The sequence below is a fragment of the Brevundimonas kwangchunensis genome, assembly GCF_039523815.1.
Lineage (GTDB): Bacteria > Pseudomonadota > Alphaproteobacteria > Caulobacterales > Caulobacteraceae > Brevundimonas > Brevundimonas kwangchunensis.
Genome location: NZ_BAAAGA010000005.1, coordinates 545,230 through 639,983, shown reverse-complemented (window position 1 = coordinate 639,983; position 94,754 = coordinate 545,230). Strand labels below are relative to the sequence as shown.

Annotated in this window: 100 protein-coding genes, 4 tRNA genes and 1 other RNA gene; 42 read left to right on the top strand and 63 right to left on the bottom strand. The window is 67.5% G+C overall.

The genetic code is table 11. The annotated features are described in order from the left end of the window. Window positions 1-32 precede the first annotated feature (32 nt). Window positions 33-710 carry a DUF1013 domain-containing protein gene (locus ABDZ95_RS12330; protein ID WP_343794159.1) on the bottom strand — a complete coding sequence of 226 codons (678 nt, stop codon included), beginning with the start codon at window positions 708-710 and terminating at the stop codon, window positions 33-35. 235 nt (window positions 711-945) lie between these two features. Here ABDZ95_RS12330 and ABDZ95_RS12325 point away from each other — a divergent pair, with 235 nt between their 5' ends. Then, complete coding sequence (locus ABDZ95_RS12325) at window positions 946-1,542, top strand: beta/gamma crystallin-related protein (RefSeq protein ID WP_343794157.1); 597 nt, start codon at window positions 946-948, stop codon at window positions 1,540-1,542. 4 nt (window positions 1,543-1,546) lie between these two features. On the opposite strand, the gene ABDZ95_RS12320 is transcribed toward ABDZ95_RS12325, so the two are convergent. Beyond that, on the bottom strand, window positions 1,547-2,518 hold the full coding sequence (locus ABDZ95_RS12320; RefSeq protein ID WP_343794155.1) for an NAD(P)H-quinone oxidoreductase: 972 nt from the start codon (window positions 2,516-2,518) through the stop codon (window positions 1,547-1,549). Between the two features lie 85 nt (window positions 2,519-2,603). On the opposite strand from ABDZ95_RS12320, the gene ABDZ95_RS12315 reads away from it, so the two are divergent. Both ABDZ95_RS12315 and rcdA read left to right on the top strand, forming a co-directional pair. Further along, window positions 2,604-2,807, top strand: a complete 204-nt coding sequence (locus ABDZ95_RS12315) for a DUF1192 domain-containing protein (protein ID WP_343794153.1) — start codon at window positions 2,604-2,606, stop codon at window positions 2,805-2,807. Window positions 2,808-2,919: 112 nt separating this feature from the next. Next, the gene (rcdA, locus tag ABDZ95_RS12310) at window positions 2,920-3,435 is read left to right on the top strand and encodes a protease adaptor protein RcdA (RefSeq protein ID WP_343794151.1); all 516 of its coding nucleotides are present in this window, start codon (window positions 2,920-2,922) and stop codon (window positions 3,433-3,435) included. A 57-nt stretch (window positions 3,436-3,492) separates the two neighbouring features. On the opposite strand, the gene ABDZ95_RS12305 is transcribed toward rcdA, so the two are convergent. Both ABDZ95_RS12305 and rpmE read right to left on the bottom strand, forming a co-directional pair. Next, entirely contained in the window at window positions 3,493-5,046 is a 1,554-nt protein-coding gene (locus tag ABDZ95_RS12305; protein ID WP_343794149.1) for a L,D-transpeptidase family protein, read from the bottom strand. 165 nt (window positions 5,047-5,211) lie between these two features. Continuing rightward, the gene (rpmE, locus tag ABDZ95_RS12300) at window positions 5,212-5,436 is read right to left on the bottom strand and encodes a 50S ribosomal protein L31 (RefSeq protein WP_343794147.1); all 225 of its coding nucleotides are present in this window, start codon (window positions 5,434-5,436) and stop codon (window positions 5,212-5,214) included. Between the two features lie 135 nt (window positions 5,437-5,571). On the opposite strand from rpmE, the gene ABDZ95_RS12295 reads away from it, so the two are divergent. Then, a complete protein-coding gene (locus ABDZ95_RS12295) occupies window positions 5,572-7,419 on the top strand; it encodes an ABC transporter transmembrane domain-containing protein (RefSeq protein ID WP_343794145.1) in 1,848 nt (615 codons plus the stop codon). 60 nt (window positions 7,420-7,479) lie between these two features. On the opposite strand, the gene ABDZ95_RS12290 is transcribed toward ABDZ95_RS12295, so the two are convergent. Beyond that, window positions 7,480-8,085, bottom strand: coding sequence for a superoxide dismutase family protein (locus ABDZ95_RS12290; RefSeq protein WP_343794142.1), 606 nt, complete (start codon window positions 8,083-8,085; stop codon window positions 7,480-7,482). A gap of 122 nt (window positions 8,086-8,207) precedes the next feature. Between ABDZ95_RS12290 and gyrA the strand changes: the two genes are divergently transcribed. Genes gyrA through ABDZ95_RS12265 form a run of 5 tightly spaced genes read left to right on the top strand, consistent with a single transcriptional unit; the run spans window position 8,208 to window position 14,088 of the window. Next, complete coding sequence (gene gyrA / locus ABDZ95_RS12285; protein ID WP_343794140.1) at window positions 8,208-10,988, top strand: DNA gyrase subunit A; 2,781 nt, start codon at window positions 8,208-8,210, stop codon at window positions 10,986-10,988. Further along, complete coding sequence (locus tag ABDZ95_RS12280) at window positions 10,985-11,785, top strand: aminotransferase class IV (RefSeq protein ID WP_343794303.1); 801 nt, start codon at window positions 10,985-10,987, stop codon at window positions 11,783-11,785. The genes gyrA and ABDZ95_RS12280 overlap by 4 nt, the downstream gene beginning before the upstream one ends. 51 nt (window positions 11,786-11,836) lie before the next feature. Next, a complete protein-coding gene (gene coaD, locus ABDZ95_RS12275; protein ID WP_343794138.1) occupies window positions 11,837-12,319 on the top strand; it encodes a pantetheine-phosphate adenylyltransferase in 483 nt (160 codons plus the stop codon). Between the two features lies 1 nt (window position 12,320). Next, window positions 12,321-13,172, top strand: coding sequence for a peptidylprolyl isomerase (locus ABDZ95_RS12270; protein ID WP_343794136.1), 852 nt, complete (start codon window positions 12,321-12,323; stop codon window positions 13,170-13,172). Between the two features lie 25 nt (window positions 13,173-13,197). Next, window positions 13,198-14,088, top strand: coding sequence for a peptidylprolyl isomerase (locus ABDZ95_RS12265; protein WP_343794134.1), 891 nt, complete (start codon window positions 13,198-13,200; stop codon window positions 14,086-14,088). On the opposite strand, the gene ABDZ95_RS12260 is transcribed toward ABDZ95_RS12265, so the two are convergent. Continuing rightward, complete coding sequence (locus tag ABDZ95_RS12260; protein ID WP_343794301.1) at window positions 14,070-15,215, bottom strand: Ppx/GppA phosphatase family protein; 1,146 nt, start codon at window positions 15,213-15,215, stop codon at window positions 14,070-14,072. The genes ABDZ95_RS12265 and ABDZ95_RS12260 overlap by 19 nt on opposite strands. A 146-nt stretch (window positions 15,216-15,361) precedes the next feature. Between ABDZ95_RS12260 and hspQ the strand changes: the two genes are divergently transcribed. Beyond that, window positions 15,362-15,673, top strand: a complete 312-nt coding sequence (hspQ, locus tag ABDZ95_RS12255; RefSeq protein ID WP_343794132.1) for a heat shock protein HspQ — start codon at window positions 15,362-15,364, stop codon at window positions 15,671-15,673. Window positions 15,674-15,746: 73 nt separating this feature from the next. Further along, window positions 15,747-16,622 carry a phenylalanine 4-monooxygenase gene (gene phhA / locus ABDZ95_RS12250; RefSeq protein ID WP_343794130.1) on the top strand — a complete coding sequence of 292 codons (876 nt, stop codon included), beginning with the start codon at window positions 15,747-15,749 and terminating at the stop codon, window positions 16,620-16,622. A 210-nt stretch (window positions 16,623-16,832) separates the two neighbouring features. On the opposite strand, the gene ABDZ95_RS12245 is transcribed toward phhA, so the two are convergent. Genes ABDZ95_RS12245 through ABDZ95_RS12225 form a run of 5 tightly spaced genes read right to left on the bottom strand, consistent with a single transcriptional unit; the run spans window position 16,833 to window position 23,153 of the window. Continuing rightward, the gene (locus ABDZ95_RS12245; RefSeq protein ID WP_343794128.1) at window positions 16,833-18,125 is read right to left on the bottom strand and encodes an MFS transporter; all 1,293 of its coding nucleotides are present in this window, start codon (window positions 18,123-18,125) and stop codon (window positions 16,833-16,835) included. A 4-nt stretch (window positions 18,126-18,129) separates the two neighbouring features. Continuing rightward, window positions 18,130-19,467 carry an N-succinylarginine dihydrolase gene (astB, locus tag ABDZ95_RS12240; RefSeq protein ID WP_343794126.1) on the bottom strand — a complete coding sequence of 446 codons (1,338 nt, stop codon included), beginning with the start codon at window positions 19,465-19,467 and terminating at the stop codon, window positions 18,130-18,132. After that, window positions 19,464-20,882, bottom strand: a complete 1,419-nt coding sequence (gene astD, locus ABDZ95_RS12235; protein WP_343794124.1) for a succinylglutamate-semialdehyde dehydrogenase — start codon at window positions 20,880-20,882, stop codon at window positions 19,464-19,466. Before astD ends, astB begins: the two co-directional genes overlap by 4 nt. Before the next feature lie 8 nt (window positions 20,883-20,890). After that, complete coding sequence (locus ABDZ95_RS12230; RefSeq protein ID WP_343794122.1) at window positions 20,891-21,898, bottom strand: arginine N-succinyltransferase; 1,008 nt, start codon at window positions 21,896-21,898, stop codon at window positions 20,891-20,893. A gap of 4 nt (window positions 21,899-21,902) precedes the next feature. Beyond that, window positions 21,903-23,153: a hydrolase gene (locus ABDZ95_RS12225; protein ID WP_343794120.1), complete on the bottom strand. Its 1,251-nt coding sequence runs from the start codon at window positions 23,151-23,153 to the stop codon at window positions 21,903-21,905. 108 nt (window positions 23,154-23,261) lie between these two features. On the opposite strand from ABDZ95_RS12225, the gene ABDZ95_RS12220 reads away from it, so the two are divergent. Further along, window positions 23,262-23,798, top strand: a complete 537-nt coding sequence (locus tag ABDZ95_RS12220; RefSeq protein WP_343794118.1) for a hypothetical protein — start codon at window positions 23,262-23,264, stop codon at window positions 23,796-23,798. A gap of 6 nt (window positions 23,799-23,804) precedes the next feature. On the opposite strand, the gene ABDZ95_RS12215 is transcribed toward ABDZ95_RS12220, so the two are convergent. From ABDZ95_RS12215 to ABDZ95_RS12205, 3 genes are all read right to left on the bottom strand, one after another. Next, window positions 23,805-28,019, bottom strand: a complete 4,215-nt coding sequence (locus ABDZ95_RS12215; RefSeq protein WP_343794116.1) for a translocation/assembly module TamB domain-containing protein — start codon at window positions 28,017-28,019, stop codon at window positions 23,805-23,807. Beyond that, window positions 28,016-29,803, bottom strand: a complete 1,788-nt coding sequence (locus ABDZ95_RS12210; protein ID WP_343794114.1) for an autotransporter assembly complex protein TamA — start codon at window positions 29,801-29,803, stop codon at window positions 28,016-28,018. The genes ABDZ95_RS12215 and ABDZ95_RS12210 overlap by 4 nt, the downstream gene beginning before the upstream one ends. Window positions 29,804-29,872: 69 nt before the next feature. Further along, window positions 29,873-30,127 (bottom strand): hypothetical protein, encoded by a 255-nt coding sequence (locus ABDZ95_RS12205; RefSeq protein WP_343794112.1) that lies wholly within the window; start codon window positions 30,125-30,127, stop codon window positions 29,873-29,875. Window positions 30,128-30,322: 195 nt separating this feature from the next. Here ABDZ95_RS12205 and ABDZ95_RS12200 point away from each other — a divergent pair, with 195 nt between their 5' ends. Continuing rightward, a complete protein-coding gene (locus tag ABDZ95_RS12200; protein WP_343794110.1) occupies window positions 30,323-32,056 on the top strand; it encodes an ATP-binding protein in 1,734 nt (577 codons plus the stop codon). On the opposite strand, the gene ABDZ95_RS12195 is transcribed toward ABDZ95_RS12200, so the two are convergent. Together ABDZ95_RS12195 and ABDZ95_RS12190 are read right to left on the bottom strand one after the other, a co-directional pair. Further along, window positions 32,053-32,583, bottom strand: a complete 531-nt coding sequence (locus tag ABDZ95_RS12195) for a hypothetical protein (RefSeq protein ID WP_343794108.1) — start codon at window positions 32,581-32,583, stop codon at window positions 32,053-32,055. The genes ABDZ95_RS12200 and ABDZ95_RS12195 overlap by 4 nt on opposite strands. Before the next feature lie 78 nt (window positions 32,584-32,661). After that, window positions 32,662-32,738 (bottom strand) — tRNA-Lys (locus ABDZ95_RS12190). A 110-nt stretch (window positions 32,739-32,848) separates the two neighbouring features. Here ABDZ95_RS12190 and ABDZ95_RS12185 point away from each other — a divergent pair. After that, on the top strand, window positions 32,849-33,931 hold the full coding sequence (locus ABDZ95_RS12185; protein WP_343794106.1) for a CaiB/BaiF CoA transferase family protein: 1,083 nt from the start codon (window positions 32,849-32,851) through the stop codon (window positions 33,929-33,931). On the opposite strand, the gene tgt is transcribed toward ABDZ95_RS12185, so the two are convergent. The 3 genes from tgt to queA form a co-directional block, all read right to left on the bottom strand. Continuing rightward, window positions 33,928-35,043, bottom strand: a complete 1,116-nt coding sequence (gene tgt / locus ABDZ95_RS12180; RefSeq protein ID WP_343794104.1) for a tRNA guanosine(34) transglycosylase Tgt — start codon at window positions 35,041-35,043, stop codon at window positions 33,928-33,930. The genes ABDZ95_RS12185 and tgt overlap by 4 nt on opposite strands. A gap of 181 nt (window positions 35,044-35,224) precedes the next feature. Then, window positions 35,225-35,698, bottom strand: coding sequence for a hypothetical protein (locus ABDZ95_RS12175; RefSeq protein WP_343794102.1), 474 nt, complete (start codon window positions 35,696-35,698; stop codon window positions 35,225-35,227). After that, window positions 35,695-36,804, bottom strand: coding sequence for a tRNA preQ1(34) S-adenosylmethionine ribosyltransferase-isomerase QueA (gene queA / locus ABDZ95_RS12170; protein WP_343794100.1), 1,110 nt, complete (start codon window positions 36,802-36,804; stop codon window positions 35,695-35,697). Before queA ends, ABDZ95_RS12175 begins: the two co-directional genes overlap by 4 nt. A 103-nt stretch (window positions 36,805-36,907) precedes the next feature. Between queA and ABDZ95_RS12165 the strand changes: the two genes are divergently transcribed. From ABDZ95_RS12165 to ABDZ95_RS12145, 5 genes are all read left to right on the top strand, one after another. Continuing rightward, a complete protein-coding gene (locus ABDZ95_RS12165; protein WP_343794098.1) occupies window positions 36,908-37,321 on the top strand; it encodes a hypothetical protein in 414 nt (137 codons plus the stop codon). Window positions 37,322-37,380: 59 nt separating this feature from the next. After that, entirely contained in the window at window positions 37,381-38,841 is a 1,461-nt protein-coding gene (locus tag ABDZ95_RS12160; RefSeq protein WP_343794096.1) for a hybrid sensor histidine kinase/response regulator, read from the top strand. 160 nt (window positions 38,842-39,001) lie between these two features. Then, a complete protein-coding gene (locus ABDZ95_RS12155; protein WP_343794094.1) occupies window positions 39,002-39,340 on the top strand; it encodes a hypothetical protein in 339 nt (112 codons plus the stop codon). Between the two features lie 49 nt (window positions 39,341-39,389). Continuing rightward, window positions 39,390-41,060 (top strand): lysine--tRNA ligase, encoded by a 1,671-nt coding sequence (locus ABDZ95_RS12150; protein ID WP_343794091.1) that lies wholly within the window; start codon window positions 39,390-39,392, stop codon window positions 41,058-41,060. Window positions 41,061-41,175: 115 nt separating this feature from the next. Continuing rightward, complete coding sequence (locus ABDZ95_RS12145; RefSeq protein ID WP_343794089.1) at window positions 41,176-41,652, top strand: SH3 domain-containing protein; 477 nt, start codon at window positions 41,176-41,178, stop codon at window positions 41,650-41,652. Between the two features lie 62 nt (window positions 41,653-41,714). On the opposite strand, the gene ABDZ95_RS12140 is transcribed toward ABDZ95_RS12145, so the two are convergent. The 6 genes from ABDZ95_RS12140 to ABDZ95_RS12115 form a co-directional block, all read right to left on the bottom strand. Beyond that, window positions 41,715-42,350, bottom strand: coding sequence for a S24 family peptidase (locus ABDZ95_RS12140; RefSeq protein ID WP_343794087.1), 636 nt, complete (start codon window positions 42,348-42,350; stop codon window positions 41,715-41,717). A 51-nt stretch (window positions 42,351-42,401) separates the two neighbouring features. Then, window positions 42,402-42,830, bottom strand: coding sequence for a hypothetical protein (locus tag ABDZ95_RS12135; protein WP_343794085.1), 429 nt, complete (start codon window positions 42,828-42,830; stop codon window positions 42,402-42,404). A gap of 88 nt (window positions 42,831-42,918) precedes the next feature. Then, window positions 42,919-43,260, bottom strand: coding sequence for a hypothetical protein (locus ABDZ95_RS12130; protein ID WP_343794083.1), 342 nt, complete (start codon window positions 43,258-43,260; stop codon window positions 42,919-42,921). A gap of 41 nt (window positions 43,261-43,301) precedes the next feature. After that, window positions 43,302-43,703 (bottom strand): hypothetical protein, encoded by a 402-nt coding sequence (locus ABDZ95_RS12125; RefSeq protein WP_343794081.1) that lies wholly within the window; start codon window positions 43,701-43,703, stop codon window positions 43,302-43,304. A 63-nt stretch (window positions 43,704-43,766) separates the two neighbouring features. Next, window positions 43,767-44,165 (bottom strand): PaaI family thioesterase, encoded by a 399-nt coding sequence (locus ABDZ95_RS12120; protein WP_343794079.1) that lies wholly within the window; start codon window positions 44,163-44,165, stop codon window positions 43,767-43,769. Further along, window positions 44,162-44,674 (bottom strand): PaaI family thioesterase, encoded by a 513-nt coding sequence (locus ABDZ95_RS12115; protein ID WP_343794077.1) that lies wholly within the window; start codon window positions 44,672-44,674, stop codon window positions 44,162-44,164. Before ABDZ95_RS12115 ends, ABDZ95_RS12120 begins: the two co-directional genes overlap by 4 nt. Window positions 44,675-44,699: 25 nt before the next feature. Between ABDZ95_RS12115 and ABDZ95_RS12110 the strand changes: the two genes are divergently transcribed. Next, the gene (locus ABDZ95_RS12110; protein WP_343794075.1) at window positions 44,700-45,731 is read left to right on the top strand and encodes a ligase-associated DNA damage response exonuclease; all 1,032 of its coding nucleotides are present in this window, start codon (window positions 44,700-44,702) and stop codon (window positions 45,729-45,731) included. Here ABDZ95_RS12110 and ABDZ95_RS12105 read toward each other — a convergent pair. Further along, window positions 45,728-47,347 (bottom strand): response regulator, encoded by a 1,620-nt coding sequence (locus ABDZ95_RS12105; protein ID WP_343794073.1) that lies wholly within the window; start codon window positions 47,345-47,347, stop codon window positions 45,728-45,730. The two genes, ABDZ95_RS12110 and ABDZ95_RS12105, sit on opposite strands and share 4 nt — an antisense overlap. A gap of 197 nt (window positions 47,348-47,544) precedes the next feature. Between ABDZ95_RS12105 and queC the strand changes: the two genes are divergently transcribed. Genes queC through ABDZ95_RS12090 form a run of 3 tightly spaced genes read left to right on the top strand, consistent with a single transcriptional unit; the run spans window position 47,545 to window position 49,264 of the window. Continuing rightward, window positions 47,545-48,264, top strand: a complete 720-nt coding sequence (queC, locus tag ABDZ95_RS12100; RefSeq protein WP_343794071.1) for a 7-cyano-7-deazaguanine synthase QueC — start codon at window positions 47,545-47,547, stop codon at window positions 48,262-48,264. Next, a complete protein-coding gene (gene queE / locus ABDZ95_RS12095) occupies window positions 48,261-48,896 on the top strand; it encodes a 7-carboxy-7-deazaguanine synthase (protein ID WP_343794069.1) in 636 nt (211 codons plus the stop codon). Before queC ends, queE begins: the two co-directional genes overlap by 4 nt. After that, a complete protein-coding gene (locus tag ABDZ95_RS12090) occupies window positions 48,896-49,264 on the top strand; it encodes a 6-pyruvoyl trahydropterin synthase family protein (RefSeq protein ID WP_343794067.1) in 369 nt (122 codons plus the stop codon). Before queE ends, ABDZ95_RS12090 begins: the two co-directional genes overlap by 1 nt. A gap of 3 nt (window positions 49,265-49,267) precedes the next feature. Here ABDZ95_RS12090 and ABDZ95_RS12085 read toward each other — a convergent pair whose 3' ends face one another. The 3 genes from ABDZ95_RS12085 to ABDZ95_RS12075 form a co-directional block, all read right to left on the bottom strand. Continuing rightward, the gene (locus ABDZ95_RS12085; RefSeq protein WP_343794065.1) at window positions 49,268-49,528 is read right to left on the bottom strand and encodes a hypothetical protein; all 261 of its coding nucleotides are present in this window, start codon (window positions 49,526-49,528) and stop codon (window positions 49,268-49,270) included. Window positions 49,529-49,594: 66 nt separating this feature from the next. After that, a tRNA-Val gene (locus ABDZ95_RS12080) sits at window positions 49,595-49,671 on the bottom strand. A 102-nt stretch (window positions 49,672-49,773) separates the two neighbouring features. Next, window positions 49,774-53,073, bottom strand: a complete 3,300-nt coding sequence (locus tag ABDZ95_RS12075) for an autotransporter outer membrane beta-barrel domain-containing protein (protein WP_343794063.1) — start codon at window positions 53,071-53,073, stop codon at window positions 49,774-49,776. Window positions 53,074-53,275: 202 nt separating this feature from the next. Here ABDZ95_RS12075 and ABDZ95_RS12070 point away from each other — a divergent pair, with 202 nt between their 5' ends. The 4 genes from ABDZ95_RS12070 to ABDZ95_RS12055 all read left to right on the top strand — a co-directional run bounded on the left by ABDZ95_RS12070 (window position 53,276) and on the right by ABDZ95_RS12055 (window position 56,365). Further along, a complete protein-coding gene (locus ABDZ95_RS12070) occupies window positions 53,276-54,175 on the top strand; it encodes an SPFH domain-containing protein (protein WP_343794061.1) in 900 nt (299 codons plus the stop codon). 1 nt (window position 54,176) lies between these two features. Then, entirely contained in the window at window positions 54,177-54,362 is a 186-nt protein-coding gene (locus ABDZ95_RS12065; protein WP_343794059.1) for a type II toxin-antitoxin system antitoxin, read from the top strand. Between the two features lie 133 nt (window positions 54,363-54,495). Continuing rightward, a complete protein-coding gene (locus ABDZ95_RS12060; protein WP_343794057.1) occupies window positions 54,496-55,746 on the top strand; it encodes a glycosyltransferase in 1,251 nt (416 codons plus the stop codon). A gap of 85 nt (window positions 55,747-55,831) precedes the next feature. Next, entirely contained in the window at window positions 55,832-56,365 is a 534-nt protein-coding gene (locus ABDZ95_RS12055) for a SixA phosphatase family protein (RefSeq protein WP_343794055.1), read from the top strand. 13 nt (window positions 56,366-56,378) lie between these two features. On the opposite strand, the gene ABDZ95_RS12050 is transcribed toward ABDZ95_RS12055, so the two are convergent. From ABDZ95_RS12050 to ABDZ95_RS12025, 6 genes are all read right to left on the bottom strand, one after another. Further along, window positions 56,379-57,188 carry a hypothetical protein gene (locus ABDZ95_RS12050; protein WP_343794053.1) on the bottom strand — a complete coding sequence of 270 codons (810 nt, stop codon included), beginning with the start codon at window positions 57,186-57,188 and terminating at the stop codon, window positions 56,379-56,381. 34 nt (window positions 57,189-57,222) lie between these two features. Further along, window positions 57,223-59,241, bottom strand: coding sequence for a DNA topoisomerase IV subunit B (parE, locus tag ABDZ95_RS12045; protein ID WP_425542993.1), 2,019 nt, complete (start codon window positions 59,239-59,241; stop codon window positions 57,223-57,225). Between the two features lie 58 nt (window positions 59,242-59,299). Next, window positions 59,300-60,652 (bottom strand): O-antigen ligase family protein, encoded by a 1,353-nt coding sequence (locus tag ABDZ95_RS12040; protein ID WP_343794049.1) that lies wholly within the window; start codon window positions 60,650-60,652, stop codon window positions 59,300-59,302. 43 nt (window positions 60,653-60,695) lie between these two features. Then, window positions 60,696-60,971 carry a type II toxin-antitoxin system RelE/ParE family toxin gene (locus ABDZ95_RS12035; protein ID WP_343794047.1) on the bottom strand — a complete coding sequence of 92 codons (276 nt, stop codon included), beginning with the start codon at window positions 60,969-60,971 and terminating at the stop codon, window positions 60,696-60,698. After that, a complete protein-coding gene (locus ABDZ95_RS12030; RefSeq protein WP_343794045.1) occupies window positions 60,968-61,243 on the bottom strand; it encodes a hypothetical protein in 276 nt (91 codons plus the stop codon). Before ABDZ95_RS12030 ends, ABDZ95_RS12035 begins: the two co-directional genes overlap by 4 nt. Window positions 61,244-61,308: 65 nt before the next feature. Beyond that, window positions 61,309-63,639 (bottom strand): ATP-dependent helicase, encoded by a 2,331-nt coding sequence (locus ABDZ95_RS12025; RefSeq protein ID WP_343794043.1) that lies wholly within the window; start codon window positions 63,637-63,639, stop codon window positions 61,309-61,311. A 125-nt stretch (window positions 63,640-63,764) separates the two neighbouring features. On the opposite strand from ABDZ95_RS12025, the gene ABDZ95_RS12020 reads away from it, so the two are divergent. Further along, window positions 63,765-63,974 carry a hypothetical protein gene (locus ABDZ95_RS12020; protein ID WP_343794041.1) on the top strand — a complete coding sequence of 70 codons (210 nt, stop codon included), beginning with the start codon at window positions 63,765-63,767 and terminating at the stop codon, window positions 63,972-63,974. A gap of 3 nt (window positions 63,975-63,977) precedes the next feature. Further along, window positions 63,978-64,304 carry a hypothetical protein gene (locus ABDZ95_RS12015; RefSeq protein ID WP_343794040.1) on the top strand — a complete coding sequence of 109 codons (327 nt, stop codon included), beginning with the start codon at window positions 63,978-63,980 and terminating at the stop codon, window positions 64,302-64,304. Here the strand turns inward: ABDZ95_RS12015 and ABDZ95_RS12010 are convergent. The 3 genes from ABDZ95_RS12010 to ABDZ95_RS12000 are packed head-to-tail and all read right to left on the bottom strand — an operon-like array spanning window position 64,301 to window position 65,731. Then, window positions 64,301-65,017: an SIMPL domain-containing protein gene (locus tag ABDZ95_RS12010; RefSeq protein WP_343794038.1), complete on the bottom strand. Its 717-nt coding sequence runs from the start codon at window positions 65,015-65,017 to the stop codon at window positions 64,301-64,303. The genes ABDZ95_RS12015 and ABDZ95_RS12010 overlap by 4 nt on opposite strands. Before the next feature lie 42 nt (window positions 65,018-65,059). Beyond that, window positions 65,060-65,302: a ribbon-helix-helix domain-containing protein gene (locus ABDZ95_RS12005; RefSeq protein WP_343794036.1), complete on the bottom strand. Its 243-nt coding sequence runs from the start codon at window positions 65,300-65,302 to the stop codon at window positions 65,060-65,062. Window positions 65,303-65,305: 3 nt separating this feature from the next. Continuing rightward, window positions 65,306-65,731 carry a YbaY family lipoprotein gene (locus ABDZ95_RS12000; RefSeq protein WP_343794034.1) on the bottom strand — a complete coding sequence of 142 codons (426 nt, stop codon included), beginning with the start codon at window positions 65,729-65,731 and terminating at the stop codon, window positions 65,306-65,308. A gap of 117 nt (window positions 65,732-65,848) precedes the next feature. Here ABDZ95_RS12000 and ABDZ95_RS11995 point away from each other — a divergent pair, with 117 nt between their 5' ends. Next, window positions 65,849-66,601 carry a Coq4 family protein gene (locus tag ABDZ95_RS11995; protein ID WP_343794032.1) on the top strand — a complete coding sequence of 251 codons (753 nt, stop codon included), beginning with the start codon at window positions 65,849-65,851 and terminating at the stop codon, window positions 66,599-66,601. Window positions 66,602-66,689: 88 nt separating this feature from the next. Further along, entirely contained in the window at window positions 66,690-67,622 is a 933-nt protein-coding gene (locus ABDZ95_RS11990; RefSeq protein WP_343794030.1) for a DMT family transporter, read from the top strand. Here ABDZ95_RS11990 and ABDZ95_RS11985 read toward each other — a convergent pair. Then, on the bottom strand, window positions 67,619-67,795 hold the full coding sequence (locus ABDZ95_RS11985) for a hypothetical protein (RefSeq protein ID WP_343794028.1): 177 nt from the start codon (window positions 67,793-67,795) through the stop codon (window positions 67,619-67,621). The genes ABDZ95_RS11990 and ABDZ95_RS11985 overlap by 4 nt on opposite strands. Before the next feature lies 1 nt (window position 67,796). Continuing rightward, window positions 67,797-67,973, bottom strand: coding sequence for a DUF4169 family protein (locus ABDZ95_RS11980; RefSeq protein WP_343794026.1), 177 nt, complete (start codon window positions 67,971-67,973; stop codon window positions 67,797-67,799). 76 nt (window positions 67,974-68,049) lie between these two features. On the opposite strand from ABDZ95_RS11980, the gene ABDZ95_RS11975 reads away from it, so the two are divergent. Continuing rightward, window positions 68,050-68,283, top strand: coding sequence for a DUF2171 domain-containing protein (locus ABDZ95_RS11975; RefSeq protein ID WP_343794025.1), 234 nt, complete (start codon window positions 68,050-68,052; stop codon window positions 68,281-68,283). A 3-nt stretch (window positions 68,284-68,286) separates the two neighbouring features. Here ABDZ95_RS11975 and ABDZ95_RS11970 read toward each other — a convergent pair whose 3' ends face one another. The 4 genes from ABDZ95_RS11970 to fumC are packed head-to-tail and all read right to left on the bottom strand — an operon-like array spanning window position 68,287 to window position 72,211. Continuing rightward, window positions 68,287-69,363, bottom strand: a complete 1,077-nt coding sequence (locus tag ABDZ95_RS11970) for an alpha/beta hydrolase (protein WP_343794023.1) — start codon at window positions 69,361-69,363, stop codon at window positions 68,287-68,289. Window positions 69,364-69,412: 49 nt separating this feature from the next. Further along, a complete protein-coding gene (locus tag ABDZ95_RS11965; protein WP_343794022.1) occupies window positions 69,413-70,147 on the bottom strand; it encodes an AAA family ATPase in 735 nt (244 codons plus the stop codon). A gap of 1 nt (window position 70,148) precedes the next feature. Next, window positions 70,149-70,823, bottom strand: a complete 675-nt coding sequence (locus ABDZ95_RS11960; protein WP_343794020.1) for a phytanoyl-CoA dioxygenase family protein — start codon at window positions 70,821-70,823, stop codon at window positions 70,149-70,151. Beyond that, window positions 70,823-72,211: a class II fumarate hydratase gene (fumC, locus tag ABDZ95_RS11955; RefSeq protein WP_343794018.1), complete on the bottom strand. Its 1,389-nt coding sequence runs from the start codon at window positions 72,209-72,211 to the stop codon at window positions 70,823-70,825. Before fumC ends, ABDZ95_RS11960 begins: the two co-directional genes overlap by 1 nt. A gap of 84 nt (window positions 72,212-72,295) precedes the next feature. Here fumC and ABDZ95_RS11950 point away from each other — a divergent pair, with 84 nt between their 5' ends. Then, window positions 72,296-72,658, top strand: a complete 363-nt coding sequence (locus ABDZ95_RS11950) for a RusA family crossover junction endodeoxyribonuclease (RefSeq protein WP_343794015.1) — start codon at window positions 72,296-72,298, stop codon at window positions 72,656-72,658. On the opposite strand, the gene ABDZ95_RS11945 is transcribed toward ABDZ95_RS11950, so the two are convergent. From ABDZ95_RS11945 to miaA, 6 genes are all read right to left on the bottom strand, one after another. After that, window positions 72,643-73,038: a GFA family protein gene (locus ABDZ95_RS11945; RefSeq protein ID WP_343794012.1), complete on the bottom strand. Its 396-nt coding sequence runs from the start codon at window positions 73,036-73,038 to the stop codon at window positions 72,643-72,645. The genes ABDZ95_RS11950 and ABDZ95_RS11945 overlap by 16 nt on opposite strands. Before the next feature lie 34 nt (window positions 73,039-73,072). Further along, window positions 73,073-73,825: a C13 family peptidase gene (locus ABDZ95_RS11940; RefSeq protein WP_343794009.1), complete on the bottom strand. Its 753-nt coding sequence runs from the start codon at window positions 73,823-73,825 to the stop codon at window positions 73,073-73,075. Between the two features lie 60 nt (window positions 73,826-73,885). After that, window positions 73,886-74,374, bottom strand: coding sequence for an SspB family protein (locus tag ABDZ95_RS11935; RefSeq protein ID WP_343794007.1), 489 nt, complete (start codon window positions 74,372-74,374; stop codon window positions 73,886-73,888). 81 nt (window positions 74,375-74,455) lie between these two features. After that, window positions 74,456-74,817: a transfer-messenger RNA gene (ssrA, locus tag ABDZ95_RS11930) on the bottom strand. Between the two features lie 3 nt (window positions 74,818-74,820). Beyond that, window positions 74,821-75,003 (bottom strand): hypothetical protein, encoded by a 183-nt coding sequence (locus ABDZ95_RS11925; RefSeq protein ID WP_343794005.1) that lies wholly within the window; start codon window positions 75,001-75,003, stop codon window positions 74,821-74,823. A gap of 30 nt (window positions 75,004-75,033) precedes the next feature. Beyond that, window positions 75,034-75,897: a tRNA (adenosine(37)-N6)-dimethylallyltransferase MiaA gene (gene miaA, locus ABDZ95_RS11920; protein ID WP_343794003.1), complete on the bottom strand. Its 864-nt coding sequence runs from the start codon at window positions 75,895-75,897 to the stop codon at window positions 75,034-75,036. Window positions 75,898-75,971: 74 nt separating this feature from the next. Here miaA and ABDZ95_RS11915 point away from each other — a divergent pair, with 74 nt between their 5' ends. After that, window positions 75,972-77,042, top strand: a complete 1,071-nt coding sequence (locus ABDZ95_RS11915) for an Mrp/NBP35 family ATP-binding protein (RefSeq protein ID WP_343794001.1) — start codon at window positions 75,972-75,974, stop codon at window positions 77,040-77,042. Between the two features lie 153 nt (window positions 77,043-77,195). Next, complete coding sequence (locus ABDZ95_RS11910; protein ID WP_343793999.1) at window positions 77,196-77,399, top strand: hypothetical protein; 204 nt, start codon at window positions 77,196-77,198, stop codon at window positions 77,397-77,399. Window positions 77,400-77,445: 46 nt separating this feature from the next. Here the strand turns inward: ABDZ95_RS11910 and ABDZ95_RS11905 are convergent, their stop codons facing one another. Beyond that, a complete protein-coding gene (locus tag ABDZ95_RS11905) occupies window positions 77,446-77,973 on the bottom strand; it encodes a dihydrofolate reductase (protein WP_343793997.1) in 528 nt (175 codons plus the stop codon). Between the two features lie 49 nt (window positions 77,974-78,022). Between ABDZ95_RS11905 and ABDZ95_RS11900 the strand changes: the two genes are divergently transcribed. Beyond that, window positions 78,023-78,589 (top strand): hypothetical protein, encoded by a 567-nt coding sequence (locus ABDZ95_RS11900; RefSeq protein WP_343793995.1) that lies wholly within the window; start codon window positions 78,023-78,025, stop codon window positions 78,587-78,589. Here ABDZ95_RS11900 and ABDZ95_RS11895 read toward each other — a convergent pair. The 3 genes from ABDZ95_RS11895 to ABDZ95_RS11885 form a co-directional block, all read right to left on the bottom strand. Further along, complete coding sequence (locus tag ABDZ95_RS11895) at window positions 78,586-78,903, bottom strand: nucleoside triphosphate pyrophosphohydrolase family protein (protein ID WP_343793993.1); 318 nt, start codon at window positions 78,901-78,903, stop codon at window positions 78,586-78,588. The two genes, ABDZ95_RS11900 and ABDZ95_RS11895, sit on opposite strands and share 4 nt — an antisense overlap. 4 nt (window positions 78,904-78,907) lie before the next feature. Then, window positions 78,908-79,765, bottom strand: a complete 858-nt coding sequence (locus ABDZ95_RS11890) for a thymidylate synthase (RefSeq protein WP_343793991.1) — start codon at window positions 79,763-79,765, stop codon at window positions 78,908-78,910. Window positions 79,766-80,014: 249 nt separating this feature from the next. Further along, entirely contained in the window at window positions 80,015-80,557 is a 543-nt protein-coding gene (locus ABDZ95_RS11885; protein ID WP_343793989.1) for a DUF924 family protein, read from the bottom strand. On the opposite strand from ABDZ95_RS11885, the gene ilvC reads away from it, so the two are divergent. Next, a complete protein-coding gene (gene ilvC / locus ABDZ95_RS11880) occupies window positions 80,556-81,572 on the top strand; it encodes a ketol-acid reductoisomerase (RefSeq protein WP_343793987.1) in 1,017 nt (338 codons plus the stop codon). The genes ABDZ95_RS11885 and ilvC overlap by 2 nt on opposite strands. A 3-nt stretch (window positions 81,573-81,575) precedes the next feature. Here the strand turns inward: ilvC and ABDZ95_RS11875 are convergent, their stop codons facing one another. The 4 genes from ABDZ95_RS11875 to ABDZ95_RS11860 form a co-directional block, all read right to left on the bottom strand. Continuing rightward, on the bottom strand, window positions 81,576-82,610 hold the full coding sequence (locus ABDZ95_RS11875) for an ABC transporter ATP-binding protein (RefSeq protein WP_343793985.1): 1,035 nt from the start codon (window positions 82,608-82,610) through the stop codon (window positions 81,576-81,578). Beyond that, window positions 82,607-84,205 (bottom strand): ABC transporter permease, encoded by a 1,599-nt coding sequence (locus ABDZ95_RS11870; RefSeq protein ID WP_343793983.1) that lies wholly within the window; start codon window positions 84,203-84,205, stop codon window positions 82,607-82,609. The genes ABDZ95_RS11875 and ABDZ95_RS11870 overlap by 4 nt, the downstream gene beginning before the upstream one ends. Then, complete coding sequence (locus ABDZ95_RS11865; RefSeq protein WP_343793981.1) at window positions 84,196-85,251, bottom strand: extracellular solute-binding protein; 1,056 nt, start codon at window positions 85,249-85,251, stop codon at window positions 84,196-84,198. The genes ABDZ95_RS11870 and ABDZ95_RS11865 overlap by 10 nt, the downstream gene beginning before the upstream one ends. A gap of 148 nt (window positions 85,252-85,399) precedes the next feature. Further along, window positions 85,400-85,476 (bottom strand) — tRNA-Pro (locus tag ABDZ95_RS11860). A gap of 231 nt (window positions 85,477-85,707) precedes the next feature. Between ABDZ95_RS11860 and ABDZ95_RS11855 the strand changes: the two genes are divergently transcribed. Beyond that, a tRNA-Gln gene (locus ABDZ95_RS11855) sits at window positions 85,708-85,781 on the top strand. 152 nt (window positions 85,782-85,933) lie between these two features. Further along, window positions 85,934-87,481, top strand: coding sequence for a methyltransferase regulatory domain-containing protein (locus tag ABDZ95_RS11850; protein WP_343793979.1), 1,548 nt, complete (start codon window positions 85,934-85,936; stop codon window positions 87,479-87,481). Window positions 87,482-87,487: 6 nt separating this feature from the next. On the opposite strand, the gene ABDZ95_RS11845 is transcribed toward ABDZ95_RS11850, so the two are convergent. Then, window positions 87,488-88,087 carry a sensor histidine kinase gene (locus tag ABDZ95_RS11845; protein ID WP_343793977.1) on the bottom strand — a complete coding sequence of 200 codons (600 nt, stop codon included), beginning with the start codon at window positions 88,085-88,087 and terminating at the stop codon, window positions 87,488-87,490. Window positions 88,088-88,217: 130 nt separating this feature from the next. On the opposite strand from ABDZ95_RS11845, the gene ABDZ95_RS11840 reads away from it, so the two are divergent. After that, a complete protein-coding gene (locus ABDZ95_RS11840) occupies window positions 88,218-88,673 on the top strand; it encodes a response regulator (RefSeq protein WP_343793975.1) in 456 nt (151 codons plus the stop codon). Between the two features lie 139 nt (window positions 88,674-88,812). Here the strand turns inward: ABDZ95_RS11840 and ABDZ95_RS11835 are convergent, their stop codons facing one another. The 3 genes from ABDZ95_RS11835 to ABDZ95_RS11825 all read right to left on the bottom strand — a co-directional run bounded on the left by ABDZ95_RS11835 (window position 88,813) and on the right by ABDZ95_RS11825 (window position 91,111). After that, window positions 88,813-90,150, bottom strand: coding sequence for a hypothetical protein (locus tag ABDZ95_RS11835; protein WP_343793973.1), 1,338 nt, complete (start codon window positions 90,148-90,150; stop codon window positions 88,813-88,815). A 62-nt stretch (window positions 90,151-90,212) separates the two neighbouring features. Then, window positions 90,213-90,530, bottom strand: a complete 318-nt coding sequence (locus tag ABDZ95_RS11830; protein ID WP_343793971.1) for a hypothetical protein — start codon at window positions 90,528-90,530, stop codon at window positions 90,213-90,215. A gap of 41 nt (window positions 90,531-90,571) precedes the next feature. Continuing rightward, complete coding sequence (locus ABDZ95_RS11825) at window positions 90,572-91,111, bottom strand: GNAT family N-acetyltransferase (RefSeq protein WP_343793969.1); 540 nt, start codon at window positions 91,109-91,111, stop codon at window positions 90,572-90,574. 80 nt (window positions 91,112-91,191) lie between these two features. Between ABDZ95_RS11825 and ABDZ95_RS11820 the strand changes: the two genes are divergently transcribed. Continuing rightward, entirely contained in the window at window positions 91,192-91,641 is a 450-nt protein-coding gene (locus ABDZ95_RS11820; protein WP_343793967.1) for a DUF1036 domain-containing protein, read from the top strand. Between the two features lie 21 nt (window positions 91,642-91,662). On the opposite strand, the gene ABDZ95_RS11815 is transcribed toward ABDZ95_RS11820, so the two are convergent. Then, entirely contained in the window at window positions 91,663-93,852 is a 2,190-nt protein-coding gene (locus tag ABDZ95_RS11815; RefSeq protein WP_343793965.1) for a S9 family peptidase, read from the bottom strand. A gap of 83 nt (window positions 93,853-93,935) precedes the next feature. On the opposite strand from ABDZ95_RS11815, the gene ABDZ95_RS11810 reads away from it, so the two are divergent. Then, window positions 93,936-94,754 (top strand): trypsin-like serine peptidase (locus tag ABDZ95_RS11810; protein ID WP_343793963.1); only part of this gene is annotated, 819 nt, incomplete at its 3' end.

Here is a 94,754-nt window from a genome sequence, read left to right as displayed (position 1 = left end):
CGGGGCCGTTTTGCATCTGTCTGCGACAGGCCTTAGTCGCGGGTGCCGAAGACCGACTCGGCGGTCGGCTCGGCGCCGCGGCGCTCGCGCTCTTCCGGAACGAACTCCTCCTCGACGACGGCGTCCTCGGCCGGGGCGTCGGCGGCCTGCAGGGTCGGGCCGCCGCGCTTGGCGTCGTCCTTGGCCTTCTTCTCGGCGGCCTTCTTGACCACTTCGTCCAGCTGCAGCTGGCCGATCAGGCCCAAGGTCACCGGATCGACCGGCTTGATGTTGGCCGAGTTCCAGTGCGTGCGGTTGCGCACGGTCTCGATGGTGGCCTTGGTGGTGCCCAGCAGCTTGGAAATCTGGGCGTCGGTCACCTCGGGGTGATTACGCACGAACCAGGCGATGGCGTCCGGACGGTCCTGACGACGCGAGACCGGGGTGTAGCGCGGGGCCGGCTTGGCCTGCTTCAGCAGCTCGGCGTGACGGCTGACGATCGCCTTCATGCGGTAGTTTTCGTCGGCTTGGGCCTTGTCCAGCTCCTCGCGGGTCAACTGGCCTCCGGTGATCGGGTCGACGCCGCGGATGTCACGGGCCACGTCGCCGTCGGCGATGCCGCGCACTTCCAGCGGATGCAGGCCGCAGAAGTCGGCGATCTGTTCGAAGGTCAGCGAGGTGTTGTCGACCATCCAGACGGCGGTGGCCTTGGGCATCAGAATGTCGGTCATGGGCGTCTTCGCTTCTTGTTCTGCCCGGCCAGGCACGCGGCCCGGCGGGTTCCGGATACGACGGCGCCCGACCTTTCGGCCGGGCGCGGATGATCCTGATATAGGCCCATTCTCCGGAAAACGCGACAAAAAGAAACGAACGCCGACAACGTCGTACAGCAAAGGTTCATCGGCCGGGTGAACACTGCTCTCACAGACGCGTTGTGCGTTTTGGAGAGAGCGGGAGGAGACCCCCATGTTTATCGAAACCCTTGCGGCGGTGGCCTTGATGTCGGGGCAGGACATCGGTCCGCGCGTCGCTCCGCGCGGCGACTACCGGCAGTCGTGCAGCGGCGAGTACACCAATCGCGGGCGGCTCTATGCCGACTGTCGGACCCGTAACAATCAGGTGCGCGGTTCCTCGATCGAGCTGAACCGTTGCAGCGACTACGAGATCCGCAACGACAACGGCCTGCTGGTGTGTGGTCCGGTGCGCGGTCAGTTCGAGGACGATCACGGAAACGGCGGCGGCTGGCCGGGCGGCCCCGGCGGCCCCGGCGGTCCCGGCGGTCCGGGCTGGGGGCGTGCCTCCATCACGGTCTATCGCGACGCCAACTATCGGGGTTCACAGTACACCTTCAACGAGGAGATCCCCAATCTCGCGAACTCGGGCATGAACGACCAGATCAGTTCGATGCAGGTCCGCGGTGAATGGGAAGTCTGCACCGACGCCTATTTCCGCGGCGTGTGCCGGACCTTCCGCGACGACGTCCGGAATCTGCAGAACTGGGGCATGAACGATCGTATCTCGTCGATGCGTCCGGTGCGTCGCGGCGGCGGCGGTCGCTGGTAGAGGTTCAGATCGTCAGCACGATCTTGCCGACGTGGTCGCCCGCCTCCAGCGCGAGGTGGGCGGCCGACGCCTGTTCCAGCGGGTAGCTCGCCTGGATCGGTGGCCGAACCTGACCTGAAACGACCCATGGCCATGCGGTGCGCTCCACCTCGGCTATGAGCCGGGCCTTTTCGTCCGTCGGTCGCGCGCGGAGCGTCGAACCTGTCAGGGTGATCCGCTTCAGCATGAGTTTCAGCAGATCGATCTGTGCAGCGGCTCCTGACTGGGTCGCGATGACAACCCAGCGGCCCATCGGCTTGAGAACTGCCTGGTTGATCGCGGCATAGTCGGCGCCGACCATGTCCAGCACCACATCGACGCCCCCCAACTCCCGGATGGCGCCCTCCAGGTCGCCTGAGCGCGCGTCGAGGCTGACGTCGGCGCCGAGGGCAAGGGCGGCGGCGGTCTTCTCTGCGCCTCGCGAGGTGGCGATGACCCGCGCGCCGGCGGCTTTCGCCATCTGGATGGCCGTCACGCCGATCCCGCTGGTCGCGCCATGAATCAGGAAGGTTTCGCCCGCCTTCAGCACTCCGGCTTCGAACACATTGGCGAAGACGGTGCAGACGGTCTCCGGAAGGCCGGCCGCCTGAACGAAATCGAGACTCTCCGGAACGCGCAGGGCGTGGCGGGCGTCGACGACGGCCAGTTCCGCGTATCCGCCGCCGCCCAGCAGGGCGCAGACGCGGTCGCCGACAGACCAGCGCGTGACGCCCGAACCCATCTGATCGACCTCGCCGGCGACCTCCAGACCGAGGATCGGGGAGGCTCCGGGCGGGGCAGGGTAGAGGCCCTGTCGCTGCATCAGGTCGGGACGGTTCACGCCTGCGGCCCGAACCCGGATGCGGATCTGGCCCTCTCCGGCGACCGGATCCGGCTGTTCGGACAGCGTCAGGGCCTCGGCCGGACCCTTGTCGCCCGCGATCTCGATCACCCGCATAAGACCATCCCGTCCTTGCATTCGTCCGTGTCCGGGCGTTCAGATAGGCGGTTGCATCCACGAAGGCCACGGGAAGGAGGCCCAGATGTTCGAGGATCTTGAGCCCCGTCCGGCGCGCGGCGCGCCGTTGATCGCTCTCACGCGCGAGGATCTGGACGGCTATTCGGTCGAGGATCTGAAAGAGCGGATCGAGGCTCTGGAAGCCGAGATCGCCCGCTCGAAAGCCGCTATTGAGGGCAAGTCCTCGCAGCGTAACGCCGCGGATGCATTGTTCAATTTCCGCAGCTGACCGTTTTCCCCTGTCGCGTGTCTGGCACAGCCGTTGCACATTGGCGGAGCACCGGGCGTAACTGTGCCGGGCGTGATACGGATGTACCCTCTTCATGAGTCTGGTTCAGTTGATGTCCACCGAAGACACCCTGCAGTCGCCTTCGGGCCGCAGCCGCGAGGCGGTGGTGGACGACTTCGCGCGCTCGGAGCTGTTCGACCGGACTTTCCGCGAAGGTATGGAACTGGTCGAGGACACCGCCGCCTATCTGGACGGCGACGGTCGGCGTGAGTCCAAGCTGCTCTCGCGCTCGGTGGCTCTGGCCTACGCCTCGGAAAGCATGAAGCTGACCACCCGGCTGATGCAGATCGCGTCCTGGCTGCTGGTTCAGCGCGCGGTGCGTGAGGGCGACATGAGCGCCCTTGCCGCTTGTGAGGCGCGCTATCGCCTGGCGGACCGGACACCCGAGGTCGAGCCGACCCATCCTGACCTGCCGATCGCCCTGATCGAGTACATGGTGCGGGCCGAGAAGCTGTACGACCGGGTCCTGCATCTGGACCGTCGCATGTATCTGGACGCTCCGGAGGTCGAGGCGGTCAATCCGGTGCAGAGCCAGCTGGATCTTCTGACGGCGGCCTTCCGCCAGTAAGCAAAAAGCCCTTCCCGTCCGGAAGGGCTTTTTCTTTTCTCCACGAATAGCCTGAGCCTACGGTCCGACGTCGTTGACGTCGGTGCGGCCATCGGCGACCACGGCGGGCAAGCTGACGCCGATGCCCAGCGCTTCGGCCAGCTTTTCGTCACGCTTGTAGACATCCTCGCGGAAGGCGACGCGGCCCTGACCGTCGACGAAGGCGGTCCAGTACAGCAGGCGCACCGAAATCTCGCGACCGGTCTGGATGCGGCGGGTGTTGCGGCTGTCCAGTGCGGCGTCGAACTGACCCAGCAGGGTCGGATCGGGCGACAGCAGCAGGCGGGCGAAGTCGATCGCATGATGCACGCGCACGCAGCCGTGACTGCGCTGACGCATGGCGAGGTTGAACGCGCCCTTGGACGGGGTGTCGTGCAGGAAGATGGCGTAGCTGTCGCGCAACTCGAACTTCACATAGCCCAGCGCGGCCTGCGGACCGGCGCGCTGAATGACCGTTCCGTTCTGGATGTACATGTTCTGGCTGGCCAGATAGCCCGGACCCCGCGGCAGGATCTCGTTGCGCGCAATCGACGCGGGCACATACCAGGGCGGATTGGCCACGACCGAGGCGAACGGCTTCTCGAGGCTGGGGGTCTGGTTCTGCGGTGAGCCGACAACGACGCGGTTCGAGTGAACCGGACGGTCGTCCTTCCAGTAGACCATGATGGCGGCCGCGGTGTTCACCTCGATCCGCTCGTGCGCCAGCTCGCGCTTCAGCCAGCGGCGGCGTTCGAGGTTGAGGGCGATCTGACGGGCGCGGTCCTCGGCGGAGGCCGACAGGGAGCGCTGGGTGCCGGCGCCGATACGGCCGTCATTGGCCAGACCGTGGCGGGCCTGGAAGCTGCGCACGCCGGCCTGAAGCTCGGGTCCGTAGACATTGCCCATGGCGGTGATACGCGCGCCGTCGGCGGCGGTCAGGTCGCCCTCGGCGACCAGACGGCGGATCAGGGTCGGGATGCGCGGATCGCTGCCGCCCGGCTCGATGTTCGCTCCCGGACGGAAGGCGGGCCAGCCGCCGTTGTCGCGGATCAGGCGGCGATAGCGGACGTAGCCCGCCGAAAGGTTGGAATAGCCGATGTCGGTCGGAGCCAGTCCCTCGAACCAGTCGAGCAGGCGGTTCTGGGCCATCGCGTCATTGAGGCCGGTCGGCAGGTCGACGCGGTTCTTCTGCATCTCCCACAGGTCTTCGACCGTCTCGGGACGGACGCGGCCTTCGGCCAGCACCCGGCCGTAGCCGAGGGCGGCGGCGGTGGTGCGCATCTCGCCGTTGTCGCGATCGTTGCTGAGGGCGGCGAAGTCGAAGAAGTCGCCCTGCGACAGGCCGTGGCGTTCCGCGCGGCCGGCGGCGTTCTGGAGTTCGCGGCGGCGGTCGGCCGTCCAGACAGGGCGCCAGCCGTTCAGTTCGTAGAAGGCGCGGACATCGGGCTGGACGGCGGCGGGCAGGCGCGCCAGCTGGTCGTTGAAGGTCTCATAGAAGGTGACGGCCGACGGATCGCGTGTCTGTGCGGCCACGCCTGTCGCCGAGGCCATCGCCGCGGCGGCTGCGCCAAGACCCAATTGCCGTCGATTCATCGCTCGCTCATTCGTCCGTTAGTCGATGCACGGACCCAACGCCCACGCCCCGAAAGCCCAACGCGAGTGATGTTATCGGCGTTCCGGACAAACAGAAAGGCGCCGGCCCGATGGACCGACGCCCTTGTGTCGTCTTGCCGCGGCGGTGTGGCCGCGTTGCAAGGCCTACTTCTTGATGAAGCCGGCGAACTTGTTGTTGAAGCGCGAAACGCGGCCGCCGCGGTCCAGCATCTGCTGGTTGCCGCCGGTCCAGGCCGGGTGCGAGGTCGGATCGATGTCCAGGTTCAGCGTGTCGCCTTCCTTCCCGTAGGTCGAACGGGTCTGGTAGGTCGTACCATCGGTCATCACCACGGTGATGAAGTGGTAGTTGGGGTGCGTATCCGCCTTCATGGTCGTCGTCCGGTCTCTGCGCGGTGACGATGCCGACCGTCTGTGCGCGTAAAATGAGAAACCCGCCGAAGGACTCCGGCGGGAATGAGCGGCGGCGTTTACACCGGGGGGCGTTCCGGGGCAAGAGGCGCGCACATGACCGACACCCACGCCCCGACCGCCGACGCCGACCTTCGTGGACGCCCGGGCGCCGGCGCGCTGCTGGCCGAGCAGATGAACGAGGCCGGCGGCCGTCGCGAGAAGCGCCGCGATGTGCGCCCGTTGGGCCGGCTGTTGCCCTACGCCCTGCGCCACAAGGGCCATATGGCCATGGCGGGGCTGTGGCTGATCCTGTCCACGGCGGCCTCGCTCAGCCTGACGGCCGCGGCGCGCGGCGCGATCGACAACGGCTTCCAGAATGGCGGGGCCCAGTTGAACCTGTGGTTCATGCTGCTGGGCGCCAACGCCCTGTTCCTCGGCCTAGCGACGGCGGTGCGCTATTACTTCGTCACCAAGACGGGCGAGCGCGTCGTGGCCGACCTGCGCAAGGGCCTGTTCGATCGCATCCTGACGCTGGACCCGTCCTTCTATGCGAAGATGCGGACCGGCGAGGTGCTGTCACGTCTGACCACGGACATCGCCCTGGTCGAGACGCTGATGACGACGTCGGTCTCGTATGCCCTGCGCAACTTCCTGACCCTGATCGGCGGGGTAGCCCTTCTGTTTGTGGTCAGCCCCAAGCTGACCGGCCTCGTGATGCTGATCGTGCCGTTGCTGATCGTGCCGCTGTTCCTGTTCGGCCGGCGGGTCCGGAAGCTCACCGTCGCGACCCAGGACCGGTTCGCCAACGCTGTGGGATTCGCCGGCGAGAGCGTGGACGCCATAGAGACGGTACAGGCCTTCGGCCGCGTTCGCGGCGCCACACAGCGGTTTGGCGATGCCGTCGAGGCGGCCTTCGGCTCATCCCTGATCCGCATGCGGGCGAGGGCGCTGATGACCGCCATGATCATCGTGGTGATGTTCGGCGGCGTAACGCTGGTGCTTTGGCTGGGCGCGCAGGACGTGATCGCCGGGCGGATGAGCCCGGGCGCGCTGCTGCAGTTCGTCCTGCTGTCGGTGTTCGCCGCCGGGGCCGTGGGCGCGCTGGGCGAAAGCTGGGGCGATGTCCAGAAGGCCGCGGGCGCCATGGAGCGGATCGACGAACTGATGCGCTCGCAGCCGTCCATCGCGGCGCCGGAGCAACCGCGCGCCCTGCCTTCGCCGCCGGTTGGCGAGGTGTCCATGTCGGGCGTCCACTTCAGCTATCCGGGCCGCCCTGACCTGCCGGCGCTGAAGGGCTTCAGCCTGACCGTGCGGCCGGGCGAGACGGTGGCGCTGGTGGGTCCTTCGGGGGCGGGCAAGTCGACGGTCTTCCGGCTGCTGCTGCGCTTCTACGATCCGCAGTCGGGACTGGTCTCGGTGGATGGCGTGGATGTGCGCGACGCCGACCCGGTCGAGGTGCGCAACCGCTACGCCTGGGTCTCTCAGGAAGCGCCCCTGTTCTCCGGTTCCGCGAATGAAAACATTCGTTTCGGCCGCGAAGATGCATCGGAAGATGACGTTCGCGCCGCCGCCGAGGAGGCCCAGGCGCTGGGCTTCATCGAGGCCTTGCCCGAGAAGTTCGACACCCCCTTGGGCGAGCGCGGCAAGAGCCTGTCGGGCGGGCAGCGCCAGCGTCTGGCCATCGCCCGGGCTCTGGTCCGGGACGCGCCGATCCTGCTGCTGGACGAAGCCACCTCGGCGCTGGACGCCGAGAACGAGCGGCTGGTGCAGGCGGCTCTGGATCAGGCGATGGAGACCCGCACCACCCTGGTCATCGCCCACCGTCTGGCGACCGTGCTGCGCGCCGACCGGATCGTGGTGATGGAGGACGGCAAGGTGGTCGAGGAGGGCAGCCATCACGCCCTGATCGCGCTGGGCGGCCTCTATGCCCGTCTGGCCGAGCTGCAGTTCCGCGCCGACTGACCGGCAAACGAAAGGGCCGACCCGGTGTCCGGATCGGCCCTCGTCATTGCATCAGCGATATCAGCCGGCGGCGATCACGCCGCAGGCCACACGGTCGCCCGCGCCGCCGATCGGCTGGCTCGAATGGTCGTCGGCGTTGGCGTGGATCAGGATCGACGAGCCGTCGGCATCCATCAGATACTCGCCCGGACCGCCCTGGTTCAGGCTGGCGGCGGTGGTGAAGACCTCTGCGAAGCCGCGGCCGTCGGCGCCGACGTAAAGGTTGGGCAGATCGCCCGAGTCAGGTCCCTGGGCGTTCAGATAGCCATGCGGCGTGGTCGCATCGCCGTGCTGGATATGCGAGCCGGCGCTGGTGAAGGGAGCCTCGCACTGGCCGACGGCGTGCAGGTGCAGGCCATGCCAGCCGGGCGTCAGGCCGGTGGCCTCAACGCGGATCAGGACACCGGTGGAGCCTTGGGTGAAGGTCGCCGTGCCGGCCTGGCCGCCCGTGGCGTTGATCAGGGCGGCGCGGGCCGTGGCACCGACCGGCGCGCGCACCGCTGCAGCCGTCGCCGGAGACGCTTCGCCGGCCGGCGCGGTGGTCGTGGTTTCGGTCGAGGTCTGCGGGCTGCAGGCGGCGAGAAGCGGCAGCGTCAGAAGACCGGCGGCGATCAGCGGAAGGCGCATGGGGGAGGGTCCTTTTCGACGGGTCTTTCGACCGTTGTAAGTTTTGCCTCAAGGAGGCCGGACTGCTAGAAAACCGGATAGCGGATCACGTTCCGATTCCGGCCATTTAAAGCCCGATTTCCTTGACCGACGACAGCTACGACAACGCCGCGCCCGCCACCGGCGGCGACATCTCGACCATCACCATCGAAGACGAGCTGCGCCGCTCGTATCTCGACTACGCCATGAGCGTGATCGTGAGCCGGGCGCTGCCGGACGCGCGCGACGGCCTGAAGCCGGTGCACCGCCGCATCCTGTACTCGATGCACGATCTGAAGATGTCGCCCGAGCGCGCCTATTCGAAATGCGCCCGCGTCGTCGGTGACGTGCTGGGTCGCTTCCACCCGCACGGCGACGCCTCGGTTTACATGGCCCTGGTCCGCATGGCCCAGCCCTTCTCGATGGGGCTGATGCTGGTCGACGGCCAAGGCAATTTCGGCTCGGTCGACGGCGATATGCCGGCCTCGATGCGATACACCGAGGCCCGGATGGCCCCGGCCGCCGTGGCCCTGCTGGCCGACATCGACAAGGACACCGTCGATTTCCAGCCGAACTACGACGAGAAGGAGCTGGAGCCGGTCGTCCTGCCCAGCCGCATTCCGAACCTGCTGGTCAACGGCGCGGGCGGCATCGCCGTCGGCATGGCGACGAACATTCCGCCGCATAATCTCGGCGAGGTGATCGACGCCTCGGTCGCCCTGCTGGACGATCCGAACATCGGCGATGAAGCTCTGCTGGACATCGTGCCGGGCCCGGACTTCCCGACCGGCGGCGAGATCATGGGCCGCACCGCGCCTCGCAACGCCCTGCGCGATGGCCGCGGCTCTGTCATCGTGCGCGGCAAGGCGTCGATCGAGACGATCCGCAAGGACCGCGAGGCGATCGTCGTCACCGAGCTGCCCTATCAGGTGAACAAGCAGACCCTGATCGAGCGCATCGTCGAACTGGTTCGCGAAAAGCGGATCGAGGGCATCGCCGACGTGCGCGACGAGTCGGACCGCGACGGCATGCGCATGGTCGTCGAGCTGAAGCGCGACGCCTCGGGCGATGTGGTGCTGAACCAGCTGTGGCGCTTCACGGCCATGCAGTCGTCGTTCGGCGTCAACATGCTGGCGCTCAACCACGGCCGTCCCGAGCAGATGGGCCTGCGCCAGTTGCTGGAAGCCTTCCTGGAGTTCCGGGAAGAGGTGGTCGTCCGCCGTATCAAATTCGAGCTGGGCAAGGCCCGTGATCGCGGCCACGTGCTGGTCGGTCTGGCCGTCGCCGTCGCCAATATCGACGAGGTGATCCACATCATCCGCTCGTCGGCCGATCCGACCGAGGCGCGCGAGCGTCTGCAGGCCAAGGCCTGGCCGGTGGGCGACATGATGGCCCTGATCGAGCTGATCGCGGACCCGCGCTCTGCGCTGGTGGACGGTGACAAGCTGAACCTGACCGACGAGCAGGCCCGCGCCATCCTCGCCCTGACCCTCAGCCGCCTGACCGGCCTGGGCCGCGACGACATCTTCGGCGAGGCCCGCGAGCTGGCCGGCACCATCCAGGGCCACCTGACCCTGCTGTCGGACCGCGCCAACATCCTCGCCGTGATCCGCGAGGACCTGCTGGCGGTGAAGGAAGAGTTCGCCGTTCCGCGTCGCACCCTGATCGGGGAAGGCGACGGCGAGATGGAGGACGAGGACCTGATCCCGCGCGAGGACATGGTCGTGACCGTCACCCACGGCGGCTACGTCAAGCGCGTCGCCCTGAACGCCTACCGAACCCAGCATCGCGGCGGCAAGGGCCGCTCGGGCGTGGCGATGAAGGAGGACGACGCCGTCGTCGGCGTGTTCTCGGCCTCGACCCACACGCCGGTGCTGTTCTTCGCCACCAACGGCAAGGCCTACAAGCTGAAGACCTGGCGCCTGCCGCTGGGCAATCCGCAGTCGCGCGGCAAGGCCTTCGTGAACTTGCTGCCCATCGAGCCGGGCGACAGCATCATGAACGTGCTGCCGCTGCCCGAGGACGAGGCGGACTGGGCCAACTACGACATCATGTTCGCCACCAGCTCTGGCGACGTACGCCGCAACAAGCTGTCGGACTTCGCCACGGTGAACCGCGCCGGCAAGATCGCGATGAAGCTGGAGGAGGGCGACCGCATGGTCGGCGTGGCCCTCTGCACCGCCGAGGACGACGTCATGCTGACGACCGCCCTGGGCCGCGCCATCCGCTTCAAGGCCGACGACGTGCGCGTGTTCAAGGGCCGTGACTCGACCGGCGTCCGCGGCGTGCGTCTGCAGGCCAATGACGAGGTGATCTCGATGGCCGTGCTGGGCCGCGTGGACGCCACGCCGGAAGAGCGCGCCGCCTACGTCAAGCACTCGAACGCCATGCGCAAGGCGCTGGCCGGGGCCGACGCCGACGACGACACCGCAGTGGTCGAGGCCGATGACGAAGCCGTCGCGGACGCCGTGCTGAGCCTGGAGCGGATCGCCGAACTGGGCGCCGCCGAGCAGTTGATCCTGACGGTCACCGAGACGGGCTTTGGCAAGCGTTCATCGGCCTACGAATACCGCCGCACAGGTCGCGGCGGCCAGGGGCTGACGGCCCACGGTCTTGGCGGTCGCGCCGGCGCGCGCTTGGCCGCGGCTTTCCCGGTGCAGGAAGGCGACGACCTGCTGATGGTCACGTCGGGCGGCCAGATGATCCGTACTCCGATGGATCAGGTCCGTATCGTCAGCCGTTCCAGCCAGGGCGTCACTATCTTCAAGACCGGCAAGGACGAAAAAGTCGTTTCGGTCGAGCGCCTGCCGAACTCCGGCGGGAGCGACGAGGATGTGATTGAGGGCGAAGCCGGCGCGATCGAGGGCGGCGAGGGCGAGGCCTGAGTCTGACCATCCAGATCGACGGCGAGCCGGCCAGCGTCGAGGCGTTGGCGCCGGTGCTGCTGTCGAACTACGGCGCCTTCACCTCGATGCAGGTCGAGGACGGTGCGGTGCGGGGTCTGGACCTGCATCTGGAGCGGCTGGAGCAGGAGGCGCTGACGTTGTTCGGCGTGGCTGTGCCAGAGGCGCGGCTGCGCGAGCGGATGCAGGCGGCTCTGGCAGGGCAAGCCAGCCGGTTCAGCCTGCGCGTTCAGCTGTTCCTGCCCACGATCACGCACCGGACGCCGGACGCCATGGGGCAGCCCAGCGTGCTGACCGTCGTCAGCGCGCCAGCGAACCCGCTGTGCGATCCGTTGAGGCTTCAGACGCAGGACTATGCCCGCGAGGTTCCGGAACTGAAGCACAATGCCACCCTCGGCCTGACGCGGGCGCGGCGGTTGGCCAAGGAGGCCGGGTTCGACGACGCCCTTTTCGTCGGCCCCGACGGCCTCGTTTCTGAAGGCAGCATCTGGAACATCGGCTTCGTCGAGAACGGCCGCATCGTCTGGCCCCGGGCACCGATGCTCAGAGGCGTCGGGCAGCGGCTCCTGGAAAGCGGTTTCGACCTCGTCGGTCTGGACAGCGAGACCCGCCCGATTGACAGGGCGGCGCTGGCCGGTTTCCGGCAAGCCTTCATCTGCAACAGCGCGACGCCGGGCTGTCCAGTGGCCAACATCGACGGCCGGTCGCTGGACGTCGATCCGGCGCTGATCGACCGGCTCCAGGCGGCATGGGCGTCGAACGCGCCGCAGTCGATCTAGGCCCCTCGTTTCGCACCTGCTAAACCGGCTCAAACAGGGGGACGTACAGCCATGAGTATCGGGCTCTATCCGGGCACTTTCGACCCCATCACAAACGGGCATCTGGACATCATTGGCCGGGCCGTGAAGCTGGTCGATCGTCTGGTCATCGGCGTGGCGCGCAATGACGACAAGGGCCCGCTGTTCACGACCGACCAGCGTGTCGAAATGGTCCGTGCGGAGGTCGCGCGGTTTGGCGAGAAGGTCGAGGTGCGCGCCTTCTCAAGTCTGCTGATGCATTTCGCCGAGGAACTGGAAGCGAAGGTCATCGTGCGCGGCCTGCGCGCCGTGGCTGACTTCGAGTACGAGTTCCAGATGACGGCGATGAACCAGCGCCTCAATGCCGACATCGAGACGGTCTTCCTGATGGCCGACCCGCGGCATCAGGCGATCGCCTCGCGGCTGGTCAAGGAGATCGCCCGTCTCGACGGGGACATCAGCAGCTTCGTCAGCCCGGCCGTACAGGCTGCAGTGATGAAAAAGGTCAAGGGTTAGAATGCGTTCGAGTGCTTTGCTGGCGGCGGTGGCCGCGATGGTTCTGGCGGCTCCGGCTGCTGCTTCGGCGCAGACTGCGCAAAGCGACTGGCGCACCGTCGCGCCTGAAAATCTGCTGGTGATCGATACGGCCAAGGGGCGCATCATCGTCGAGTTGGACCCACGCGTCGCGCCGCAGTCGGTGAACCGGGTTCGCACCCTCGCGGATCAGGGCTTCTACGATGGACTGAAGTTTCACCGCGTGATCGCAAACTTCATGGCGCAGACCGGCGACCCGGAAGGCACGGGCGCCGGCGGTAGCGATCTGCCGGACCTGAGCGCCGAGTTCGAGTTCCGACGCGGTCGGGCGGATGGCTTCTATCCCGTGATTCCGGGCTCACCGCTCCAGTACGGTCTGATCGGCTCGATCCCGGTCCAGACCCAGCCGGATGCGCAGATGATGATCACCGCCGACTTCAGGACGACGGCGGTTGGACGGTTCTGTCCGGGTGTCGCCGGGATGGCGCGGAACGGAGCCAGCGTCGATAGCGCCAACAGCCAGTTCTTCCTGATGACCGGCGCGCGCGAAAACCTGAATGGTCAGTACACGGTGTTCGGACGGGTCCTCATTGGCCTGGATGTCGTCGAGGCGCTCAACGCCGGCTCCGAGGCGAACAACGGAACGGTCGCCAATCCCGATGTGATGACCCGTACCCGCACTGCGGCAGCGATGCCCGCGGGCGAGCGGCCGGCTGTCCGGGTGATGAATGCCTCCAGCCCGGCGTTCGGGGTGCTGGTCGAACAGAAGCGAACCGAGCGAGGCGCGCGGTTCAATGTTTGCGATATCCAGCCGCCGGCTGAACTGGTGAATTGACGCAACGACCAAGGGGAGGGGACGGATGAGACTGACGCTGGCCATCGCCGCCATCACGCTGGCGGCCGGAACCGCGATCGCACAGGAGGCGCCGCCTCCGCCGCCGCCGCCGCCGCCGACCCCGGCGACGACGATCGTGCCTCAGGACTGGCGCGCGGTGCCGGCCGAGAACCTTTTGGTCATCGACACGACCAAGGGGCGGATCATCGTCGAGCTGACGCCCGAGATCGCACCGCTGCACGTCGAACGCATCCGTCTGCTGGCGCGCAACGGCTTCTATGACGGCATCGTCTGGCACCGGGTGATCGACGCCTTCATGGCACAGACGGGAGACCCGCTGGGCAATGGCGAGGGGCAGAGCGCTTATCCGGACCTGAAGGCGGAGTTCACCTATCGCCGCGGCCCGCAGTCGGCATTCGCCCCCATGGCCGAACCTACCGGCGCGCGCCTGGGCTTCCACAACGCTTTGCCCGTGCAGACACAGCCGGACGCCGTGATGGCGACCACGGCCGACAACAAGGTTCATGGCTGGGGACTCTACTGTCCGGGCGTGGCCGGCATGGCGCGCGACGAGGGCAATGACACCGCCAACAGCCAGTTCTTCATCATGCGTCAGGCCTATCCGGCCCTGGACAAGCGCTACACCATCTGGGGCGCGACGGTGGTCGGCCTCGACGTGGTCCGCTCGTTGCAGGTCGGCGATGGCGACAATGGCATGATGGCGGCCGCCCAGCCGGATCGCATGATCCGTGTGCGGGTCGCCTCTGACCTCCCCGAAGCTGAGCGTCCGTCGGTGCAGGTCCTGTCGCCGGACTCGCCTCGCTTCCGGACCCTCATTGAGGAAACCCGTGCTCTGCGCGGAGCCGACTTCTCGGCTTGCGATGTCGCTCTGCCGGTTCAGGTGACCGGGGGCTGAGCGCCCTTGCCGCGGCCGCGACGCCGACGACGGCGGGACGGCTTGCGGTCCTCGCGCATGCGCTGGAGCAGCAGGCCCTCGCGCAAGCCGCGATCGGCGACGCGCACGCGCTCTGACGGCCACGCGCGCTGCACGGCCTCCATGATGGCGGCGCCAGCCAGCACCAGATCGGCGCGGTCGGGGCCGATGCAGGATTCGGCCGCGCGTCCGGCGTGACCCATGTCTTTCAAGCGATCTGCGGCGGCCTCGCAGTCGGACCGGGTCATCCAGAGGCCGTCCACCAGGTTTCGCTGATAACGGCGAAGGCCCAGATGGATGCCCGCCAGGCTGGTGATGGCGCCCGAAGTGCCGACCATGTGCGCGCGTCCAGTCTCGAACAGAGACCGGAGATCCGGATCGGCCGGGTTGTCGGCGATAGCGGCGCCCATGTCGGCCACCATGGTCTCGTACCAGTTTTCGAGTACGCCCGTCCGCGCGCCGGCCGGTTCCGGGTGGCGTTCTGCGAGGGTGACGACACCGATCGGCGCTGACATCCAGGACTGCATCTCGAAACGGTCGCCCTCACGACGGAGCCAGCTCAACTCGGTTGAGCCGCCGCCCACGTCGACGACGAGGATCGCCTCGGCGTCCGGATCGAACAGGTTCACGCAGCCTTCGACCGCCAGTTTCGCTTCCTCGACCGGATCGATGATGCGCAGCTTCAGGCCTGTGCCGGTCCGCACCCGCTCGATGAACTCGGCGCCGTTTTCGGCCTGCCGGCAGGCCTGTGTGGCCACGGCCATCAGACGGTCGGAGTCCACACCTCTTCGCGCCACCCGCTCGGAGCAGGCCATAAGGGCGTCGTAGGCGCGATCCATGGCGGCATTGTCGAGGCGGCCCGTGCGGGACAGGCCCTCACCCAGCCGGACGATGCGGCTGAAGGAATCGACCACCCGAAACCCGTCGCGCGACGGTTTCGCGATCAGTAGCCGACAATTGTTGGTCCCCAGATCCAGGGCGCCATAGAGGCGGCCTTCTGAATCCATCGCCCTGTGTCCCTCGGGGGCGCCGCCGCGGGCGCGCCTGCCGTCGAAACGTCGGGGCTGGGACCGGTGGCCGCGTTCCCGCGGGCCGTCGGTCTCCGGCATGGGCCGAACTTTCAAGGTGGGCGGTCCGAAGCGGCGCCCGTCCTGGACAACCTAGAACAGCGACTTCGTCCGCGCCAAGCGTATCTGACGCGAATATGAACAGGTCCGTATGATCCGGCTCAGGCTGCGCTGAGTAGCCTGTATGCATGACACGCAATTTCGCCCGTTTCGGCCTTGGACAGATCGTCCGCCATCGCGACGCCGCCTTCCGCGGCGTGGTGATCGACGTCGATCCCGTATTCGGCGGTCGCCCCGGCGACACGGGCGCGATCTCGCCCGACCAGCCCTTCTACCAGGTGTTGGCGATTGGCGAGGACGGCGGCTTCATCGCTTACGCCGCCGAAGAAGCTCTGGAGCACGATCCGGAACTGGCTGCGCTCTCGGGAAAAGCTGAGCGGCGCTGGTTCACCGTCGATCGGTCGGGACACCACGCGCCGCAGGGACAGGCCATCCACTGACTGGCGCGCGCTGGCGGCGGGCTCTAGATTGTCCCGGACGGAGCCGTCAGAGCCCCGCAGAGGAGAGCGTATCATGTCCGACTTCGAACACGTCTTCGACAAGCCGCCCGAGGGCGCTGCCGCCGACTGGACGATCCCGCAGGACTGGCGCGCCTATACCGAGGTCGAGCACAGGACCTGGGACACCCTCTACGCCCGTCAGATGAAGATCCTGCCCGGCCGGGCCGCAGACGTCTTCTTCAGGGGCCTCGATGCGCTGGACCTGAACACCGGCGGCATCCCGGATTTCTCACTGATGAACCCCAAGCTGCAGGCGCTGACGGGCTGGACCGTAGTCTGCGTGCCGGGGTTGGTGCCGGATGAGGTGTTCTTCGACCATCTGGCCAACCGCCGCTTCCCCTCGGGCCAGTTCATCCGCAAGCCGGACCAGCTGGATTACCTGCAGGAGCCAGACATCTTCCACGACGTCTTCGGCCACGTGCCGATGCTGACCAACCCTGCCTTCGCCGCCTACATGGAGGCCTACGGCAAAGGGGGGCAGCGCGCGGCGTCGCTGGGCATGCTGCCCAATCTGGCTCGCCTGTACTGGTACACGGTCGAATTCGGCCTGATGCAGGACACCGACGGCCTGCGCATCTATGGCGCGGGCATCGTCTCGTCGGCGACCGAGAGCGTGTTCGCCATAGAGGATCCGTCGCCCAACCGGATCGGCTTCGATCTGGAGCGGGTCATGAAGACCCTCTACCGGATCGACGACTTCCAGCAGGTCTATTTCGTTATCGACAGCATCGAGCAGCTGAAGCGCGAGACGCTGAAGGACTTCGGTCCGATCTACGACCGGCTGAAGGGCGCGGACGCCATTCCGATCGAGGCCATCCTGCCGACGGACGAAGTCTTCACCGAAGGCACACAGGCCTATGCCGCCAAGGGCGGACGCTTCGCGGCCTGAGGCCTGTGGGTGTCGGTGAGGACTGCGGTTCATCACAGCGGACACAACGAATGCACAGCGTACACGACCGGATCTCGCCACTTCATCCGGCGAAGCCGGCTTTCAGCTGGATGCATGGATCGCTGCGCGATCACTCGGGCTCGATATCGTCGTGCCCGTTGTGAACTCGTTGTGCCCGTGGTGATGAACCAACGAGGGCGACGCCACCCCTTAGTCCTCGTGGCTGATCAGGCTCTTGTGCTTGGTGTCGCGCATGAACAGGTACACCAGCAACGACACCCCGATCATGCCGGTGACGTACCAGAAGTAGACCGGCTCCAGGCCGACGTCCTTGAACCACAGGGCCACGTACTCGGCTGTCCCGCCGAACATCGCATTGGCGATGGCGTAGGGCAGGGCCACGCCCAGCGCGCGGATATGAGCCGGGAACAGCTCGGCCTTCACCACGGCGTTGATGGCCGTATAGCCGCTGACGATCACAAGGGCGGCCAAGGCCAGCAGGAAGGCGACGAAGGGGCTCTGGACCGTCGCCAGCGTCGACATGATCGGCACGGTGCACAGCACGCCCAGAACGCCGAACGTCACCATAACCGGCTTGCGTCCGATCCGGTCGGACAAGGCGCCCACTGCGGGCTGCAGGCACATGAAGACGAACAGGGCCGCGGCGCTGACTTCGGTGGCGATGTCCTTGGTGAAGCCGGTCGTGTTGACGAGGAATTTCTGCAGGTAAGTCGTGTAGGTGTAGAAGGCGAGCGTGCCGCCGGCGGTCAGGCCCATGACCAGCAGGGCCTCCTTCGGATGCTTCAGGATCAGCAGCAGAGCGCTTGAGCGCGGAGCCTTCTCCGTGTCGCTGGCCACGAAGGCGCGGGTCTCGTCCAGACGACGGCGCAGCCAGAACACGATCACCGCCAGCGCCGCGCCGACGAAGAACGGAATGCGCCAGCCCCATGAGGCCAGATCGGCCTCGCTCAGGGTGTTCTGCAGCACGATCAGCAGCAGCAGGGCCAGAAGCTGGCCGGAGATCAGGGTCACGTACTGGAAGCTGGACCAGAAGCCGCGATGCTTCGCCGTGGCCATCTCGGACAGATACGTCGCCGACGAGCCGTACTCGCCACCGACGCTCAGACCCTGCAGCAGGCGGGCGGTGAGCAGGAGGGCGGGCGCGAACACGCCGATGGTCTCGAAGCCGGGGGTGCAGGCGATGATCAGGCTGCCGGTGCACATCAGGGTCACCGACAGGGTCAACCCCGCCTTGCGCCCCCTGCGATCGGCATAGACGCCCATGATCCACGCTCCCACCGGCCGCATCAGGAAGCCGACGGCGAAGATGGCCGCGCTCGACAGCAACTGCGCCGTGGAGTCGCCTTTCGGAAAGAAGACCGGGGCGAAATAGAGGGTGAAGGCCGCGTAGGCGTACCAGTCGAACCACTCGACCAGATTGCCGGCCGAGCCGCCGATGATGTTGCGCAGGCGACGGGCGGGCGACATGGCCTCGGTGGTCATGGGATCAGTTCCTCTGGAACGGGTAGAAGCCCGAGCCGAGGCCCAGGATCGACGTCAGCTCGTCCAGCGCGCCGCGGCTCTCGTCCAGCAGGGCGGGGTCGGCGAGATCGGCGGGAGACAGCGTGTCCCGATACCAGGTCGCACCCCAGACGCTGAGCGCGCCATGCAGTTCCTCGGTCAGGCGCATGCCGGGATTAGTCGCCGCCAGTTCGGCTTCGTTCAGCACGACGCGCAGACGCAGGCAGGCGGGCCCGCCGCCATTGCGCATGGACTGGCGAACGTCGACGTACTCGACCCGGCCGATGGGGCCGTTGGAGCCGGCCACGCTCTCGGCCGCCGCATGGGCGCGGGCGTTGTCGCGGGTCTCGGTCGGGCAGATCAGGGTCAGGCGGTCCTCACCCGGGATCTGCATCAGCATGGAGTTGAACAGATAGCTGGTGATGGCGTCTTCCAGCGGCAGGTCGGCGGCGGAGACTTCGACGAAGATGGGCTCGAAGCCGCTGGCCGCCGCGCGGATCGCTGCATGGGTGGCGGAGGTGTCCTCGAAGGCCAGTTCGTGATGGAACAGGGTCTCCAGCGCGCCGACACAGACCACGTCGTTATGGAAGGTGCCGCCGGCGATGGCGGCGCGGGACTGGCGGGCGAGAACAACGCCGGATGCCCCGTGACGACGGGCCAGAGCTTCGGAGGCCTCGCGCGTCTGGCGGGCGGGGTAGGGGCCTGACCAGTGCTCCCAGGCCTCGCGGCCCCAGACCAGCAGGTTGACGCCCGGGGCACCGTGCTCGGCGCACAGGCGGACGTGGTTCGCCGCGCCCTCGTCAGCCAGATGAGCGACGGAGGGCAGGGCGTCATGAACGGCGAACCGTTCCGGATCGGGGAAGAGGGCGTCCAGCGACCGCTTCGTCTGCTGATGCTCCAGCGAGCGATGCAGGTTGGTGACGAGGTTCGCCGGGGTGAAGTGAACGCGGCCATCCGCGCTGTCGGCGGACGGCGTCACCGTCGCGGCGTTGGCGGCCCACATGGGCGAGGCGGAACAGGCGGCGGCGGCGAAGGACGGCGAACGCTTCCACGCCGCTTCCAGCACCTGCTTATCCGATCCGCCGAAGCCCAGCGCACGCAGGAAGCTGATGTTCGGCCGCTCGTGAGGTGGCAGGACGAACTGCGGCAGGCCGAGGTCGGCGAGCCGCTTCATCTTGTCGAGGCCCTGCAGCACGGCGGCGCGCGGGTTGGAGGCCTGCCCCTCGTTCAGGCTGGATGCGAGGTTGCCGGGGCTCAGCCCGGCATAGGAGTGGGTCGGCCCGATCAGGCCGTCGGCATTGGCTTCGACGGCCTTCGAGGTCACGCGCTCAACCCCTTGATTTCGCCTTCGACGTTCTTGACTGCTTCGGCCTCGAAACTGGCGACCGGATAGGCGCAGTAGTCGGCGGCGTAGTAGGCGCTGGGGCGGTGGTTGCCGCTCGCGCCGAGGCCGCCGAACGGCATGTCGCCGGCAGCGCCGGTGGTCGGACGATTGAAGTTGACCACGCCCGCGCGGATGCGGCGGATGAACCGCTTCCAGTTGGCCGGATCGTCCGACACCAGACCGGCGCTGAGGCCGTAGCGGGTGTCGTTCGCGGCGGCGAGGGCGGCCTCGAAGGTCGGAACGCGGATGACCGACAGGAAGGGCGCAAACATCTCCTCGTCGGGCACCTCCACGCCGGTGACGTCGATGATGGCGGGCTTCACGAAGGCGCCCGGTAGGTTGCCGACCGGGCCTGAGGCGCGGATGACCTTTGCGCCCGCGTCAATGCGCTCCTGAAGGGCGGCCAGCGCAGCGGCGGCGGCCTTCTCGGAGATCAGCGGGCCGGCGTAGGGCTCGGTCGCGCTGTTCCAGGGCGCGAAGACCAGACGGTCGCTGAGCGCGGCGATGGCCTCGACGATGGCGTCGCCCTGCGGGCCTTCCGGCAGGACCAGACGACGCGCGCAGGAGCAGCGCTGGCCGGTGGTGACGAAGGCGGACTGGACCGCGATACCCGCAACGGCTTCGGCGTCGGCGGCGTCCCAGACGACCAGTGGATTGTTTCCGCCCAGCTCGAGCGCGAGGATGACGTGCGGATCGTCCGCAAACTTGCGGCGGAAGTGCGCGCCGGCCGCGCCCGAGCCGGTGAACATCAGGGCGTCGATGCCGCTGTCCAGCAGGGCTGCGCCGGTCTCGCGTCCGCCCTGCACCACATTGACCACGCCCTCTGGCAGGTCGGCTTCGGCGAAGGCTTCGGCCATCAGCTGGCCGGTCAGGGGCGTCTCTTCCGACGGCTTGAAGACGACCGTATCGCCCGCCAGCAGGGCCGGAACGATGTGACCGTTGGGCAGGTGGCCCGGGAAGTTGAACGGTCCCAGCACGGCGGCGACGCCGTGCGGACGGTGGCGCAGGATGGCGCGGCCGAAGCCGGTGGCGGTCTCACGCTCGCCGGTGCGTTCGTCATAGGCGCGGATCGAGATGTCGACCTTGCCCTGCATGGCCTGAAGCTCGGTCTGCGTCTCCCACAGCGCCTTGCCGGTTTCGCGGCTGATGGCTTCTGCGATCTGCGGCGCGCGGTCCTTGAGCACGGCCTGATAACGTTTCACGGCGTCGATCCGGTCCTGACGTGGGCGGTCGGCCCAGTCGGCGAAGGCGGCGCGGGCGCGGTCGGCAGCGGTCTGGACCTCGGCGGCGGAGGCGGCGGGGCCTTCCCAGACGGTTTCGGCGGTGGCGGGATCGATGGACTGGAACACGGTCATGGGATCACTCAGGTCTTCACGCGCACGATGTCGCCGGCCTTCACCTTGAGAGCATCGGCGGTCTCGCGCGTCAGGGTGGCGGTATCGCCCTCGATATGGGTGCGCTGGCGCACCGCGCGGAAGGCGGCGACGCTGTCGGTCGAGATCAGGGCAGGCAATTCAGCCTCGACCTCGTCGGCGATGGCCACGGTCAGGGCGCGGGCGTCGCGCACGGTGCGGATGTTGTCCCGGCCGCAGGAAACGGTGGGGCCGGCGTCGAAGATGTCGATCAGGCCGTTGGGCCGGAAGCCCTCGCTCTCCAGCAGGGCCATGGCCGGGACGCCCTGCGGATGCACCTTGCCGATCACCGCGCGCGCGGGCTCGGGCAGAAGTTCGACATAGATCGGATGACGCGGGGCGAGGTCGAGGATGAACTGCTTGTCCGTCGCGCCGGTCAGACGGTCGGCCTCGTCGAACTCCATCGGGAAGAATTTGTGCGCCACATGGTCCCAGAAGGGGCAGGCGCCGTCGGGGGTGAAGACGCCGCGCAGCTCCGCCAGGACGTTCTCGTTGAACAGCTCCGGCTCGGCGCCGATCAGCATGTAGCGCGACTGGCTGAGCAGGCGGCCCGCGCCGCCCTTGCGGCGGTCAGCCTTGAGGAACAGCGAACCCACCTCGGTCCAGCCGGTGCACTCGTTCACCAGCACGAGCGTCTTCTGCTCCAGCTTGATGCCGAGCGAGGGCGAGGACTGGGCATTGCTCACGACCCGGAAGCTGAAGAAGGGGCGCTTCAGGCCGACGGAGGCCTTCACCGAACCTATGCCGTCGACGTCGCCGGTCTCGGACTCCTCGAGCATCACCGTGTACCAGCGCTCGTGCGGCTCCATCTTCCCGGCGAAGCTGTCGCGGCTCAGGTCCAGGCGTTCGGTCAGCTGGTCCGGGTCTTCAGGCAGGCTGGTGAAGCCCGGCCCCGACAGGATGGCCAGTTCGAGAAGGTGATCGAGGTCGGCGGGGCCGGCAGGTCGGACGACGAGCATGGGGTTACATCGTCTCCAGACGCAGGGACTTCAGTTTGAGGGCGTCGATCTCGCCCGACGCGATCTTGCACAGGATCAGGGCCGACAACTGCGCGCGTTCGACGAAGCTGTCGGGCCAGGCGAACTCCTGATCCGAATGGATGTCGCCGCCGAGGACACCGAGGGTGTCGATGTTGGGCAGACCGGCGGCGTGCAGGTTGTTGCCCTCGCAGACGCCGCCCGATGGCTTCCAGGCAATCGTCTGGCCCAGCAGGGCGCCGGCGTCGCGGACGGCGTTGAAAAGCGCGGTCTGGCTGGAGTCCATCGGCTTCGGCGCACGGGTCATGCCGCCATGCAGGTCCAGCGTCAGGCCGGGGAAGGGCGGCTCCGTGGCGATTCTGCGCACAGTTTCCGAAACCCAGGCTGAAGCCTGCGCGTCCGGGACGCGGACGTTGAACCGAACGACGGCATTATCGGCGACGACGTTCAGCGCGCCGCCGCCCGAGATCTTCGCAACATTGACGGTCACGCCTTCACGCTGGCCGTTCAGGGCGTGCAGCCGCGCGGCGATGATGGCGGCGCCGGCGACGGCGTTGGCGCCTTCATGGAAGGCCCGCCCGGCGTGGGCCGCCTTGCCGGTGACGATCAGATGGTAGTTGCCGCTGCCCTTGCGTTCGCCGGCCAGGGTGCCGTCCGCCAGCGCTGGCTCATAGGTCATGCCGACATGGCCGCGAGCGCCGAGCTCGGCCAGCAAGGGGGCGGAAGCGGGCGAGCCGATCTCCTCATCGGGCGACAGCAGGACGGTCCAGCCGACACGCTCGCGGTCAGGGTGCGTCTCGAACGCCTCCAGCGCCGCCATCAGCACGGAGATGCCGCCCTTCATGTCGGCGATGCCCGGACCGTTCAGCGCGCCGTCCGCGCGGGTGGTCAAGGTCTGGAATGGCGAGGTCTCGGAAAAGACGGTGTCGTAATGGCCGGTCAGGACGACCTGTAGCGGCGCGTCAGGACGGCAGGTGATCTTCAGGGCATCGGCGTGGGCCTCGGCCTTTACCGCACCATCGTCGCCGATGGTCGTGGAGCCTGCCGTGGCGATCCGCTCCACTGACGCCGGCAGTTTCGACGCTTCGGCTTCCAGCAGGGCGAGCACGGCCTCGAGGCCGGCCGCGTGACGGCTCCCCGAGTTCATGTTCGACCACTCGACCGCGCGGCCGATGATGTGGTCCTGGCGCGCCGCGACGTGGTCGAGGACAGCCTGATCGGAGGGCAGAATCCGCATGCGCCGGGACCCTAGACCTGCCCGCGGCAAAGGTGAAGGCGAGGGCGGGTATCGACTCGTCGCATTCAACGACTAGGCTCGCATCCTCTCTTGGAAGGAGCGTTAGACATGACTGACTGGATCAAAGCGTCCAATCCCGCCACGCCGATCACCACAGAAGCGGATGCCATCGCCGCAGCCCGGGCCAGCGCGATCGCGATTTTTCTGGGCGCCGTGTGGGGGATTGTCGGGCTGGTCTATATGATGACCGCCGGATCGGGCGCGCTGGAAGCAGCCGCGGCGCAGGCAGCGGCGGATACGCCTGAAATGCCCGGGATGGCGAACGTCGTCACCCAGGCTGCCCTTTGGATGGGGATCGGACTGACGGTCGTTCAACTCATCATCGGCTTCGTTCAATGGGCGAAGCCCAACATCGTAATCCCGATCATCTTCGTGATCCTCGTGGCCTTCGGTCTGGTGACGGGCGTCTTCGGACTCGTTATGGCCGGACAGCCCGAGATGGCCGCCGCGGCCGCGCAGACCCCGATGTGGCAAACCGTCATCGGCTTCGTCATTCTGGCGGTTCAACTGGTGATGCACATCGCGGGCATCCGCGGAGCCAACAAGCTCGACAAGATCCGTATGGCCGCCGCTCAGGATTACTGAGCCGCGCTACCGGTTCGGGCGCCGGTCCTCGCGACCGGTACCCGGCTGACGGGATTGGCGGCGCCAGCGGATCGACAGGCTGGCGTCGCCCTGTCCCCCGAACTTCGAGCTGACCGTCAGGTTGCGGCGCACCTGCCACTCGACGTTCACCGCCGCGCCGTTCTCGCCGCCGCCGATCACTTCAAGATAGACGTTGTCGCTGATGTAGCGACCGCCCGCGACGGTCAGGCTGGACGCCTCGCCGCCGAAGGACAGACGGTCCAGACCGGCGAGTTCGCGCAAGTTCCCGATCACATCGAACCCACCGCCGCCGGCCAGAGCCGCGACGCCGGCCGCCAGCTGCGCGGCTTCGAAGGCCGAGAGCTGGGATGCCGAGCGTCCGAACAGCACCTGCGACAGAATTTCATCCTGCGGCAGGGCCGGGGTCGAGGTCAGGGCGATCTCCGGACGCGCGGCCGTGCCGGTCACGCGGATCGTCGCCGTCAGGGCCGGGTCGTCGCGCGTCGCCGACAGGTTCAGGCGGATCTGCTCCGGATTGGTCGACAGGGCGACCGTGCCCGTGTCGTCGAACACGAAGCGCTTGCCGGCGAAGTCGTAGTCGCCGCGCACCACCCGTGCCGTGCCGGTCAGGATCGGGCGGCTGATCGTGCCCGTGACGCGGGCGTTGACGCCCATCTCGACGTTCAGGCCGCGGCCGACGACCATGACGTCGCCGCCGGGAGAGCGGATGGTGATGTCCATGCCGATCTGCGGGCCGCGGCTGCGGTTTTGCTGATCCTCGGGAATGTCGCCGCCCGGGCGGTTGATCTCCACCACATCCATGCGGACGATGCCGGTCGAGCCCGGAGGGTTGGCCTCGATCCGCGCCTCGTCGATGGTGATCTGACCGGCCAGTTGGATATTGCCGTCCTCGCCGCGGACGACCGTCAGCGGGCCGGAGGCACGGGCTTCGGCGATGTCGTTGTCGATGATGCGGAAGCGCTGCAGCGCCAGCTGGAAGCTGGAGCCCGAACCCTGACGCAGACCGATGCGGCCGTCGCCAGTGACTGTGCCGCCCGCGCCGTCGTTGGCGCTAAAGGTCTCGATCAGGGCAGTGGTGTCGTCGAAACGGCTGTTCAGGGTCAGCGCGCCCAGCCGCAGGCCCGTCGCGTTGTCCCGGAAGGCGCCTTGTTGCAGGTCCAGCCGGCCATTGATGCGCGGCTCGTTCAGGGTGCCAGCGAGGCTGGCGCGGGCATTCACCTGACCTGACAACGAGCGCTCGCCGCCTAGCAGCAGGTCCCAGATCGGCTGGATCTGGCCCTGGATCGTCACGTCGCCGTTCATGGCGCGAGTGCGTGCGATGGCGAGCCGCAGCGGCGCGGCCGAGGCCTCGACCGGCAAGGTCAGGTCAGCCGAGGCCTGCACGGCGTTTTCATCGTGTGCGGCGGCCTGGATGCGCAGGGTGTTGTCGACGAGGACCGCGTTCAGAGTGCCATCGACGGCCAGGCCGCGAGGCGCGTCGATGCTGCGCAGGTCCTCCATCGTGACATTGGCGGAGCCGGACAGGTCATCGCCCGCCCCGCGCAGCGACAGTCGTCCGGTTACCCGCCCGCGCAGGTCGGGAGCCAGGGACTGCAGGTCCACGCTGCTGAGATTGGCCTCGATGATGGCGGCGCGGGAATCCTGCCGCAGTTCGCCGGTCAGCACGCCGCCGCCGACGCCCAGATCGACTCGCGCCACCCGGCCATCACCGGACAGGGCCACAACTGCCGGACTGCGGGTGGTAAAGGCGACTTCGCGGACACGGCCAGAGCCTTCGAGCGTCACGGACTGGGCGGCTCCATCCCGCGAATAGACGCCACCGCCGGTAAAGGCGACCGGAGTGCCGCCACCGACATCGGCGGTCACGGTGAAGGGCAGGCGATCCAGCGTGCCGCGGCCATTCAGCTCCAGGTCGCGGATCACCCAGGTCGAGCCGGCGAGCCGGACATTCTCGCCGCTGACATCAAGGATGGCTGTCTCATTGCCGGCGCCCTCGGTCAGGCGCACGCGGCCGTCGGCGGTTCCGGAAGCGAGGAAGGCGCCCGGCCTGGCGGTGAACGTCAGATCCGCGCTGGACGGGAAGTTGTTGGACAGAGCGACGGCGCCTCGGGCGGTTACGCCGCCGGCATCGAGGTCAACCTCGGTCAGGCGGATGCGCTGGCCGCCAAGGAAGAAGTTGCCGCTGGCGCGCGCCGGACCGTAGTTCGAGCCTGCGGTGATCGCGATCCGGCCATCGGAGGCGTCCGCACCCTTGCGGAAGCTAAGGATCAGGTCGACGGCGTTCAGCTTGAGCGCGCCGGCGCTGACGTTTGCGAAGGCTGCCCGCAGGTCGGCGCGCGGCTGGGCCAAGGTGCCGGTCAGGGCGCCGTTGCCGCTCATCGCGCCGTCGATAGCCACGGGGCCGACCCCGAACGGGCCGTTGGCGTTCCAGTTCAACGCCAGTCTGAGACGACCGTCACCCTCGATCAGGCCGCGCGCCCCGGCATTGCCCTGTGCGCCGGTCAGCTGAGCCTGTTCGACCTCGATCCGGCCGCCGTTGAGCGAGCCGGTCAGTTGCAGGCGGGGTGTACGGCCCAGCAGACGGTCCGCCTCCTCTTGGCCGGTGATCAAGTTGCGTCCGCGACCATCGAAGGTGAGCCGCCAAGGCGCGCCGGTACGCGCCATCGATGCGGCGATGGGGCCCCCGAAGGCGCCGCGCGCATCGGCATGAATCCTGGAGGCGTCAGTGATCTGGGCCTGACCGCGGAAACCAAGGCCGCCGGCGAGGTTTCGGCCGCCTGAGCCGCTCAGAGTCAGCGCCTGACCCGTTGCTTCGAGACGCTCCAGCAGAATGGCGCCGTCGACTTGCCGCGCGGCCTCGAACCGAATGCGCGGCGTGGCGCCGAGCAGTCCGCCGACGATACCGGCGCTGGATCCGCCGGTCGCGCGAATGTCGCCGTCCAGATCCATGCGGCCGTTCTGCACCGCGACATTCAGCGGGCCGTTGACGCGCTGGGCGCGATAGCTGGACGCATCAACGCGCAGCAGATCGATCGAGCCCTGCAGCGTCCAGTTCTGCGCATCGCCCTTGAACAGGCCCTTGTAGGCCGCGGGACCGGCGAGGTTGCTGCCGACGAACCGGCCCAGCGAGGGGGTCGAGACATCCAGCTGGATGCCGTCAGGGCTTGTGCGGTCCTTGAGATTGATCTGGCCGCTGGCGCTGGAGTTCAGGTTCTCGGCCATCAACCGCCATGCCACGCCCTGTTGGCCGTCGCCGTCGGTGTCGGGAGATGTGGCGAAGCCGAAGCGCGCGGTCTGGCCGATGCGCTCGGCGAAGGGCGCCAGCAGGTCAGAGCCCGAGAAGTCGAAATAGCCCGAGATCCGGGTCTGGTGATCGCCGTAGCGGCCCTTGATCGTCAGCGGCGTGAACTGGCCCGTGCGAACCACGGCGTCGATCACCTCGCCGTTGACGATGGCGGAGGCCATGAAGGGCTGGTTGGGCGAATAGCCCAGCGCACCGGCGATCGGCCCGCCCTGCGCTTCATTGGCGCGCAGGTTCAGCCGGGTATCCGCAAGATCGTTTCCGAGCGTGGCGTTGATCCGCAGGTAGTCGCCGGGCCGGCTGTTGCTGGCTGCGTTGACGATGAACTGCTTGTTCCCGCGGCGGGGGACATTGGCCTCGCCCGACAGGTTCCAGCGCCCGTACTCCTGGCTGAAGCCCTCCAGCAGTTCGACGTTGGCGGCGAAGCGGTCGATGTCGATCGACAAGGCCTGCGGTCCGGGTGGCTCGGTCGAGGGTTCGACCAGCGGGCGACGGATCACCCGTACAACATCAGCCTCGATCTCGCTGGCGTGGAAACGACGCCCGATCAGCGCCCACCAGCTCCAGTCGACATGGACGTTTCGGACCTCAAGCCAAACGCCTTCGCCATCCGTGACCGTGACGCGGTCGATGGTGAAGTCGTCGAAGATGTCGCCCTTCACGCCCTCGACGTTGATCCGCCCGTACCGGCCGATCTTCTTGCCAGCGACGAAACTGGTGATCAGCTCCCTGCCGGGGCCGGAGACGAGGTACATCCGACCGCCCACGGCGACGATCAGCACTAAAGCGGCGAGGATCGCCAAGGCCATCCCGCCGAAGAAGGCGAGAGCCTGCAGGCGTGTGCGCTTGCGCTTTTCCGTTTGCGCAGGCGTGTCGGGCGTCTCAGGCGTATCGGTCAAAACGCCTGTCCGATACTGACGTAGATCTGGAAGTCGGAGTCGCCGTCACGGCGATCCAGCGGGAAGGCAATATCGGCGCGGATCGGACCGAAGGGCAGTTTGTAGCGAACGCCGAAGCCAGCGCCGTAGCGCAGATTGTTGAAGTTCGGATTCTCCTGAAAGCCGATAGCGCCAGCGTCGACGAAGGCGACAGCCTGTAGATTGCGCCAGACGGCGCGGCGGACCTCGAAAGAGGTCTCGAAAAGGCTCAAGCCGCCGCGCGGCGTGCCGTCGGGTAGGCGAGGGCCGACGCCCTGATACTCATAACCTCGAACCGAGCCGCCGCCGCCCGAATAGAACAGGCGATCCGACGGGACCGTAAGCTCGGTTCCGCCAATGATCGAGCCCACGCGCAACCGCCCGGCCAGAACGGTCTTCGCTTCGTCGTCGAGAGGTAGGTAGGCCGTGCCCTGCGCTTCGGCGCGGAGGAAGAGGATCGTGTCTTCGCCGGCCACGGCGGTCGGCTGTCCGTTCAGGGTCACCCGCCAGCCTTGGGTGGGGTCGAGTGGGTCGTTGGAGTAGTCCAGATAGGCGCTGCCCCGGCCGGTCAGGATCACCAGATCGCGGTCGAACTTCTCGGGCAGGCCGAGGACGGCGTTGAAACGGTTCTCGTTGTACTGACCGGCGTCCAGACCGATGCCGTAGCTGAACCACGACGTCTTGCCGAGGCGCTGCTGAAGATCGGCCGCAGCGGCGATCGCCGTGCGCCGGTAGGCGTCCGTATCCTCGTGGATCAGGCCGCCGGAAAGTCGCAACGTCTGCCCCGGGCGGCGCCAGTGCGGCAGGCTGAGGCTGGCGCCCAAGCGACTGTCGACATCCGCGGCGCGCGCTTCCCAGACGAGGGTGTCCGCGCGGCCGAACCGGTTGTGCCAGGTCCAGATCAGATCGACACCCGAGCCATCCGCGGTCGAGAAGGTCGCCCCCGCCTCCAGGATACGACGCGGGCGATCCGTCAGGCTGACGACGACCGGCCGCAGTCCATCCGGCCGCGCCTGCGCCGCCGGCGCAAGGCCGACGCCTACGCCGTCGTAGACGCCTGTCTCCAGCAGACGGCGCTCAAGCTCGGCGACCTGTTCCGGGTCGTACGTGTCGCCCTCGGACCATGGCGCCAGACCTGCGACCCAATCGGGATTGGTCGGCCCGCGTGTCTCGAGGTTGATCCCGTCAAGCCTGACAAGTTCGCCCGACGCGATGTTGTAGGTCGGAGCGACGGTCAGCGTGCTGTGATCCACGACGACCCGTCGGGGCTCGGCGCGGGCGTCCGCGTAGCCCCGGCGAACCAGACCGGCGACGACACGACCTTCGGCCGCGATGACCTCGACCGCGCGGCCGGGCTGGCCGGCGCGAAGCCCCAGTCCGCTACGTGCGGCCGTAGCGGCCTCGCCATCGGGAGCGGGAGCCGACCATTGCAGGACCGGTTCGACCAGATTGAAGCGCGGGCCGGGGGTGACGCTGACGATCGCGACCGGCGTGTCATCGCCCTCGACGATGTCTTCCAGCACGGGCTGATAGTAGCCCTCTGACCGCAGGAGCGCTTCCGCGGCCTCCATGGCCCCGCGTGCGCGCCGACGCGCTTCGAACCGATTGCCCGGAGGACCATCGACCTCGCCGACGGCCCTGACCAGTTGCGCTCTCAGTTCGCCATCCATGTCGCCCCGGATCTGGGCGCGAGGATCAGCCGCCGCCGGCGCAGCGATCGCGATGGATGCGACGCTGAACAGGAACAGGGCGGGCCGTAGGGTCAAACTCAAACCTTGGTCTTGGCCCGGGGAGGGCGGAACGTCTTGCGGTCAGACCGCAGCGCGATGGCAACCCTAGTAGAACAGGGTCTCGCTTTCCGGCTGTACGGACTGCTCCGAGGTGCGCGGCTCGGTGGGCTGCGAGGACGAGTCGGTGGGAGCGGGAGGCGGAGCAACCGCATCGGTCGGCGCAGCGACATCCTCGGCTGCGGGCGCAACCGGTTCCTCGACCGGAGGACCGATAAACTCGTCCTCGACCGGGCGCGGGTCCTCGCAGGCTGCGAGCGCGAAGGCCCCCGACACGGCCAGCAGGGCGAACATGCGTTTCATCTTATGTGGTCTCCCCCGGATTCTGGCGTCAAACGCTCCGCTTTATCTGTCGTTCCCATAAAGATTTTCGCATGGCGGCGCATCCCCTCGGAACGCGTGAGAGGGTTTAACCTTAACGGGAGAGTTGCATCAAAATTACAACCAGAAACCCTTCGTTGTACATTCCGAGCCATACCTTCGTTACGGGAGGTGGCGATGACGCTGACTACATACGCCATGGTGGCGCAGGTGCGCTTCCGCGAGCTCTGGACGCGTCTGGCCTTGGCTGCCTTCATAGGCGTCACCGCCTGGGTCATCTCGCCCTCGATATGGCCAGCGGTGTGGCTCGGCGGCGTTCTGGCGACCCAGACCGTCGACTGGTTGGTGTTCCGGCGGTTCCGCGAGAACCCGCGGTGGGTACCTGACCGTGCCTATGTCGCCCTGAGTTGTCTGGTCACCTTCCTCGGCGTCGCCGTCTATTCGGGCATAGCGGTGTATCTCTGGATTACCGGCGGCGAGATCGGGCGGTTGTTCGCGATCGTACAGGTGGCTGGCGGCCTGCTGCACGTCAGTCTGCACATGCACCACGCGCGACCGATTCTGATCTCGGCGGTAGCGACGCACGGAGCCTATTTCCTGAGCCTGCCGATCATGACCGCCGTGATCATCGGGGAGTGGCAGGAGGCGCTGATTGCGATCGGATGCCTGCTGTACATGAGCCATCTGGTCGTGGCGGTCAGGCAGAGCTCGACGATCACGGGCGCATTGAGGGCGGCGAACGCAGAGGCGCAGGAGGCCCGGCACAAGGCCGAGGTCGCCAATGCCGCCAAGTCCGATTTCCTGGCGGTCATCAGCCACGAAATCCGGACGCCAATGAACGCCGTGATCTCGGCGGCGAACCTGCTGCGCCGCACGCGGCTGGATGATCAGCAGAGCGAGCATGTGACCATGCTCACCGATGCGGGCGATGTCCTGATGGGGCTGCTGAACGACGTGCTCGACGTGTCCAAGATCGAGGCCGGCAAGATGGAGCTGGAGGTGACGGACATGGATGTCCGCGCGCGCCTGACCGCCCTGCGTCGGCTGTGGGAACCGCGGGCGTCGGCCAATGACGTGAACCTGGTCGTGCGCATCGCGCCGGCCGTGCCCGATGCGGTACGGACCGATCCGCTACGGTTCCAGCAGATCCTGTTCAACCTGATTTCCAATGCCGTGAAGTTCACGGCCTCCGGGGAGATCGTGGTCTCGGTCGACTGGGTCGACGGGCAGATGGTCGTGGCCGTGACGGACAGCGGGGTCGGCATTCCGGCGGACCGGCTGGGCAATGTCTTCAACAGTTTCGAGCAGGCCGATGCCGGCACGACCCGTCGCTACGGCGGGACCGGGCTGGGGCTTGCGATCAGCCGCAAGCTGGCGCGACTTATGGGCGGCGATCTGACGGCGACGAGCGTCGTCGGCCAAGGCTCGACTTTCACCCTGAGCTTGCCGATGGCCATGGCCGTCGCGGTCGTGGAGGGTGAGACGTCGGGGCCAGCCGATGTGTCAGCGCTTCAGGGACGGTCGATCCTCGCGGCCGACGACCACGAGGTGAACCGGCGAATCCTCAAGCTGCTGCTCGAGCCGCATGGCTGCAACCTGACCCTGGTCGAGAACGGGCAGGAGGCGCTGGAGGCCGCAGCGGGGCAGCGGTTCGACGCGATCCTGCTGGATATGCAGATGCCGGTGATGGATGGGCTTGAGGCCGCGCGGCGGCTGCGGGCAGGCGGGCAGAACCGGACAACGCCCGTGATCGCCCTGACCGCCAATGCCCTCGATACGCACCGGGCGGCTTGGGACCAGGTCGGGGTTCACGCCTTCCTGACCAAGCCGATCGACCCGATCCTGCTGGCCTCGACGCTGGCGGAGGCCTGCGCCGACGACGGCGCGTCGGTCGAGGCCGCCGTCGCCTAGCGCTGGCTTGCGCCGCGCGGGCGGAACCAGCTGGGCGAGGCGGGCGGGGCGCAGTTACGCTGGATGCCCAGCCCCTTGAGGAAGGCGCGGCGCACACGCCCGGCCTGGATCGCAGACTGGACGTGCCGGCTGTGCTGCTCGGCCCCTGTCAAGCGGCGGATCCAGCTCCGGCCCGGGATGAAGTCGGTAGAAGCGTCGCGGATCGCGTCCAGCGCCGCTTTGGAGGCCGCATCGGCCGCGCGCTCGCCCAGCGTGGAGCCGTCCGGCGCGGGCGGTTCGTCGCCATCCGGTCCCAACGCCTCGTTCAGACGCCCGACCTCGGCGGCGATGGTGCTGCAGTGGTTCAGGTTCCGGCGATCGTACGGATTGGCCTCGGCCTGCAGCAGGACCGTGGGGATGTACTCCCGGCGCAGGTTGAAGTCGTCCAGCGGCGCGGTCGCGGCAGCGCCGACGCCCGAGCCGAAATCCTGCGCGGCGGCGCAGGCGGAGAGCAGGGCGATCGGGGCGAGCAGCAGGAGACGGCGCATGCCGCGTTCAACCACGCGAGCGCGGCGAACGGAAGGCGTTGCGATGTCCGGAAATCCCCGCAGGCGCGGGAAGATCGATGGTACGTCCTCTCGGGCTCGAACCGAGGACCCTCTGATTAAAAGTCAGATGCTCTAACCAACTGAGCTAAGGACGCACATCGAACCGGGGCGCAGATTCGCTCCGGAAGCGGGCCTTCTGATGCAAGCCGGGGCCGGGGTCAAGCGCCGCCTCGACGGTTCGTCGATCAAAGGCTAGGCAGATGCGATGAAACCACTCTCCGACGTCCGGATCATCGAGTTCGACGGGCTGGGTCCCGTGACCTTCGCAGGCATGCTGCTGGCCGATCTGGGCGCAGAGGTGCTGAGGCTTTCGCGCGGCGCGGGGGCCGGGGCGGCGGTGTTCAGCGATGTGGGCGGGGAGGTGCTGCACCGGGCCCGCGCCGCCGTGCCGGTGAACCTGAAGGATCCGGCGGATCAGGCGCGGGTGCTGGAGCTTCTGGCCGGCGCGGACGCGCTGATCGAGGGTTTCCGGCCCGGCGTGATGGAGCGGTTGGGGCTTGGTCCTGAAGCGGTGGCGGCGGCGAACCCCCGGCTGGTCTTCGGGCGGATCACGGGCTGGGGGCAGAGCGGGCCGCTGGCCCAGAGCGTCGGGCACGACCTCAACTACATCGCCGTGTCCGGAACCCTGCACGGGATGGGAGAGCCCGATCGGCCGCCGCGGCCGCCGCTGAACGTGGTGGGCGACTATGGCGGCGGGGCGATGTTCCTGGTGACCGGGGTGCTGGCCGCCCTGGTCGAGGCGAAGACCACGGGCCGGGGTCGGGTGGTGGATGCGGCCATGACCGATGGCTCGGCCTTGCTGACCAGCCTGTTCCACGCCTTCGCGGCCCGGGGGCTGTGGAGCGACCGGCGGGGGGCGAACCTCCTGGACGGGGGCGCGCCCTTCTACCGGTGCTTCACCTGCCGGGATGGGAAGTACGTGGCCGTCGGGGCGCTGGAGCCTCAGTTCTACGCGGCCCTTATCGCCGGGCTGGGGCTGACGGCGGAGGAGGCGCCGCAGTTCGACATGCCGAACTGGCCGGCCCTGCATGCCCTGTTCGAGGCCCTGTTCGCGACCCGGGACCGGGACGACTGGGCGGCTCATTTCGAGGGAACCGACGCCTGCGTGAGCCCGGTCCTGACCCTGGCCGAGGCTCCGCATCATCCGCACAACAGGGCGCGGAAAACCTTTGTCGAACAGGGTGTTGTCCAGCCCTCCCTGGCGCCGAGGTTCAGCGGCGAGGACGCCTTGCCGGAACCTCAGCCCGCCGACCTGTCGCTGGACGAAGCGCTGGCCCGCTGGCGTTAGCCGTTCGAAGTGTGGCGGGCGTGGAAGTCCTTGCGGAACTGGTCGAAGCGGCTTTCCGCGATCGCCGCCCGCATGGCCGCCGTCAGGGCCTGGAAGAAGGCGATGTTGTGCCAGCTGAGCAGGATCTTGCCGAGGATCTCATCGGCCCGGATCAGGTGATGCAGATAGGCCTTCGAATAGTCCTGTGAGGCCGGGCAGGGAACTTCGGGATCCAGCGGGTCCTGATCCTCGGCGAAGCGGGCGTTCTTCAGATTGATCGGGCCGCTCCAGGTCCAGGCCTGACCGTGACGGCCTGCGCGGGTCGGCAGGACGCAGTCGAACATGTCGACGCCGCGCCAGACCGCCTCGACCAGATCGACCGGCTTGCCCACGCCCATCAGATATCGCGGGCGATCCTTCGGCAGGAACTCCGGCGCATAATCCAGCACCTCGCACATGGCCTGATGGCCTTCGCCGACGGCCAGGCCGCCGATGGCGTAACCGTCGAAGCCGATCTCCTGCAGGCGCTCGGACGATTCCTTGCGCAGGTTCTCGAACGTCGAGCCCTGCTGGATGCCGAACAAGGCCTGTGTGTCGCGCGTGCCGAAGGCGTTCTTCGAGCGCTGGGCCCAGCGGGCGGACAGCTCCATCCCCTCGCGGGCGCGCTTCTCCTCGGCGGGCCAGGCGACACACTCGTCCAGCTGCATGACGATGTCGGAGCCCAGTCGGTCGGCCTGGATTTCGATGGAGCGTTCCGGCGTCAGGACGTGCTTGGAGCCGTCGATATGGCTGGAGAAGGTCACGGCCTCCTCGGTCAGCTTGGAGATGCCCGACAGAGACATGACCTGGAAGCCGCCCGAGTCGGTCAGGATCGGCTTGTCCCAGCGCATGAACTCATGGAGCCCGCCGAGGCGCTCCATCCGCTCCGGGCCGGGGCGCAGCATCAGGTGGTAGGTGTTGCCCAGCAGGATGTCGGCGCCGGTCTGCTTCACCTGATCCACCGTCAGCGCCTTCACCGTGGCGGCCGTGCCGACGGGCATAAAAGCAGGCGTGCGGATGTCGCCGCGCGGGGTTTTCAGCACGCCGGTGCGGGCGCGGCCGTCGGTCTTCGAGATGTCGAACGGGAAGGTCATGCGGTTTGCGAAGTGTCCGAATGACGCAAGAATTCGTGGGACACTTCAGGACACTTTCAAATCTGGAGCGGCGGAAGGCGAGGTTTGGACGCCATTGTAAGGCGGTCTGCGGGGGTGCCGGGGATAAATCCCAAGCCTCTGAAATCTTACGGGAGTTCCCGTTGCTATCGGCGCCGAGCGGTCAGTCGGTCAGCTTTTCCAGCGCCTCGGCGCGCTGCAAATCCTTGGGACGGCCGAAGCGGCGAGCCATGGCGGCCTGTTCGGCGGTGCGAGCGGTCGGGATGTGGCGATCCTGAACCGGGCGGTCGACGCGGGTGCGGAAGGCGACCGGCGCCCAGCCATCGTCGGTCTTCACCTCCAGTCCGACCATGATCTCGATCGGCACCGGGGTGCTGTCGATCCGGGCCAGCAAGCGCGACCGGAAGCGGTCCTGCGTCTTCGGTGTGATGATCCGGCCGCCGAAGGCCTCGATCAGGTCGTTGGCGGTCTCTTCCGACGCCAGCACGTCGATGTCCGGCACGGGCCAATCCGGCAGTCCGGACAGGGCCATGGCGGCGCCGCCGAAGACGAGCCAGTCGTTGCGGAGCTCCAGCGCCTCGGCTGTGGCGGCCAGCATTTCAAGGCTCTGGATCAGGGGACGGGGGAGGGCCGTCATTGAGCGTCGCTCCGGAGCAGCAGGCTACCGTCACCATAGGAATAGAACCGATAGCCGTCGGCGATGGCGTGGGCGTAGGCGGCCTTCATCGTCTCCAGCCCGGCGAAGGCGCTGACCAGCATGAACAGGGTCGACTTCGGCAGGTGGAAGTTGGTCATCAGGATGTCCACCGCGCGGAAGGGGTAGCCGGGGGTGATGAAGATTGCCGTGTCGCCGTGGAAGGGCTTGATGGCGCCGTCCTCGCCGGTCGCGCTCTCCAGCAGGCGCAAGGAGGTGGTGCCCACGCAGACGATGCGGCCGCCGGCGGCATGGACGGCGTTCAGGGCGTCGGCTGTCTCTTTCGAGACCTCGCCCCACTCGGAGTGCATCTTGTGGTCGGCGGTGTCATCGGCCTTGACCGGCAGGAAGGTGCCGGCGCCGACGTGCAGGGTCACGGCGTGGGTCGAGACGCCCGTCGCGCGGATCGCTTCGAGCAGGGCAGGGGTGAAGTGCAGGCCCGCCGTCGGGGCGGCGACAGAGCCGTCATGCTCGGCGAAGACCGTCTGATAGTCCGAGCGGTCGCGGTCGTCCTCGGCGCGCTTGGCGGCGATATAGGGCGGCAGGGGCATGACGCCGACGTCGCGGATGACGTCATCCAGCGCAGGGCCGGACAGGTCGAACTTCAGGACGACAAGGCCGTCCTCCCCCTTGTCGGCGACGGTGGCATCGAGCCGTCCGAGGTCACAGGCGGCGTCGCCTACGGCGCCGAAGCGGATACGGTCGCCCGCCTTGATGCGCTTGCCCGGTTTCATGAAGGCGGACCAGACATCCGGCGCGTCGCGGTGGTGCAGGGTGGCCTCGACCTCGACGGTCAGGGTCTCGCCCTCCTGACCTCCGACACCGGGATTGGGACGTTCACGTACGCCGGACAGGCGCGCGGGGATCACGCGGGTGTCGTTGAAGACCAGTGCATCGCCCGGCCGCAGGAAATCCGGCAGGTCGCGGATGATGCGATCTTCGCGCCCGTCGGGGCGCACGACCAGCAGGCGCGCGGAATCGCGGGGCTCGGCCGGGCGCAGGGCGATCCGGTCTTCCGGCAGGTCGAAGTCGAAATCGGCGGTCTTCATCAGCCGGCGCAAAGGCCATGTACATGCGGCGCGGTCAAGGCGGAGGCATGGTGAGACCATGTGTCAGCCTGACGGGCGACGTCAGCGCTGCCATCTACACCTTATGAAACTGATCTCCGGCCTGGCCGCCTCCGCCCTGTTCGTTCTTGTCGCCGGTTGCGAGGACGCCGTCTCCACCCTGCAGGAGATCGAGGACACCGCCGCCAAGACCTCTGCCACGGTGACCGAGATCAACGAACGCTCTGCCCAGATCCAGCAGGCCGTCGAGGACCCGGTCGGAGCTTTGCGCGGCGCGGTCACCGCCAATCTGACGAAGACGCCGACCGACCAGCCCGGCGTCTATGTGCTGACCGACCTTCAGACCGGTTGCCAGTTCCTGGCCACCTACGAGGCCGACGGCACGACAGTCGCCTCCGTCGCACCGCGCGTTGAGCCCACCGCCGACGGCGGCACGCGCCAGCGCTGCATCGCCATTCCGGGCGGTGGAGAGCGGGCTTCCAATCAGATCGAGGGCTGATACCTTCAGGCCTGGTCTGACTTAAACGTTGCTTCAGGCGTTTCCGGCACTCTGCGTCGATGAGTTTCGAACTTCCATATCTCGCCGACGGCGGGCGCCTCGATGCCTGGGATCGCCTGCGGCGACCGGTGTGGCTGTTCGATCCGGTCAGTTGCCGGGGCGTCTACGCCAATGTCGCGGCTCTCGCTCTCTGGGGGGCGGTCGATCTTGCCGAGCTTCTGTCGCGGGATTTCTCGAAGCTCTCGCCAGCCGTCAGGGCGCGCACGGACCGCTTGCGGACGGCGACTTCAGGCGGGCGTGAGGTTGGTGAGCACTGGACCTTCTATCCCAACGGTCAGCCCGTAACCGTGCAGGCCGTGATCTCGACCGTCGCCCTCGCCGACGGACGGGAGGTGCTGCTTTTCGAGGCGGCGGCCGTCGAGGTTGAACCGGAAGAACGGCGCGCGGTCGAGGCGCTGCGACATTCGTCGGGGCCAGTCGGCCTGTTCGACGGGGAAGGCCGGTCCCTGTTCGCCAACCCGGCGGCCTTTGCAGCATATGGACTGGATGCCGGTTTCACCGGGCGGTTCGTCGTCGCTCAGGAGGGCGAGGTCGTCCTCGGCCGCGCCATGCAGGGGCAGGCGACCGGGGCACTGTTTCAAATGTCGACCGATGCCGGGCCGCGCTGGCACCATATCGATTGCCGCCCGCTCCACGACCCGGTGACCGGAGCCATCAGCGTGCTGCTGAACGAGCGCGATGTGACGGATCGTGTTGAGGCCGAGGCCGCCCGCGCCGCTGCAGAACAGAAGGCGGCTATGGCGGAAGCGCGGCAGCGGTTCCTGACCGACATGTCCCATGAGCTGCGCACGCCGTTGAACGCTGTGCTCGGGTTCTCGGCCCTGCTGTCCGAGGCCGGGCTTGAGCCGGCGCAGCGGGATCACGCCGGCCGCATCCATGCGGCGGGCGAGCGGCTGGCCGATGTCGTGGAACAGATGATCGGCCTGTCGCAGCGTGACGACTGGATCGGCGGAGCTGCGCCACAGTCGACCAACGAGTCCGACCTGAGCGACGTCGAACCTGTTCCTGCGGACGACGAGGAGGAACGGGCGATGCGCGTTCTCTACGTCGATGACAACGACAGCAACCGCGCTCTGATTTCGGCGCTGCTGGCCTTGCAGGGCATTGTCTGCGAGACCGTGGACGACGGCGCGCAGGGGCTTGCGGCGGCGTCGCGCGGCGAATGGGATGTGATCCTGATGGATATCCAGATGCCAGTGATGGACGGCGTCGAGTCCGCCCGGCGGATCCGCTTGCTGAAGGACGAGGCGTCGGCCGTTCCGATCATCGCCCTGACGGCCAATACGCTGCCCGAGCAGATGGTGGTCTATGCCGAAGTCGGAATGAACGACTGCATCGCCAAGCCGGTGAAGGCGCCGGAACTGCTGACCAAGCTGTTCCAGTGGGCTTCGACCCCGTGGCGCGACGACTGGCGGTCGGAGGTGGTCGTCGAAGCGGACCTTCAGGTGAACACGCGCTGAAGCCCAAGGTTGTCTTTACCTCCCGCCGGTAGATTCTTGCAGCTATCGGGAGGTCGTCGTGAGCTTTGGACGTCGAGTGACTGCGCCAGCGGGCGTTCCAACGCCGGAACGGGCTGAGCCAAGGACGCGCCGCGGCGGGTACTGGCTGGGGCTTCTGGCCATGGCGGTTGTCAGCGCAGCCACCATGGCGGCGATGCCGTTGATCTCGCCTTTCAGGATGAACGGAGCCTCACTGGCCAGCCTGGTGGTTCCCGGCGCTATCGCCATCGCGGAGATGGTTGTCGCAGCCGCCATCCTGAACCTGCTGATCGATCTGGCCTTGCGCACGCTGGGCTGGAGGCGTCCATGGATCTACGCCCTGGCCTGCGGGGCGGCGACCGCGGCGCTGTACCTCTCGATGGTGCTGGCGTTCGGGACGATCAATCCGATCTTCGCCCTCTACGTCGCGGTCTGGCCCGCCGCCGTCGGCGGCTGGGTGATGGGGTTGTATCGGCGTTGACGACGTCGGGGCGTTGACCCGCGCGCCTCAAGGCGTCAAAGCCCGTCGCATGCTGCAGAACATCGAAACCCTCGCGCGCGACGCAAAGTCGTGGCCGTTTGAACAGGCCCGCAATCTTCTGAACCACGTTCTGAAGAAGCGGCTGAGCGACGCCGAGCGAGATGCGGCCAAACTTCTGATCGACGCCGGCAAGGCGGACGAGGCGCTGGCGACGTTCGAGGTGCTGCAGCGGCCGGTGATCCTGGAGACCGGCTATGGTCCGTCGGGCCTGCCGCACATGGGCACGTTCGGCGAGGTGGCGCGCACGACAATGGTGCGCAACGCCTTCCGCGCCCTGACCGGCGATCACTGGCCCACCCGCCTGATCGCGTTCAGCGACGACATGGACGGCCTGCGCAAGGTCCCGGAAGGCATTCCGAACCCGGAAATGCTGCGCGAGGACCTGCATCTGCCGTTGACCCGCGTGCGCGATCCTTTCGGCACGCACGACAGCTTCGGCGCGCACAACAACGCCCGGCTTCAGGCCTTCCTCGACAGCTTCGGCTTCGACTACGAGTTCATGAGCTCGACCGAGACCTACAGGTCCGGCCGGTTCGACGAGGTGCTGTTGCGTCTGCTGGAGCGGTTCGACGCCGTGCAGGCGATCATGCTGCCGACGCTGGGGGCGGAGCGGCGCGAGACCTATTCGCCCTTCCTGCCGATCAGCCCGATCACCGGCCATGTGCTGCAGGTGCCGACGCTGGAGCGGAACGTGGAGAAGGGAACCATCGTCTTCGACGATCCCGCCGGCGGCCGCACCGAGGTTCCGGTCACGGGCGGGCATGTGAAGCTGCAGTGGAAGCCCGACTGGGCGATGCGCTGGACGGCGCTGGACGTCGACTACGAGATGTCGGGCAAGGACCTGATCGAGAGCGTGCGCGAGAGCTCCAAGGTCTGCCGCGCGCTGGGCGGCACGCCGCCGGAGGGCTTCAACTACGAGCTCTTCCTGGACATCGAGGGCAAGAAGATCTCCAAGTCCAAGGGCAATGGCCTGACGATGGACGAGTGGCTGCGCTACGGCACGCCGGAGAGCCTGAGCTGGTACATGTTCCAGTCGCCGAAGTCGGCCAAGAGCCTGCACTTCAACGTCATTCCGCGGGCGATCGACGACTATCTTTCCTTCATCGACCAGTTCCAGACGCAGGAGCCGGCCAAGCAGATCGACAACGCCGTCTGGTCGATCCACGCCGGAAACCCGCCGAAGGTGGCCAGCCCGGTGTCGTTCAGCCTGCTGCTGAACCTCGTCGGCGTGGCCAACGCCTCGTCGAAGGAACAACTGTGGGCGTACTTCGCCAAGTATCTGCCGGAAGCGACGCCTTCGAGCGAGCCCACGCTGGACCGGCTGATGGGCCATGCCCTGAACTACTACGAGGACTTCGTCCGCCCCACGAAGACCTATCGTCTGCCCGACGACAAGGAGAAGGCCGCGCTGTTGGACCTGGCGGCGCGCCTGAAGGCCCTGCCGGCGGATACGACGGACGGCGAACTGATCCAGGGCGAGGTCTATGCGGTGGGCAAGGAACACGCGTTCGAGCCGCTGCGGGCCTGGTTCGGGGCGCTGTACGAGGTGCTGCTGGGCGCATCGCAGGGGCCGCGCTTCGGCTCGTTCGCCGCGATCTACGGCCTGCCGGCGACGATCGAGCTGATCGAGGCGGGGGCCAACGGAAAGCTGGCGTCCTGAGCCGGGTCGGTCCGGTAACGTACATGAACTGAATATAACGGCGAGGCTTTGGGAGCCTTCAGCTTGGCTCGGGCATTCTCCATTCCATCGACCACCTCGATGACAGGAGAGAGTCATGTCGAAGAAGATCACCGTCGCTATCGCCGCCGCCGCCATGTTGGGCGGTCTTGCCCCGGTCGCACTGCCGACCGTCGCCATGGCCCAGCAGGCCAACGGCATCACCAACTGTGACGCCCCCGGCGGACGCCAGCAGGGCGGCGCCCTGATCGGCGCCGTCATCGGCGGCCTCGCGGGCAGCCAGATCTCGCGCAACGAGCGTACGCTCGGCGCCGTGGCCGGCGCCGCGGCCGGCGCCGCGGCCGGTTCGTACATCGGCTGTAACCAGCAGCGTCAGCGCGCCGACAACGCCCAGAGCGGCGCCCAGTATCAGGCCACCTCGAACCTGCGCATCCGCTCGGGTCCGGGCACGGGCTACCGCCAGGTCGGTAACCTGTCGGCCGGCCAGCCGTTCTCGGCCATCGGCTCGCAGGGCGAATGGGTCCAGATCGCCGGCGGCGGCTGGGTGAACGCCCGCTACGTCGCGCCGTACTAGACCCGGCGCATCCGCAAGGATCGAAGGGCCGCTCCGAAAGGGGCGGCCCTCTCTCTTGGACGCTACTGGCTGACCCAGAGAATGCGGCCCATCCAGAGGATATCGGCGCGGGGCAGGGTGCGGGGCCCGTAGTCGGGATTGATCGAGGCGAGGGTGACGTTGCCCGCCGACAGGGCGGCCAGCTCCTTGGCCAGGGTCTCGCCGCCGGTGGTGCGGACCACGACGCGGTCGCCCTTGCGGACGTCGGTCGCCTCGCGGTCGACGATGACATGGTCACCCTCGCGGTAGAGGGGCGACATGGAATCGCCGGCGATGCGCAGGCTGAGCAGGCTATCGCGCGGGCGGGGGAGCTCGGTCTGGAGCCAGCCGTCGCCGGTGGGCAGGCCGGCGTCGTCGAAGAAGCCGTCCTGACCGGCCTGGGCCATGCCCAGCATGGGTACCAGCGGCGGGCGATCCGGGGCGTCCTGCGCCAGTTCGGCGAAATCGCCCAGCGACAGGCCGGTGACGGACAGGATGCTGGTCAGGCTCTCGGTGGAGGGCCAGCGGGGGCGGGGCGGTTCGCCGGGGCCGAAACGCTTGGACGGATTGAAGCTGGTCGGGTCCAGCCCGGCTCGTCGCGCCAGGCCGGACGCGCTGAGGCCCTCGCGCTTCGCGAGACGGTCGATGGCGGTCCAGATCTGAATATGCGACAGCGGCATGGTGAATAGGAATATCCACCTACGCATGGAATCGGTCAAGCGGAGGCGGAGCTACTCCAGCCCGGCGGCGCGGCGTTCCTGCCAGGCCCAGAAGGTGCCGACGGCGATGGCGACCAGCACGCCATAACTGGCGAGGTTGATCACCGCGTAGAAGGCGGCCAGCGGCGGGCGGATGTCGACGATGGTGAGCAGGTGGCTCATGACGATCAGGGCCTGCATGGCACAGACCCAGACGGGCCAGGTACGCCGGCTCTTCCACGCCAGACCCGCATAGACCGCCAGCATCACGCAATCGATGGCCAGCAGACCCCATTGGGTGCCGGTCAGGGCGGTCTTTTCCTGCATCAGGATGGAGGCGAACAGGGCCAGCATATAGGCGCCCGCGCCGATGCGCTCGGGCTCATCGCCCTTGAGGAAGGCGAAGGCGACGACCAGGACGGCAATGCCGAATCCGATCTGCGATGACAGGGTCTCAAACATGCAAACGCCCCCGTGCCGCAGGGCACGAGGGCGAACATGCATTGAATCGGCGCAAATCGAAATGACCGGCGCCGGACATTACGATGAATTAAACCGCGCGGAGGCGGGCCACCGTGGTCTCTTCCATGCTGGCTTCCGGCGGCTTGTCCAGAACGCCGAGGGCGTACGGACCCCAACCGAGGCGACGGTGATCCTTGGCCAGTTCGGTGTGGCAGGCCACGATGGCGGCGCGAGCGGCCGACAGCGCGGCGATGGCTTCCATCGCCTTGGCTTGCGACTCAGCGCCGGTGACCGGCGAGAGGCTGAGGCTGGTACGAGCGCCGATCATCGACTGAACCAGGGTGGTGGCGCGAGCGATCGCGGCGTCGAGCGACTGTTCGGTCGCATTCAGGTCGCCAGCAACGCTGGCGATAACGGCAGCCTTATCCATGAAACCCTCCGGGAGGCAAAAACTTCAGTGATCGCTGTTTATCAGACGTTAAGCTTGCCGGGTAGTGAATTGTTAGCCATTTCTCTTGAGTCTTCGTTAACCAATTCGCCTGTGGCGTGAATCACACGTCCGCCAACAGGGGGCGTGTCTCCGGGTTTATCGATGGGACCCACCGCAAGTGGCTCCAGTCCCAGCTTGCGGGCGAGGGCGGCCAGGGCGGTGTGGGTGCGCACCAGATGCGCGCGGACGTCGGTCAGGGATTGAACGCTGGCCGCCGCACCGTCGAAGACGGCCTGCCCGGCCACGGCGGACAGGAAGGCGTCGGCGCGCGCGCCGGGCAGGGCGGCGACCAGCCCTGCGGCGTGGCTCAGAGCCTGATCGATGGCGGATTCAGCAGCGTACAGACGGGCGGCCAGCGCCTCGCCGATGGTTTGACGGCACATGCGGGTTTTCCCCTCGCAGCGCTTCAGCGAGGGGAGGCAACCATGCCGTTAACAATGAATCAACTAAAAGTCGTTTCCTGCGACCAGGAAGTGTGCGCTCAGGCTGGCGATCGGGTTGTCCGGATCGTCCTGCCAGGCCTCGGCCTGAACGTGGGCGACCCGTTTGCCGGCCTTGCTGATCCGCGCGCGGGCATGGACGTCCACCGGGCGCCCCGAGCGGAGGTAGGCGACGGTGACGTTGATCGGCCGCGGCAGCTTCAGACGGGGATACAGCAGGGCAACCTGGGCGACGGCGGTCAGCTCCAGCATGGCGGCGGTCGATCCGCCGTGCAGGGCTGGCAGCACCGGGTTGCCGATCAGCTTGTCGGCAAACGGCATGGTGATGGTCAGGACGTCGCTGTCCTGCGCCGATGTCAGGCCCAGGAAGCGGGCGTAGGGCAGGGTGGAGAGGAGGTCGGTCATGCGCCGTCTCCGGCGCGCGATTTCAGATTGGCTCCCACGCCACGCTCGCCGTTCGAGTTCAGGATGTAGGCGCTCTGGGCGGCCGCCACGGGATCGTCCGGGGTATCCTCGAACGCCCAGGCGCGAACGAAGGCGATGGAGTGCGTCAGGCGGTAGCACCGCGCCTCGGCGATCAGGTCCGCCTTCGGGCGAGCGGCGCGCATGTAGTCGACGCGCAGATCGAGCGTGGCGACCGGTTCGAACCGGTTCAGCGCGGTCCAGACGGCCAGGCCGCCGACGTGATCCAGCAGGGTGGTGACCAGCCCGCCGGCCAGCACGCCGGTCTCGGGGTCGCCGACCAGATCCTCGCGCCATGGCACGCGAATGCGGACGCGATCGCCTTCCAGCCCCTCATAGGCGAAGCCCAGGGCATGGGTGTGCGCGGCGACCGAGGCCAGTTGTGGCAACAGGGGAAGGATCTGCGAGGCGGGCATGGTCCGGGTATCGACCGGAGGCCGGGTTGAGCGCAAGCGCCGCTCGTGCGTTCAGTGGCGGATGATCCGTTTTGAGGACCTGCTGAGACCGACGCCCGCGGGGCTGTATTGCCCGCCGGGGGATTTCTACGTCGATCCCGTCGCGCCGGTCGATCGGGCGGTGATCACCCATGGCCACGCTGACCATGCCCGATCCGGTCATGGCGCCGTGCTGGCGACCCGCCAGACGCTGGCGATCATGGCCGAGCGCTATGGCGAGGATTTCACCAAGGCACGGCAGGGCGTCGCCTACGGTGAGACGGCGACCATCAACGGGGTCGAAATCAGCCTCGCGCCTGCCGGGCATGTGTTGGGTTCTGCGCAGGCGGTGGTGCGCTGGAAGGGTCTGACCATGGTCGTCTCCGGCGATTACAAGCGGCGACGGGACCCGACCTGCGCGCCATTCGAACCCGTGCCGTGCGACGTCTTCATCTCGGAAGCCACGTTCGGACTTCCGGTCTTCGTGCATCCGTCGGATGGCGACGAGATCGCCCGGCTATTGCGGTCGCTTCGTCAGTTCCCCGAGCGCGCACATCTGGTCGGAGCCTATGCGCTGGGTAAGGCGCAGCGGGTGATCCGCCTGTTGCGCGAAGGCGGCTGGGACCGGACCATCTACGTCCACGGCGCGCTGGAGCGGCTGAACCGGCTGTACGAGCGCGAGGGCATTGATCTGGGGCCGCTGGCGCCCGCCACGGGGCTGAAGGCCGGGGCGCTGGGCGGAGAGGTGGTGATCGCCCCGCCGTCGGCGACGCGGGACCGCTGGGCCCGTCGCTTCGCCGACCCGGTCGTCGCTTTCGCCTCAGGCTGGATGGGCGTGCGGGCGAGGGCGCGTCAGCGGGGCTGCGAGCTGCCTCTGGTGCTGTCCGACCATGCCGACTGGCCCGAGCTGATCGCGACCTTCACGGAGTTGAAGCCGCAGGAGGTCTGGATCACGCACGGGCGCGAGGAGGGGCTGTTGCGCTGGTGCGAACTGAACGACCAGCCGGCGCGGGCGCTGAGGCTGGTCGGCTATGATGAGGATGACGACGAGGTCGTCGCCGAAGACGCGGCCTAGCCGGCCTTGCGGGCGGCTTCCGGCTCGGCGGCGGTCGCTGCGGCCTGTTCCAGCGCGGCGTTCATGGCCATGCGCAGGCGTTCCGGCTTGATCGGCTTCTCGACCACGGCGGCCATGCCGATCGACAGGTAGCGGCGGGCGTCTTCCGGATCCGCATTGGCGGTCAGGGCGACGATCGGGATGTTGCGAACGGGGTGGTCCAGCGCGCGGATGGCCTGGGTGGCCTGCACGCCGTCCATGCGGGGCATCTTGATGTCCATCAGGACCATGTCGAAGCGGCGCTCCTGCACGGCCTCGACGGCCTCGACGCCGTCTTCGGCGGTTTCGGAGGTGCAACCGAACATCTCGCACAGGGCCTGGGCGACGACACGGTTGGTGGCGTTGTCGTCCACGATGAGGATGTGCGGGCTGTCCTGAACGTCGAAGTCGGTCAGGGCCTCGACGTTCGATTCCACGGCTGCCGGAGCCTCGGCCAGCGGCACCTCGAGATCGAAGGCGAAGGTGGCGCCGCGGCCGGCGTTGTTCTCGGCCCAGATGCGGCCGTCCATCCGGTCGATGATCTGGCGGCAGATCGACAGGCCAAGGCCGGCGCCGTCGGGGCCCGAGCCATGCACGAAGGGCTCGAAGATCATGTCGACCCGCTCGGGATCGATGCCGGGGCCGTCGTCGCGGACGCGGGCTTCAAGACGGATATGATCGCCCTCGGCCACGGCCTTCAGGCCGGCCTCGACCACGCCGTTGCGGGCGAATTTCAGGGCGTTGCCGATCAGGTTGTTGAACACCTGCTTGATCCGCATGCCGTCCAGCAGGCCGGTCAGCTCGGTGTCGCCCTCGTAGCTGACCATCAGGGTGACGTTGTCCTGCGAGGCGCGTGGCGCCCACATGGCCTGAACGTCGTCCATCATGGCGCGCAGCGGCGTCGGATCGGATTGCAGCTCCAGCTCGCCGGCCTCGGCGCGCGACAGGTCCAGCGCGTCCTGCAGGATGCGCAGCAGGGTTTCGGACGATTCCACGATGGTGGAGACGTGGGCCTGGGCCTGGGCGTTCAGCGGCTGGCGGCGCAGGAGTTCAGCGACGGCCAGCACGCCGTTCATCGGCGTGCGCAGCTCGTGGCTCATGATCGCCAGGAACTGGCTTTTGGCGCGCGCGGCGACGAGGGCCTGGGTGCGGGTATCGGTCAGGACGCGGGCCTGTTCGGCCAGTTCCTCGTTCTGGCGCTGCTGGGTCTCGTTGACCGCCTGCAGCAGGGACACGGCGGTGCCGACCCCGTGATACTTGCCCTGACGGGTCACGATGAAGCCGCGCATCAGCGTGCCGGCTCCGCCCTTCAGCATGGTGTCACAGAAGCCTTCGATGGCCACGCCCGCTTCGATGATCGCGGGCTCGGCGTCCATGACGTGGATCACGGCGCGCTGGGCGTACAGTGCATGGCCGAAAGCGCCGGCGATCTTCATCAGGAAGGCATTGCGCTCGATCAGGCCGAGCGGGCGGTCGTCCTCGACGACCGGAATGACAAGCGTATCCGGCTCGCGCTCGAAGCGCGCGTAGACGTCGATACCGAGCGTGTCCGGAGCGATCGGCTCCACGCGTTCGGTAAGGGTTTCGATCGTCGGCATGAGGGCCGGAACTCCTACTGAGACCGGTGGACATCTAGGCCGTAACGGTTTGCAGAAGGGTTAAAGCGAATCGATCCGCCCCAATCGGGCCATTTTTGCTCGATCCCGCCCTCTGGTGTAGAAGGCCCGCCCTCGCCATCTGGCGACCCATCACCCTTTGCATGCGCGCGGCCGATCCGGCCGACCGCAGGTTTGTCATGAGCGAAATCGACCCGAACCGCACGAAATCGGCCCTCGTCCTCTTCTCCGGAGGGCAGGACAGCGCGACCTGCCTGGCGTGGGCGCTGGAGCGGTTCGACCGGGTCGAGACCGTCGGTTTCGACTATGGTCAGCGCCATGCGGTCGAGATGCAGGCGCGGCTGGATGTGCGCGACGGCATGGTGAAGGTGCTGCCGCAATGGGCCGACCGGCTGGGGCCGGACCACGTCGTGGATCTGACCGGCTATGGAAAGATCGCTGACAGCGCCCTGACGGCCGAACGGGCCATCGAGATGGATGAGCGCGGTCTGCCGACGACCTTCGTGCCGGGGCGGAACCTCGTCTTCCTGACCTGTGCGGCGGCCTTGGCGGACCGGCGGGGGCTGGAAGTGCTGGTCGGCGGCATGTGCGAGACCGACTACTCGGGCTACCCGGACTGTCGCCGCGACACCATCGAGGCGATGGCGCAGGCGCTGAGCCTGGGGCTGGACAAGCCCGTAGTGATCGACACCCCGCTGATGCATCTGACCAAGGCGCAGACGTGGGAGCTGGCCGACCGGATCGGCGGCGCGGCTCTGGTCGAGCTGATCGTGGAGGTCTCGCATACCTGCTACCTCGGCGACCGCGAGCACCGTCATGCTTGGGGCTACGGCTGCGGCGACTGCCCGGCCTGCGAGCTGCGGGCGGCGGGCCACGCTGAATGGGCAGCCGGCCAATGACCTACTCGGCCAAGGAAGTGTTTCTGACGGTACAGGGGGAGGGTGGTCAGGCCGGCCGGCCGGCGGTCTTCCTGCGCTTCGCCGGCTGCAATCTGTGGAACGGGCTGGAGCGGGATCGCGCCACGGCCGTCTGCACCTTCTGCGATACGGACTTCGTGGGCGTCGATGGCGACGGCGGCGGGAAGTTCGCGACCGCTGACCTGCTGGCCGACCATGTCTTCGGGATGTGGCGGGGGCGGGAGGGCGATCCTCGGCTTGTGGTCTGCACTGGCGGGGAGCCGCTCCTGCAGCTGGATGCTCCGCTGATCGACGCCCTGCACGCCCGAGGCTTCGAGATCGCCATCGAAAGCAACGGCACGCTGGCCGCGCCCGAGGGGATCGACTGGGTCTGCATCAGTCCCAAGGCCGATGCGCCGGTGGTGCAGACCGCCGGCCAGGAGCTGAAGCTGGTCTTCCCGCAGGCAAAGGCCATGCCCGACCGGTTCGAGCATCTGGAGTTCGAACGCTTCTGGCTTCAGCCCATGGACGGTCCGGATCAGGCCGCCAACACCGCCGCAGCCATCGAATACTGCCTGACGCACCCGCAGTGGCGGCTCAGCGTCCAGACCCACAAATACATCGGCGTCCGCTAATGCCCGTCTTCGAGATCACCAAACAGGCCACCTTCGACGCGGCCCACCACTTCCCGAACGAGCCGGAGGGCAGCATTTACCGGCGCGTCCACGGCCATTCGTTCACGGTCGAGGCGACGGTGCGGTCCGAGGTGCTGGACGCCGAGCACGGCTGGGTCGCGGATCTGGGCGCGCTTGACCGTGCGTTGAAGGCTGCGGCCGAGGAACTGGACCACGGCATGCTGAACGAGCACGAGGGCCTTGAGCTGCCCAGCCTCGAAAACCTGTGCCTGTGGTTCGTGAAGCGGCTCCAGCCGGAGTGGCCGGGTCTGTGCCGGGTTCAGGTGGCGCGGCCGACGGTCAACGAGCGGTGCGTTCTCAGTCTCTGACGCTCAGCAGCTGCGACCCTGGTTTCGACGCTGCTCGCAGCGGCGCTGTTCGCGTTCCCATTCGCGCTGCTCGCGCTCGCGTTTGGCGCGGGTTTCCTCGTCGGAGGTGGTGACGGCGTCCACGCCCGCGCCGACGACCGAGGCGCCTGCGCCCACGACGGCCGCGCCGGCTCCGACGACCGCGCCGACAATACAGCCCTGCAACATGAGCGAGCCCGCGATGAGCACGGACAGGGCGGCGGCTTTGCGGATGTGGGCGGACATGGCTTCAGCACTCCCCGGATGCGGCAGGATTAACCGTGAATGGTGAACGCCGTCTGACCGGAAGGATGGTGGGCGGCGAGGGGTTCGAACCCCCGACCCCCTCGGTGTAAACGAGGTGCTCTGACCAGCTGAGCTAGCCGCCCGATCGCGAAGCGAACGCCGCTTCTAGGGCGCCGTGGGCGGCGTCGGCAACGAAAAAGGCCGCCGGCGTCCCGACAGCCTTTCCGTATTCGATGCTCCGGCGATCAGAACCGGAAGCTGGCCCGCAGGAACAGCATGTAGCGGACGTAGTCCTCGAGCAGTTCGGCGTCGGCGCTGATGGACAGCATGCCCAGTTCGTTACCGACGTTCATGCGGAAGCCGATGATCGGACCGCCGCCTTCGATGGTGTTCGGGGTCAGGCGGAAGTCCGGACCGCCCGAACGGAAGCGGGCCAGGGTCTCGCCGGGATCGACCGAGATGTTCTGGCGCCAGCCGAGACGCAGTTCCGGACGCAGCCAGTCGTCCTGGCCCATCGACATGCCGAGGTTGACCGCAGCGACGGCGGCGAACAGGTGCCCGTCGCGATCGTCGATATCCAGATCGAAGCCGTCGCCGCCGCCCGTTTCCGTGTGGCCTTCCTCGCTGAGCGAGAAATACTCGGCATAGAGCTCGGGACGGATGCTGAAGCGACCGAAATTCTGCTCGTACGAGACGCCGCCCGCGGCAGCGAGGGTGAAGCCCTTCCAGTCCGAGATGGCGGTGCGGTTGATGCCTTCAGCCACCAGACGACGCTCGGATTCGAACGTCGCATAGCCGCCGGCGGCACGGGCCCAGGTGGTCCAGCGCTGACCTTGGGCGCGCCAGTAGACGCCCAGCTCAAGCAGGTTGGCCGACAGAACTTCCTCGGCTTCCGATTCCGGGTCTTCCAGATCGGACGAGGTGAAGGCGACAGACAGACCCAGCGCGCCGAAGTCGGTGCCACGCTCGACGCCGCCGGCGACGCCGAAGCCCTCCGAGCGGAAGCCGTAGGTGTCGGTCTTGTCCTTGTCGGCGTAGAAATTGATCTCCTGTACCCAAGCGCTGGTCTCGCCCGGCGCGGCCGAGGCGTTGCGGCCGGTCAGGGCGCGGGTGACCGCGTCGACGCCGGACGCAAGCGACAGCAGCGGACCCCCCGAGTGCTCGGGCAGGAGCTGTTCATACAGGTTGAGGAATTCGTCACGGCCGAGCTGGCTCAAGAAGACGTTGCGAACCTCGGTGTCGCGCTCCAGGGCGCTGTAGAAAGCGTCATACATCGCCGCTTCGGACGAGATCAGTTGCGCTTCCTGGGCGGTCCGGCGCCGAACGTCAGCGAAGACCGTGCCGCTGGCGACGTCCGCGCCGCCCTGCACCACGAAGAGGTACGGGGAGTTCTGCTGGAACGAGTCGAGATCCAGCGTGCCGACGTTCAGCGTCGCCGCGTCGATCAGGGTGAAGCGGGTTTCCTGCTGCAGCAGGGAGTTGAACCGCACGCCAAGGCCCGCGCCGCTCGCGAGGTTGGCGGTCCCGGTGACATTGAAGCCGCCCGCCGTACCGTTGGCCGGGTCGATGGTCACGATCAGGTCGCCGTTGGCGCCGATGTTCAGGTCGGTGATGGTCTGTGCGGCGGCCTGACGGGCGTCCAGGACGCCGTTGGTCAGGTTGATCGTCAGATTGCCGTCGCTGTCGTTGACGGCGCCGCGAACGACCGCGCCGCCCGTGATGTCGAGGCGGTCGGCGCCGGCGCCGAAGCTCATGTCGCCAATGACGGTGCCGTTGCGGATGTCCATGACGTCGGCGCCCGAGCCGAAGCGGATTTCGCCGACGATCTGCGGTTCGCGGGCGTCGATGACGCCGTCGCCATCGCTGTCCGGATCACTGGCGGATGGCGTGCTGGGAATGCCGTTCTGCAGCAGGGTGACGCCGGTGGTGTTGGCGGAAACGTCGATCGCGACCGCGCGTCCGGTGACGGTGTCGCCGGCTTCGACGGGCGTGATGTTCGACTGGATCGACCGGTTGTTCGTGATCGACGTCAGGGTGCCGCTGAGGTCGACGAGCGCCGTGGTGTTCGAGGTGCTGCCGCCGACCGCTGCGAGGATGACGCCGTTGTTGACGAATGACGGCACGCTGGCGCCGGCGTCAATACGAATGGCGGTGATCTGGCCCGCGCTGTCCGCGTTGGCTGCGGCGGCGGTGATGGCGCCGGTGTTGATCATCGTCGGGGTGATGGTGCCCGAACCCAGACGGACAGCGGTCGAATCGGCTTCCAGCGCCAGCGTGGCGATGGTGCCTTCGTTGCGGATGCCGCCCGCGATGTTGACGGTCTGGCCGGCATGGCCGCCGACCACGAGGCCCTGCGCGTCGAAGCCTTCGTAGACGCCGAGGCCGTTCAGGGTGCCGCGGTTGATCAGGCCGTAGGCGCTGTCGCCGGTTCCCGCCACGCCGAGCGTGATCGAACGATCGGCCGCGCCGATCTCCACCGCTGCGGCCGAGCCGTAGCTGGTGATCATCGCCGTGCCTTCGCTGGCGTCCAGGACGCCGTCGCCGTCGCGGTCGGTGTCGTCGCGGTTCTTGGTGCCGTCGCCGTCGTCGTCCTCGTCGCCGTTCTTCACGCCGTCGCCGTCGTCATCGCCTTCGATGCCGGCCGCGCTGTAGGACGGCGGCACATCGAAGATCACGCCGCGGCCGACATTGCCGGCGATCCGGACGGCGGGGCCGCCGACCAGAAGATCGTCGGGATCCAGTTCGTCTAGGAAGACGATCGCCTTGTTCTGCTCGGCGGTCTGGGTGAAGCCCGCCGGACGTTCGGGCGGAGCAGTGGTGTAGCGGAAGCCCGATGCGGTAACGGTTCCCTGGATCGCCACACGGCCGCCGACGTCGCCTTCGAGCGAGATGGCGGTGGCGTTGGCGCCGCGCGCCGTCACGGTGCCGCTGATATTCACATCGCCCGTTACGGTCGCAGCCGTGCGGATGCCGACCGAATTGTCGCCGCGGATGTTCACGCCGCCCAGCGCGTGCAGGCGGCCGTTCAGCGTCGATTCGACGGCGACGCCGTAGGAGTTGTTGCCCTCGACCACGATGGCCGAGCTGCCTTCGAGGTTCACATTGCCGACGAGCGTTCCGTTGGCGACGCGAACGCCATAGCGCCCGGAGCCGTTAGCCCACGGGCCGTCGATATCGCCGTCGTTGTCCGTATCAACGTTGTTGTCGAGGTCGTCCGTGACGCTGATCGCGCCCGCGATCGTGGTGGTGGACGTATTGCCGCCGTTCAGCAGGACAGCCGTCGCACCGTTCGCGGCGTTGGCCATGGTGATGCCGCCGCCGGTGACCATGTCGAAGTTGTGGCTGGAGTTGACCGTCACCGCCGTACCGCTGGCGACATTGATCGCGCCGCCACTGGCGATGCGGATCGAGTCGGGGCTCGTGCCTGTTGCCGTCGCGGTCGCGATCGGGGTCGTCCGGGCTGACGAGATGACTACCTCGGCCATGGCGCCGGAAGCCGTCAGCAGGGGAGCGATCGCAACCGCGGTCGCGAGTAGAATACGCATTCGGAAAAACACCCCAGTGATCGGTCACGCAGAGACGCCGGCGATCCTCTAACAGGGACGGGGCCAGCCTGCCTCAAGTTTCTCGTATTTGAGGCGATTGCAAGGCGCAAGCCGAGCGGTTCCATTCAGGCCGCAAGCGAAGCTATTGCCAATACCGAAATCGAAGTGATATCACTTTCATATCGAGCGAGGAGGGCTCCCCATGACTGTTCCGGCTGCTGTGCATTCCCGATCCACCGAGCGCGCGGCGTCGACCGCCAACGGCATACTCATGCTGCTGGTTGGTCTGGCGATGACGCTGGGCGGTCCCGCCCTGGTGGCGACGAACCCTGACGCCATCGTGAACGTGATCGGCGGAATCACCGTGGCTGTCGTCGGCCTGTTCCTGCTGTGCGGACTGTATTCGCTTCAGCCGAACGAGGGCGTGGCGATTCTGTTGTTCGGCGACTACCGCGGCACGGACCGCAAGACCGGTCTGCGGTGGGTGTTGCCCTGGTACACGCGAAAGAAGATCAGCCTGCGCGTCCGCAACATCACCTCGGACAAGCTGAAGGTGAACGACAAGCGCGGCAGCCCGATCGAAATCGCCGCCAACGTCGTCTGGCGCGTCGAGGATTCGGCGCAGGCCCTTTTCGACGTCGATGACTATCAGGCCTTCGTGAACATCCAGGTCGATACCGCCCTGCGCGACATCACCTCGCACTATGCCTACGACCATGGTGACGAAAGCGACGCGCCGGAGCTGACGCTGCGTTCTGACGCCGAGGATGTCGCGGCCCGTCTGCGGGACGAACTGGTCCAGCGCGTGAAGGTCGCCGGCGTCGCCGTCGATGAAGCCCGCCTGGCCCACCTGGCCTATGCGCCCGAGATCGCCGGGGCGATGCTGAAGCGTCAGCAGGCCGAAGCCGTCCTGTCCGCTCGCCGCCTGATCGTGAAGGGCGCCGTCGGCATGGTGGAGGCCGCGCTGGCCGACCTGAACGACCGTGGGGTCGTCGACCTCGACGAGGATCGCAAAGCCGCCATGGTTTCCAACCTGCTGGTCGTGCTTTGCGCCGACCGCGAGGCGCAGCCCGTGGTCAACACCGGCACGCTGTACGGCTGATATGGCCGGCAAGCCGCGCAAGCCGTTCCTGATGCGCGCGTCTCCGGGCGTGATGGCGGCGGTCGAGAAACTGGCCGCCGCCGAACTGCGCTCGGTCAATGCCCAGGTCGAGGTACTGTTGCGGGAGGCACTTGTCCGGCGGGGTCTTCCGATCCCGGATGATCGCTCGTCGACAGAGGACGCTTGAGCTTTACCTTTGCCGAGAGTACGGCGCGCGGATGGTGAAGTCGCATCTGTCCAGGGTCCGCAAGGCCCGACGCATCCAGAAACGGGTCCAGCGCGTTGGTTCGGCCAACATCAGCGCAACGGAGCGAGAGCTCATGAACCTGGCCGGACTGGAAGTTCAGGAGGGCGAGCTTCGCCTGATCCCCGGCTGGGACGAAGAGGTTTCCGAGACGCTGAGAGCGACAAAGCAGGCGGCGGAAGACCCGCGCCCGCGCTTCGTCGACACCACAATGCTGTACGCACCCAAGTCGGGCGGCGTGAAGCGCTACCTGCTGTCCAAAAAGGCGTGGCTGGAAGAGAATCGCCCAGGCATCGCCCACTCTCTGGTCGTGCCGGGCGCACACCACAGGGCCGATGACGACGGCATCGTTCAACTGCATTCGACCAAGCTGCCCTTCGGCGACGGCTATCGCTGGCCCAGTTCGGTGCGGCGCTGGGCGGCGTGGGTCGCATCGCTGAACCCGACGCTGATCGAAGCCGGCGATCCCTATACGCCGGGGCAGGGTGCGCTTGAGGCCGGTCAGCGGGCCGGCTGCCCGGTCGTCGGTTTCTGCCACTCCGACCCGGCCGGTCTGGCGGCGCTGCATTTCGGCGAGTGGGCCAAGAAGCCGGTCGAGAAGCGCTGGGCCCGTCTGTTCGGCCAGTTCGACCGCGTCGTTTCGCCCAGCCGCTACATCGCCCGCCGGCTTGAGGAAGCAGGCATCAAGGACATCGTCATCCAGCCGCTGGGTGTCGAGGTCGACACCTTCCGTCCAGACCGGCGTGACCGGGACTGGTTGCTGAAAAAGCTGGGCCTGCCGGCTTCCGCACGATTGCTGTGCTTCGCCGGCCGACCGGCCCGCGAGAAGAACATCGACGTCCTGATCGAGGCCGTGCAGCGGCTCGGCGATCCCTATCACCTGGTGCTGGTCGGCGCGGGGCAGGGGTTGCCGCAGGAAGACCGTGTCATTTCGCTGCCTTACGAGGCGAACCCGAAGGCGGTGGCCAAGATCATCGCCAGTTGCGACGCCTTCGTGCATGCCAACGACAAGGAGCCGTTCGGTCTGATCGTGCTGGAGGCCATGGCCTGCGGCCGTCCGGTCGTCGGGGTGAACTCCGGCGGCGTGATGGAGACCGTCGACAGCTCGGTCGGCCAACTGGCCTCGAAGGCGGAGCCCAAGGCCTATGCGGCGGCGATCGAGGCGCTGTTCGAGCGGGATATCGAGGCGTTGGGCGCCGCTGCCCGCCAGAAGGCCGTCGATCGCTTCGCCTGGAACCGGGTCTTCGAGGACCTGTGCATGACCTACGCCGATGTCAGCGGCCAGCGGGCCTTCATCGAGCCGGCCGGAGACTGGGCCGAGCACTGAGGTCTCCGGCACCGGGCTTGTCGTCCTGGCCCCGCGCTGTGCATTGTCTGCCTGAACCCGTCGGAGCGCGGGTCGGGGAGAGATCATGAAGCGCATTCTTCTGGCCGTAGCCGCCGCGACCCTGCTGACCGCGGCCCCCGCGGCGGCCCAGACAGTCATTCTGGTTCGCCACGCCGAGAAGGCCGATCAGAGCGCGGATCCCGCCTTGTCGGAAGCAGGGCAGGCGAGGGCCGAGGCCCTGGCGCAAACGCTCGCTGACCGACACCCTACGGTGATCGTGTTCACGGCGTTGCAGAGGACACACCTGACTGCGCGCCCTTCGATGATGTCTGGAACGAACGATCGCCGTCCTACCGTCGTCAGGGTTCCGTTTGAGGGCTTCACGGTCCGCCAGCATATCGACATGACGGTCCGAAGCATCCGTGAGTTTGCACCTGACGATGTCATCCTCGTTGTCGGGCACAGCAACACCATTCCGCAGATCGCCCGGGCGCTTGGTTATCGCGAGGCCGCGGACATGCGCGAATGCGAGTTTGATCGACTGACTACCCTGCACCTGACACCGGCCGGGGCGACCGGCGAGGTCACGCGCTATGGCGAGCCCTCGGTCTGCGAGTGAGCGCGCGGGGCGGCTACCGGCGGACCTCGCGAATCCGGGCGCCGTTGACCTGGAACACCTTCTCCCCGGCGAGGACGAAGATCGTCAGACGATTTTGCAGCGACAGGAAGACGTGCGTCTCGACGGGGCCGTCGGACACGATCTGGCTGACCACCATACCCACAGGCTGGCCCTGAGCCGAGCGTTGCGGGCGCGGCATGTCCAGGCAGGTGTTGCTGAGGATGTCGCGGCGCACGACCGTGCCGCCGTCCGCACTGATGTGGAAGCGGTAGTGGCCGCCGACGGGCACGATGTTGGCGTCCGTCGTCGAGGTCAGCAGCCAGACCAGCCATCCGTCGCTCTGGGGATCGTCGAGCACCACGGCATTCATGGGGGATGAGCAGCGGAGCCGGCCGACGTTCGTAGCGGCGGTGTTCCGCGCCCGGAACTGGGCTTGTTCGGCTTCGGAAAGGGGCGTGGCAGCCTCCTCGACCGAGCCCGCGACACCATTTCGAACCACGACATCCCAGCCCGATTTCACGCCTTCGCCATCCGCGCGGAGGAAGCGGACGCGCTGGGCGTTTCTCTCGGGCGTCACGACCCAACCCGTGAGATCGGCAGGGGGCTGGCGGTTGAAATGGGCCACGAACGCATCGGTAGCGACCGAGGCGGCGCGGTCCTGCTCGAATATCGCCTGTCCCATCGCGGCGACGCGCGCGGTCGGCCATTCCTCGATACGAACCGGAGCCGGAGCCGGAGCCGGAGCCGGAGCATTGTCCTGGGCGAGGGCAGGGACGGCGACGCCGGCCAGAGCGGCGGCGACGGCTAGGGCGACGATGCGCATGAGTGGCTCTCCTGATCCGGAAGCCAATCTGTCTCTACACGTCGAGGTCAGCAACCGCGAAACGCGCGTTATCCTGAATGAATTGGTAGCGGGCCTCGGCCTTCTTGCCCATCAGGCGCTCGACCAGATCCTCGATCTCGTCCTCGCTCTCGGGCAGTTCGATCCGGGCCAGGGTCCGCTTCTTCGGATCCATGGTCGTTTCCTTGAGCTGGGCGGCCATCATCTCGCCCAGACCCTTGAACCGGCCGATCTCGGTCTTCTTGCCCTTGAAGACGGTCGCCATCAGCTCGTCACGGTGGGCGTCGTCGCGGGCGTACTCCGATACGGCGCCGGCCTGGATGCGGTAGAGCGGCGGCAGGGCCATGAAGACCCGGCCCTGACGGATCGTCTCGGGCATGACGCGGTAGAAGAAGGTGATCAGCAGCGCCGCGATGTGGGCGCCGTCCACGTCGGCGTCGGTCATGATGACGATGCGCTCGTAGCGCAGATCGTCGATGTTGAAGCGGTTGCCCGGCTGGACGCCCAAGGCCAGAGCCAGATCGGACAGTTCGACGTTCTGGCGCAGCTTGTCCGCCGTCGCCGAGGCCACGTTCAGGATCTTTCCGCGCAGGGGAAGGATGGCCTGGGTGTTGCGGTCGCGCGCCTGCTTGGCCGAGCCGCCGGCCGAGTCGCCCTCGACGATGAACAGTTCGGTGCCCTCGGCGGCCTGACGGGTGCAGTCCGCCAGCTTGCCCGGCAGGCGCAGCTTGCGGGTGGCGGCCGCGCGCTGGACTTCCTTGTCCTTGCGACGCTTCAGCCGGTCCTCGGCCCGCTCGATGATGAAGCCGAGCAGCTGGTTGGCCTGTTTGGGGCTTTCGGTCAGCCAGTGGTCCAGCGGGTCGCGCAGCAGTTGCTCGACCATCCGCGCGCCTTCGGGCGAGGACAGGCGGTCCTTTGTCTGGCCCTGGAACTCGGGATTGCGGATGAAGACCGAGATCATGGCGCCGGCGTTGGCGATGACGTCCTCGGCGGTGATCAGACCGGCGCGCTTCTCGTTGGTCAGCTCGCCATAGGCCTTCAGTCCCTTGACCAGCGCCGCGCGGAAGCCGGCCTCGTGCGTGCCGCCGTCCGGCGTGGACACGGTGTTGCAGTAGGAGCTGACGAAGCCGTCGGACTCGCCGAAGCCGATCGGCGACCAGGTCACCGCCCACTCGACCGCGCCGGCCTCGCCCTTGCGCTCGACCCGGCCGGCGAAGGCCGGGGTGACGGTCTCAAGTTCGCCGATCCGCTCGGACAGGGCGTCGGCCAGACCGCCGGGGAAGTGCAGGGTGGCGCTGGCGGGCGTGGCGTCGGTGATGCGCTCGGGCGCGCAGGTCCATTTGATCTCGACGCCGCGGAACAGATAGGCCTTGGACCGGGCCATGCGGAACAGGCGGGCGGGCTTGAAGGCCGCGCCGACGCCGAAGATCTCGGCGTCCGGGTGGAAGCGGATCAGGGTGCCGCGCTTCTTCGACGGACCGACCTGCTGGATCGGGCCCAGCACATGGCCCTGCGAGAAGGACTGTTTCCACTCGAAGCCGTCGCGCCAGACGGTGACGTCCAGATGGTCGGACAGGGCGTTGACGACCGAGACGCCGACGCCGTGCAGGCCGCCGGAGGTCTCATAGGCCTTGCCCGAGAATTTGCCGCCCGAGTGCAGGACGGTCATCACGACCTCCAGCGCCGATTTGCCGGGGTGCTTGGGGTGCGGATCGACCGGGATGCCGCGGCCGTCGTCGCGGACCGACAGGAAGCCGTCGGCGTCCAGATCGACGGTGATCAGCTTCGCATGGCGGGCCACGGCCTCGTCCATCGCGTTGTCGAGGACTTCGGCGAACAGGTGGTGCAGCGCCCGCTCGTCGGTGCCGCCAATGTACATTCCGGGGCGTTTCCGGACGGGCTCCAGACCTTCCAGCACCTCGATGGACGAGGCGGAGTACCCTGTGGCGGCCGCCAGCGGGGCGGAGGCGGGGACATCGGCCGGCTTGGGCGCAGGCGCAGGCTCCGGCGACGGCGCAGCGGCTTGCGACGTCATCGCGGGCTCGGCTTCAGGCACGGAGACGGGTTCGGCCGGACGCGGCTGCGTCGGCTCTTCATCGAACAGCGAAAGGAGGTCGGCGGACTGGCCCATTTGCATACTGTGCGGCGATTCGGGAGCCGGTCTGGTAGGCCCGACGGGGCTTGGGGGCAAGCGGGACGGCCACGGCTGTGGATGACGGCAGCACCGCGCGCGTCATCACGGCCATGAACAGCACCCAAGGGAGGCTCTGGTGCGTCAGCAGGATCGATTCCGACAGGCTGAGCGCAATGAAGGCGACGAGGAACCCCAGCGCCCACCAGCCCTCGCGCAGCCCGGCTCCGCCCGATCGCAGGATGGTGACGACCGTCGCCAGCGCCATCAGCACGCCGGTCAGAATGGCGCCCGGCCAGCCGAGCTGGACCAGCAGGTCGATCCAGCCGTTGTGTGCGCTGGGTACTGGCCATTGGGTCTCCTTGCGGATCCATTCGGCGGGGACGCTCTCGCGACCCCAGAAGGCGCCGTAGCCGTAGCCGGTCATCGGATGGTCGGCGACCTTGCGCATCAGGGCGGCCCAGATGTCGGTCCGGCCGGTGAGCGACGGGTCCTTGCCAAGGGCTTCCAGCACCTCGACCGAATGGGTGTCCCACAGCCAGACGCCGGCCGCGGCGACCACGACGGCGGCCCAGATCGCGACCACTGCGAAGACCGCGCCGCCGCGCCTCAGCGCCCAGAAGCCGCCGACAGTCCCGACGCCCAGCATCAGGCACAGCAGGGAGGTCTTGGACTGGGTCGCCAGCACCAGTCCGCTGGACAGGGCGAGGGCGAGGGCGGGCAACAGACGGCTGCGGCCGTCTTCCATGACCAGACAGGCGGCCGAGGCGGTGGCGCCGATCACCATGACCGCGCCCATCTGGTTCTTCTCGTACCAGAGCCCGCGCCAAAGGCCGGCGTTCTCGGCATGGTGGACGCCGATGGAGGGGAAGGCGAAGACCATCACCAGACTGCCCATCGCCATGACCAAGGTCGCCTGCATCAGCATGCGGGGCAGGTGAGGGCCGCGGAAGGCCGCGCCCATGTACAGGGCGAACAGCAGGGTGATGGCCAGGGAGATGACCCGCCGCATCGTGGTTGCGGAATCGATCGACCAGTATTTCGAGGCGAAGGCGAGGAAGACCGTGGTCAGCAGCAGCAGCGCCGCCGGCCATGCTCGCCAGATGCGATCCAGCCGGTAGATGAAGAGGCCCAGCGTCACCGCATAGGCCGGCAGCCAGACCAGTCGCAGGATCGGCGTCTCCTCCTGCGTCGGCGCAAACACGGGACCGATCAGGGCGCCGGTCAGCATGAAGATCATCGCAATGCAGATCGCCCCCTCCCACCAGGTGGGAACGGGTTCGGCGTCGGCGACGATGGAGCGGGACTCACGCACGCTCGCAGAGTCGGGGAACGGCGTTAAGGAAGGATTGGAGCGGTTAGCGGTTCTGGCGTGAATGCTTGAAGCGCAGGACGAGGATGTCGCTTCCGCGGACGATGTAACAAATCACGAACCCATCCCGACCAAACCTGACGCCTTTTTCTCGCCAGCCACGCGAGGTCTGCACACCCATTGACGGATTGTCCGCCAGCAGTTCGAAGACGTGATAGATTTCCGCTGCAGCCCTGCGCGCAGCCTGCGGAGATCTGTGCGAGAGCCATTCGATCTGGGCCGCTAGATCGTGCTCGGCTTGAGCCGAAAGCCGGAGCGTCACTTTTTCTCTGCGAGCAGTCGTTCCAGCAAGGCTTCCATTTCGGGGCGAACCTCACTCCATGGCCGTCCGGGTTCGTTCAGTTGATACCTCGCCGCGTCGTCGGTTCTGGGATCTCCACCCTCCGGCCAATCGAAATCATCGTAGTCGAAGAACTTCTGATCCAGCACCATCGCCACCAGTTCCTCTGGCGATACCCCTGCCGCTTGGGCCGTGGCGGTCAACTTACGAGCTGTATAGCCGTTGACCGAGACCTTGAATGTCGCGTCATCCATCAAACCGCCTCAGCGTTCGAACCTAGTCATGATCGTCAGAACATTGGGTGAACATCTGTGTTGGGTCAAGTCTTCTCCACGAAGGTGTCGATCACCTTCTTCTCGCCCGCCTTGTCGAAGGCGACGACGAGTTTGTTGCCTTCGATGGCGCGGACCTGGCCGTAGCCGAATTTCTGGTGGAAGACGCGGTCGCCCTTCGTCCAGCCCGAGCCCGCTTTCGGATCTCCAGAGGCGACCAGACGGCCGTCGCCTTCCAGCAGGGTCTGGCGGGCGGGCTGGGCGTTAGGGACGCGGTTGGCGGCGAAGGCCTGGCCGCGCTTCCAGCCGGGAGAGGAGTAGCCGCTGCCGAAGCTGGGCATCTCATCCCAGCGGCTCTTGGCCTCGCGCATGCCGCCGGACGCGCCGTAGTAGCCGGTGTCAGATTGAGCCTCGACATGGTCGATGGGAAGTTCGTCGACGAAGCGGCTGGGCAGTTGCGACTGCCAACGGCCGTAGACCTGACGGTTGGCGGCGAAGGAGATGCGGACGTCCTCCTTGCCCCGGGTGACGCCGACATAGGCGAGGCGCCGCTCCTCCTCGAGGCCCTTTTCGCCCTTTTCGTCGATGCTGCGCTGGCTGGGGAAGACGCCTTCCTCCCAGCCGGGCAGGAAGACCAGCGGGAACTCCAGCCCCTTGGCGCCGTGCAGGGTCATGACCTGCACCGAGTCCGCGCTCTCGCCCCGGTCCAGATCCATGACCAGCGAGACGTGCTCCAGATAGGCGGTCAGGCCGTCGAAGGCCTGCATCGACTGAACGAGCTCCTTGAGGTTATCCAGCCGCGTCTGGCCGGTCGCGCGGTCGGCCTTCTGCATGTCGGTGTAGCCGCTCTCTTCCAGAACGGTCTCGGTCAGTTCCCAGTGCGACGAGGTCTGGGCGAACTGCCGCCAGCGATCGATGTCGCGGATGAAATTGGCGAAGGCCGTGCGGGTGCGGGCCTGGAGCTCGTCCGAGGTGATCAGGTCGCGCACGGCGGTCATGGCCGGGACGCCGGTCTCGCGGGCGATCTGCAGCACCTTCTGCACACTGGTGTCGCCCAGACCGCGCTTGGGCACGTTGACGATCCGCTCGAAGGCCAGATCGTCGTCCTCGCTGAGGATCAGGCGCAGATAGGCGTGGGCGTCGCGGATCTCGGCGCGTTCGAAGAAGCGCGGGCCGCCGATGACGGTGTAGGGCACCGCCAGCATGACGAACCGTTCCTCGAACGCCCGCATCTGGAAAGAGGCCCGGACCAGTACCGCCATGTCCTTGTAGCCGATGCCCTGACGGCGGGCGGTCTCGATCTCGTCGGCGATCAGCCTTGCCTCGGCCTCGCCGTCCCAGACGCCGCGAACGCGAACCTTGTCGCCGCTGTTGTCCTCGGTCCACAGCGTCTTGCCCAGACGCCCGCGGTTGGCGCTGATCAGGCCCGAGGCGGCGCCGAGGATGTGGTGCGTCGAGCGGTAGTTCCGCTCCAGCCGGATGACCTTGGCGCCCGGGAAGTCCCGCTCGAATCGCAGGATGTTGTCCACCTCGGCGCCGCGCCAGCCATAGATCGACTGGTCGTCGTCGCCGACGCAGCAGACGTTCCCGGTGGAGGAGGTCAGCAGGCGCAGCCACAGGTACTGGGCCACGTTGGTGTCCTGGTACTCGTCGACCAGGATGTAGCGGAAGCGACGGCGATATTCCTCGGCGATATCCGCGTGCTGCGACAGGATCGTCAGGTTGTGCAGCAGCAGATCGCCGAAGTCGCAGGCGTTCAGCGAGGCCAGTCGAGCCTGATAGGCGGCGTACAGCGTCTGGCCCTTGCCGTTGGCGAAGTCCTCGGTGTTCGGCAGCTTCTCCGGCGTCCAGCCACGGTTCTTCCAGTGGTCGATGATCCCGCTGAGCGAACGGGGCGTCCACCGCTTGGTGTCGAGGTTGGCGGCCTCCAGAAGCTGTTTGCAGACCCGTTCCTGATCGTCGGTGTCGAGGATGGTGAAGGTCGATTTCAGCCCGACCAGTTCGGCGTGCCGCCGCAGGATCTGCGCCGCCACCGAGTGGAAGGTGCCCAGCCACCGCAGCCCTTCGGCAGACGGACCGATCAGGTGGGTGATCCGCTCGCGCATCTCGCGCGCGGCCTTGTTGGTGAAGGTGACGGCCAGAAGCTCCCACGGCTTCGCCCGCCCGCTGGCGAGGATGTGCGCCAGACGGGTCGTCAGAACGCGCGTCTTGCCGGTGCCGGCGCCGGCGAGAACCAGCACAGGCCCTTCGGTCGTCTCCACCGCCTCCCGCTGTTCGGGGTTCAGACCCTTCAGATAGTCGGGCGTGCCGGCGGGAACGCCGCCGGGACCGTGCGAGCGTGCGAGATCGGAGATGCGGGGAGGGGCGGATTCGGTCATGGGATCGGCGAGAACATAAGGAGACCGCGCGCGCTTGTCAGCCTTCACTGAAGCGCCGGATCAGGAACCGTTGCCGCTGAGTCGCCGTTGTGACGCCCGACAGGGTTTCAGGAGAGGACCTTCCTATGGCTGACAACATCAACAACACCACCAAGGGCGGCGGTGGCGGCGCCGGCATGGCGTTCATCATCGGGGCGCTGGTCGTGGTGGTGGCTGTGATCGCCTATTTCGTCTTCGCGGGTGGCGGAGCGACGCCGGAAACCAAACAGGTGGACGTCGACGTAAACCTGCCGGAAGTCTCGGCTCCGTCCGTTCCAGCGCCGTCGGGAGGCTGATGCATGACGGATCCCAACGTACCCCCGCCCGAGCGGCCCGAAGTCCATCATCACACCACGATCAACAACGCCGAACGCCGCGGTGGAGGCGGCGGCTTCCTCGGCATTCTGATCGGCGGTCTGGTGATCGTGGTCATCGTGATCGCCGTCTGGCTGTTCGCCAATGGCGGCGGCATGACCCCGACCAAGAGCACGGACGTCAACATCGACGTCGATCTGCCTCGTCCGGAATTGCCTGATGCGCCGAAGATGCCGGACATTCCGGCGCCGCCGCCGGTGGAGCCGCCGTCGCTGCCGAACCCGACCCCGGGGCCGGAGCCGATCGGCTAGCGCAGCCTGTAGCTGATGGTTGTCACGACCCGGATTTTCTTGTCCGGGGACTGGCCCTCATCGCCGATCTCGTCACGCGCCAGGATTTCGAAAGAGCCCTGTGTCGCCTGACGGATCGGCCCCAGGCCGGCACCGGAATCCTTGGCGAACCGCTCCGCTCCTGTGCGGGCCGCAGCAGTCGCCTCGGCGATCATGGCCGGGCGGACGTCATTGAGCTTTGTGAAGACATAGGTCGGACCCGAGAAGTCCTGCAGCACGATGCCTTGGCGCACGAGGTCGTTGAGGGCGCGTGTTGTCGCCTGTACCCGGTCCACGTCGTTGGTTCTTACGATGACCGTCTGCGCGAGGATGAAGCGAGGGCCGCCGTCCTGCGTGCCGTACTCGCGGGAGCGTCGGTCCGCGACCTCGAGTCGGCCCAGCGAGATGGCATTGGCGGGATAGCCCTGCGCCGTCAGGAACTGGCGGACGGCGGCGAGGTCGATGTCGATCTGGCCCTGCACGTCAGACAGCACCTCGCCCGAGGCCGTGAACCGCAGAGGCAGGATGGCGAGGTCGGCCTTCACGTTGCGCTCGGCCAGACCACGCACCGTGACGGACCGGTCGCCCACCCGGGCGTTGACCACGCCCTGTCCGATCAGGGCTCCTCCACCGATGAAGCCGATGGCCAGCAGGGCTCCGAAGACGGCGGCGGGGATCAGGCGGTTGTCGGTCATGGCGGTTCTCCAGAGCGGAGGATGCGCCGACCATTTCGGCTGTCAATCTGACAGCGTCTGACCCGCGAAAGACCGATCGCCGCCGGCCCAGGCGAGCGCCAGAAGCCGGCAGGCGGAGGCGAGGGGCGTGCGGCCCCGAGTTTCGTCGATCCGTTTCATCAGGCCGGCGTGGCCCAACTCCAGCTCGGCGCCGATCCTGTCCAGAACCGCCCAGAACTCGGGCTCCAGCGCCACCGAGGTGGCGTGGCCCGACAGGGAAACCGAGCGCTTCTTCAGTTCGCTCACGCCTCAGCGCACTCCGACCATGACGATGTCGGCCGACGCGGGTGCGCCGTTGGTCAGGACGGCGTGGCGGGTGTCGGTGGTGAAGCGAAGTGCGCCAGCGGCGTCCCGGATCTCGGCGCGGACGGCATAGGTATGGCGCGGATCGATCTGCGAGCGAGGGAAGCCCAGCGTCGCCTGATACGGCGGCGCGCGGCCCTCCAGCGGTTCGCGATGTTCGGCCAGCACGCGGGCGGGGGCGTCGGCCAGGCTGACATCCTCGACGCGCACGGTCAGCACATGGCCCGGCGGCAGAAGGATGCGCTCGCGATAGGTGGCGGTGACGTTCACCACGGCCATGCCGTGGCCGACGTCGGTGGGCGGCGCGTTGTCGGTCGGCGCGCAGGCGGCGAGGGTCAGGGCGAAGGGCAGGGCGAGGGCGGGGATGCGCATGGCGGTCTCCTGTTCGTCTTTCGACAGCCTAGCAGAGGCGAATGAGTCTGCGTCAGATGATCGCCGTTCACCCTCATCCGGTTCCGCGCTATTCTCCTGGCCTGATCGAGGATCGACATGACCGCCGCTGATCTGGACGCCGCCGACCGCCTTACGCCGCAGAGGCTGGAGCCCTTGAAGGCGCTGCGCGCCTTCCGGGCGCTGGTGCGGAACAAGGAGGACACCGCCCAGGTGTTCGAGATCATGCGGGCTCTGTCCGGCCGTTCGATCCGGCGGGGCTACGACCGGCTGCTGGGCACGATGGAGGGCGGACGGCAGGCCTTCCTGCGCGACGAGCTGGCCCACCGGCTGGATGACCCGGAGTGGCTGGCGCAGTTCGGCGAAGGCACGGTTGGCGGCGCCTATCGCGCCTTTCGCGAGGCGCGGGGCTTCACGGCCGAGGGGCTGGCCGAGGAGGCCCGCAAGATCGGCGACATCGTCGACGCCCAGCATCCGGTGATCTGGTACTCGCGCCGCTTGCGGGACGTGCACGACGTCTGGCACGTGCTGACGGGCTATGAGACGGACGCTCTGGGTGAAGCCTGCGTGGTGACATTCTCCCACGCCCAGACCGGCAACCTCGGCTTCGCCTTCATCGGGCTGGGCGCGGCGCGGGAGATCCGGCGCGAGAACCGATCGGTGCCAGCGCGGCGGGCGGTGCTGCAGGCCTGGCGGATCGGGCGCAGGGCGCGCTGGCTGCCGGGGCTGGACTACGAAGCCCTGTTCGCCGAGTCGCTGGAGAGCGCGCGGGCGCGGCTGAAGCTGCGTCCGGCGACGGTCTATCATTCGGTTCCGGCAGAGGTTCGCGCGGCGCTGAAGCTTCGCGCCTGAGCGGTTTCCGGACGCCACAAGCCGACCTTATGACGGCAGCGGAATAACCCCGCTTGTGCGCCCCGTCGGCGGGGTTCATTGCGAGCTCATGTCCTCGCCGACCGAATCCCGTCCCGTCGCCCGACCGCGCCTGTCTCGCACGACCCTGCTGGGGATCGCAGGGGTGGTCGTCTGCGCGATGATCTGGGGGACGACCTGGTACGCGATCACCCTGCAACTGGGGACGGTGCCGACTATCGCCTCGATCGTCTGGCGGTTCGGTCTGGCAGCGATCCTGCTGTTCATCGTCAGCGCCGTGATCCGACAACCACTGAAGCTGACCCGCGCGCAGCATCTGGCGGCGCTGGGGCAGGGGGCGTTCGCCTTCTCGGTCAGCTACGCCTTCACCTATGCGGCGGAAGGGCATGTGGCGTCGGCCATCGTGGCGGTGACCTTCGCCTCCCTGACCTTCATCAATCTGGTGCTGTTCCGACTGGCCGCGCGGCAAAAGGCGGCGGCGGCCTCGTGGGGCGGAGCGCTGCTCGGCCTCGTCGGCGTCGCGGTGCTGTCCGGTGGCGAGGTTCTGGGCGCGGGGTTCGACCGGCGGGCCGCCATGGGCGTGGGCCTGGCCCTGATCGCGACCACGGCCTCGGCCTTCGGCAACTTCTTCGCCTGGAGGGGCCAGAACGCGGGCTCGGCGGCCATTCCGTCGACGGCCTGGGCCATGGCCTATGGCACCGGCCTGCTGATCATCTTCGGTCTGGCGACGGGGGTGAAGTTCCACATCGATCCGACACCGGCCTATGTCGGTTCGCTGCTGTACCTGTCGATCTTCGGCTCGGTGATCGCCTTCGGTCTGTACTTCACCATTGCCCGCACGATCGGCTACGCGATGGCCAGCTACATCTCCGCGCTGACCCCGCCGATCGCCATGCTGGTGTCGGTGATGTTCGAGGGCGCGACCTTCGATTGGTCGGCTCTGGTCGGGCTGGCGCTGGTGCTCTCAGGCCAGTTGCTGCTGATCCGGGCGCCGAAGAGCTAGCGCCGGAACCAGCCGGATTTCTTCGATGCCTTGGCGGCCTCGCGGGCAGCCGCGACCTGCTCGCCCGTCTTCGCCTCCGCGAGGGCCTGACGGCGTTTCTTCTCGGCGGTCATGCGGCGCATGGCGATCAGGGCGATCAGCCCGGCGCGGGTGTGAGGCGCATAGCCCGCCATGTCAGTCCTCCAGCTTCGACCCATCCAGAAGCCGCTCGGCGCGCGCCCGTTCCTTCTCGGCCTTCTGCTTCTGCGCCTTGGTGCGACCGTGGGTGGCGCGGTTGGCCTGCGCCGTAGCCTTCGCGTCGGCCTTCGCCTTGTCCTTGCGGAAGCGGTTCAGGTTCACGACGTCGCCCATGGGCCTTCTCCGTGATGCAACCCGGCGCGGGCCGGACGGTTGTCCCGAGGTACCGGAAACCTCAGGAGCATCCACGATGGTAGACCCTTCAACGATCCGCGAACACCTCGAAGTCGTCGGCTCGGACGGCGAGCATGTCGGCCGCGTCGACCATGTGCTGGGCGACCAGATCGAACTGGCCAAGCTGGATCTGGCCGGCGGCTTCAAGCACCACATGATCCCCGTCAGCTGGGTCGATCACGTCGATGAGCATGTCCATCTGAATGTGACGAAGGACGAGGCCAAGGCGCGCTGGACCGAGAAGCACTGACCCTCAGGCAGGGTTCTGAGGCGGCGCCGGGCGAGGCGGTCTGGCTGGCTTGACCGCAACCTCCTTGCCCAGTCGCCAGGCCCGCGTTCGCTCAATGAAGGTCCGGTTGGGGATATCCTCGACCGGATCGCCGGCCATCAGCGCTGACATGTCGTCGATGACAGCCTGACTGCGCAGATAATAGCTGTGCTCGACGAAGGGGTCGGCGTCGCCGGCGACGACGCGGCAGTCGACCAACTCGACCTTCTTGGGCAGCAGATCCACGAGACGCGGGCCATCGGATCCAAGCCGGTCGGGATTGGCCTTGGTGCGGTTAGAGACGGTCAGCCCCTTGTCGTTCGGATTGAAATAGACGGTCACCTGCCGGCCGATGCGAGGCAGCAGGCGCAGCTTGTCGTCATGCTCGAAGCTGTCGTCGTCCTCGTCTGGCGCGGCCATCAGAATCTGGTCGAACAGTCGGGTGAGGCTGTCGCGCTCCTTGTGGATGAGGGCCTTCAGCGCCTGCCGCAGTACATAGTTGCCCATGCTGTGCGCCAGCAGGTGCACCCGACGCTGGCAATAGTCCTGCGCGTTCAGAGCGAGGACATAGTCGCGGAACTTCAGGAAGGCGCGTGCGATGGCGGGGCCGGACGCGCGGGCGTCTTCCCGGTCGCTGTAGTAGGACATCCACGGGACCGCCGCCCCGTCGGATGGCCAGCTGAACACCACGATGTTCAATGGGTGATCCGCGACGGTCAGACTCTGGGCCAGCAGGGCGCCGGCCTGCAACGCGCCGGTAAAGCTGACGTTGAACCCGTGGATGAAGACGAGGGTGTCGCACCTGGGCCCGCCGGCCATCGCCTGACGCAGGTCCTCCATGAACTGCCCGCCGCCGGTTTTCAGGATGTCCGGCTCGTCGAGGATGTCCGGATAGACATGAAGCGTCTCGAGCACCGGCTTTTCCGGATCGGGCCGGAAGTCCGCATAGCCAAATCTCAGCGCAGCCACGCCATCCGGATTGAAGGTCTTGCCGAAAACCTCGCGGCGGTTCTGCGGCTGATGGTTCCGATTGGTCGCGAAGAACACACGCACGTTCGCCATGCCGGCCTCCCTTCGGAAGACGCCACCTTAGCGCGAAACAGCCAAGGCTTCACTCATCGTCGGAAAGCAGCACGTCCAGATAGGTTTGCGGCCGGTTCAGGAAACCTCGCGTCACCTGATAGTGCTCGGTGTCCTCATAGGCGATCAGTTCCAGTCCGTGAGAGGACGTCTGATAGATCCACGCGTCCGGATATCCCAGCAGAATGGGCGAGTGAGTCGCGATGATGAACTGCGACCGCGTGTTCACCAACTGATGCAGCCGCGCGAGAAAACTCAGTTGTCGGGCCGGCGAAAGCGCCGCCTCGGGCTCATCGAGAATGTAGAGTCCCTCGCCTTCGAACCGGTTCTCGAACAGATCGAAGAAGGATTCCCCATGTGACTTCTCGTGCAGGCCAACAGACCCCCCGCGGCTCGTCCCGGATCGCTCCAGGTAGCTCGCAGTGTTGAAGAAACTTTCGGCGCGCAGGAAATAGCCGTCCTGCGCCTTCTGCGCGGATCGGACGGGGCGGACGAACCGGTGCAGGTCGGAGTGAGAGGCGCGTGTCGTGTACTGGTGATCCCGGGATCCCCCTTCGGGATTGAAGCCCCACGCTACCGCCAGCGCCTCGACCAAGGTCGATTTTCCTGAGCCGTTCTCGCCCACGAGAAAGGTGACACGTGGATGGAAGGCGAGTGTGTCGGTCGTCCGCACCACGGGCAGGGCGAAAGGATACCTGTCCTCGTCCCACCCGTCGCGCCGCTCAAACCGCGCCTCAATCCAGTAGGGGCGTTCAAGCGCGGTCACCTCAAAATCCCTTCCATTCCAGGCCGCCGGGCAGCTCGAAATCTGCGTAGTCCACCTGAAGAACACGTCGGCACCGCTGCCCTGAGGCGCGATCCGAGGCATGGAGGATGGACGTACCGTACGCCCAGATGTCGCCGGTTTCAGCCAGACAGAGTCTCTGTTCGGCGCGTCCGGCCTCACCCGTCGCCGCGGAGGCCGCGATCCGGCCGATGCAGTGGGTGCCGACTGCGATCCAAAGCGGCGCATTGGCTTCGTCCACGTTGTCGAGGTGCAGCCGAAGAGTCGTCATCCGGGTGAGGATTTCAAACGGCGGGGCGACGTGAAGCACACCGTCCTTTGTCGACCACGGACCGAAGCCGGCCGCATCGACCCTGGCCTTCACCGGGATGGTGCGGTCCTGATGCCAGGCCACGCTCCAGTTGGCTTCGGGCGATTTGTCGAACATCACCGCGCGAACGGGTCGGGCGGCGTCTGACGTCAGGGAGGCGGCGACGCGGCAGGGCGTTCCGGTCGTGAGCAGATCGGCCAGCCATTGGTCGCCGGAAAGGCGCACGCCGGGCCGGTCGCCCAGGCTTTCGTCCGCAAGCAGGCGCAGGCGCTCCACGTCATCCGAAGAGAGGACGTGCGGGAAATGCGCCGCGCCCTCCCGCTCGAATGCAGTCCGCCCTGTCTCCATCAGCCCGGCGAGATCATCTTCTCGGGGCGGACCGCCTCGTCGAACTCCTCGTTGGTCAGATAGCCGCCGCCGACGGCTTCCTCGCGCAGGGTGGTGCCGTTCTTGTGCGCTGTCTTGGCGATCTTTGCGCAGGCGTCGTAGCCCAGCTTGCCGTTCAGCGCGGTCACCAGCATCAGCGAGTTGTTCAGGCCGCGCTCGATGTTGTCGACGCGCGGCTCGATGCCGACCACGCAGTTGTCAGTGAAGCTGATGGCGGCGTCGGCCATCAGGCGCACCGACTGCAGGAAGTTGTAGGCCATCACCGGGTTGAAGACGTTCAGCTCGAAATGACCCTGCGAGCCGGCGAAGGTGACGGCGGCGTGGTTGCCGAACACTTGCACGCAGACCTGCGTCAGGGCCTCGCACTGGGTCGGGTTGACCTTGCCCGGCATAATCGACGAGCCCGGCTCGTTCTCAGGCAGCGCCAGTTCGCCGAGGCCTGAGCGCGGGCCGGAGCCGAGGAAGCGGATGTCGTTGGCGATCTTGAACAGCGAGGCGGCGACCGTGTTGATCGCGCCGTGGCTGAAGACCATGGCGTCGTGGGCGGCGAGGGCCTCGAACTTGTTCGGGGCTGTGGTGAAGGGCAGGCCGGTGATGCCGGCGATCTTCTCGGCCACGGTCTCGGCGAACCCGACCGGCGCGTTCAGGCCCGTGCCGACGGCGGTGCCGCCCTGCGCCAGTTCCATCAGCTTGGGCAGGGTCTGTTCGATCCGCTCGATGCCGTTGGCGACCTGCTGGGCGTAGCCGCCGAACTCCTGGCCCAGCGTCAGCGGGGTGGCGTCCTGGGTGTGGGTGCGGCCGATCTTGATGATGTCGGCCCAGGCGTCCGACTTGGCCTTCAGCGCGGCGTGCAGGTGCTTCAGGGCCGGGACCAGGTCGTTGACCACCTGCTCGGCGCAGGCGACGTGCATGGCCGTCGGATAGGTGTCGTTCGACGACTGGCTCATGTTGACGTGGTCGTTCGGATGGACCGGCTTCTTGGAGCCCATCTCGCCGCCCAGCATCTCGATGGCGCGGTTCGAGATCACCTCGTTGGCATTCATGTTCGACTGGGTGCCCGAGCCGGTCTGCCAGACGACCAGCGGGAAGTGATCGTTCAGCTTGCCCTCGATGACCTCATTGGCCGCGTCGACGATGGCCTTGCTAAGCGTCGGGTCCAGCTTGCCCAGCTGCATGTTGGTCTCGGCGGCGGCGCGCTTGACGATGCCCAGAGCGCGGACGATCGGCAGCGGCTGCTTTTCCCAGCCGATCCTGAAGTTGCCCAGCGACCGCTCGGCCTGCGCGCCCCAGTAGACGTCGTTCCGGACTTCGATCGGGCCGAAGGTGTCGGATTCGGTGCGGTGGGTCATGGCGGTCCTTCAGGCGTGGCGGGAAGATGCGCGGCGGTGTAGCACGGGTGCGCAGGCGGGCAAGGCTCGCGACGGAACCCGTTCATGACCCCCGGCTGGATCGGCACAGGCAAGGTGCGCGCGCGAGAGAGCGGCGACGCGGTCGAGATCACCATCGACGGCCTGACCACCCAGGCCAAATACTACAAGCCGCTGGTCTATGAGTTCATGCGCAAGGAGTGGCAATCACGTCCGGCGTGGGGCGACTATGTCGTCGAGATCGTGATGGAGCATGTCGGCGATCCGCCGTGGATGGACCTCGACAATCTGGCCAAGGCCCTGCTGGACGCCATCAAGGGCTATCTCTTCCACGACGACAGCCAGGTCGCCCGGCTGCTGGTCGAACGGCGCGAGGGCGAGCGGGAGCGGATCACCATCCGGGTCTTCCCGCGTCAGACCTCCGGATAGCGATCGAACGTCGGCAAGGAGGCGAGGTCGGACATCCAGCTTATGCGGTCTGCGACCTGGACCTGAACCGGAAGCGGCAGGTAGTTCGGGTCGTCCAGCGTGGCTGACTGGATATCCAACTGGCCCGCGAAAATCTGCGCGTTGGTGTAGAACAACCCCGTGCCGCAGGTCGGGCAGAAATGGCGGCGTCCGTGTTCGGAAGAGGCATATTCGCGGGTCTCGCCGGCGATCGTCACCGTGTCGTTCGGGACCAGCATCCAGCCGACCACTGGCGCGCCGCTGGCCTTGCGGCAGTCCATGCAATGGCAGAGGCCGTGCCGGTCCGGCGTCACGGAAATCTGGTAGCGCACAGCGCCGCAATGGCATCCGCCCGTCAGCATGGCGTGATCCTGTTTCTGAATGCGAAGGCCGGTGTCAGGAGGCCGGTCTGGAGAATCGCAGCGTCGGCAGGCGCATCTGCATCTCTCCGCCCACGAACAGTTGGGGTTCGGACGGCAGGGCGACGCCGGCTTCGGCCTCCTTCGTCGCCACGCAGGCCTTGGTCTCCGCGGCCAGCGAAAGGAAGTCCGCGGATTTGGGCAGGCTTTCCAGAATGCAGCCGTCGAACCACGGATAGCGCTCGCCGGCGCCGCAGCCGAACGACGTCCGGTCGCGGCGAGCGGCGGTCAGCACCATGCGGTTGGGCGCCTGCAGGGCGTTGATGAACTGCCCTGAATAACAGGCGGAGATAATGATGACGGTCGGTCGGGCGCCGCAGGCGCGGCGGATGATGCTGACCAGACGATCCGAGGTCATCTCGCCGGTCTCGCCGAAGACCATGTGTTGGGGCGAGCCGTGAGAGGTCATGTACAGCAGGCAACCCCGGTCAGCGCGGGTCGCCATCTCGGTGAAGCCGTCAACGGCGGCCTGCGGCGAGGTGGGCTGAGCCACATCGGTGCGCAGGGAGTAGTCGACCATGCTGGCCCGTGGGAAACCGGCGGCGAGGAAGCTCCGGACCAGATCGCGGCGGGCGTTGTCAAAGGCGTCGATCGGATGGCCGCGCCCGTCGCGCCAATCGGCGGCGATGATCGCAGAGGTCCAGCCCTCGAACCGGGTCTGGGCCTGTGCCGCCAGCGGCGACAGAGCGACGCACAGCGCCGCAACGATTCCGATCAGACCCCGACCCATGCGCATCCCCTCGCGTCAGCCGTCGCCGACGTTAGCGCATGAACCGAAATGGGGAAGGGGTTACTTCTTCCGGAACTGATCCAGCGACACGACCTTGGGACCGTCGTCGCCCGAGGGCGGCGGGGTCGGGGCCGGTTCGGCGGCGGCGATCTCGGCCGCGATTTCGTCGACCGTGGCGGGCGCCTCGAACTGGAGCAGGAACTGCACCGACGGGTCGTAAAAGCGGGTCACGGCCGTGTAGGGCATGGCCAGCACCTTGGGCATGCCGCCGAACTTCAGCATCACCGAGAAGCGGTTCGCCTCGACCTTCAGGTCCCAATACTGGTGCTGCAGGACGACGGTCATCTCGTCCGGGTATTTGGCGAGGATGTCCGGCGGTACGCTGACGCCGGGAGCCCGGGTCTTGAAGGTGATGTAGAAATGGTGCGCGCCGGGAATGCCGTCGGGCGAAGCCGCCTGCTCAAGCGCCAGCCGGATCACGCCGCGAAGCGCGTCCTGCATGAGCACTTCGTAGTGCATGTCGTCGACGGGGGGCGTCTCTTCGGCCATCGGGCGCCTCTGCTGTTCGCCAGACGTGTAGCCCCGCTGGGCGACGGACGAAAGGGCGTCGAAGGATGAATGGAGAAGGAAAGTGCCGGGATTCTGTTGGCAGGCTCCCGGCGGCCCCGCCTGAGGATCTGAACCCCCAGGAGTTAGGTCGGATTTACCGGAACCGCATTACGCGGCGACGGCGTAACCCTCAGCGAAGTTATCGTTCGCAGGTAGTTTAAAAGCCCGATACGGTGGGCTAGGACGAGCGAAAGCAATCCTCTTTACACGTCCGTCGATGCTAGTCGGCCCCGCGCTCGCCCGCCGATAACCGGGAGAGAATGGTGGAGCCGCCGGGAATCGCACCCGGGTCCGGTCCGCTTATTACAGGCACGTTTATCGCCATAGTCCGGGCGAACCCGGACAGAACGAATATAGGCGGTTCGCGCCGATGTTCCAAGGGCTTGTCAGCCGCCGCCGGTGCGCCCGGTCGCCTTGCCCGTTCCGTCACAGACCGGGCAGGTCTCCCCGTCCGGGAGGGCTCCTGAGCCCGCGCATTCGGGGCAAAGAGTCGTGTCGCCGTGCTGGCCGGCGGCTGGGTCGACCGGGTCGGCGTTCAGGCCGCGGTCGTCGATGTCGTGTTCTTTCATCCCCATTGAACGGCGAAGCCGGGCGGAGGTTCAGGCGCGGCGCCAGTCCGGCGTCTGGTTGCGGAACCAGGTCAGTTGACGCTTGGCGTAGTTGCGCGTGGCCTGACGCGTTGCGTCGATGGCCTCGTCCAGAGCGGTCTCGCCGGACAGATGGGTGGCCAGTTCGCGGACGCCGACGGCCTTCATCGCGGGGAGGGCCGGGTCGAGGTTGCGGGCTGTGAGGGCGCGGACCTCGTCCAGCGCGCCCTGTTCGATCATCTGGGCCACGCGCAGGTCGCAGTTGGCGTAGAGGGCCGCTCGATCCGGTTCGACCACGAGGCCAGTCCATGAGCCGGGGGCGAGCAGAGGCGTGGTTTCGGCCGTCCAGTCGCTGAGCGCCCGGCCGGTGTGGTCCGCCACGCTCATCGCGCGGATCAGGCGCTGGCGGTCGCCGGCCTCGATGCGGTCGGCGGCGGCGGGGTCGAGGCCAGCAAGCCGGAGTCGGAACACGGTCTCGCCCTCGGCATCCAGCGCGGCTTCCACCTGATCGCGAACTTCGACTGGAACGGCGGGAATGTCGGCCAAACCCTTGGTCAGGGCCGTGAAATACAGCCCCGTACCGCCCACGAGGATCACGGGGCGGTCGCGGAGGTCGGCCAGCAGATCGAGGGCGGCGCGGCTCCAGCGGCCGACGGACCAGGCCTCGGCCGCATCGGCGACGCCGTAGAGGCGGTGGTCGGCCTCAAGTTCGTCGGCGGCCGAGGGGCGGGCGCTGAGGACCCGCAGGTCGGCGTAGAGCTGCTGGCTGTCGGCGTTGACGATCACGGCCCCGGTCTGCGCCGCGAGGGTCATCGCCAACCGCGACTTGCCCGAGGCGGTCGGGCCGGCGATCAGGGTGATGCGGGGGTGGGACAAATCGAGGCTCGCGGGCGGACTGATCCGGCGATAGAACGCAGGCCCCGCAGCCGCAACCCGCCGGACCTCACGCCTTGCCCGATCGCGCCTCCGTCATCGCCGTTCTCGACGCCATCACCGACCCGAAGAGCGGGCAGGGCCTGGTGGCTTCAGGATTGGCGCAGGGGCTGATTGTGACCGAGGACCGCGCCGGCTTCGTGATGGAGGTCGCCGGCGGCGACACGGCGCTGTACGCCCCCGTCCGCGACGCGGCCGAGGCGGCGCTGAAGGCCATGTCGGACATGGAGCGCGTGTCCGTGATCCTGACCGCCGAGACGATGCCGGCGACCAAGCCCGTGCGCACGGCGTCCCTGTCGCCGCAGGCCGTCGAGCAGACGCGGGCCAAGGCTCCGGTCCCGACCGACCGTCCGGCCCATGTGCGCAAGGTGCTGGCCGTGGCCTCGGGCAAGGGCGGGGTGGGCAAGTCGACGGTGGCTGTGAATCTGGCCGCGGCGCTGGCGGCGCGCGGGCTGTCGGTCGGGCTGCTGGACGCCGACGTCTATGGCCCGTCCTTCCCGACCATGCTGGGGATCGCGGGCAAGCCGGCCTATGTCGACGGCATGATGCAGCCGCATCAGGCGCACGGGCTGAAGGCGATGTCGGTCGGCCTGCTGACCGACCGCAATGACGCCATGGTCTGGCGCGGGCCGATGGCTTCGCAGGCCCTGACCCAGATGCTGACCCAGACGCGCTGGGGCACGGAAGACGCGCCGCTGGACGTGCTGGTCGTCGACCTGCCGCCGGGCACGGGCGACATCCAGCTGACCCTGATCCAGAAGACGCCGCTGGACGGGGCGGTGGTCGTCTCGACCCCGCAGGAGGTGGCGCTGGCCGACGCCCGCCGCGCCCACGCCCTGTTCCAGAAGGTCGGCGTGCCGACGCTGGGCCTGATCGAGAACATGAGCGGGCCGATCTTCGGCACGGGCGGGGCCGAGGCCGAGGCCGGCCGACTGAACGTGCCCTTTCTCGGCGACCTGCCGCTGGACGCCTCGGTGCGCGCGGCAGGGGACGCCGGCACGCCGGTGGTGGTCAGCGACCCGAAGGGGGATGTGGCCTCGCGGTTCGCGGCGATTGCAGGGCGCGTGGCTGAGCGCTGGTCTGGATAGAACCATCAGCCTTCCGGTAGGTCGATTTTGATGGGAGCTTTGGATTCTTTCCGATTGTGAATTTGTCTCGTAACACACTCGTGAGTTGTTGTCCTGAGCGCAACCTTCACTTTGGCCACAGGCGGATTTCCCGCCCGCATTTTGGAGGATGCCATGCTGAAGAAACTCGTTCTCGCGGTCATGATCGCCAGCTCGACGCTGGTCGCCGTTCCTCAGGCCGCCAGCGCAGCCGCCGTTCGCGGCGATGAATGCGAACTCAACTGCTTCTGGACGACCATTTACGGCGACAACGGCGAGGTGCTGGGCGGATACTGGACCTGCTCGGGCATCTACATGGACTGTCTCAGCGGCGAATAGGCTGATCCAGGCCGTCCCGGCCCCGGCCGGGGCGGCATTCGCGCCGTTAGCGGCGCTCCAATGTGCGGAAAGTAAAGGCGTGGTCGTCTTTCTCGCCAGCGGGATGGGCTTCTGACGCGACCTCGGTCCACTGGGCCTCGTCGAAGGCGGGGAACAGAACGTCGCCGTCGGGCGCCGCGTCGACCTCGGTGATGTAGAGCCGCTTCGCGCGCGGCAGGACCGCCTCGAACAGGGCCGCGCCGCCGATGACACAGACCTCGTCGACACCGTCATCCTCCGCCTGCTCGCGCGCGATCTCGACGGCTTCGTCCAGCGTCCGGCACACCAGCGCGCCCTTGGCCTCGCCCTCGTCGCCCCAGCCCTCATCGCGGGTCAGCACCACGTTCAGGCGGCCGGGCAGGGGCTTCAGCGGCAGGCTCTCCCAGGTCTTGCGGCCCATGATGCAGGGCTTGCCGATGGTGATGGCCTTGAATCGCTGCAGGTCGCTGCGCAGCCGCCAGGGCAGATCGCCGTCACGCCCGATCACGCCATTGGAGCCACGGGCGACGACGATCACGACGGATGGAACGGTCAAGGTTCTGGCTCGCTTGGTAAGGATCGTCTCTCATACCGCGAGGTCCCGCATGGGCAAGTACGTCCCCGCCATCATTGCCGGCGCAGTCGTCACCGTCGTGCTCGGGTTCCTGTTGGGAATGATCGGCTTCCAAGGCTTCGCCGCCTGGTACATCCCGGTCTTCGGCGGTCTGATCACCGGATATCTGATGGCGAACCTGCAGGGGACGAAATCGGGGCCGGCGGCGTCGGACGAACAGAGGGTTGCTGCGCTCGCCCTGAGGCCGTCGCCCGGCAAGGCCCTGATCATCGCCCATCGTCAGGGCTTCGTCGGCAAGATGGCGGGGATGCAGGTCTCGCTGGACGGCCAGCCGATCGTTCAGCTGAAGTCACCCCAGTTCACCGCCGTGGAGGTGGAGCCCGGCGCGCACACGATCGAGTTCGGCTTCGTCGGCCTGGCCGCAGCCCAGAACAAGCCGGAGCGGGTGAACGTGACGCTGGTCGATGGAGAGGTGGTCGCCTACCTCGCGACGGTGTCGATGGGCACAGGCAAGAACACCATCAAGGTGATCCGCGACGAGCCGATCGACATGGTCCCCGACACCCTGCGCAATGTGCGGATGGTGGCTTCGGCCTAGGGCTGCTTGTCCAGCCAGTGCAGCCACTTGCGCTGCATCGCCGCCTCGATGTCGATGTCAGCGGCCTTGCAGTAGATCAGCAGCATGCCAAGCACGTCGGCGGCCTCGTCGCCCAGCTTGCCGGCGTCGGCCGCGCCGCGCGCCCGGCCGCTCATGCGCAGATGCTCGGCGACCAGTTCGCCCAATTCTTCCTGCACCTTCAGCAGCGCCCAGTCGCCGGCCGCCGCCTTGTCGCGGTCGATGCCGTGCTCGCGCGCATAGATGTCGGAGATGCGCAGGATGTCCGCCTGCAGCGCCTTCAGGGCCAGCGACATGGGATCAGACCGCGACCGGCGCCTTGATGTGCGGCCAGGGCTGGTAGCCTTCCAGCACGAAGTCCTCGAGACGGTAGGCGAACAGGTCGTCCCTGGCCGCGATGGTCATGGTGGGAAGGGGCAGGGGTTCGCGGGTCAGCTGGAGCTCGGCCTGTTCGATGTGATTCAGATACAGGTGGGCGTCGCCGAAGGTGTGCACGAACTCGCCCGGCTCCAGCCCGCAGACCTGCGCCATCATCAGGGTCAGCAGGGCGTAGCTGGCGATGTTGAACGGCACGCCGAGGAAGACGTCGGCCGAGCGCTGGTACAGCTGGCAGCTGAGCTTGCCGTCGGCGACGAAGAACTGGAACAGGCAGTGGCAGGGCGGCAGGGCCATGTCGTCGACATCGGCCGGGTTCCAGGCGCTGACAATGTGGCGGCGGCCGTTGGGGTTGGTCTTGAGGCCGTGAACCAGCTTCTCGATCTGGTCGATGACGCGGCCGTCCGGCGCGGACCAGCTGCGCCATTGCTTGCCGTAGACCGGGCCCAGCTCGCCTTCGGCATTGGCCCATTCGTCCCAGATGCTGACGCCGTTTTCCTTCAGCCAGCCGATGTTGGTCTCGCCGCGCAGGAACCACAGCAGCTCAACGATGATCGAGCGGAGGTGAAGCTTCTTGGTGGTCAGGACCGGGAAGCCCTTCGACAGATCGAAGCGCATCTGACGGCCGAAGACGCCCAGAGTCCCGGTGCCGGTGCGGTCATCGCGGCGGGCGCCGTTCTCAAGGATGTCGCGCAGCAGGTTCAGGTACTGCCATTCCGGATGGTCGGCGGGAACGGCGCCCGCGCGGGTCTGGATATCAGCGAGAAGGACCTGGGCGTTCATGGGGACACAGTGTCGCCGATTCGCTCCGAAGGGCAGACCATCGATTCGGTTGCTCACAGGAACTTGGTTCAGGACTGCTCACCTCTCCACCGCAGGTGGGGAGGGGGACCACCGGCGTAGCCGGTGGTGGAGGGGTGACTTGCGCACACAACCCCTCCGTCTCGTCCGCTGCGCGGCCGACCCACCTCCCCATCTTCGATGGAGAGGTGAGCCGTCAGATGAGGATCACAACCTCACTTGGTGGAGGGGTTAACCCCCGAACCCGCCCTCATTCAGAAACGCCTGCTCCTCTGCGGTCGTCGCGCGGCCGAGGCTGGCGTTGCGGTGGGGGAAGCGGCCGAAGCGGACGATGATGTCGCGGTGGAGGTGGCCCCATTTGCGGAGCTCCTCGTCCTCGCCGATCAGCTCGAGGTAGCGGTCCTGATCCGCCAGCTCTTCGGAATGCTCGAACGGCAGGAGGATGAAGTTGCGCAGCTCGGTCTCGAACGCGAGGTGCTGGCCGCGCTCGACAGCCTGATTGGCGAACATCCGGGCCAGCGGGTCGGTGGCGAACTGGTGCGCGGTGCCGCGGAAGCAGTTGCGCGGGAACTGGTCCAGCAGGATCAGCAGGGCCAGCGATCCCTCGGCCGTGTCGGCCCAGTGATCCAGCTCGCGCCGGGCGGCCATCATGTGGCCGTGCTCAAACCGCTGGCGGAAGGTGGCGTCGAAGACATCGTCCTTGGCGAACCACATGTCGGGGCCGGCGTCTTTCCAGAAGCCGATGACGTCGGAAGGCTGTAGGTCTGTGCTCATGACCCAGAAAATAGCGACGCCGCTCCCCGCGTTCCATGACCGCGACTGCGACCTTTCGATCATCCGCGGCAAGCGGGTGGCCATGATCGGCTATGGCAGCCAGGGGCGGACCCATGCGCTGAACCTGCGGGACTCGGGCGTGACCGACATCGTCGTGGGGTTAAAGGCGGGCTCGAAGACGCGGGCCAAGGCCGAGGCGGACAGCTTCACGGTCATGACCGCCGCCGAGGCCGCAACCGGCGCGGACGTGGTCGCGGTCATGGTCTCGGACGAGGCGCACCGGGACCTGTGGCGCGACGAACTGGAGCCCAACATGAAGCCGGGCGCGGCTCTGATCTTCGCCCACGGCCTGTCGGTGCGGTTCGGTCTGGTGACGCCGCGCGCCGATCTGGACGTCATTCTGGCCTCGCCCAAGGGCATCGGGCCGCGCATCCGTGATCTGTACGTCGAGGGGGAGGGCGTCTTCTGCCTGTTCGGCGTGCATCAGGACGCCAGCGGCGGGGCCCATGCGCTGGGCCTGTCCTACGCGGCGGCGCTGGGCTGCGGGCGCAAGGGCATTCTGGAGACCACCTTCGCGGCCGAGTGCGAGAGCGATCTGTTCGGCGAGCAGGTGGTGCTGTGCGGCGGGGTGAAGGATCTGGTCGACGGGGCGTTCATGAAGCTGGTCGACGCCGGCTATCCGCCAGAGGTCGCCTGGTTCGAATGCTTCTACGAGCTGAAGTTGGTCACCGACCTGATGTTCTCCATGGGCATCGCCGGGGCGTTCGGGCGCATCTCGAACACGGCGGAGTACGGCGCCTATCTGACGGGACCGAGGGTCATCGGCGAGGCGTCGCTGGCGGCGATGGACGATGTGCTGGCGGACGTCCGCTCGGGCGCGTTCGTGAAGCAGTTGATGGCCGACTACGACGCAGGCTCGCCCGACCTCCTGGCGCGCCGCAGGGCTCTGGGCGAGCGGACGATCGAGACGGTCGGGCGGCGTCTCGCCGAGGTCGCGGAGCGGGCGAAGGGCTGAGTCTCAGCCCGCGACGACGGTCGCCTTCGACAGGTCCGCGCCCAGCGGAACGATGGCGCCGACCGCGGGCGGCTCGCCGGTCATGCGCACGCGCCAGACCTGGCCGTCCAGCCGCAGATCGGCCTCGCTCCACGCCCCGCCGTAGCGACGCGCGATCACCTCCGCGCCTGGACCATCGCCGCCGGGCGTCAGGTGGTGCGGGCGCAGCAGCAGGCTGGCGGGGCCGTCGGCGACGCCGGGCGCCGGTGTGGTTCCCCACGGCGTCGAGGCCATGCCCTGCCGGACGACGACCGGCGCGACATTGACCTCGCCCAGCAGGCGGGCGGCGGCGACCGAGGCGGGGCGGTCATGGCAGTCCGCTGGCGGGCCGGACTGGATCACACGGCCGTCGTCCATCAGCACCAGTGTGTCGGCCATCATCAGGGCCTCGCCGGCGTCGTGAGTGACGATCAGGACCGCGGCGCCGGCCGCCCTCAGCGCCGCCGTCAGTTCCTCGCGCACCCCGGCCTTCAGATGGGCGTCGAGGCCGGAGAAGGGCTCGTCCAGCAGGATGGCGGCGGGCTCGCGCACGAGGCTGCGGGCCAGCGCCACGCGCTGCTGTTCTCCGCCGGACAGGGCGTGCGGCCAGGCGTTGCCTCGGTCGCCCAGACCCACGCGCTCCAGCGCCTCCAGCGACCGGGCCTTGCCCTCGCGGCGCGGCCGGTCGGAGAGACCGAAGCGGACGTTCTCCAGCGTGGTCAGATGCGGAAACAGGGCGTAGTCCTGAAACACCAGCCCGGTCCCTCGCTGTTCAGGCGGCGTGGTGCGACCGGGCTCCGACAGCAGGGTCTCGCCCGAGCGAATGGTCCCGGCATCGACCGGCTCCAGCCCGGCGATCAGGCGCAGCAGGGTGCTCTTGCCCGAGCCGGACGGACCCAGCAGGCAGGTGATGCGGCCGGCCTCCAGCGTCAGGCTGGCCTCGCTGACTGCGGCGCGCGCGCCGTAATGGCGGCTGACGCCCTCGACGCTCAAAACGGGCGGGTGAACGGTCTGGGTCATGGACTTCCCGGTCGGGCATGGGCGACCCGGCGGCTCAGCCAGATCACGGCGGGCAGGGCCAGGGCCACCAGCATCAGCGACGGCCAGCCGGCGTTGGCCAGCCGCTCGTCGCGGGCATAGTTGTCGGCGATCACCGCCAGGGTGTCGAAGTTGAACGGCCGCAGGATCAGGGTCGCCGGCAACTCCTTCAGCACATCCACCAGAACGACCAGACCGGCGGTGAACAGGGCCGGGGCGGCGATCGGCAGCTGGACCCGAAGGGCGGCTCCGGTCTCGCCGGCGCCGAGGCTGCGCGCGGCCTGAACCATGGACGGGGTCACGCGCGACAGGCCGGCGTCGACCGGCTCCAGCGCGGCGGCCATCAGGCGTGCGGCATAGGCGTAGAGCAGGATGGCGACGCCGGCGACGACGTTTGCCGATCCGCCGGGCGAGACCGACCACAACCAGCCCGCCGGCAGCAGCAGGCCGATCGCCATCACGGCGCCGGGCGTCGAATAGCCGAGGCTGGCCATCCGCGCGGCCAGCGGCATTCGTTTCGCCGCCAGAGCCAGGGCGGTCGCCAATCCAACCGTCAGCAAGGCGCCGCCGATCCCGAGGCCCAGGCTGTTGCGCGCGGCGGTCATCAGACGCGGCCAGTCGGGCGTCAGACCGAAGGAACTCCACGCCAGCCAGCCGGCGGGGACCAGCAGACCCAGCGCGATCAGGCCTAAGCAAAAGGCGGTCGCGCTCCAGGCCTTTGCGCCGGTCAGGTCCGTAACCGGCAGGGGCCGCCAACGTCCGCCGGCCGCGCCGTAGCTCTTGCGACTGCGCGAGGCGCGCTCGACCCACAGCAGCAGGGCGGCGGCACCCAGCAGGGGCAGGGCGAACTGGGCGGCGGAGGCGACGGAGCCATAGACGAACCACGCCCGCACCACGCCGGTAGTCAGGGTCTGCACGGCGAGGAACTGGACCGTGCCGAAGTCGGCGAGGGTCTCCATGACCGCCAGCGCCACGCCCGCCGCCAGCGCCGGCCGTGCCATCGGCACGGCGACGCGCAGGAAGGCCTGCCGGGGGGTGCAGCCCAGCGTCCGCGCGGTCTCCAGCGCCTGCACCGGCAGGTTCACGAAGGCGGCGCGCATGGCGAGGTAGACGTAAGGGTAGAAGGCGCAGGACAGGACGAAGGCCGCGCCGGGCAGGCTGCGGATGTTCAACCAGCTCAGCTCGATCCCGGACGCTCTCAGCGCCATCTGCAGATCGCCGCCGACGTCCAGCAGGTCGGCGTAGGCATAGGCCACGGCGAAGGCCGGCATGGCGAAGGGCAGGGCCAGCGCCCAGGCGAAGACGCTCCGGCCGGGAAAGCGGTGCATGACCACCAGCCACGCCGCCAGCGTTCCGGCCACGCCGGTGATCAGCGCCACCAGCGCCGCCAGCCCGGCCGAGGTCAGGGCGTAGCGGATCAGGTCCCCCGCGGCGATGTCCGCCGTCTCGCCGGAAAAGGCGACGGCGACGACATTGACCAGCGGCAGGATGGCGACCAGCGCCGCGAGGGCGCCGATCAGGGGCAGGGGAGACAGGGCTCCCCCGCGCCCCTTCGTCAGGATCGAGCTCAGCGCCAACCGGCCGCCGACATCAGCGACTGCGCCTGGGCCTGGTTGCGGCCATAGGCGGTCACCGGCATCGGGTTGGCGGTGAAGTTGGCATAGGGCTGGACCGCCGCCGGGTTCGGCACGCCGTTGGCGGCCGTGTACTCGTTGTTGGCCCCGGCGATGATGGCCTGGGCCTCAGGCGTGGCGAGGAATTCGAGGAAGCGGACGGCGTTCTCGCGGTTCGGCGCATTGCGGGCCACGCCGCCGCCCGAGACGTTCACATGCGCGCCCTGTCCGTCCAGCGACGGGAAGGCCAGCTTGACCTTGTCCGTGACGGCCTTGTCGGCGGCGTCGTCGCCATTGGCCATGCGGATCCAGTAGTAGCTGTTGGTCAGGGCGATCTCGCAGACGCCGGCGTTGACTGCACGCATCTGGTCGCGGTCGCCGCCTTCGGGCGGACGGGCCATGTTGGCGACCACGCCGCGCACCCACTCGCCGGCCTTCTCGGGGCCCCAGGCCTCGATCAGGGCGCCGACCAGCGACAGGTTGTAGACGCTGTCGGCCGAGCGGACGCACAGCTTGCCGCGGAAGCGGGGCGAGGCGATCTCTTCATAGGTGTCGACCTCCTCGGGCCGGACCTTGGTCGTGTCGTAGGCGACGATGCGGGCGCGGCGGGCCAGGCCGAACCAGTGGCCCTCGGGCTCGCGCAGATTGGCCGGGATGGCGGCGTTCAGGGCTTCGGAACTGGTCGGCTGCAGCAGACCTGCCTCCTGCGCGCGCCACAGGGCGCCGGCGTCGGCGGCGACGAAGACGTCCGCCGGGCTGTTGGCGCCCTCGGTGCGCATGCGGGCGATCAGCTGGTCCGGATTGCCGTCCACGCTGTTGACCTTGATGCCCGTCTTCTCCTCGAACAGGCGATACAGCTGCTGGTCCGCGTCATAGTGGCGGGCGGTGTAGAGGTTCAGCACGCCGCCCGTCGCGGCGGTATCGGTCTTCGCGGTCTCGCCATTGCCGCAGGCGGCCAGGGGCAGGGCGATCAGGGCGACGGCGGCCATCATGGCGCGGCGCAGGGACATCGGCTCTCTCCACATCGATTGTGAAGCTGGCCTACCCATCCTGAGAACGGATCGCAATGTCCGCATGGTCGCAGCCGGCCGTGTTCCGGGCAGCAAAAAGGGCGCTTGCGCGCCCCGCCCAACGCCCCTCGGGAAGACGTTGAAAGAATGGTCGGAGTGAGAGGATTCGAACCTCCGACCCCTGCGTCCCGAACGCAGTGCTCTACCAGGCTGAGCCACACTCCGACTTGAGGAGGGGGCTTATAGCTACGGGGTCTGGCCCCCGCAAGCGAAGAAAACGCCTGTTTGAAATTAGTCCGCCGACGGCTGCTCGCCGAGCGCAGGTCTTCTGTTTCAGGTCGTTTTCGGGGTGTCGCGCTTTCGATGCGCATTCCTTCGAAAATCCTGTTGCGTCCCGCGCGACCTTGGCGTATCCGACCGCCTCCCCGCCGCAAGGAGGGGCCGCGCCGGACCTGCTGGGGAATGGTGTAATGGTAACACTCCGGTTTTTGGTACCGTCATTCTAGGTTCGAGTCCTAGTTCCCCAGCCATCCGCTTCCGGGCGCGTTTAGTCCTCACAATCGAGACGTTGGCACGCCCTCACGGGGCGGCTGCGCGCATTTGCGCTTCCGGTTCGGCGTCGCTGGCGGTCTAGACTGCTGGAAGGCCGGGTGAACCGCGCCGAGGCTTCGCAGGGACGCGCATGGACTGGTCCGAGGGCTATTACGCCGGGCTCGACTACACCTTCGGCTACTACCACGAGATGGGCCCCGACCATCTGCGTCTGGCCTGCCTGACGGCCGGCGTGCATTGCGAGATCCCCGACGCGTCGACCTATCTGGAACTGGGCTTCGGGCAGGGGGTGTCGATCAATCTGCACGCCGCCGGCAGCGAGGGCGCGTTCCACGGCGTCGATTTCAACCCGGCCCACGTGCTGCACGCCGAGGGGCTCGCAGAGCGATCCGGCGCGACGGTTCATTTGTCTGACGAGTCCTTCGCCGCCTTCGCCGCGCGCAAGGATCTGCCGATGTTCGACGTCATCGCCCTGCATGGCGTCTGGAGCTGGGTGTCGGACGAGAACCGGCGGGTGATTCTGGACCTGATCCGGAAGAAGCTACGGCGCGGCGGGGTGGTCTATCTCAGCTACAACTGCATGCCGGGCTGGGCGTCGCGCGGGGCGGTGCGACACCTGCTGAATTTGGGTCGGGCAAGGGGCAGCGAGGCGGCGACGACGCCGGAGGCCGAGGTCGATCGCGCCTTGGCCTTCGTGGGCAAGGTGACTGCCGCCGGACCGCGATTCTTCAGGGATGAGCCGCAGGCCACGAAGCATGCGGCCGGGCTGGCGAAGCAGAGCCGGCGCTATATCGCTCACGAGTATTTCAACGCGGACTGGCATGTGCCGTACTTCTCGGACGTGGCGACGGAGATGGCCGGGGCCAAGCTGACCTTCGTCGACTCGGCCCGGCTGCTGGATCGGATCGCCGAGATCAACATACCGGCCGACGGCGTGGCCTTGCTGGCGGAGATCAGCGAGCCGGTGATGCGGGAGTCGGTGCGCGACTATCTGGTCAACCAGCGGTTCCGGCCGGACATCTTCGTGAAGGGCGCGATCCGGCTGTCGAAGCTGGAGCAGGACGCGCGTCTCGGCGCGCAGGCCTTCGTGCTGATCTGTCCGCTGGACGAGATCGACTTCCGTATCTCAGGAGCGCTTGGAGAGGCGACGCTTCCGGAGGCAATCTATCGGCCGCTGAGCGAGGCTCTCGCCGCCGAGGCCTTCCGGCCGAAGACAGCCGCGGTCCTCGCGGAAACCGCCAGCGCTTCTTTCGATGACGTCATCGCCGCGCTGACAGTGCTGACCGGAATGGGCGTGGTGCGACCGGCCCGTGAGGCGACGCCGACGACGCGTGGCCAGTGTGACGGCTACAACGCCCTGGTTCTGGAACGCGCGCTGTCCGGTCGGCAGTTGAAGCATATGGCGTCGCCGGTGACCGGCGGCGGGGTGCTGACGACCCGCTCGACGCAACTGTTCCTGCAGGCGTGGAACGAAGGCGCCCGGACGCCGGAGGCCTTGGCCGCCCGCGTTTGGGCGGTGTTCGAGCGCACCAATGAGCGGGCGACGAAGGACGGCAGGGACGTGGTGTCTCGCGAGGAGAACCTGCAGGTTCTCGGCGAGAAGGCTGAACGGTTCCTGATGCAGATTCTGCCGCTGTACCGGACGCTGGGCATCCTGCCGTCGCCGAAAGCCGGCTGACAGCGATCAGTGCGCGGTTGTTTCCAGCGGCAGGCGGATGCGTACGCCGACGCCGGCTTCGGGGGCCGTCTCGATGCTCATGGAGCCGCCGAGGTGCTCGACCAGACCCTGCACCAGCGACAGACCCTCGCCCGGCTGGAGCCGTTCCTGCCCGATGCCCGAATCGCGGACGACCAGGCTGACGCCGCCCACCGCGCGGGAGAAGGCGACGGCGATCGAGCCGCGACGGCCTTCGGGGAAGGCGTGGCGGCAGGCGTTGGAGATCAGCTCGTGCGTGATGATGGCCAGCGGCAGCAGGTGGCTGTCGGGCAGCAACGCCGCCTGACCGCGAACGTCCAGCCGCACCGGGCGGCCCTCACAAGCGCGGGTCCAGAAGGCGGCGACATCCTCGAGGTAGCCACCGAAATCCAGCGGGCCTTCGGTCGTCATACGGCGGCTGATCAGCTCCATCGCGGCGGTGACGTCGCTGAGCCAGGTGAGGTGGCGGACGCTTTCGGGATCGTCGACGGCCCGCAGGCGAATCCCCACCAGCGTCTGCAGCAGCTGGTAGCCGCCCAACAGACGTCGCTGGAGTTCGACGATCCGGTCTTCCGCTGGCGCGGCCATCATTCCCCCGACGCTTGAATTCGCCGGTAATTCCTACTCTACGCAGAACCGAATAGCCATTGGTGCGTTGGACTGTCCGCTAACCGACACAAACGGTGTTAATGCGTGTGGTTAGCAGTGGGGGAGACCAGTGATCGCATCGCCCGACCTCAGGGTCATGATCGTCGAGGATCAGGCGCTACTCGCCATGGAACTGGAGCTCGTGCTGGGCGAGTCCGGCTGCGACGTCGTGGGCTGCGCGATGGACAAGGTCAGCGCCTTTGCGATCGCGGATCGCGAAACGCCGGATCTGGCGCTGATCGACGTCAACCTGCTTGACGGGATGACAGGCCCGCAGATCGCACAGAAGCTGGTCGCGGACCACAACTGCGCCGTCGTCTTCCTGACCGCCAATCCCGAGCAGATTCCCGAAGGCTTCGCCGGCGCCTTGGGCGCGGTGTCCAAGCCGTTCGACGAGCAGACCATCCGTGCGGTGGTCGACTTCGCCCGGCAGTTCATACTGCATCGGACGCTGGGAACCCCCCCGCGCCGGTTCCGGCTGGCGCCGTGGCTGACCACGCCGCCGGACGATATCGCGCCGCACTAAACCCCTCCGGCTCGCCGCGCGAGCGCGTCGAGCCACCTCCCCATCTTCGATGGAGAGGTGAACTGCGCCTGCTCATCTCTCCACCGGAGGTGGGGAGGGGGACCACGCGTAGCGTGGTGGAGGGGTCAGGCTGCGCTGCCTACTGCACCTTGATCCGGGCGAAGATCATGCCGCCGTCGGGATCGCCGCCGTACAGCGGCTCGAGCGGGCCGGGGACCTGGTTGAGGCTGTAGAGCGCGCCCAGCCCGAAGCGGACGTTTGGCGCGATCCGCCAGTCGTGCACCGCGCCGAGCGAGGCCTTGGACACGGTGTAGAGGTCTCCGTGACCGCCACCGACGCCGGGAACCAATTCGTCCGTCTCGATCCGCTCGGCGCGAGCAAACAGGGTCCAGCGGTCGTCCGGGCTGATGGCGCCCTCAAGCAGCCAGGCGACCTTCGATTCGCCGTGGTCGTTGGTCTTGCGACCCCAGGCGAGGGTGGCCGAATGCCAGCCGTCCGCGCCGAAGGGGCGGGTGTGGATGGCGCTGGCCGACCATTTGGTCTCGTCCTCGTCAGGCTCCAGTTGCTCCGGCGCGGTCACGTCGGCCCATGAGGCCTGCAAGGACCATTCCGGCGACGGATTCCACGAGGCGCGGACGGACCAACTGTCCAGTTCGGGGCGCTCGATGTCGTAACGGTCCTGATCCGGTTCGCGGCCGCGGAAGGCGGAGCTTTCCAGCTTGAAGGCGTCATGCGCCCAGCCAAGCGTGGCCACGCCGAAGACGATGTGGGTCGAGTCCAGCCAGTGGTGGGTGATCGGCGCTTCCGGGCTGTCCATGGCGCTCATGCGGTGCATGAAGGCGGGCGGGCCGAAGGCCGGTTCGCCGGGCAGGCCGAGGTAGGCGTAGAGGGTGTCCTTCTCCGTCAGGCGGCGGCTGTAGGACGCCGACAGCTCCATCACCAGCTCGTGCGGATGTTGTCGGTCGATCAACGGGTTGACGCCGTCGGCTGTCTCGCCCGCGGCGAGCAGAAGCGGGAAGCCCTCCTTGCCCATCAGGGGATCGGGGCTGAGCATGGCGCGCAGGTTAAGGGTCGAGCCGTCGGCGAAGTCGCGGCGGGCGGAGCCCATGATCATGCCGCTGACGAAGGTCTTGTCGTCGCCGCGCGGGCCGTTCTGCCAGTCGTGGACGAGGTTGATCTGGGCGTGGCTCATGAACGACCAGGCGCCGCGGTTCCAGTGGACGCCGCCGTGGCGGGACAGGTCCGGCTGCCAGCTGGTGCCGGAGGCGTCGCGGGTCATGGGCCAGGCGCCGAGAGGGCTGGTCGCGGCGCTGTGGTTGTCGTCGTGATTGTCGTGCTGCATCAATGACATGTCGTGACCGGCGTGAGGATCGGCCTGGGCTGGGGTCTGATGATGCGAGTGGTCCTGCGCGGCGGCCGGGAGGGCGAGCGCGAGCAGGGATGCGCCGGCGAGCGGCGCGAAAACGGTGTGAGCCAAGATGGCCTCCAGAGATCGAAAAGCTTGAAAATGCGGACGAACCGCGCGGTTTCAGGCGTCGATCAGCGGGGAGGGTGCGGGTCCGGCGACAGGGTCTCGCCGACCGGCAGCAGGGCGGCGATCAGGGCGCGAGGGGGCGCGGGCAGGAAGACGCCGCCGCGCAGGGGCGGCTCGGGCGCGACCGTGGCGACGCAGGCGACACAGCAACCCATGGGTTTCATAGGTTTTTCAGGCGCGGGCGTATCGCCGGGAGCGTGATGGCCGGACGAGGTCTCGTGGCACGGCGGCATGACGTCGGCGTTCGCGGGCGCGGGCAGGGCGCCCAGCGTCAGCGCGGCGAGAGCGCCGAGCAGCAGCGTCAATGTCCGGATCAGGACCATGGGGCAGATCTAGGCGGAAGAGACCGGAGAGGCAACGGACCTCAGAGCCGCAGGCCGTCGCCGGGAGGCGGTCCGCCTTCGGGCATCAGGTCAAGTTGCATCAGCACGACGTTGATCCAGCGATCGAATTTCCAGCCGGTTTCGCGCCAGACCCCCGCTTCGCGGAAGCCGGCGGAGCGGTGCAGGCCGATGGAGGCGGCGTTCTCGCTGTCGCCGATGACACCGATCAGGTGGCGCAGCCCACGTTCACGGGCGCGTTCGATCAGGGCGGCCATCAGGGCCTTGCCGACACCGTGGCCCTGGGCATGCGGCGCGACATAGGCCGATAATTCAACGCAGTACCGGTAGGCGGGACGGAGGCGGAACGGAGCGAGGTAGGCATAGCCCGCGACCTCGCCATCCGATTCGGCGACGAGCCACGGGAGGTCCTGGGCGCGAACCGCATCGACGCGGCGCGCCATCTCGGCCTCGTCCGGAGCGTCCAATTCGAACGTCGCCGTCCTGTGGATAACTTCGTCCGAATAGATCGCAGTGATCGCCTTCAGGTCGGTGTCGATGGCGTCGCGAATGACTGGGAGCACGGATCAGACTCGGTCAGTTGAGGGAACGGCGATTTGCGGCTTATTCTGCGATCGGAGAATTACCAAAGGGGGTCGTATTCATGTCTGCTCAACTCGTCATGGCCGCAGCGTTGGCCTTGTCGGCTCCGGGAGCTCCGGAAGCAGCCGCAGTCCAGTCCAAGCCAGGTGTCAGCAACCGTCCGATCGTGGATCTGCGCGTCTGCAACTACAGCGGCCGCGACGCCACTGTGGCGGTGTCCTATGTCGAGGTCGGCGGAAACCGGTTTATGAACCGGGGCTGGTATGACGTCGCCAACGGCGATTGCGAGAACATCGTCAGCACGGACAACGCCAACTTCTACTTCTATGCCGACGCCACGGACGACTCCGGCCGGAATTGGCAGGGTTCGCACAATCTGTGCGTCGAGTATCCGGGCCCATATACCTTCTACAGCGCAGGGACCGAGTGCCAGAGCTACCAGGAGCTGAGAGGCTTCGTACCGTTCACGGCGCAGGAGGGCGGCATCTGGACCTGGACGCTCGATCCGTAGGACCCCTGAGCGAGAGCGGGCTCAGGCCCGCTCCCAGCCCTTCTGGATCGACCAGATGGCGAAGGCGTAGACGATGGCGATATCCTTCAGATAGTCGAACCGGCCCGACGAACTGAAGTGGCCGGCGGTCATGTTGATTTTCAGCAGCACCGGCTTGCCCGAGGTCGTGGCGGGGCGCAGCTTCGCCACCCACTTTTCCGGCTCCCAGTAGGTGACGCGCGGGTCGGACAGGCCGCCGGTGGCCAGCACAGCCGGGTAGGCCTTCGCCTCGACCTGGTCGTAGGGGCTGTAGCTCATCATGTAGTCATAGGCGGCGGCGTCGGTGATCGGGTCGCCCCATTCGGGCCATTCGCCGGGCGTCAGCGGCAGGCTGGTGTCCGACATGGTGTTGATAACGTCGACGAAGGGTACGTCGCCGATGACGCCGGCCCAGAGGTCCGGACGCATGTTGTTGATCGCGCCCATCAGCATCCCGCCGGCCGAGCCGCCGTGGGTGACGATGTTGCCGGCGCGGGCGTAGTTGCGCTCGATCAGGTGTTCGGCGGCGGCGATGAAGTCCGTGAAGGTGTTCTTCTTGGTCATCCGGCGCGCGGCCAGGAACCAGCCCCAGCCCTTGTCCGAGCCGCCGCGAATGTGGGCGATGGCGTAGATGAAGCCGCGATCGACCAGAGACAGGCGGTTGGTGTTGAAGGTCGCGCCCATCGGGATGCCATAGCTGCCGTAGCCGTACAGCAGGACCGGGGCCGAGCCGTCGACCGGCGTCGACTTGCGGCGCAGGACGGTGACCGGGACCATGGCGCCGTCGCTGGCCGGGGCGTTCAGGCGCTCGACGACATAGTCGTCGATGTTGTGGCCCGACGGCACCTCCAGCGTCTTGCGCAGGGTGCGGGTGCGGGTCGCCATGTCGTAGTCATAGGTCTGGGTGGGCGTTGACGGCGAGGTGTACGCGTAGCGCATCGTCGTCGTGTCGTACTCGTAGGTCCCGCCCTGCGAGAGGGCATAGGCGGGCTCGTCCACGGCGATGGCGTGCTCCTCGCCGTCGCGGGTGCGCACCACGATGCGGGTGTTGGCCTCGTAGCGCTCGACGCGGGTCAGGTGGCCCGAGAAGGCCGAGATCGACTCGATCAGGCGGCCTTCGGTGAAGGGCACCAGATCGGTCCAGTTGGCGCGACCCGGCGCGTCGGTCGGGGCGGTGACGATCTTGAAGTCCACGGCGCCGTCGGCGTCGGTGCGGATGACCCACCGGTCGCCCCAGTGGTCCGCCTCGTAGCGGACGGCCTCGCGGCGCGGCTCGATGACGACCGGCGTCGCCTCGGGCTGATCCGAGGGGACGTAGCGCATCTCGGTCTGTTCGCCGTTGGCCGAGGTGATGAGGATGTACTTGTAGTCCGCGCTGAGGCTCAGCCCCATGTACATGCCGTCGTCAGGCTCTTCGTACACGGTGGAGATCTCGCCGCCGCGCGTGCGGCGCTTCAGGATCTTGTCCGAGCGGCCGTTGTCGTCGCGGTTGATCCAGAAGATCCATTCGCCGTCGGCCGAGAAGGTGATCCCGCCCATGCTGCTGCCGATGGTCTCGCCGAGGAACTGGCCCGAGGCGATGTCCTTGACGAAGATCTCGTAGACCTCGGAGCCTTGGGCGTCCTCGGACCAGGCGAACAGGGCGTGGTCGCGGCTGTGGTCAGTCTCGCCGACAGAAGAATAGGCCTTGCCTTCGGCCAGGGCGTTGGCGTCCAGCAGGATGACCTCGCCGTCGGTGCGGCCGGCCGGGCGGCGGCAGTAGAGCGGATGCTGGGCGCCGGTGTTGTACCGGGCGTAGTACTCCCACGGGCCGTCCTTCAGGGGCACGGAGGAGTCATCCTCCTTGATGCGGCCCTTCATCTCCTCGAACAGCTCCAGCTGGAGCGGCTCGGTGGAGGCCATCATGGCCTCGCGATAGGCGTTCTCGGCGTCGAGGTGCTCCTTGACGTCGGCCTTGATGATCGAAGGGTCGCGCAGGACCTGCTGCCAGTTGTCGTCCTTCATCCACTGATAGTCGTCGGTCCGGGTACGACCGAGTTGCTCGATCGTGACCGGGATTTTCTTCGCGACAGGCGGAACGGGGGCGTTTTGGGGCATCGAGGCTCCGGCAGAAGGCTTGGCGTTTGCGACGGCGGGGAGGGCGGTCGCGGCGAGCGCGGCGGCGGAAGTGGCAAGCAGGTCGCGGCGATTCATGTGGGGTCCCCCGATTTCGCCGGACCTTGCGCGGGGCGAGGGCTCGCCGTCAAATGAACAAACCTCGCTGGCGGGATAGGGCCATGTTCGATCTTCAGACCCCGCCCCAGGAAGCGCCGCCGCCCCCTGTCGTCGAGATCGTGGAGAACGCCCAGCGCGCGCCCTGGGACCTCACGGTCGGCCTGATCAACGCCACCATCCAGATCGATCAGCCGGTCAACGATTCGACCCGGCGGGTCGGCACGGCGTTCCTGATCAATGCGCCGAAGCTGGACGGCACGCCGCGCACGGTGATGGTCACAGCCGCCCATGTGCTGGACGGCATGCCCAATGCGGTCGCCCGTCTGGGCTGGCGAGTCGAGACCGGCAACGGGGGCTGGCGGTTCAACCCGGTGCCCCTGCGCATCCGCGACGACGAGGGCGACGCCCTGTGGACCAAGCATCCGCAGCGGGACATCGCCGTGATGGAGGTGCAGGCGCCGCGCGCCTTCGCCGAGGCGGCGATCCCGGTCGGCTGGCTGGCGGTGCCCGAGGCGCTGACCGGCTGGCAGGTGGGGCCGGGGGACGAGCTGATGACCCTGGGCTATCCGCACGGCTATTCGGCAAACGGCGCGGGTTTCCCGATTCTGAGGACCGGGCGGATCGCCTCATGGCCGCTGACGCCGATCCGGTCGTTCCCGACCTTCCTGCTGGACTTCGCCGTCTTCCCCGGCAACTCGGGCGGTCCGGTGTTCTGGACCCCGGCCGCGCGCAAACTGCCCGGCTCGGTGACGCCGGAGCACCCCTTCATCGCCGGGGTGCTGGTGCAGGAGATGCGCGTCGGCGGGGAGACGGTGGGGATCGGGATTGTCGCGCACGCGGAATATGTGCGCGAGGCGCTGGCGCTGCTGGATGTGCCGGCG

What these genes read in the sequence shown, in the direction of transcription:
- ABDZ95_RS12330 (WP_343794159.1), bottom strand. Translation starts at nt 710, where the DNA reads ATGACCGACATTCTGATGCCCAAGGCCACCGCCGTCTGGATGGTCGAC.
- ABDZ95_RS12325 (WP_343794157.1), top strand. Translation starts at nt 946, where the DNA reads ATGTTTATCGAAACCCTTGCGGCGGTGGCCTTGATGTCGGGGCAGGAC.
- ABDZ95_RS12320 (WP_343794155.1), bottom strand. Translation starts at nt 2,518, where the DNA reads ATGCGGGTGATCGAGATCGCGGGCGACAAGGGTCCGGCCGAGGCCCTG.
- ABDZ95_RS12315 (WP_343794153.1), top strand. Translation starts at nt 2,604, where the DNA reads ATGTTCGAGGATCTTGAGCCCCGTCCGGCGCGCGGCGCGCCGTTGATC.
- rcdA (WP_343794151.1), top strand. Translation starts at nt 2,920, where the DNA reads ATGTCCACCGAAGACACCCTGCAGTCGCCTTCGGGCCGCAGCCGCGAG.
- ABDZ95_RS12305 (WP_343794149.1), bottom strand. Translation starts at nt 5,046, where the DNA reads ATGAATCGACGGCAATTGGGTCTTGGCGCAGCCGCCGCGGCGATGGCC.
- rpmE (WP_343794147.1), bottom strand. Translation starts at nt 5,436, where the DNA reads ATGAAGGCGGATACGCACCCCAACTACCACTTCATCACCGTGGTGATG.
- ABDZ95_RS12295 (WP_343794145.1), top strand. Translation starts at nt 5,572, where the DNA reads ATGACCGACACCCACGCCCCGACCGCCGACGCCGACCTTCGTGGACGC.
- ABDZ95_RS12290 (WP_343794142.1), bottom strand. Translation starts at nt 8,085, where the DNA reads ATGCGCCTTCCGCTGATCGCCGCCGGTCTTCTGACGCTGCCGCTTCTC.
- coaD (WP_343794138.1), top strand. Translation starts at nt 11,837, where the DNA reads ATGAGTATCGGGCTCTATCCGGGCACTTTCGACCCCATCACAAACGGG.
- ABDZ95_RS12270 (WP_343794136.1), top strand. Translation starts at nt 12,321, where the DNA reads ATGCGTTCGAGTGCTTTGCTGGCGGCGGTGGCCGCGATGGTTCTGGCG.
- ABDZ95_RS12265 (WP_343794134.1), top strand. Translation starts at nt 13,198, where the DNA reads ATGAGACTGACGCTGGCCATCGCCGCCATCACGCTGGCGGCCGGAACC.
- ABDZ95_RS12260 (WP_343794301.1), bottom strand. Translation starts at nt 15,215, where the DNA reads ATGCCGGAGACCGACGGCCCGCGGGAACGCGGCCACCGGTCCCAGCCC.
- hspQ (WP_343794132.1), top strand. Translation starts at nt 15,362, where the DNA reads ATGACACGCAATTTCGCCCGTTTCGGCCTTGGACAGATCGTCCGCCAT.
- phhA (WP_343794130.1), top strand. Translation starts at nt 15,747, where the DNA reads ATGTCCGACTTCGAACACGTCTTCGACAAGCCGCCCGAGGGCGCTGCC.
- ABDZ95_RS12245 (WP_343794128.1), bottom strand. Translation starts at nt 18,125, where the DNA reads ATGACCACCGAGGCCATGTCGCCCGCCCGTCGCCTGCGCAACATCATC.
- astD (WP_343794124.1), bottom strand. Translation starts at nt 20,882, where the DNA reads ATGACCGTGTTCCAGTCCATCGATCCCGCCACCGCCGAAACCGTCTGG.
- ABDZ95_RS12230 (WP_343794122.1), bottom strand. Translation starts at nt 21,898, where the DNA reads ATGCTCGTCGTCCGACCTGCCGGCCCCGCCGACCTCGATCACCTTCTC.
- ABDZ95_RS12225 (WP_343794120.1), bottom strand. Translation starts at nt 23,153, where the DNA reads ATGCGGATTCTGCCCTCCGATCAGGCTGTCCTCGACCACGTCGCGGCG.
- ABDZ95_RS12220 (WP_343794118.1), top strand. Translation starts at nt 23,262, where the DNA reads ATGACTGACTGGATCAAAGCGTCCAATCCCGCCACGCCGATCACCACA.
- ABDZ95_RS12205 (WP_343794112.1), bottom strand. Translation starts at nt 30,127, where the DNA reads ATGAAACGCATGTTCGCCCTGCTGGCCGTGTCGGGGGCCTTCGCGCTC.
- ABDZ95_RS12200 (WP_343794110.1), top strand. Translation starts at nt 30,323, where the DNA reads ATGACGCTGACTACATACGCCATGGTGGCGCAGGTGCGCTTCCGCGAG.
- ABDZ95_RS12195 (WP_343794108.1), bottom strand. Translation starts at nt 32,583, where the DNA reads ATGCGCCGTCTCCTGCTGCTCGCCCCGATCGCCCTGCTCTCCGCCTGC.
- ABDZ95_RS12185 (WP_343794106.1), top strand. Translation starts at nt 32,849, where the DNA reads ATGAAACCACTCTCCGACGTCCGGATCATCGAGTTCGACGGGCTGGGT.
- tgt (WP_343794104.1), bottom strand. Translation starts at nt 35,043, where the DNA reads ATGACCTTCCCGTTCGACATCTCGAAGACCGACGGCCGCGCCCGCACC.
- ABDZ95_RS12175 (WP_343794102.1), bottom strand. Translation starts at nt 35,698, where the DNA reads ATGACGGCCCTCCCCCGTCCCCTGATCCAGAGCCTTGAAATGCTGGCC.
- queA (WP_343794100.1), bottom strand. Translation starts at nt 36,804, where the DNA reads ATGAAGACCGCCGATTTCGACTTCGACCTGCCGGAAGACCGGATCGCC.
- ABDZ95_RS12165 (WP_343794098.1), top strand. Translation starts at nt 36,908, where the DNA reads ATGAAACTGATCTCCGGCCTGGCCGCCTCCGCCCTGTTCGTTCTTGTC.
- ABDZ95_RS12160 (WP_343794096.1), top strand. Translation starts at nt 37,381, where the DNA reads ATGAGTTTCGAACTTCCATATCTCGCCGACGGCGGGCGCCTCGATGCC.
- ABDZ95_RS12155 (WP_343794094.1), top strand. Translation starts at nt 39,002, where the DNA reads ATGGCGGTTGTCAGCGCAGCCACCATGGCGGCGATGCCGTTGATCTCG.
- ABDZ95_RS12150 (WP_343794091.1), top strand. Translation starts at nt 39,390, where the DNA reads ATGCTGCAGAACATCGAAACCCTCGCGCGCGACGCAAAGTCGTGGCCG.
- ABDZ95_RS12145 (WP_343794089.1), top strand. Translation starts at nt 41,176, where the DNA reads ATGTCGAAGAAGATCACCGTCGCTATCGCCGCCGCCGCCATGTTGGGC.
- ABDZ95_RS12140 (WP_343794087.1), bottom strand. Translation starts at nt 42,350, where the DNA reads ATGCCGCTGTCGCATATTCAGATCTGGACCGCCATCGACCGTCTCGCG.
- ABDZ95_RS12135 (WP_343794085.1), bottom strand. Translation starts at nt 42,830, where the DNA reads ATGTTTGAGACCCTGTCATCGCAGATCGGATTCGGCATTGCCGTCCTG.
- ABDZ95_RS12130 (WP_343794083.1), bottom strand. Translation starts at nt 43,260, where the DNA reads ATGGATAAGGCTGCCGTTATCGCCAGCGTTGCTGGCGACCTGAATGCG.
- ABDZ95_RS12125 (WP_343794081.1), bottom strand. Translation starts at nt 43,703, where the DNA reads ATGTGCCGTCAAACCATCGGCGAGGCGCTGGCCGCCCGTCTGTACGCT.
- ABDZ95_RS12120 (WP_343794079.1), bottom strand. Translation starts at nt 44,165, where the DNA reads ATGACCGACCTCCTCTCCACCCTGCCCTACGCCCGCTTCCTGGGCCTG.
- ABDZ95_RS12110 (WP_343794075.1), top strand. Translation starts at nt 44,700, where the DNA reads ATGATCCGTTTTGAGGACCTGCTGAGACCGACGCCCGCGGGGCTGTAT.
- ABDZ95_RS12105 (WP_343794073.1), bottom strand. Translation starts at nt 47,347, where the DNA reads ATGCCGACGATCGAAACCCTTACCGAACGCGTGGAGCCGATCGCTCCG.
- queC (WP_343794071.1), top strand. Translation starts at nt 47,545, where the DNA reads ATGAGCGAAATCGACCCGAACCGCACGAAATCGGCCCTCGTCCTCTTC.
- queE (WP_343794069.1), top strand. Translation starts at nt 48,261, where the DNA reads ATGACCTACTCGGCCAAGGAAGTGTTTCTGACGGTACAGGGGGAGGGT.
- ABDZ95_RS12090 (WP_343794067.1), top strand. Translation starts at nt 48,896, where the DNA reads ATGCCCGTCTTCGAGATCACCAAACAGGCCACCTTCGACGCGGCCCAC.
- ABDZ95_RS12085 (WP_343794065.1), bottom strand. Translation starts at nt 49,528, where the DNA reads ATGTCCGCCCACATCCGCAAAGCCGCCGCCCTGTCCGTGCTCATCGCG.
- ABDZ95_RS12075 (WP_343794063.1), bottom strand. Translation starts at nt 53,073, where the DNA reads ATGCGTATTCTACTCGCGACCGCGGTTGCGATCGCTCCCCTGCTGACG.
- ABDZ95_RS12070 (WP_343794061.1), top strand. Translation starts at nt 53,276, where the DNA reads ATGACTGTTCCGGCTGCTGTGCATTCCCGATCCACCGAGCGCGCGGCG.
- ABDZ95_RS12065 (WP_343794059.1), top strand. Translation starts at nt 54,177, where the DNA reads ATGGCCGGCAAGCCGCGCAAGCCGTTCCTGATGCGCGCGTCTCCGGGC.
- ABDZ95_RS12060 (WP_343794057.1), top strand. Translation starts at nt 54,496, where the DNA reads ATGAACCTGGCCGGACTGGAAGTTCAGGAGGGCGAGCTTCGCCTGATC.
- ABDZ95_RS12055 (WP_343794055.1), top strand. Translation starts at nt 55,832, where the DNA reads ATGAAGCGCATTCTTCTGGCCGTAGCCGCCGCGACCCTGCTGACCGCG.
- ABDZ95_RS12050 (WP_343794053.1), bottom strand. Translation starts at nt 57,188, where the DNA reads ATGCGCATCGTCGCCCTAGCCGTCGCCGCCGCTCTGGCCGGCGTCGCC.
- parE (WP_425542993.1), bottom strand. Translation starts at nt 59,241, where the DNA reads ATGACGTCGCAAGCCGCTGCGCCGTCGCCGGAGCCTGCGCCTGCGCCC.
- ABDZ95_RS12030 (WP_343794045.1), bottom strand. Translation starts at nt 61,243, where the DNA reads ATGGATGACGCGACATTCAAGGTCTCGGTCAACGGCTATACAGCTCGT.
- ABDZ95_RS12025 (WP_343794043.1), bottom strand. Translation starts at nt 63,639, where the DNA reads ATGACCGAATCCGCCCCTCCCCGCATCTCCGATCTCGCACGCTCGCAC.
- ABDZ95_RS12020 (WP_343794041.1), top strand. Translation starts at nt 63,765, where the DNA reads ATGGCTGACAACATCAACAACACCACCAAGGGCGGCGGTGGCGGCGCC.
- ABDZ95_RS12015 (WP_343794040.1), top strand. Translation starts at nt 63,978, where the DNA reads ATGACGGATCCCAACGTACCCCCGCCCGAGCGGCCCGAAGTCCATCAT.
- ABDZ95_RS12010 (WP_343794038.1), bottom strand. Translation starts at nt 65,017, where the DNA reads ATGACCGACAACCGCCTGATCCCCGCCGCCGTCTTCGGAGCCCTGCTG.
- ABDZ95_RS12000 (WP_343794034.1), bottom strand. Translation starts at nt 65,731, where the DNA reads ATGCGCATCCCCGCCCTCGCCCTGCCCTTCGCCCTGACCCTCGCCGCC.
- ABDZ95_RS11995 (WP_343794032.1), top strand. Translation starts at nt 65,849, where the DNA reads ATGACCGCCGCTGATCTGGACGCCGCCGACCGCCTTACGCCGCAGAGG.
- ABDZ95_RS11990 (WP_343794030.1), top strand. Translation starts at nt 66,690, where the DNA reads ATGTCCTCGCCGACCGAATCCCGTCCCGTCGCCCGACCGCGCCTGTCT.
- ABDZ95_RS11985 (WP_343794028.1), bottom strand. Translation starts at nt 67,795, where the DNA reads ATGGCGGGCTATGCGCCTCACACCCGCGCCGGGCTGATCGCCCTGATC.
- ABDZ95_RS11980 (WP_343794026.1), bottom strand. Translation starts at nt 67,973, where the DNA reads ATGGGCGACGTCGTGAACCTGAACCGCTTCCGCAAGGACAAGGCGAAG.
- ABDZ95_RS11975 (WP_343794025.1), top strand. Translation starts at nt 68,050, where the DNA reads ATGGTAGACCCTTCAACGATCCGCGAACACCTCGAAGTCGTCGGCTCG.
- ABDZ95_RS11970 (WP_343794023.1), bottom strand. Translation starts at nt 69,363, where the DNA reads ATGGCGAACGTGCGTGTGTTCTTCGCGACCAATCGGAACCATCAGCCG.
- ABDZ95_RS11960 (WP_343794020.1), bottom strand. Translation starts at nt 70,823, where the DNA reads ATGGAGACAGGGCGGACTGCATTCGAGCGGGAGGGCGCGGCGCATTTC.
- fumC (WP_343794018.1), bottom strand. Translation starts at nt 72,211, where the DNA reads ATGACCCACCGCACCGAATCCGACACCTTCGGCCCGATCGAAGTCCGG.
- ABDZ95_RS11950 (WP_343794015.1), top strand. Translation starts at nt 72,296, where the DNA reads ATGACCCCCGGCTGGATCGGCACAGGCAAGGTGCGCGCGCGAGAGAGC.
- ABDZ95_RS11945 (WP_343794012.1), bottom strand. Translation starts at nt 73,038, where the DNA reads ATGCTGACGGGCGGATGCCATTGCGGCGCTGTGCGCTACCAGATTTCC.
- ABDZ95_RS11940 (WP_343794009.1), bottom strand. Translation starts at nt 73,825, where the DNA reads ATGGGTCGGGGTCTGATCGGAATCGTTGCGGCGCTGTGCGTCGCTCTG.
- ABDZ95_RS11935 (WP_343794007.1), bottom strand. Translation starts at nt 74,374, where the DNA reads ATGGCCGAAGAGACGCCCCCCGTCGACGACATGCACTACGAAGTGCTC.
- ABDZ95_RS11925 (WP_343794005.1), bottom strand. Translation starts at nt 75,003, where the DNA reads ATGAAAGAACACGACATCGACGACCGCGGCCTGAACGCCGACCCGGTC.
- ABDZ95_RS11910 (WP_343793999.1), top strand. Translation starts at nt 77,196, where the DNA reads ATGCTGAAGAAACTCGTTCTCGCGGTCATGATCGCCAGCTCGACGCTG.
- ABDZ95_RS11900 (WP_343793995.1), top strand. Translation starts at nt 78,023, where the DNA reads ATGGGCAAGTACGTCCCCGCCATCATTGCCGGCGCAGTCGTCACCGTC.
- ABDZ95_RS11895 (WP_343793993.1), bottom strand. Translation starts at nt 78,903, where the DNA reads ATGTCGCTGGCCCTGAAGGCGCTGCAGGCGGACATCCTGCGCATCTCC.
- ABDZ95_RS11890 (WP_343793991.1), bottom strand. Translation starts at nt 79,765, where the DNA reads ATGAACGCCCAGGTCCTTCTCGCTGATATCCAGACCCGCGCGGGCGCC.
- ilvC (WP_343793987.1), top strand. Translation starts at nt 80,556, where the DNA reads ATGACCCAGAAAATAGCGACGCCGCTCCCCGCGTTCCATGACCGCGAC.
- ABDZ95_RS11885 (WP_343793989.1), bottom strand. Translation starts at nt 80,557, where the DNA reads ATGAGCACAGACCTACAGCCTTCCGACGTCATCGGCTTCTGGAAAGAC.
- ABDZ95_RS11875 (WP_343793985.1), bottom strand. Translation starts at nt 82,610, where the DNA reads ATGACCCAGACCGTTCACCCGCCCGTTTTGAGCGTCGAGGGCGTCAGC.
- ABDZ95_RS11865 (WP_343793981.1), bottom strand. Translation starts at nt 85,251, where the DNA reads ATGTCCCTGCGCCGCGCCATGATGGCCGCCGTCGCCCTGATCGCCCTG.
- ABDZ95_RS11850 (WP_343793979.1), top strand. Translation starts at nt 85,934, where the DNA reads ATGGACTGGTCCGAGGGCTATTACGCCGGGCTCGACTACACCTTCGGC.
- ABDZ95_RS11845 (WP_343793977.1), bottom strand. Translation starts at nt 88,087, where the DNA reads ATGGCCGCGCCAGCGGAAGACCGGATCGTCGAACTCCAGCGACGTCTG.
- ABDZ95_RS11830 (WP_343793971.1), bottom strand. Translation starts at nt 90,530, where the DNA reads ATGGTCCTGATCCGGACATTGACGCTGCTGCTCGGCGCTCTCGCCGCG.
- ABDZ95_RS11820 (WP_343793967.1), top strand. Translation starts at nt 91,192, where the DNA reads ATGTCTGCTCAACTCGTCATGGCCGCAGCGTTGGCCTTGTCGGCTCCG.
- ABDZ95_RS11815 (WP_343793965.1), bottom strand. Translation starts at nt 93,852, where the DNA reads ATGAATCGCCGCGACCTGCTTGCCACTTCCGCCGCCGCGCTCGCCGCG.